Source organism: Modestobacter sp. URMC 112, from assembly GCF_053502575.1.
This window is the reverse complement of the sequence record NZ_CP199957.1, coordinates 170231-285573: the sequence shown is the minus strand read 5'-3', so window position 1 is coordinate 285573 and position 115343 is coordinate 170231. Positions and strand designations below refer to the sequence as shown.

At 74.5% G+C, this 115343-nt stretch carries 96 protein-coding genes (2 of these 96 running past the window's edge); 40 read left to right on the top strand and 56 right to left on the bottom strand.

What is annotated here, in order from left to right; all coding sequences use genetic code 11:
• Positions 1–1519, bottom strand: partial view of a putative bifunctional diguanylate cyclase/phosphodiesterase gene (locus tag ACWIX6_RS01275; protein ID WP_448615033.1) — the 5' portion only. It extends 260 nt beyond the left edge of the window; 1519 of the gene's 1779 nt are visible here — the first part of the coding sequence; its start codon is at positions 1517–1519; its stop codon lies off the left edge, out of view.
• Between the two features lie 128 nt (positions 1520–1647).
• On the opposite strand from ACWIX6_RS01275, the gene ACWIX6_RS01270 reads away from it, so the two are divergent.
• Positions 1648–3012: an aminotransferase class V-fold PLP-dependent enzyme gene (locus ACWIX6_RS01270; RefSeq protein WP_448615032.1), complete on the top strand. Its 1365-nt coding sequence runs from the start codon at positions 1648–1650 to the stop codon at positions 3010–3012.
• Positions 3013–3088: 76 nt separating this feature from the next.
• Positions 3089–4180: a spore photoproduct lyase family protein gene (locus ACWIX6_RS01265; protein WP_448615031.1), complete on the top strand. Its 1092-nt coding sequence runs from the start codon at positions 3089–3091 to the stop codon at positions 4178–4180.
• Between the two features lie 71 nt (positions 4181–4251).
• Here the strand turns inward: ACWIX6_RS01265 and ACWIX6_RS01260 are convergent, their stop codons facing one another.
• Positions 4252–5133 (bottom strand): PP2C family protein-serine/threonine phosphatase, encoded by an 882-nt coding sequence (locus tag ACWIX6_RS01260; protein ID WP_448615030.1) that lies wholly within the window; start codon positions 5131–5133, stop codon positions 4252–4254.
• A 121-nt stretch (positions 5134–5254) separates the two neighbouring features.
• Between ACWIX6_RS01260 and yaaA the strand changes: the two genes are divergently transcribed.
• The 3 genes from yaaA to ACWIX6_RS01245 are packed head-to-tail and all read left to right on the top strand — an operon-like array spanning position 5255 to position 9146.
• Entirely contained in the window at positions 5255–5992 is a 738-nt protein-coding gene (gene yaaA / locus ACWIX6_RS01255; protein ID WP_448615029.1) for a peroxide stress protein YaaA, read from the top strand.
• 24 nt (positions 5993–6016) lie between these two features.
• Entirely contained in the window at positions 6017–7438 is a 1422-nt protein-coding gene (locus ACWIX6_RS01250; RefSeq protein ID WP_448615028.1) for an amidase, read from the top strand.
• Positions 7439–7448: 10 nt separating this feature from the next.
• Positions 7449–9146, top strand: a complete 1698-nt coding sequence (locus tag ACWIX6_RS01245; RefSeq protein ID WP_448615027.1) for a glycoside hydrolase family 13 protein — start codon at positions 7449–7451, stop codon at positions 9144–9146.
• Between the two features lie 10 nt (positions 9147–9156).
• Here the strand turns inward: ACWIX6_RS01245 and ACWIX6_RS01240 are convergent, their stop codons facing one another.
• The 4 genes from ACWIX6_RS01240 to ACWIX6_RS01225 all read right to left on the bottom strand — a co-directional run bounded on the left by ACWIX6_RS01240 (position 9157) and on the right by ACWIX6_RS01225 (position 16563).
• Positions 9157–10389, bottom strand: coding sequence for an IS110 family transposase (locus tag ACWIX6_RS01240; RefSeq protein ID WP_448612925.1), 1233 nt, complete (start codon positions 10387–10389; stop codon positions 9157–9159).
• A 249-nt stretch (positions 10390–10638) separates the two neighbouring features.
• Positions 10639–11091: a PGPGW domain-containing protein gene (locus ACWIX6_RS01235; RefSeq protein ID WP_448615026.1), complete on the bottom strand. Its 453-nt coding sequence runs from the start codon at positions 11089–11091 to the stop codon at positions 10639–10641.
• A gap of 43 nt (positions 11092–11134) precedes the next feature.
• On the bottom strand, positions 11135–16150 hold the full coding sequence (locus tag ACWIX6_RS01230; protein ID WP_448615025.1) for an NAD-glutamate dehydrogenase: 5016 nt from the start codon (positions 16148–16150) through the stop codon (positions 11135–11137).
• 23 nt (positions 16151–16173) lie between these two features.
• Positions 16174–16563, bottom strand: a complete 390-nt coding sequence (locus ACWIX6_RS01225; protein ID WP_448615024.1) for a phage holin family protein — start codon at positions 16561–16563, stop codon at positions 16174–16176.
• A 120-nt stretch (positions 16564–16683) separates the two neighbouring features.
• On the opposite strand from ACWIX6_RS01225, the gene ACWIX6_RS01220 reads away from it, so the two are divergent.
• From ACWIX6_RS01220 to ACWIX6_RS01205, 4 genes are all read left to right on the top strand, one after another.
• Positions 16684–17370, top strand: a complete 687-nt coding sequence (locus tag ACWIX6_RS01220) for a TVP38/TMEM64 family protein (protein WP_448615023.1) — start codon at positions 16684–16686, stop codon at positions 17368–17370.
• A gap of 179 nt (positions 17371–17549) precedes the next feature.
• On the top strand, positions 17550–18734 hold the full coding sequence (locus ACWIX6_RS01215) for an ATP-binding protein (RefSeq protein WP_448615022.1): 1185 nt from the start codon (positions 17550–17552) through the stop codon (positions 18732–18734).
• Positions 18735–18815: 81 nt separating this feature from the next.
• Entirely contained in the window at positions 18816–19565 is a 750-nt protein-coding gene (locus tag ACWIX6_RS01210) for a ZIP family metal transporter (RefSeq protein ID WP_448615021.1), read from the top strand.
• 11 nt (positions 19566–19576) lie between these two features.
• Positions 19577–20512, top strand: a complete 936-nt coding sequence (locus ACWIX6_RS01205) for an alpha/beta fold hydrolase (RefSeq protein ID WP_448615020.1) — start codon at positions 19577–19579, stop codon at positions 20510–20512.
• A gap of 24 nt (positions 20513–20536) precedes the next feature.
• Here ACWIX6_RS01205 and ACWIX6_RS01200 read toward each other — a convergent pair whose 3' ends face one another.
• The 19 genes from ACWIX6_RS01200 to crcB all read right to left on the bottom strand — a co-directional run bounded on the left by ACWIX6_RS01200 (position 20537) and on the right by crcB (position 42429).
• A complete protein-coding gene (locus ACWIX6_RS01200) occupies positions 20537–22297 on the bottom strand; it encodes a SpoIIE family protein phosphatase (protein WP_448615019.1) in 1761 nt (586 codons plus the stop codon).
• A gap of 83 nt (positions 22298–22380) precedes the next feature.
• Positions 22381–23823 carry a cation:dicarboxylate symporter family transporter gene (locus ACWIX6_RS01195; RefSeq protein ID WP_448615018.1) on the bottom strand — a complete coding sequence of 481 codons (1443 nt, stop codon included), beginning with the start codon at positions 23821–23823 and terminating at the stop codon, positions 22381–22383.
• Between the two features lie 178 nt (positions 23824–24001).
• Positions 24002–24487 (bottom strand): hypothetical protein, encoded by a 486-nt coding sequence (locus ACWIX6_RS01190; RefSeq protein WP_448615017.1) that lies wholly within the window; start codon positions 24485–24487, stop codon positions 24002–24004.
• Positions 24484–24846 (bottom strand): response regulator, encoded by a 363-nt coding sequence (locus ACWIX6_RS01185; protein ID WP_448615016.1) that lies wholly within the window; start codon positions 24844–24846, stop codon positions 24484–24486. The genes ACWIX6_RS01190 and ACWIX6_RS01185 overlap by 4 nt, the downstream gene beginning before the upstream one ends.
• On the bottom strand, positions 24843–25388 hold the full coding sequence (locus tag ACWIX6_RS01180) for a chemotaxis protein CheX (RefSeq protein ID WP_448615015.1): 546 nt from the start codon (positions 25386–25388) through the stop codon (positions 24843–24845). The genes ACWIX6_RS01185 and ACWIX6_RS01180 overlap by 4 nt, the downstream gene beginning before the upstream one ends.
• Positions 25385–25768: a response regulator gene (locus tag ACWIX6_RS01175; RefSeq protein WP_448615014.1), complete on the bottom strand. Its 384-nt coding sequence runs from the start codon at positions 25766–25768 to the stop codon at positions 25385–25387. The genes ACWIX6_RS01180 and ACWIX6_RS01175 overlap by 4 nt, the downstream gene beginning before the upstream one ends.
• 1 nt (position 25769) lies before the next feature.
• Positions 25770–26594: a CheR family methyltransferase gene (locus ACWIX6_RS01170; RefSeq protein WP_448615013.1), complete on the bottom strand. Its 825-nt coding sequence runs from the start codon at positions 26592–26594 to the stop codon at positions 25770–25772.
• The gene (locus ACWIX6_RS01165; RefSeq protein WP_448615012.1) at positions 26591–27697 is read right to left on the bottom strand and encodes a protein-glutamate methylesterase/protein-glutamine glutaminase; all 1107 of its coding nucleotides are present in this window, start codon (positions 27695–27697) and stop codon (positions 26591–26593) included. The genes ACWIX6_RS01170 and ACWIX6_RS01165 overlap by 4 nt, the downstream gene beginning before the upstream one ends.
• A gap of 98 nt (positions 27698–27795) precedes the next feature.
• Positions 27796–28767 carry a hypothetical protein gene (locus tag ACWIX6_RS01160; protein WP_448615011.1) on the bottom strand — a complete coding sequence of 324 codons (972 nt, stop codon included), beginning with the start codon at positions 28765–28767 and terminating at the stop codon, positions 27796–27798.
• A gap of 198 nt (positions 28768–28965) precedes the next feature.
• Entirely contained in the window at positions 28966–30597 is a 1632-nt protein-coding gene (locus ACWIX6_RS01155) for a methyl-accepting chemotaxis protein (protein ID WP_448615010.1), read from the bottom strand.
• 51 nt (positions 30598–30648) lie between these two features.
• A complete protein-coding gene (locus ACWIX6_RS01150; RefSeq protein ID WP_448615009.1) occupies positions 30649–32238 on the bottom strand; it encodes a methyl-accepting chemotaxis protein in 1590 nt (529 codons plus the stop codon).
• A gap of 408 nt (positions 32239–32646) precedes the next feature.
• The gene (locus tag ACWIX6_RS01145) at positions 32647–34251 is read right to left on the bottom strand and encodes a methyl-accepting chemotaxis protein (RefSeq protein WP_448615008.1); all 1605 of its coding nucleotides are present in this window, start codon (positions 34249–34251) and stop codon (positions 32647–32649) included.
• 154 nt (positions 34252–34405) lie between these two features.
• Positions 34406–36052 (bottom strand): methyl-accepting chemotaxis protein, encoded by a 1647-nt coding sequence (locus ACWIX6_RS01140; protein ID WP_448615007.1) that lies wholly within the window; start codon positions 36050–36052, stop codon positions 34406–34408.
• Between the two features lie 45 nt (positions 36053–36097).
• Positions 36098–36544, bottom strand: coding sequence for a chemotaxis protein CheW (locus ACWIX6_RS01135; RefSeq protein WP_448615006.1), 447 nt, complete (start codon positions 36542–36544; stop codon positions 36098–36100).
• Between the two features lies 1 nt (position 36545).
• Positions 36546–39116, bottom strand: a complete 2571-nt coding sequence (locus ACWIX6_RS01130; protein ID WP_448615005.1) for a chemotaxis protein CheA — start codon at positions 39114–39116, stop codon at positions 36546–36548.
• Positions 39117–39441: 325 nt separating this feature from the next.
• Positions 39442–40218 (bottom strand): trehalose-phosphatase, encoded by a 777-nt coding sequence (gene otsB / locus ACWIX6_RS01125; protein WP_448615004.1) that lies wholly within the window; start codon positions 40216–40218, stop codon positions 39442–39444.
• Positions 40215–41633: an alpha,alpha-trehalose-phosphate synthase (UDP-forming) gene (locus ACWIX6_RS01120; RefSeq protein WP_448615003.1), complete on the bottom strand. Its 1419-nt coding sequence runs from the start codon at positions 41631–41633 to the stop codon at positions 40215–40217. The genes otsB and ACWIX6_RS01120 overlap by 4 nt, the downstream gene beginning before the upstream one ends.
• Before the next feature lie 29 nt (positions 41634–41662).
• Positions 41663–42019, bottom strand: coding sequence for a fluoride efflux transporter FluC (locus ACWIX6_RS01115; protein ID WP_448615002.1), 357 nt, complete (start codon positions 42017–42019; stop codon positions 41663–41665).
• Positions 42016–42429 (bottom strand): fluoride efflux transporter CrcB, encoded by a 414-nt coding sequence (crcB, locus tag ACWIX6_RS01110; RefSeq protein WP_448615001.1) that lies wholly within the window; start codon positions 42427–42429, stop codon positions 42016–42018. The genes ACWIX6_RS01115 and crcB overlap by 4 nt, the downstream gene beginning before the upstream one ends.
• A gap of 7 nt (positions 42430–42436) precedes the next feature.
• Here crcB and ACWIX6_RS01105 point away from each other — a divergent pair, with 7 nt between their 5' ends.
• The 3 genes from ACWIX6_RS01105 (at position 42437) to ACWIX6_RS01095 (ending at position 44986) form a co-directional block, all read left to right on the top strand.
• Positions 42437–43546, top strand: coding sequence for a CaiB/BaiF CoA transferase family protein (locus tag ACWIX6_RS01105; RefSeq protein ID WP_448615000.1), 1110 nt, complete (start codon positions 42437–42439; stop codon positions 43544–43546).
• Positions 43547–43609: 63 nt separating this feature from the next.
• The gene (locus ACWIX6_RS01100) at positions 43610–44602 is read left to right on the top strand and encodes an aldo/keto reductase (RefSeq protein WP_448614999.1); all 993 of its coding nucleotides are present in this window, start codon (positions 43610–43612) and stop codon (positions 44600–44602) included.
• A gap of 18 nt (positions 44603–44620) precedes the next feature.
• Complete coding sequence (locus ACWIX6_RS01095; RefSeq protein ID WP_448614998.1) at positions 44621–44986, top strand: hypothetical protein; 366 nt, start codon at positions 44621–44623, stop codon at positions 44984–44986.
• Positions 44987–45391: 405 nt separating this feature from the next.
• On the opposite strand, the gene ACWIX6_RS01090 is transcribed toward ACWIX6_RS01095, so the two are convergent.
• The gene (locus tag ACWIX6_RS01090; RefSeq protein WP_448614997.1) at positions 45392–46264 is read right to left on the bottom strand and encodes a hypothetical protein; all 873 of its coding nucleotides are present in this window, start codon (positions 46262–46264) and stop codon (positions 45392–45394) included.
• A 166-nt stretch (positions 46265–46430) separates the two neighbouring features.
• On the opposite strand from ACWIX6_RS01090, the gene ACWIX6_RS01085 reads away from it, so the two are divergent.
• On the top strand, positions 46431–48761 hold the full coding sequence (locus ACWIX6_RS01085) for a SpoIIE family protein phosphatase (protein ID WP_448614996.1): 2331 nt from the start codon (positions 46431–46433) through the stop codon (positions 48759–48761).
• A gap of 4 nt (positions 48762–48765) precedes the next feature.
• Here the strand turns inward: ACWIX6_RS01085 and ACWIX6_RS01080 are convergent, their stop codons facing one another.
• From ACWIX6_RS01080 to ACWIX6_RS01050, 7 genes are all read right to left on the bottom strand, one after another.
• Positions 48766–49269: a flavin reductase family protein gene (locus ACWIX6_RS01080; RefSeq protein WP_448614995.1), complete on the bottom strand. Its 504-nt coding sequence runs from the start codon at positions 49267–49269 to the stop codon at positions 48766–48768.
• A 13-nt stretch (positions 49270–49282) separates the two neighbouring features.
• Positions 49283–50227 (bottom strand): hydroxymethylglutaryl-CoA lyase, encoded by a 945-nt coding sequence (locus tag ACWIX6_RS01075; protein ID WP_448614994.1) that lies wholly within the window; start codon positions 50225–50227, stop codon positions 49283–49285.
• Positions 50228–50297: 70 nt separating this feature from the next.
• On the bottom strand, positions 50298–51395 hold the full coding sequence (locus ACWIX6_RS01070) for a M20 family metallopeptidase (RefSeq protein WP_448614993.1): 1098 nt from the start codon (positions 51393–51395) through the stop codon (positions 50298–50300).
• Positions 51392–51604 carry a hypothetical protein gene (locus ACWIX6_RS01065; protein WP_448614992.1) on the bottom strand — a complete coding sequence of 71 codons (213 nt, stop codon included), beginning with the start codon at positions 51602–51604 and terminating at the stop codon, positions 51392–51394. The genes ACWIX6_RS01070 and ACWIX6_RS01065 overlap by 4 nt, the downstream gene beginning before the upstream one ends.
• Before the next feature lie 33 nt (positions 51605–51637).
• Positions 51638–53926 (bottom strand): MMPL family transporter, encoded by a 2289-nt coding sequence (locus ACWIX6_RS01060; protein WP_448614991.1) that lies wholly within the window; start codon positions 53924–53926, stop codon positions 51638–51640.
• A gap of 12 nt (positions 53927–53938) precedes the next feature.
• On the bottom strand, positions 53939–54559 hold the full coding sequence (locus ACWIX6_RS01055; protein ID WP_448614990.1) for a TetR/AcrR family transcriptional regulator: 621 nt from the start codon (positions 54557–54559) through the stop codon (positions 53939–53941).
• A gap of 52 nt (positions 54560–54611) precedes the next feature.
• A complete protein-coding gene (locus ACWIX6_RS01050) occupies positions 54612–56342 on the bottom strand; it encodes a glycerol-3-phosphate dehydrogenase/oxidase (RefSeq protein ID WP_448614989.1) in 1731 nt (576 codons plus the stop codon).
• A gap of 109 nt (positions 56343–56451) precedes the next feature.
• On the opposite strand from ACWIX6_RS01050, the gene ACWIX6_RS01045 reads away from it, so the two are divergent.
• From ACWIX6_RS01045 to ACWIX6_RS01020, 6 genes are all read left to right on the top strand, one after another.
• A complete protein-coding gene (locus ACWIX6_RS01045) occupies positions 56452–57213 on the top strand; it encodes an IclR family transcriptional regulator (RefSeq protein ID WP_448614988.1) in 762 nt (253 codons plus the stop codon).
• Positions 57210–58730, top strand: a complete 1521-nt coding sequence (glpK, locus tag ACWIX6_RS01040; protein WP_448614987.1) for a glycerol kinase GlpK — start codon at positions 57210–57212, stop codon at positions 58728–58730. Before ACWIX6_RS01045 ends, glpK (ACWIX6_RS01040) begins: the two co-directional genes overlap by 4 nt.
• 143 nt (positions 58731–58873) lie before the next feature.
• A complete protein-coding gene (locus ACWIX6_RS01035; RefSeq protein ID WP_448614986.1) occupies positions 58874–59611 on the top strand; it encodes an MIP/aquaporin family protein in 738 nt (245 codons plus the stop codon).
• Positions 59612–59654: 43 nt separating this feature from the next.
• The gene (gene glpK / locus ACWIX6_RS01030) at positions 59655–61172 is read left to right on the top strand and encodes a glycerol kinase GlpK (protein WP_448614985.1); all 1518 of its coding nucleotides are present in this window, start codon (positions 59655–59657) and stop codon (positions 61170–61172) included.
• A gap of 209 nt (positions 61173–61381) precedes the next feature.
• A complete protein-coding gene (locus ACWIX6_RS01025; protein WP_448614984.1) occupies positions 61382–61726 on the top strand; it encodes a PadR family transcriptional regulator in 345 nt (114 codons plus the stop codon).
• A gap of 10 nt (positions 61727–61736) precedes the next feature.
• Positions 61737–62297 carry a hypothetical protein gene (locus ACWIX6_RS01020; RefSeq protein ID WP_448614983.1) on the top strand — a complete coding sequence of 187 codons (561 nt, stop codon included), beginning with the start codon at positions 61737–61739 and terminating at the stop codon, positions 62295–62297.
• On the opposite strand, the gene pgm is transcribed toward ACWIX6_RS01020, so the two are convergent.
• Positions 62287–63921, bottom strand: a complete 1635-nt coding sequence (gene pgm, locus ACWIX6_RS01015; protein WP_448614982.1) for a phosphoglucomutase (alpha-D-glucose-1,6-bisphosphate-dependent) — start codon at positions 63919–63921, stop codon at positions 62287–62289. The two genes, ACWIX6_RS01020 and pgm, sit on opposite strands and share 11 nt — an antisense overlap.
• Before the next feature lie 76 nt (positions 63922–63997).
• On the opposite strand from pgm, the gene ACWIX6_RS01010 reads away from it, so the two are divergent.
• Positions 63998–67276, top strand: coding sequence for a DEAD/DEAH box helicase (locus tag ACWIX6_RS01010; protein WP_448614981.1), 3279 nt, complete (start codon positions 63998–64000; stop codon positions 67274–67276).
• A gap of 58 nt (positions 67277–67334) precedes the next feature.
• On the opposite strand, the gene ACWIX6_RS01005 is transcribed toward ACWIX6_RS01010, so the two are convergent.
• Complete coding sequence (locus tag ACWIX6_RS01005) at positions 67335–67748, bottom strand: DUF4190 domain-containing protein (protein ID WP_448614980.1); 414 nt, start codon at positions 67746–67748, stop codon at positions 67335–67337.
• 88 nt (positions 67749–67836) lie between these two features.
• Complete coding sequence (locus ACWIX6_RS01000; RefSeq protein ID WP_448614979.1) at positions 67837–68679, bottom strand: alpha/beta fold hydrolase; 843 nt, start codon at positions 68677–68679, stop codon at positions 67837–67839.
• 149 nt (positions 68680–68828) lie between these two features.
• On the opposite strand from ACWIX6_RS01000, the gene ACWIX6_RS00995 reads away from it, so the two are divergent.
• Positions 68829–70640: a helicase gene (locus ACWIX6_RS00995; protein ID WP_448614978.1), complete on the top strand. Its 1812-nt coding sequence runs from the start codon at positions 68829–68831 to the stop codon at positions 70638–70640.
• Position 70641: 1 nt separating this feature from the next.
• Here the strand turns inward: ACWIX6_RS00995 and ACWIX6_RS00990 are convergent, their stop codons facing one another.
• Positions 70642–71106 carry a GNAT family N-acetyltransferase gene (locus ACWIX6_RS00990; RefSeq protein ID WP_448614977.1) on the bottom strand — a complete coding sequence of 155 codons (465 nt, stop codon included), beginning with the start codon at positions 71104–71106 and terminating at the stop codon, positions 70642–70644.
• 78 nt (positions 71107–71184) lie between these two features.
• The gene (locus ACWIX6_RS00985; RefSeq protein WP_448614976.1) at positions 71185–72693 is read right to left on the bottom strand and encodes a DUF222 domain-containing protein; all 1509 of its coding nucleotides are present in this window, start codon (positions 72691–72693) and stop codon (positions 71185–71187) included.
• Between the two features lie 242 nt (positions 72694–72935).
• Between ACWIX6_RS00985 and thiM the strand changes: the two genes are divergently transcribed.
• From thiM to thiD, 3 genes are read left to right on the top strand one after another with little or no spacing between them, the layout of a single operon-like run.
• Positions 72936–73730 carry a hydroxyethylthiazole kinase gene (gene thiM, locus ACWIX6_RS00980; protein ID WP_448614975.1) on the top strand — a complete coding sequence of 265 codons (795 nt, stop codon included), beginning with the start codon at positions 72936–72938 and terminating at the stop codon, positions 73728–73730.
• Positions 73727–74401, top strand: coding sequence for a thiamine phosphate synthase (gene thiE, locus ACWIX6_RS00975; RefSeq protein WP_448614974.1), 675 nt, complete (start codon positions 73727–73729; stop codon positions 74399–74401). The genes thiM and thiE overlap by 4 nt, the downstream gene beginning before the upstream one ends.
• Positions 74398–75228, top strand: coding sequence for a bifunctional hydroxymethylpyrimidine kinase/phosphomethylpyrimidine kinase (gene thiD, locus ACWIX6_RS00970; RefSeq protein ID WP_448614973.1), 831 nt, complete (start codon positions 74398–74400; stop codon positions 75226–75228). The genes thiE and thiD overlap by 4 nt, the downstream gene beginning before the upstream one ends.
• A 6-nt stretch (positions 75229–75234) precedes the next feature.
• Here the strand turns inward: thiD and ACWIX6_RS00965 are convergent, their stop codons facing one another.
• Positions 75235–76185: a tetratricopeptide repeat protein gene (locus ACWIX6_RS00965; protein WP_448614972.1), complete on the bottom strand. Its 951-nt coding sequence runs from the start codon at positions 76183–76185 to the stop codon at positions 75235–75237.
• A 66-nt stretch (positions 76186–76251) separates the two neighbouring features.
• Positions 76252–77616 carry a DNA polymerase IV gene (locus ACWIX6_RS00960; RefSeq protein ID WP_448614971.1) on the bottom strand — a complete coding sequence of 455 codons (1365 nt, stop codon included), beginning with the start codon at positions 77614–77616 and terminating at the stop codon, positions 76252–76254.
• 18 nt (positions 77617–77634) lie between these two features.
• Between ACWIX6_RS00960 and ACWIX6_RS00955 the strand changes: the two genes are divergently transcribed.
• The 3 genes from ACWIX6_RS00955 to ACWIX6_RS00945 are packed head-to-tail and all read left to right on the top strand — an operon-like array spanning position 77635 to position 79251.
• Positions 77635–78243 (top strand): class I SAM-dependent methyltransferase, encoded by a 609-nt coding sequence (locus tag ACWIX6_RS00955; RefSeq protein WP_448614970.1) that lies wholly within the window; start codon positions 77635–77637, stop codon positions 78241–78243.
• Between the two features lie 8 nt (positions 78244–78251).
• The gene (locus tag ACWIX6_RS00950) at positions 78252–78710 is read left to right on the top strand and encodes a cupin domain-containing protein (protein ID WP_448614969.1); all 459 of its coding nucleotides are present in this window, start codon (positions 78252–78254) and stop codon (positions 78708–78710) included.
• Between the two features lie 10 nt (positions 78711–78720).
• Complete coding sequence (locus ACWIX6_RS00945) at positions 78721–79251, top strand: DUF488 domain-containing protein (protein ID WP_448614968.1); 531 nt, start codon at positions 78721–78723, stop codon at positions 79249–79251.
• 3 nt (positions 79252–79254) lie between these two features.
• Here the strand turns inward: ACWIX6_RS00945 and ACWIX6_RS00940 are convergent, their stop codons facing one another.
• From ACWIX6_RS00940 to rpsF, 8 genes are all read right to left on the bottom strand, one after another.
• On the bottom strand, positions 79255–80130 hold the full coding sequence (locus ACWIX6_RS00940; RefSeq protein WP_448614967.1) for an HNH endonuclease family protein: 876 nt from the start codon (positions 80128–80130) through the stop codon (positions 79255–79257).
• Positions 80131–80235: 105 nt separating this feature from the next.
• The gene (locus ACWIX6_RS00935; protein WP_448614966.1) at positions 80236–80649 is read right to left on the bottom strand and encodes a DUF7715 family protein; all 414 of its coding nucleotides are present in this window, start codon (positions 80647–80649) and stop codon (positions 80236–80238) included.
• Positions 80650–80751: 102 nt separating this feature from the next.
• Positions 80752–81381: a hypothetical protein gene (locus tag ACWIX6_RS00930; protein WP_448614965.1), complete on the bottom strand. Its 630-nt coding sequence runs from the start codon at positions 81379–81381 to the stop codon at positions 80752–80754.
• Positions 81382–81516: 135 nt separating this feature from the next.
• Complete coding sequence (locus ACWIX6_RS00925) at positions 81517–85410, bottom strand: replicative DNA helicase (protein ID WP_448614964.1); 3894 nt, start codon at positions 85408–85410, stop codon at positions 81517–81519.
• 442 nt (positions 85411–85852) lie between these two features.
• Positions 85853–86308 carry a 50S ribosomal protein L9 gene (gene rplI, locus ACWIX6_RS00920; protein WP_448614963.1) on the bottom strand — a complete coding sequence of 152 codons (456 nt, stop codon included), beginning with the start codon at positions 86306–86308 and terminating at the stop codon, positions 85853–85855.
• Between the two features lie 2 nt (positions 86309–86310).
• Positions 86311–86547: a 30S ribosomal protein S18 gene (gene rpsR / locus ACWIX6_RS00915; RefSeq protein ID WP_026856604.1), complete on the bottom strand. Its 237-nt coding sequence runs from the start codon at positions 86545–86547 to the stop codon at positions 86311–86313.
• 92 nt (positions 86548–86639) lie between these two features.
• The gene (locus ACWIX6_RS00910; protein ID WP_179654817.1) at positions 86640–87128 is read right to left on the bottom strand and encodes a single-stranded DNA-binding protein; all 489 of its coding nucleotides are present in this window, start codon (positions 87126–87128) and stop codon (positions 86640–86642) included.
• A 2-nt stretch (positions 87129–87130) separates the two neighbouring features.
• Complete coding sequence (gene rpsF / locus ACWIX6_RS00905) at positions 87131–87421, bottom strand: 30S ribosomal protein S6 (RefSeq protein WP_179654818.1); 291 nt, start codon at positions 87419–87421, stop codon at positions 87131–87133.
• 157 nt (positions 87422–87578) lie between these two features.
• Here rpsF and ACWIX6_RS00900 point away from each other — a divergent pair, with 157 nt between their 5' ends.
• Positions 87579–88394, top strand: a complete 816-nt coding sequence (locus ACWIX6_RS00900; protein WP_448614962.1) for a deoxyribonuclease IV — start codon at positions 87579–87581, stop codon at positions 88392–88394.
• Here the strand turns inward: ACWIX6_RS00900 and ACWIX6_RS00895 are convergent.
• From ACWIX6_RS00895 to ACWIX6_RS00885, 3 genes are all read right to left on the bottom strand, one after another.
• Positions 88363–89886: a glycosyltransferase family 87 protein gene (locus ACWIX6_RS00895; RefSeq protein ID WP_448614961.1), complete on the bottom strand. Its 1524-nt coding sequence runs from the start codon at positions 89884–89886 to the stop codon at positions 88363–88365. The two genes, ACWIX6_RS00900 and ACWIX6_RS00895, sit on opposite strands and share 32 nt — an antisense overlap.
• A gap of 23 nt (positions 89887–89909) precedes the next feature.
• A complete protein-coding gene (locus ACWIX6_RS00890; RefSeq protein ID WP_448614960.1) occupies positions 89910–92384 on the bottom strand; it encodes a transglycosylase domain-containing protein in 2475 nt (824 codons plus the stop codon).
• A gap of 134 nt (positions 92385–92518) precedes the next feature.
• A complete protein-coding gene (locus tag ACWIX6_RS00885; RefSeq protein ID WP_448614959.1) occupies positions 92519–92932 on the bottom strand; it encodes a DUF5318 family protein in 414 nt (137 codons plus the stop codon).
• 206 nt (positions 92933–93138) lie between these two features.
• Here ACWIX6_RS00885 and ACWIX6_RS00880 point away from each other — a divergent pair, with 206 nt between their 5' ends.
• Positions 93139–93750 carry a PadR family transcriptional regulator gene (locus ACWIX6_RS00880; protein ID WP_448614958.1) on the top strand — a complete coding sequence of 204 codons (612 nt, stop codon included), beginning with the start codon at positions 93139–93141 and terminating at the stop codon, positions 93748–93750.
• A 47-nt stretch (positions 93751–93797) separates the two neighbouring features.
• A complete protein-coding gene (locus ACWIX6_RS00875; protein WP_448614957.1) occupies positions 93798–94868 on the top strand; it encodes an inositol-3-phosphate synthase in 1071 nt (356 codons plus the stop codon).
• Positions 94869–94919: 51 nt separating this feature from the next.
• On the opposite strand, the gene ACWIX6_RS00870 is transcribed toward ACWIX6_RS00875, so the two are convergent.
• Entirely contained in the window at positions 94920–95735 is an 816-nt protein-coding gene (locus ACWIX6_RS00870; RefSeq protein ID WP_448614956.1) for a glycerophosphodiester phosphodiesterase, read from the bottom strand.
• A 251-nt stretch (positions 95736–95986) separates the two neighbouring features.
• On the opposite strand from ACWIX6_RS00870, the gene ACWIX6_RS00865 reads away from it, so the two are divergent.
• The 3 genes from ACWIX6_RS00865 to ACWIX6_RS00855 are packed head-to-tail and all read left to right on the top strand — an operon-like array spanning position 95987 to position 99122.
• Positions 95987–96967 (top strand): ATP-grasp domain-containing protein, encoded by a 981-nt coding sequence (locus tag ACWIX6_RS00865; protein WP_448614955.1) that lies wholly within the window; start codon positions 95987–95989, stop codon positions 96965–96967.
• Complete coding sequence (locus tag ACWIX6_RS00860) at positions 96964–97779, top strand: ATP-grasp domain-containing protein (RefSeq protein WP_448614954.1); 816 nt, start codon at positions 96964–96966, stop codon at positions 97777–97779. The genes ACWIX6_RS00865 and ACWIX6_RS00860 overlap by 4 nt, the downstream gene beginning before the upstream one ends.
• The gene (locus ACWIX6_RS00855; RefSeq protein ID WP_448614953.1) at positions 97776–99122 is read left to right on the top strand and encodes a phosphotransferase family protein; all 1347 of its coding nucleotides are present in this window, start codon (positions 97776–97778) and stop codon (positions 99120–99122) included. Before ACWIX6_RS00860 ends, ACWIX6_RS00855 begins: the two co-directional genes overlap by 4 nt.
• Here ACWIX6_RS00855 and ACWIX6_RS00850 read toward each other — a convergent pair.
• Together ACWIX6_RS00850 and ACWIX6_RS00845 are read right to left on the bottom strand one after the other, a co-directional pair.
• Positions 99106–102585 carry an Hsp70 family protein gene (locus ACWIX6_RS00850; protein WP_448614952.1) on the bottom strand — a complete coding sequence of 1160 codons (3480 nt, stop codon included), beginning with the start codon at positions 102583–102585 and terminating at the stop codon, positions 99106–99108. The two genes, ACWIX6_RS00855 and ACWIX6_RS00850, sit on opposite strands and share 17 nt — an antisense overlap.
• Positions 102586–102790: 205 nt before the next feature.
• A complete protein-coding gene (locus ACWIX6_RS00845; RefSeq protein WP_448614951.1) occupies positions 102791–106252 on the bottom strand; it encodes an ABC transporter transmembrane domain-containing protein in 3462 nt (1153 codons plus the stop codon).
• 172 nt (positions 106253–106424) lie between these two features.
• On the opposite strand from ACWIX6_RS00845, the gene ACWIX6_RS00840 reads away from it, so the two are divergent.
• The 4 genes from ACWIX6_RS00840 to ACWIX6_RS00825 all read left to right on the top strand — a co-directional run bounded on the left by ACWIX6_RS00840 (position 106425) and on the right by ACWIX6_RS00825 (position 109717).
• Positions 106425–107078 (top strand): FHA domain-containing protein, encoded by a 654-nt coding sequence (locus ACWIX6_RS00840; RefSeq protein WP_448614950.1) that lies wholly within the window; start codon positions 106425–106427, stop codon positions 107076–107078.
• Positions 107079–107236: 158 nt separating this feature from the next.
• A complete protein-coding gene (locus ACWIX6_RS00835) occupies positions 107237–107668 on the top strand; it encodes a PepSY domain-containing protein (protein WP_448614949.1) in 432 nt (143 codons plus the stop codon).
• A gap of 89 nt (positions 107669–107757) precedes the next feature.
• Positions 107758–108828 (top strand): inositol-3-phosphate synthase, encoded by a 1071-nt coding sequence (locus tag ACWIX6_RS00830; RefSeq protein ID WP_448614948.1) that lies wholly within the window; start codon positions 107758–107760, stop codon positions 108826–108828.
• Positions 108829–108940: 112 nt separating this feature from the next.
• Positions 108941–109717, top strand: coding sequence for a hypothetical protein (locus ACWIX6_RS00825; protein WP_448614947.1), 777 nt, complete (start codon positions 108941–108943; stop codon positions 109715–109717).
• Positions 109718–109855: 138 nt separating this feature from the next.
• Here the strand turns inward: ACWIX6_RS00825 and ACWIX6_RS00820 are convergent, their stop codons facing one another.
• The gene (locus tag ACWIX6_RS00820; RefSeq protein ID WP_448614946.1) at positions 109856–110527 is read right to left on the bottom strand and encodes a YqgE/AlgH family protein; all 672 of its coding nucleotides are present in this window, start codon (positions 110525–110527) and stop codon (positions 109856–109858) included.
• Between the two features lie 119 nt (positions 110528–110646).
• Between ACWIX6_RS00820 and ACWIX6_RS00815 the strand changes: the two genes are divergently transcribed.
• Entirely contained in the window at positions 110647–112002 is a 1356-nt protein-coding gene (locus ACWIX6_RS00815) for an MFS transporter (protein WP_448614945.1), read from the top strand.
• A 3-nt stretch (positions 112003–112005) separates the two neighbouring features.
• On the opposite strand, the gene ACWIX6_RS00810 is transcribed toward ACWIX6_RS00815, so the two are convergent.
• Positions 112006–113496: a CCA tRNA nucleotidyltransferase gene (locus ACWIX6_RS00810; RefSeq protein WP_448614944.1), complete on the bottom strand. Its 1491-nt coding sequence runs from the start codon at positions 113494–113496 to the stop codon at positions 112006–112008.
• 42 nt (positions 113497–113538) lie between these two features.
• On the opposite strand from ACWIX6_RS00810, the gene ACWIX6_RS00805 reads away from it, so the two are divergent.
• Together ACWIX6_RS00805 and ACWIX6_RS00800 are read left to right on the top strand one after the other, a co-directional pair.
• A complete protein-coding gene (locus ACWIX6_RS00805) occupies positions 113539–114015 on the top strand; it encodes an NUDIX hydrolase (RefSeq protein ID WP_448614943.1) in 477 nt (158 codons plus the stop codon).
• Positions 114012–115343, top strand: the 5' portion of a protein-coding gene (locus tag ACWIX6_RS00800) for a DUF6049 family protein (protein ID WP_448614942.1). The gene runs 1032 nt beyond the window's last position; 1332 of the gene's 2364 nt are visible here — the first part of the coding sequence; the start codon lies at positions 114012–114014; the stop codon falls past the right edge of the window. The genes ACWIX6_RS00805 and ACWIX6_RS00800 overlap by 4 nt, the downstream gene beginning before the upstream one ends.

Sequence of the window (115343 nt, the reverse complement as noted above, 5' to 3'; positions counted from 1 at the left end):
CGATCTTGAGGGTGTCGATCGGGAAGCGCCTCAGGTAGCTGAGCGACGAGTACCCGGTACCGAAGTCGTCCAGGGCCAGACGGACCCCCAGCTGCTTGAGCAACTGCATCTTGCGGGTCGTCTCCTCGGTGTCGCTGGCGAACAGCGACTCGGTGATCTCCAGGGTCAGCAGCGACGGGTCCAGTCCCGACCGGTGCAGCGCGTCGGCCACGTCGCCCACCAGGTCGGGATGCTGGAACTGGCGCACCGAGACGTTCACGCTCATCCGCAGCCGGCCCAGGGGGGAGCGGTCCTGCCACGCAGCAGCCTGCCGGGTGGCCTCCTGGAGCACCCATCGGCCGATCGGCACGATCAGGCCGGTGTCCTCGGCGAGCGGGACGAACTCCAGGGGCGACACCAGGCCCCGTACCGGGTGACGCCACCGGAGGAGCGCCTCGAAGCCGACGGTGTGCTGCGTCGGGACGTCGACGATGGGCTGGAAGTGCAGTTCCAGCTGCTCCCCGTCCAGGGCACCCGAGAGCTCGGCCCGCAGCGCGTCTCGCTCCACGTGCGCGGTGTGGTGGCTGGGCTGGAACACCTCCAGCCGGGCCTTGCCCCCGGTCTTGGCCGCGTACATGGCCATGTCGGCGGCCCGGAGCATCCCGATGCCGCTGGCGGCGCAGGTGGTGGAGGTGGCCAGACCGATGCTGAACCCGGTGCGCACCAGGTGATCACCGATCTGCACGGGCGCCCGGAGTGAGCTGATCATGCGCTGGGCCACGCGTTCGGCCTGGTGCTCACTGCCCGAGCCGACGAGCAGGATGGCGAACTCGTCGCCGGACAGGCGGGCGACCAGGTCGGTCTCCCGCACGCTGCCCGTCATGCGGTCGCTCAGCAGTCGGATGAGCAGGTCGCCGCTCTCGTGGCCGAGGCTGTCGTTGACCGACTTCAGGTTGTCCACGTCGAGGAACAGCACGGCCGACGGGGTGCCCGCAGCGCGGAGCTGCTCGGCCTCGGCCAGCTTGTCCATCATGTAAGCGCGGTTGGGGAGACCGGTGAGCTGGTCGTGGAACGCCTGGAAGCGGAGCCGCTCCTCCAGGTCCTTCCGGCCCTCCACCGCGCCCAGCAGGCTGTTGAACGCCCGGCCGGCCTCACCGATCTGGTCGTCCGAGTCCACGGTGATCCGCTCGAACACCGCCTCGGACCAGTCCCCGGTGCGGGTGGCGGAGGTGATCGAGCTGGTCGCCGACCGCAGGTGGCCGCCCAGCACCTGGAGTCGGCCGCCGACGACGCCGCGGCAGAGGGCGTAGTTCATCGCGCCCACCAGGAAGCCGGCGATCAGACACGCCATGCCGAAGAGCGGGCGCGCGGCGATCGTGCCGGGCACGCCGAGCAGCACCGCGAAGGGCGGGAAGATGAGCCCGACGACGAGCCCGAGGCCGACCATGTAGATGGCCATGTCCCAGAAGACGCGCGAGGTCAGCCGGAATCCCCGTCGGCGGAAGCCGCGGCTGCCCCACCGGTTCGTGATGGCGGTCATGCCCGCTTCATCGGCGGGACGCCGCCCCCGCTTGAGTGAACACGCGGATCCCACCAGCTGTGGTGAGGAGGACAGATTCCGCTGGCCCGGCGCTCAAGTTCCTCCCGCGACCGTTCGATGAGCGTGGCATGGAGATGACCCCGGCGTTCACAGCCGGCCAGTACGTGGGCGACGACCTGTGGGTGCCGGTGCTCGACGGCGGCCGGCGTCAGTACGTCGACCTCGACACCGCGGCCACCAGCTCGGCGTCCGTCGCCGTCAACCGTGCGGTGCAGGAGTTCCTGCCCTGGTACGCGAGCGTGCACCGCGGCGCCGGGATCAGGTCCCAGGTGACCAGCGCCCGGTACGAGGAGGCCCGCGACGTCCTGGTGCGCTTCGTCGGCGGCGACCCGGCCACCCACCTCGCGCTCTTCCCGCGGAACACCACCGAGGCGCTCAACCTGCTGGCCTACCGGCTGGGGCTGACCAAGTCCGACGTCGTGGTGACCACCGAGGTGGAGCACCACGCCAACCTGCTGCCCTGGGCCCGGTACGCGCAGCTGCGGACCGTGGCCGTCGACGAGCGCGGCACCTTCGACGTCGCCGCTGTCGAGGCGGCCCTCGACCAGTCCCCGAGGCCGCGCGTGCTGGCCATCTCCGGCGGCTCCAACGTCACCGGCTGGCTGCCCGACCTGCGCGGCATCGCGGCGGCGGCCCGCCACCGCGGCGTCCTGGTGGTCGTCGACGGCGCGCAGCTCGTGCCGCACCGCCCCGTCGACATCACGGCGCTGGGCATCGACGTGATCGCCTTCTCCGGCCACAAGATGTACGCGCCCTTCGGCGCCGGCGCCCTCGTCGCGCCCCGGGCGCTGCTGGCCACCGGGGAGCCGTTCCTCGTGGGCGGCGGAGCCGTCCAGGCGGTGTCGTTCGACGACGTCGTCTGGGCCGACGGCCCCGACCGCGACGACGCCGGGTCGCCCAACGTCCTCGGGGTCGTCGCGCTGACCGCCTCCGCCGACGAGCTGCGCAGCGACGGCTGGCCCTCGGTGCTGGCCCACGAGGAGCACCTGGTCCGCGGGCTGGACTCCGAGCTCGCCTCCGTCCCGGGGCTGCACCGGCTCGGTCCGGTGACCGGTGACCGGCTCCCCGTCGCGGCGTTCAACCTGGAGGGCGTGCCGCACGGCCTGGTGGCCGCCCGCCTGGCCAACGAGTACGCGATCGGCACCCGCAGCGGGTGCTTCTGCGCGCACCCCTACATGGGCCGGCTGCTCGGGCTGTCCGAGGCCGACGTCGCGCAGTTCCACGCCGACGTGCGCTCCGGTCTCCGCCACCGCCTGCCCGGAGCGGTCCGGATCAGCGCCAACCGGCAGACGTACCTCACCGACATCCCCCTCCTCGGGCAGGCCCTGCGGGACATCGCGGCCACGCCCGAGGGCGCCGAGCGGTACACCGTCGACGAACGGGGCGACTTCGTGCCGCTGAACCGGTCGCTCGTCGGCTCCTCCGCCGGCTGACCCACCCGGCCGCGCCGAGCGGCGACACGCCGCCTGAGCAGGAAGGACCCGACCCCGGCAGCGGTTGCACCAGGCGATGACCACCGCGCTCGCCGCCCCCTCCCCCACCCGCCTCTGGACGCCCTCCCGCGTCCTGGTCACCCGCTCGGCCGCCGAGCGTCCCCATGGCCGCCGCATCCTCGACCGGCTCGAGGCCGCCGGCGTGCAGGACGTGGAGCTGCTGCCGGGCGACCGGCTGCCGAACCTGCGCGGCGACGGGGACCGCGCGGCGTTCATGCGGGCCAAGCAGACGATGGCCGTCGTCGTCGGTGCGCCGTCCCGGCGCCGCCTGCAGCCCATCCCGCCGTCCGCGGACTGGCGCTTCGACCTCGCCGAGGGCTGCCCCGCGCACTGCCAGTACTGCTACCTCGCCGGATCGCTGTCCGGGCCGCCGATCACCCGGGTCTTCGCCGACCTCGACGAGGTCCTGGCCGGGCTGGACGCCTACGTCGGCTCCGGCGGGGTCACCTCCGGCACGGTCGAGCGCGGCGGCGAGGGGACGACGTTCGAGGCGTCCTGCTACACCGACCCCCTGGCCATCGAGCACCTGACCGGCGGCCTGGCCGCGGCGGTCACCCACTTCGGCACCCACGACTGGGCCGGGCCGGTCCAGCTGCGCGCCACCACCAAGTTCGACGACGTCGCCGGGCTGCTGGACCTCCCGCACGCCGGGCGGACGCGGCTGCGCTTCTCCGTCAACGCCGACTCCGTGGCCCGCCGGTTCGAGGGCGCGACCAGCCCGGTGACCGGGCGGATCGCCGCGCTGGCCGCCGTCGCCGCCGCCGGCTACCCGGTCGGGCTGACCATCGCCCCGATCATGCCGGTCGAGGGCTGGCAGGAGGAGTACGGCGCGCTGCTCGACGCGGTGGCCACGGCGCTCCCGGCCGGCACCGACCTCACCGTCGAGTGCATCACCCACCGGTTCACGCCGAACAGCAAGGCCACGCTGACCGACTGGTACCCGCGGACCAAGCTGGAGATGGACGAGGACCTGCGGACCACCAAGCGCGGCAAGTTCGGCGCGGTCAAGCACGTCTACCCGAAGGACGTCATGGCCGGGCTCCGCGGCTGGTTCGAGAACGCGCTCGCCGAGCGGCTCCCCGACGCCCGGCTGCTCTACTGGACCTGAGGAAGGACCCTGCTGCCCCCCACCGCTCGCAGGCTCGCGGCGGGCCCCTGCAGCAGGGCCACCGCCCGGGGTCAGCGCTGCGGGGCCACCCCGGCCGCCACCCGGCCCGGCCACAGGGCCTCCAGCGCGCCGGCGGTCTCCTCCCGGAAGTCGACGGCCGCGCCCACCGTGCACGGCGTCACCGTCGCGTCGCCGGGCCCGTCCTCGCGGACGTCACCGACCACCACGGTGATGTTGTCGGTGGGCGGCCCGGCCAGCGCCTCGTCCCGCAGCGCCGCCGCCGCCTCGGTGGGGGTGGCCGCGTCGTGCAGCAGCCGGCGGATCCGGTCGGGCCGGACGACGTCGGACAGCCCGTCGGAGCAGACCATGAACCGGTCCCCCACCCGGGCCTCCAGCCGGACCAGGTCCAGGCCGGCCAGGTCGTCGTCCCCGCCGCCGTGCAGGGCGGCGTACACCGCGGAGCGCTGCGGGTGCACCCGCGCCTGCTCCGGGGTGAGCTCCCCCGCGTCCATCATCGCCTGCACCAGCGTGTGGTCGGTGGTCACCTGGACCAGCTCGCCGTCGCAGAGCCGGTAGCCCCGGGAGTCGCCGATGTGGGCCAGCAGGAGCCCCTCGCCGTCGGCGTAGACGGCGGTCATCGTGGTGGCCATGCTGCGCAGCCGCGGCCGCTCGGTGTAGGCCGCCCGGATCCGCTCGTTGGCGCCGGCCACCACCCGCACCAGGTCGGTGGCCCCGGCGCCCGGGACCCCGCGCCGCGAGCGGCCGCCGCCGGGGGTCAGGCCGATCCCCATCGGGGCCATCCAGTTGACGACGAGGGACGACGCCACCGCACCGCCCACGTTGCCGCCCACCCCGTCGGCGATCGCGATGAGCAGCGGAGCGGCGTGCGCCGAGTCCTGGTTGTCCGGACGTGGTCCGGTGGTCGACACCGCCGCCGAGTCCAGCACGAGCACCAGCACACCTCCTGACCTGTCGGGTCGACCGCGATGACCGTGGACGTTAGATCACGACGGTCGCAGGTGCGTCGCGGACGCGGTGGGCGGGCCGTCCGCGCGGGTCCCTACCGTTCCTCCCGTGCTCGTCCTGCTGCCGCCGTCGGAGACCAAGCACCCCGGCGGCACGGGGCCGGCGCTGGACCTCGAGGCGCTCACCGCGGCCGAGCTGACGCCGGTCCGGGCCCGGGTCGCCGACGCGCTGGTGGAGCTGGCCGCCGACGTCCCCGCGGCGCGCGCGGCGCTGGGCCTGTCCGCCACGCAGGACGGCGAGATCGCCCGCAACGCGGCGCTGCGGACCAGTCCCACGCTGCCGGCGATCGAGCGCTACACCGGCGTCCTCTACGACGCCCTCGACGTCGGCTCGCTCACCCGCGCGCAGCGGCGCCGGGCCGCCGGCCGGCTGGCGGTCGGGTCGGCGCTGTTCGGGGTGGTCCGCGCGGAGGACCCCATCCCCGCCTACCGGCTGTCCGCCGGGTCCTCGCTGCCGGGGCTGCCGTCGTTGCGCACGCTGTGGAAGCCGGCGCTGGCCCCGGTCCTCGGCGCCGACGGCGAACTGGTCGTCGACCTGCGCTCGGGTGCCTACGCCGACCTGGCCCCCGTCCCCGGCGCGGTCACCGTCCAGGTGCTGGACGAACGGCCGGACGGCACCCGCGCGGTGGTCAGCCACTCGAACAAGGCGCACAAGGGCCGACTGGCCCGACTGCTGGCCACCACGGGCGCCGAGCCGGACACCGTCGTCCGGGTCCGGGCGCTGCTGCGCCGGGCCGGGCTGCGGGTCGAGCACGACGGCGGCAGCCGGCTCACCCTGATCGTCTGAGCGATCTCCACTACCGTCGCCGGGGTGAGCAGCGCCGAGGACCTCTGCACCCGCCCGGCCACCGAGCTGGCCGCGATGGTCCGGGCCCGGGAGGTGTCCGCGCGCGAGCTGCTGGACGCTCACCTGGAGCGGATCGAGCGGCTGGACCCGGAGATCAACGCCATCGTCACGCTGGACGCCGCGGGCGCCCGCGTCGCGGCAGACGTGGCCGACGCGGCGCTCGCCGCCGGCGAGCCGGTCGGCCCGCTGCACGGCCTGCCGGTGGCGCACAAGGACACCCACGTCACCGGGGGCATGCGCACGACGTGGGGCTCCCCGCTGCACGCCGACACCGTCCCGGCGCGCGACGAGCTCGTGGTGGCCCGGCTCAAGGCGGCCGGGGCCATCCGGGTGGGCAAGACCAACGTGCCGGAGTTCGCCGCGGGCTCGCACACCTTCAACACCCTGTTCGGCGCCACGCACAACCCCTACCGGCACGGGCTGTCCGTCGGCGGCTCCTCCGGTGGCGCGGCCGCCGCGCTCGCCGCGGGGCTGGTCCCGCTGGCCGAGGGCAGCGACATGGGCGGGTCGCTGCGCAACCCGGCCGCCTTCTGCAACGTGGTGGGGCTGCGGCCGACCCCCGGCCGGGTGCCGACCCATCCGGCCGCGATGGGCTGGTCGCAGCTGTCGGTGCAGGGGCCGATGGGCCGCACCGTCGGGGACGTGGCGCTCACCCTGTCGGCGCTGGCCGGACCGGACCGCCGGGTCCCCATCTCGCTGTCCGACGACCCGGCCGGCTTCGCCGCTCCGCTGCCCACCGAGCTGACCGGGCTGCGCGTGGCCTGGGCCCCCGACCTGGGTGGCCGGGTGGCCGTGGACCCGGCGATCACCTCGGTGCTGGCCGGATCCGTGGGCGTCCTCGAGTCCCTCGGGGCGGTCGTCGAGGAGGACTGCCCCGACCTGAGCGACGCCGACGAGGTCTTCGGCACGCTGCGGGCCTGGCTGTTCGAGGCGACGTTCGGCGAGATCGCCCGGCGCTCGCCGGACCGGCTCAAGGAGTCCATCCGCTGGAACACCGAGCTGGGCGCGAAGCTCGCCGGGCCCGACCTGGCCCGCGCCGAGCAGCTGCACACCAGGCTGTACGAACGGGTGGTCGGGTTCTTCGACCGGTTCGACGTCCTGCTCGCCCCGACGACGCAGGTGCTGCCCTTCCCGGTCGAGCTCGAGTACCCGACCGAGATCGCCGGCGTCCCCCAGGACGACTACCTGTCCTGGATGCGCTCCTGCACGCTGATCTCGGCCACCGGCTGCCCGGCGCTCTCGGTGCCCGGCGGGTTCACCCCGGACGGGCTGCCGGTGGGTCTGCAGGTGATCGCGGCGCCGCGGGCCGACCGCCGGGTGCTCGAGGTCGGCCACGCCTTCGAGCAGGCGACCGGCTTCGGCCGCCGCCGTCCCCCGCTGGGCTGAGGTGGCCGCCGTGACCCCGTGGTGGACCGGCGCGGTCGTCTACCAGGTCTACCCCCGCTCGTTCTCCGACTCCGACGGCGACGGGATCGGCGACCTGGGCGGGATCCGGCAGCGGCTGGACCACCTGGTCGACCTGGGCGTCGACGTGGTGTGGCTGTCCCCCGTCTACGTCTCGCCGCAGGCCGACAACGGCTACGACATCAGCGACTACCACGACATCGACCCGGTCTTCGGCACGCTGGCGGAGTTCGACGCGCTGCTCGCCGAGCTGCACGACCGCGGGATCAAGCTGGTCATGGACCTGGTGGTCAACCACACCAGCGACCAGCACCCGTGGTTCGCCGAGAGCCGGTCGTCCCGGACGTCACCCAAGCGCGACTGGTACTGGTGGCGACCCCCGCGCGCCGGGATGGCGGCCGGTGAGCCCGGCGCCGAGCCGACCAACTGGCACTCGTTCTTCTCCGGCCCCACCTGGGAGCTGGACGCCGCCTCGGGCGAGTACTACCTGCACCTGTTCGACCGCACCCAGCCCGACCTGAACTGGGAGAACCCCGAGGTCCGGCAGGCGGTGTACGCGATGATGCGCTGGTGGCTCGACCGCGGGGTCGACGGCTTCCGGATGGACGTCATCAACATGATCTCCAAGGACGTCGGCCCGGACGGCGAGCTGTCCGACGGCCCGCCGCTGCCCGGCAGCCCCTACGGCGACGGGTCGGCGTCCTACCTGTGCGGGCCGCGGGTCCACGAGTACCTGCAGGAGATGCACCGCGAGGTCTTCGCCGGGCGGCCCGACCGGCTGCTCACCGTGGGCGAGATGCCCGGGGTCACCGTCGAGCAGGCCCGGCTGTTCACCGACCCGGCCCGCGGCGAGGTGGACATGGTGTTCCAGTTCGAGCACGTCGGGCTGGACTTCGACGGCGACAAGTGGCACTCCCGGCCACTGCGGCTGCGTGACCTGAAGGCCTCGTTCGGGCGGTGGCAGGCCGGGCTCGCCGACGTGGGCTGGAACTCCCTCTACTGGGACAACCACGACCAGCCGCGCGCGGTCTCCCGCTTCGGCGACGACAGCCCCGCGCACCGCCGCGACTCGGCGACCTGCCTGGCCACGCTGCTGCACCTGCACCGCGGCACGCCGTACGTCTACCAGGGAGAGGAACTCGGCATGGCCAACGCCCCGTTCGCCTCGCTGGCCGACCTGCGCGACGTCGAGTCCCTCAACCACCACGCCCAAGCCGTGGCGGCCGGCGCGGACCCCGAGCAGCTGCTCGCGGCGATCCGCCCGGTGAGCCGGGACAACGCCCGCACCCCGGTGCAGTGGGACGCCGGCGAGCACGCCGGGTTCACCACCGGGACGCCGTGGATGGCGGTGAACCCCGATCACGTGGACTGGAACGCCGCGGCGCAGCGGGAGGACCCCACGTCGGTGCTGGCGCACCACCGGGCGCTGATCGCGCTGCGGCACGCGTCCCGCACCGTCCAGCTCGGCGACTTCACCATGCTGCTGCCCGAGCACGAGGAGGTGTACGCCTTCACCCGCTCGCTGGACGGCGAGACCCTGCTGGTGGTCTGCAACGTCGGCGCCACCCCGCACGACCTGGACGAGCTGCTGCCCGGCGCCCGGGACGCCGAGCTCGTGCTCGGCAACCTCCCCGACCCCGACCCGCGTCGGCTCGCGGCGTGGGACGCCCGGGTGCTGCGGCTCCCCTGAGAGCCCTGTGTCAACCCTGGGCGGCCAGGAGCTGTTGTAGGCCGCCGTGGCGGGCTGGGTCGTAGGCGGTGTTGTCGGTCCAGCAGCGCCAGATGATTCGGCACCAGGCTCTGGCGAGGATGCGAACGGCGTGCGGATGGCGGGCGCCGCGGTCGCGGGCTCGCTGGTAAATGTCAGCCGCCCAGGGGCTGGCCTGGCGGCTGTCGGCGGCGAAGTCGATCAGTGCTTCGCGCAGCTTCTTGTCGCAGGAGTGCCGGAAGGCGACGTGGTGGCGTTTGCCGCTGGCCCGGGTGGAGGGCGCGACTCCGGCGCCGGCGGCCAGCGCGGTGTCGTCGGGGAAGCGGGCGCGGCAGTCGCCGATCTCGGCCAGCAGCAGCGCGGCGCGGTTGGTTCCGGCCCGGGGCAGGCTGGTGAAGACGGCGGCGTCGTGGTGCAGCGCGAGGGTCTCGGCGATGGCCTCGTCCAGGGCGTCGATGCGCACCCGTAGCTCGGTCAGCGTCGCGACGAGCTGTTCGGTGACGGTGGCGCAGGCGGCGCCGGCGGGACCGGTCAACCCGGTCGGGGCGGCGCGCAGATGCGCGATCAGTTGCTCGGGCGTCTGGCGGCCGCAGTAGCCCACGGCGGCCAGCCAGGCGGCCAGCCGCTTCTCCGAGAGCCAGGCAGCCCGCTCGGCCGAGGGGAACCGGGTGAGGAAGGTCAGGCTGATCGGCGAGTCGATCTCGGCGAACATTCCCACCGCTCCGGGAAAGGCGGCCAGCAGGTTGGCCCGCAGCTGGTTGCCCAGCGCGATCCGGTGCTTGACCAGGTCCTTGCGGGCCCGCACCAGCGCCCGCAGGCCGATGGTCGCCGAACTGTCCGGGGTGAGCGAGGCCAGCCGGTGCCCGTCACTGCGCAGCACGTCGGCCAGCACGAACGCGTCGAACCGGTCGTCCTTGTTGCCCGCGGTGCCGTAGCGCAGCCGCAGCGCCCGCACCTGCCGGCTGGAGACCACCACCACCTCCAGACCACCGGCCAGCAGCGCGTCGACCACTGGTCCGTCGCCGCGCTCGATCGCCACCCGCGCCACCGCAGCCCGGTGCAGACGGCGCACCATCGCCTGCAGCCCGGCGGCCAGGTGCTCCGCCTCGAACCGCTCGATCACCGCCCCGGCCGCATCCACGATGCAGACCGCATGGCGCTCCCAGGACCAGTCCACCCCGCCGAAGCGGGCTTCCCGGTCCGCTGAGACGTCCTTACCGTTCATGTTGCTGCCTCCGCTGTTGCACCAGTGGGGTCAGCACCCGCGGTCCGGGACGTGCAGCCGGTCGCTCACTGATCGGCGCTCGAGGCGCGCAGCCCTGTCGCCAGTCGGCACGCCCCGGGCCGCCGGGCCCGCGACATCTCAGGCAGGCCCTCGAAGAGCTCCGTCAGCCTGGCGATGCACCGGCGGCACCGGGATGCGACGGCAGGCTGTCACCAACCGAGCCGCACGACCAGGGTCGACCAGTGAGGGTCAGTCGTTCCCGGGAGCGGCGACGCGGTAGGCGCCGCCGCCCTCCGGAGCGCCGGCCGGCCGCTCCGCGCGGGCGGCCTCGATCTTCTCCTGCCGCCGGGCGAAGACGATCGTGCCGATCAGGACCAGGCCGGACACGATCAGGACGATCGCGCTGAGGGTGTTCACGAACGGGAGGTCGATCCCGGCCAGCGCCAGCGCGCCCAGGCCGATCAGGACCAGGGCCGCGATCGCGGCGCCGGCGGCCCGCAGCGGGCTCTTGCCGACCTCCTCGATGCCCTGCTCGGCCTTGTCCATCGCGTAGTCCAGGGGCTTCTTCGCCCAGGAGAAGCGGGTGGCCAGCACGGCCAGGCCGGCGGCGATCAGGACGAAGCCCGGGCCGGGCAGCACCAGGAGCCCGATGCCGGCGAGGGTCAGGATGCCACCGAGCACGGCGATCACGACGGTCTTCACCGTCCGGTTGTGCCCAACACGGGCTCGCCGCACACACGACCCGTCATCGGCGGCGCAGCCCCCGCAGCGTCCGGACCGCGACCAGCAGCTCGGCCAGCTCGTGCCGGTCGCCGGCGGCCAGCTCGGCCAGCTGGGCCGCCGCGCGCCGCTGGGCGGTGTCCCAGCCCTCTGCCCACTGGGCCACCAGGTCGCCGGCCGGCTCGTCGTCCCGGGACCGCAGCGCGAGCACGTCGGCGGTGAGGGCGGCGTGCTCGGCAGCGAGGTCGTCGCGCAGCGAGGCGCGGGCCATGGAGGGCCAGCGCCGGTCCCGCGGCAGCGCGATCACCAGCTCGCGCAGCGGCACCAGCCCCAGCCGCTCGGCCAGCCCCTGGGACACCTGGCCGGCCAGCGCGATCGGGGCGCCGGTGATCTCGGCGACCACGGCCAGGTCCAGCGCCACGGCCTGCAGCGGGGCGGCGGCCGCCTCGGCGGCCAGGTCGTCGGGCACCCCGGCGGCCCGGAGCTCCGCGACCCGCTCGGCGTAGCCGGCCGCGTCGGCGCCCAGCAGCCAGCCGGGCAGGCCGGCGCGCACCACGGCCACCGGGCCGGCGAACCGGTCCGTCACGGCGGCGATCGACCCGGCCGGCTCGGCGGAGAGCTCCGGCACCCGCAGCAGCCAGCGGGCGGCCCGCTCGGCCAGCCGGGTGGCCTCGGCGCGCAGCTGCACCTGGACGACGGCCGGCACCCGGTTGTCCAGCTGCCGGGGCGCGTCCCACATCCGGTCCAGGCCGAACACCGCCCGGGCCACCGCGTGCGCGCGCACCACGGCGACCAGCGGTGCGCCGCTCTCCTCGGACAGCCGGAACAGCCCGGTGACGCCGGCGGTGTTGACCGCCCGGTTGGCGAGCCCGGTGGCCACGATCTCCCGGCGCAGCGGGTGGTCGGCCACCGCGGAGCCGAACCGCTCGCGCAGCGGCCGCGGGAAGTACCCGGTGAGCAGGTCGGCGAGCGCGGGGTCGTCGGGCAGCGAGGACTGCAGGACGGCGTCGTTCACCTCGATCTTCGCGTAGGCCAGCAGCACCGACAGCTCCGGCGAGGTGAGCGCCTGGGAGTCCCGGCGGCGCTGGGCGAGCGCCCGGTCGTCGGGCAGCGCCTCCACCGCCCGGTCCAGCCGGCCGCGGCGCTCCAGCGCCCGCAGGTAGCGCTGGTGGGCCTCCAGCAGGCCGCGGGCCGCCGTCACGTCGGCGGCCAGCACGGCGTTCTGCGCGTAGTTGTCGGAGAGCACGGCGGCGGCGACCTCGTCGGTCATCTCCCCCAGCAGCCGGGCCCGCCCCTCGCGGTCCAGCCGGCCCTCGTCGACCGCCCGGTTCAGCGCGATCTTGATGTTCACCTCGTGGTCGGAGGTGTCCACGCCGGCGGAGTTGTCGATGGCGTCGGTGTTCACCCGGCCGCCGGCCAGCGCGAACTCCACCCGGCCGCGCTGGGTCAGGCCCAGGTTGCCGCCCTCGCCGACCACCTTGACCCGCAGCTCGCCGCCGTCCACCCGGACCGCGTCGTTGGCCTTGTCCCCCACGTCCAGCGCGCTCTCCGTCGCGGCCTTGACGTAGGTGCCGATCCCGCCGTTGAACAGCAGGTCGACCGGCGCCAGCAGGACGGCGCGGACCAGCTCCGCGGGGCTGAGCGCGTCTACGTCGGCCGGCAGGCCCAGCGCGGCGCGCATCGGCTCGGACACCGGCACCGACTTCGCCGTCCGCGGCCACACGCCGCCGCCGGCACTGATCAGCGTGCTGTCGTAGTCCGCCCAGGACGACCGCGGCAGCTCGAACAGCCGCCGCCGCTCGGCGTAGGAGGCGGCCGCGTCCGGGGCGGGGTCGACGAAGACGTGCCGGTGGTCGAAGGCGGCGACCAGCCGCAGGTGCTCGGACAGCAGCATGCCGTTGCCGAAGACGTCGCCGGACATGTCACCGATGCCGACGACGGTGACCTCCTGGCTCTGCACGTCCACCCCGAGCTCGCGGAAGTGCCGGGTCACCGACTCCCAGGCACCGCGGGCGGTGATCCCCATGGCCTTGTGGTCGTAGCCGACCGACCCGCCGGAGGCGAAGGCGTCGCCCAGCCAGAAGCCGCGCTCCAGGGCGACGGAGTTGGCCAGGTCGGAGAAGGTCGCCGTCCCCTTGTCCGCGGCCACGACCAGGTAGGGATCGTCGGCGTCGTGCCGCACCACCCGGTCCGGCGGCACGACGGTGCCGTCGGCGAGGTTGTCGGTCAGCGAGAGCAGCGCGCCGATGAACAGCTTGTAGCAGGCCTGCCCCTCGGCCAGCACCTGGTCGCGGGGAGCCCCGTCCGGCTGCGGGGTGAGGACGACGAAGCCGCCCTTGGCCCCGGTCGGCACGATGACGGTGTTCTTCACCGTCTGCGCCTTCACCAGTCCGAGCACCTCGGTGCGCAGGTCCTCCCGGCGGTCGCTCCAGCGCAGCCCGCCGCGGGCGACCGCGCCGAACCGCAGGTGCACGCCCATCACCCTCGGGGAGCTGACCCACACCTCCCGCGCCGGGCGGGGCTCGGGCAGGTCGGGGACGGCGTGCGGGTCGAGCTTGAGCGCGAGCGGGGTGCCGTCGACGAACACCCCGGGGGTGTACGCCGTCGTCCGCAGGGTGGCCTGCACCGCCGCCAGCAGCGAGGACAGCACCCGGTCGGCGTCGAGCGAGTCCACCGACCCGATCGCCCGGGTCAGGGAGTCGACCAGCTCGGCCTCCCGCTGCTGCCGGCCGGTGCTCCGGTCGGGGTGGAAGCGGGTCTCGAAGAGCGCGATCAGCCGGGCCACCACGTCCGGGTGCGCGGCCAGCGTCTCCTGCACGTAGCCCTCGCCGAAGGGCAGCCCGCCCTGGCGCAGCCACTGCACGTAGGCCCGCAGCACCGCGACCTGCCGCCAGTTCAGCCCGGCCAGCAGGACCAGCGCGTTGAGCCCGTCGTCCTCGGCCCGCCGGGTCCACACCGCGGCGATCGCGTCGGTGAAGCGCTCGGCCAGGCTGCCGGCGAACGGGACCTCGCGCGCCGGGGCGGCCAGGCCGAAGTCGTACACCCAGGCGAGTGGGGCGCCGATCCGGTCGATCTCGTAGGGGCGCTCGTCGAGCACGTCCACGCCCATGTGCTGCAGCACCGGCAGCACGTCGGACAGCAGCAGCCGCTCCCCCACCCGGTACACCGTCAGCCGCCGCTCGCCCTCGGGGGCGTCGCGCGGCGCCCACAGCCGCAGGTCGATCGCGCCGGGCGGCAGCGACTCCAGCCGGGCCAGGTCGTCGACGGCGACCTCGGCCGGGAAGTCCTCCTGGTAGGCCGCCGGGAAGGCGTCCGCCGTGCGGGCCAGCAGCCGCGGCGCGTCCCCGCCGTACCGGGCGGCCAGCGCGTCGGCCAGGTCGTCGGTCCAGCTGCGGGCGGCGTCGGCCAGCGCCGCCTCCAGAGCAGAGACGTCGACCTCGGGCAGCGTCGGGCGCTTCCGCCGGCCGACCGGCACCCGGACGACGAAGTGCAGCCGGCTCAGCACCGACTCGGTGGACCGCACGGTGTACTCCACGCTGGTGCCGCCCAGCCGCTCCAGCAGCAGCTGCTGCATCGCCAGCCGGACCTCGGTCGTGTACCGGTCCCGGGGCAGGTAGACCAGGCACGAGAAGAACCGGCCGAAGGGGTCCCGGCGCAGGAACAGCCGGGTCTGCCGGCGCTCGCGCAGGTGCAGCACGGCCAGCGCGACCGGCAGCAGCTCGTCCACGTCGACCTGCAGCAGCTCGTCGCGGGGGTAGGTCTCCAGGACGTCGAGCAGCTCCTTGCCCGAGTGGCTGTCGGCCGGCACCCCGGAGCGCCGCAGCACCTCGGCCGCGGTACGGCGCACCAGCGGCACGTCCCGGACGCTGCTGGAGTAGGCCTCGGTCGGGAACAGCCCGACCAGCAGGTGCTGGCGGCCGCGGCTGCCCGGCTGGTCGCTGGGCAGGTCGACGACGACCAGGTCGAGCCAGGCCGGGCGCTGCACCGTGGAGCGGGCGTCGCCCTTGGTCACCAGCACCCGGCGGCTGCCCACGGCGCCGGGCGCGGCCAGGGCGTTCGGGGCCACCGAGGTGGCCCGCTGCGGCGAGCTCCGCAGCACACCCAGCTCGGAGCCCTCCACCACCGACGTCGCCGGGTCGGACGCGGTCCCGACCAGCTCGACGGTCCGGGCACCGAGGAAGTGGAAGTTGCCCTCGGTGAGCCACCGCAGCAGCGCCGCGGCCTCGGCCGGGTCGTCCGCGGCGTGCCACTCCGCGGTGTCCGGCCGGGCGTCGTCGGGGAGCCTGTCCAGGGCGTCGGCGACCTCCCGGGCCCGGGCGGTGAGCGCGGCGGCGTCCTCGTGGCTGCGCCGGACGTCGCCCAGCACGGTGCCCAGCCCGGCCACCAGGTCCTCGGCGGCCTCGTCGTCCACATCGCCGGTGAGGACGACGGCCATCCACGACTCGGTCAGCGCGTCGGCTCCGCAGCTGGCGGCGTCCGCGCTGTCGCAGAAGGCCACCAGCCTGCCGGTGGCGTCCCGACGGACCACCACGACCGGGTGGACGACGTGCTCCAGGGCCACGCCCTGGCGGACGACCTCTGCGGTCACCGAGTCCACCAGGAAGGGCATGTCGTCGTTGACCACCCGCAGCACGGCACCGCCCTCCCGGCGGCGGTGCACGTCGATGGTCGCCCGGCCCGGCGGACGGGTGGCGGCCAGCCGCAGGTGTCCCACGGCGAGGGCGGCGAGCGCGGCCGGGTCGCGGCCGACGACCTCGGCGGCCGGCTCGCCGCCGTAGTAGCGGTGCAGCAGCGCGGAGAGGTCGTCGGGACCCATCGCGGCCGGCAGCTCGCCGCCGGCGGGCAGGTGCTGCTGCGCGACGGCAGCAGCCCGGTCCAGCAGCTGGCGCTTCTCGGCCTGCGCGGCCTCCAGCGCGACCAGGTCGGCGGGGACCTCGAGGAGCCGGTCGAGGTGGGCTCCGGCCCCGTCCGGCAGGGTCCCGGCCCCGTCCGGCAGAGGGTCGGCCGCGTCCGGGGAGGTGTCAGGTACGGATCGGGCCATGCTCGCTCACGCTAGTGACTCCCTCATCGGCCGCGCACCCGGAGCGGCAGCAGCAGTTCGGCGATCCAGCCGAAGAGGGCGATGAGGAAGCCGCCGACCACGGCCGCCCCCACGCCGTCCACCTCCAGCCGCTCCGACAGCGCCGCGGTGAGGCCCAGCAGCGCGGCGTTGACCACCAGCAGGAACAGCCCCAGCGTCACCACCACGAACGGCATGGACAGCAGCCGCAGCACCGGGCCGACCACCGAGTTGACCACCGCGAAGAGCAGCGCGATCCAGAGGTAGGCGCCGGAGACCCCGAGCGTCGCGTCGGCGTTGCCCAGCACCCGGATGCCGCTGTACAGCTGGGTCACCGCGTAGAAGATGACGGCCAGGACGACGACCCGGAGCGCGAACCGCGCGATGGTGCCCACGCCCGGACGGTAGTGCCGGACCGCCCCGGTCGACGCCCCTCGAGCCGTCTAGGGTCGTCTCGCGTCGCAGCTAGACAGGGCCAGACGCCGGTCGACGCCGGCCGTGCGCACACTGGCCGGGTGGACGACAGCCCGCCCGGGACGGGACGCCGCCTGCCGGGCCGGGTCCTGCGCAGGGGGCTGCTGTTCGTCGCGCTGGTCGGCGCGGGCTGCGTGCTGGCCCTGGTGGTCGACGTCCCCGACGTGGGCACGCTGCGCGACCGGCTGGCCGAGGGCGGACCGGCGGCCTGGGGCGTCCTGCTGGCCGGCCTCGCCCTGGCCACCCTGGCCCCGGTCCCGCGCACCGCGCTCTCCGTGCTGGCCGGCGTCCTCGCCGGCTTCTGGGCCGGACTGGGCCTGGCCCTGGCCAGCGGCGTGCTGGGCGCGCTGGCCGGGTTCGCGCTGGCCCGCTGCCTCGGCCGGGAGACCGTCGAGCGGCTCGCCGGCCCGCGGCTGGTCCGGGCGGACGGCTGGCTGGCCGGCCGCGGCTTCCTGGCCGTGCTCACCGGGCGGCTGCTCCCGCTCGTGCCGTTCACCGTGGTCAGCTACGCCGGCGGCCTGTCCGGCATCCGGCTGCGCGACTACCTCGCCGGCTCCGCGGTCGGACTGGTGCCCGGCACGGTGCTGCACGTGGCGGTGGGCGCCAGTGTCGGCGCCGCGGGCGAGGACGACGGGCCCGGCCTGCTGCTGAGCCTGCTGCCGCTGGCACTGGCCGGGGCCGCGCTGCTGGCGGTGCGGACCTGGCGGCGACGTCCGGCTGGGTCCTGATCGTTCGAACACCTGTTCGACGGACGTGCTACGGTGGTCGAGGACACAAGAGCACTAGGTGCATCTGCGGCCGTCTAGCGTGCAGCGTAGAGAAGGCGAGAGAGCGGTCGAGAGTTGCTCCATGCCCTGATCTACGTCTGTCTATGCCCTGCGCTAGACGACCGAATACCCTGCACGACATGGACCCGGTGAGGAACCCGTACGCCCCGGGCGCGGGGCAGCGTCCGCCCGAACTGGCCGGGCGGGACGTCGAGCTGTCCGCCTTCGACGTGGTCCTCGAGCGCATCGCCCGCGGTCGGCCGGAGCGGTCCCTGGCGCTCACCGGGCTCCGCGGCGTCGGCAAGACCGTGTTGCTCAACCAGCTGCGGTCGGCGGCCATCTCCCGCGGGTGGGGCACCGGCAAGATCGAGGCCCGCCCCGACCAGTCGCTGCGCCGTCCGCTGTCCGCGGCCCTGCACATGGCACTGCGGGAACTGCGCCATCCCGACCAGGAGTCCACCGACGCCGTCCTCGGCGTGCTGCGGGCCTTCGCCCAGCGCCAGCCCACCGACGCCAAGGTGCGCGACCGGTGGCAGCCCGGCATCGACGTGCCGGCCAGCAGCGGGCGGGCCGACTCCGGCGACATGGAGATCGACCTGGTGGAGCTGCTCAGCGACGTGGCGGGCATCGCCGCGGACGTCGGCAAGGGCGTCGCGCTGTTCATCGACGAGATGCAGGACGTGCAGCCCGACGAGGTCTCGGCCATCTGCGCGGCCTGCCACGAGCTCTCCCAGCAGGGGGCGCCGCTGATCGTGGTCGGCGCGGGTCTCCCCCACCTGCCGGCCGTGCTGAGCGCGTCGAAGAGCTACTCGGAGCGGCTCTTCCGGTACCTGCGGATCGACCGGCTGGACCGCGCCGCCGCCGACCGGGCCCTGCTCGCCCCGGCGGAGCGGGAGGACGTCGAGTTCGAGGCGGCCGCCCTGGACGCCCTGTACGCGGCCGCGGACGGCTACCCCTACTTCGTGCAGGCCTACGGCAAGGTCACCTGGGACGTCGCCGCCTCCTCCCCCATCACCGCCGCCGACGTGGCGATGGCCGCCCCGGCGGCGGAGGCCGAGCTCGCGGTGGGCTTCTTCGGCTCGCGGTACGACCGGGCCACCCCCGCCGAGCGGGAGTACATGCACGCGATGGCCGACCTGGGCGGCCCGGCGGGTGCGGCGGTCGGGACGGCCGACGTGGCGCTCACGCTCGGGCGGAAGCCCGCCTCGCTCTCCCCGGCCCGGGACTCGCTGATCAAGAAGGGCCTGGTGTACTCCGCCGAGCGCGGGCAGATCGCCTTCACGGTGCCGCACTTCGGCCGGTACCTGCTCAGTCACGCCGACTAGGGGACCTCGCCGCCCCCTGCAGCGAGTCCGGTCGCCGGGCCGCGGGGACTGATCGCACGTCCCCCGGGTAGCCACCTCGTCGTGCCGACGTGGCTGGAGGCCGGACTCTGGGGGCTCCTCGGCGGTGCGGCGCTGGTCATCGGAGCGGCGGTCGCCTGGTTCCTGCGGGTCCCGCAGGTCGTCGTCGCCTCGGTGATGGCCTTCGGCTCCGGGGTGTTGATCTCCGCGGTCGCCTTCGACCTGATGGCCGAAGCGGCCGACACGGGCGGCCTGCTGCCCACGGCCGCGGGCTTCCTCGGCGGCGCCACCGTCTACCTGGCGGCCAGCGGCCTGCTGGCCCGGCACGGCGCGCGGCACCGCAAGCGCTCGGGGGACCAGCAGCCCTCGGAGGACGAGGCGGCCGGGAGCGGAGCCGCCATCGCGATCGGTGCGCTGCTCGACGGCATCCCGGAGTCCGTCGTCCTGGGGCTCGGGCTGCTCGGCGGCGGCGCCGTCAGCGCACCGGTGCTGGCCGCGGTGTTCGTCTCCAACGTGCCCGAGGGCCTGTCCAGCGCCGCGGGCATGAAGCGGAGCGGCCGGTCGGCCCGCTACGTGTTCGGCGTGTGGGGCGGGATCGCGCTGGCCAGCGGCCTGTCCGCGATGGCGGGCACGCTGGCCCTGGGCGGGGCGTCGGCCGGGGTCGTGGCGGTGATCACCGCGGTCGCGGCCGGCGCCATCCTGACCATGATCGCCGACACGATGATCCCCGAGGCGTTCGAACGCACCCGCACCTGGACCGGGCTGATCACCTCGCTGGGGTTCCTGGTCGCCTTCGCCGTCCACCGAGCCTGAGGAGAGAGCACATGGAGCCCACCGACGACACCCGCGTGCCCGAGGAGATCACCGTCCCGGTGGCCGGCGGTGACCTCGCCGCGCTGTACTGGGCGGCCGACGCGCCGGGCGCCCCGCTGGCCGTGCTGCTGCACGGGATCACCGCCAACGCGCTGGCCTGGGGGCCGGTCGCGGGCGCCCTGGCCGGCGAGTTCGAGGTCGTCGCCCCCGACCTGCGCGGCCGCGCGCACAGCGCCTCGCTGCCCGGTCCCTACGGCCTGTCCGCCCATGCCGCGGACCTGACCGCCCTGCTCGACCGGTTCGGGGCGGACGGCGGCGAGGGCGCCGTCGCCACCGTGCTGGTCGGGCACTCGATGGGCGGCTTCGTGGCGGCGCTGGCCGCCGCCGGGCAGGCCCGCGACCGGGTGCACGGGCTGGTCCTCGTCGACGGTGGCCTGGCCTTCCCCGTCCCGCCGGCCGCCGACATCGACGCCGTCCTGGCCGCGGTGCTCGGGCCGGCGCTGGCCCGGCTGGAGCTCACGTTCCCCGACCTGGCCGCCCTGCGCGCGTTCTGGGCCGACCACCCCGCGGTCGGCCCCTGGGTGGACGACCCCGCCGTCGCCGCGTACCTCGCGCGGGACCTGACCGGCACGCCGCCCGAGCTGCGCAGCGCCGTCGTCCGGGAGGCGGTGCGGGTCGACGGCGCCGACGTGCTGGACAACGAGCTGGTCCTGGAGGCGACCGCCGACCCGCCGGTGCCGACCACCCTGCTCTGGGCGTCCCGCGGCATGCTCGGGCAGGCGCCCGGGCTGTACGACGAGCAGCGGCTGGCCGGCCTCGGCGTCCCCGGCGCCGGGATCACCGCCCGCGAGGTGCCCGGGACCGACCACTACTCCGTGCTGTGGGCCGAGCAGGGGGTGGCCGCCGTCGTGGAGGCCGTGCGGAGCGCCGCCCAGCGGACCGGCTGAGCCGGCGCCGCGGCCGCGGGCCGGTCAGACGGCGGGCTGCAGGGCCGGCACCCGCGTGGGGCCGGCCTCCAGCGGGCGGAGCGCGTCCTCCGGGTGGGCGCGGACGGCGAGCACCGCGACGTCGTCCTCGGCACCGTCGGCCAGCAGCCCGGCGAGGAGCCCGTCGCACAGCACCTCCAGCGACTCGTGCGCCAGCGAGGCCGCCAGGGTGCGCAGCCGCTCCCGGCCGGTGTCCAGGTCCGAGCCCCGCCGCTCGAACAGACCGTCGGTGAACAGCAGCAGGGTGCTGCCGGCCGGCATGTCCGCGACGCCGTCGACCCGCGGTCCGCGCCAGCCGACGCCGATCGGCGGACCGACCGGTGAGTCCAGGTCGTGCACCGACCCGTCGGCCAGCAGCAGCACCGGCATGGGGTGCCCGGCGGCGGACCACCGCAGCCGGCGCATGCCGGCTGCCCGGAGCTCCGGCGACTGCTCCACCCGGGCGACCAGCGCGGTGGCCAGGGTCTGCGCGCCCAGCCCGACGGCGGCCAGGTCCACCCGGCGCAGGACGTCGGCCGGCTGGTCCTGCCGGTCGTAGGCGATCGCCCGGACCAGCGTCTTCAGCTGGCCCATCGCCGCGGCCGCCTCCAGGTCGTGGCCCATCACGTCCCCGATGACCAGCACGGTGGCGCCGTCGGGCTGCAGGAAGGCGTCGTACCAGTCCCCGCCAATGGAGATGCCCCGGGTCGCCGGGCGGTAGCGCACCGCCAGCTCCAGGTGGTCGGGCTGGACCGGGTCGGACAGCAAGCTCCGCTGCAGCCGGTCCGCGACCTGCCCCTGGGCGCTGGCCAGCCGGGCGTTGTCCAGCGCGAGCGCCGCGCGCTTGGCCGCCACCCCCGCCGTGCGCAGCTCGGCGTCGGTGAACGGGCCCCGAGCGGCGCCGTTGGCGAGGGTCATCGCGCCGAACAGCTCCCCCCGGGCCGTCAGCGGGAAGGTGGCCACGGCGCGGACCCCGAGCGCCCGCACCACCTCCCGCCCCTCCGGGTCGGCGATCATCGCCTCCAGGTGGGCCTCGGTGAGGTCCTGGATGACCACCGGCGTGCCCTGCCGCAGGGACGTGGGCACCGGGGCCTCGGCGCGGTTGGTGCCGGCCCGGAGGTCGGCGTACCGGTGCAGCAGGGGCTCCATCGTGGGGTCCCGGTGTGCCCGACCGACGTCCCGCCGCCTCCCGTCCTCCAGCACGGTCACCAGGCAGAGGTCACCGAGCGCGGGCACCACCCGCTCCGCGAAGCGCTGGACCGCCTCCTCGGGGTCGACGGTGGTGCCCATCGCCTGGCTGATGTCGCCGAGCAGCATCAGGTGCCGCCCGGCCAGCTCCGCCTCGCCGGCGGCGACGGCCGCGCGGGCCGCCGCGGCCTCGCGCTCGGCGACCGCCTGCTCCCGCGCGTGCTCGACCGCCCGCCGGGCCGTGACGTCGTCGTAGGTGACCACCAGGCCGGCATCGGTGCGGAACACGTCCACGCCGAACCACCGGCCCAGCGGCTCGAACCACGCCTCGAAGCCGGCCGGCACCCCGGTCGCGGCGACCTCCCGGTACTGCCGCTCGAACTCGGTGCCGACGGCCTCGGGGAACTCCTCCCACACCACCCGGCCGACCAGCGCGTCGACCGTCCGGCCCAGGACCGCCGCGCCCGCCGGGTTCACGTAGCGGAACCGCCAGGCGTCGTCCAGGAGGAACAGCGGGCGCGTCATGCCCTCGACCGCGTGCACCAGCATCGCGGCCGGATCCGTTCCGCCGGGGGTCATGCGGCCATGCTCCCCCATGACCCGCCCGCCCGCGGGCAGGCAGCGCCGGGCCGGGCCGGGCCGGGTCCGCCCGGTGGTGCGGGTCAGCGGCGGGCGGTCTCGGGCTGGGTGTGCTGCAGGTCGGTGAGGGTGTCGTCGGTGGAGCCGCCGCCGTGGCCGTCGTCGTCGATCATGGTGGCCTCGTCGAAGGGGCGGTGGCCGGCCAGGACGGCGTCGAGCTGGTCGCGGTCCAGTTCCTTGGTCCAGGTGGCGACCAGGACGGTGGCGATGGCGTTGCCGGCGAAGTTGGTGACCGCGCGGGCCTCGGACATGAACCGGTCGATGCCCACGATCAGCCCGACGCCGTCGAGCAGGTCCGGGCGATGCGCGGACAGCCCGCCGGCCAGGGTGGCCAGCCCCGCGCCGGTGACCCCGGCCGCCCCCTTGGAGGCGATGATCATGAAGGCGAGCAGGGACAGCTGCTCCCCGACGCTGAGCGGGTCACCCAGGGCCGAGGCGATGAACAGCGAGGCCATGGTCAGGTAGATGGCGGTGCCGTCGAGGTTGAAGGAGTAGCCGGTGGGGACCACGATCCCGGCCACGGGCTGGGACACCCCGGCGTGTTCCATCTTGGCGATCAGCCGGGGCAGCGCGGTCTCCGACGAGGAGGTGGACACGATCAGCAGGAACTCCCGGCCCAGGTACTTGAGCAGGGTGAACACGTTGACCCGGGCGAAGGCCCACAGGATCGCGCCGAGGAACCCGAACACGAAGATCGCGCAGGTGGCGTAGAAGGCCAGCATGATCACCGCCAGGGACTTCAGGGCGTCGATGCCGGTCTCCCCGACCACCGCCGCGATCGCCCCGAACGCCCCGATCGGGGCGACCCACATGATCATCGACAGCACCCGGAAGACCAGCTTCTGCAGGTGCCCGACCCCGCGCAGCAGCGGGTCCCCGGCCCGGCCCATGGCCTGGATGGCGAACCCGACCAGCAGCGCGACCAGCAGCGCCTGCAACACCGACCCCTCGGTCAACGCCGACAGCAGCGTGGTGGGGATCAGCCCGAGCAGGAAGTCCACCGTGCCACCGGACTCCTCAGCCGAGGACGCCAGCTCCGAGCCCTGCCCGCGCAGCTCGTCGGACAGCTCCAGCCCGCTGCCGGGGTCCACGATGTTGCCCACCACCAGCCCGATGGCCAGCGCGATGGTCGACATCAAGATGAAGTAGCCCAGCGCCAGCCCACCGATCCGCCCGACCTTGGCCGCCTGGCGGATCGCCCCGATGCCCAACACGATGGTGCAGAAGATCACCGGCGCGATCAGCATCTTGATCAACGCCACGAACGCCGTGCCCAGCCACTTCAACGACACCGCGAACTCCGGGAACGCGAACCCCACCGCGATCCCGGCCAACACCGCCACGATCACCGCGATGTAGAGCCAGTGCGTCCGATCCCGCCGCGGGGCCGCCGTCGGGCCGTCCGGGGTGGCCGTGCCGGAGCCCGCGGGGGGTCCGCCGTCGCTGGGCGTGCTGCCTGTCGCCATGGTCGCTCCCCTGGGCTCGGTGTGCGGCGATCATCACCCCGTGCGCCCGGGACGGCACCCCGGGGCGGAAGCGACGAGATCGGGGAGGCGGGGCGCTGCCGTGGTCTCCCACGCACCCCACCTCCCCGATCCCGGGGAGCTGCGTCCGGCGTCAGCCGGCTCTGGTCGGGCCGGTCGGTCAGGCCAGCACGATGGACATCGCGCCGGAGCCGTAGCCGGCCACCTCGACGTCCAGGTCGATCCGGTTGAACCCGGCGGCCAGGCCGGCCAGGTCACCGGGCACCGCGTCCCCCGGCGCGTACAGCTTGTACAGCTTCGAGTGGGTCACGCCCCCGCCGTTGAACAGCGCCGCGGCGACGTTGACCACCTCGTAGACGACCTCGAGGTGCATGTCGGACAGCTCGCCGTCCTCGATGGCGTCCTCCAGGCCGCCCTTGGGCAGCAGTGCCAGCGCGCCGGCGAGCCAGGCGGCCAGCGGGACGTCGACCAGGCAGACGGCGTTGGTGGCCAGCTGCGGGTCGACGTAGACGGCCAGGGCGGCGCCGTCGTTGAGCGACACCGGGTCGCCGGGGGAGACGCTGACGTCCTTGCCGAGCAGGCCCTCGAGGAGGTCGCGGACGTCCTTGGGGGCCGGCAGGATCGCCGGGGCCAGCGGCGCGCTCATGCCAGCACCCCGTCCAGCGCGTCGCGGAAGGTCTCCTCGGTGAACGGCTTGGCGATGAGGAAGAGTGCGCCGGCGTCGGCCGCCTTCTCCCGCATCTCCGGGGAGCCCTCCGAGGTCACGAAGCCGAAGGGCACCTGCGACCCGGAGGCGCGCAGCGCCTGCAGGCACTCGATGCCGGTCATCTCCGGCATGTTCCAGTCCGACAGGACCAGGTCCGGCTTCTCCGAGCCGACCATCTGGAGGGCCTCGCGGCCGTCCTCGGCCTGGATGATCTCGTGGTCGTCGTACCCGGCCTGGCGGAGTGTGCGGATCACGATCTGCCGCATCACGCGGCTGTCGTCCGTCACCAGGATCTTCACTGCGGCACCTCGTTCCGCTCGATGTGCGGCGCCCCGGTGGCGCCCTGCACGCTGATGCTCAAGTACTGGCCGCGCCACTGGGCGTCGACGCGGCACTGGTCGTCCGGCCGGGTGGCCGGGGGAGTGGGCCCGGTCTGGGGGAGACCGAGAGAGGACGGGCCGGGCAGCGCGGCCTTGACGTTGCCGCCCATGACGTTGGCCAGCTCGCCGAGGGCGTCGTCGACGTCCTCGGGCTCGATGACCGCAGGCGGGCGCGCCCGCAGCAGGCACTCGGTCAGCTGCTGCGCCGTCGGCTCGTCGCAGGTGACGACGACGGCGCCGGACCAGGGCCCGGTGATCTGCACCCAGGCACTGACGGTCGCCTCGGGCGCCGGCACCGGCAGCGGCACGAGGACCTCGCCGTCGCCGACCAGCGACGTCCAGACGTCGTCGGCGATCGCCTGGACGGTGGCCGCGTCGATCAGGCCGTCGATCGGGTCCTGGGTCAGCGGGCCGGGGTCGTCGCTGCTGCGGCGCCGGGGCGAGGTGGCGAGCTCGCTCACAGGGTCACCTCCGCGGGGAGCAGGCCGAGCAGGGCGAGCTTGTCGCGCATCGCGTCGGCGGTGAACGGCTTGATCATGTACTCGTGGGCGCCAGCGGCCAGCGCGCGCACGATCTGCCCGTGCTCGCTCTCCGTGGTGACCATCATCAGGGTCAGCGAGCGGTGGGCCGGGTTGCTGCGGACGGCGGAGACGAACTGCAGGCCGTCCATCACCGGCATGTTCCAGTCGACCGTGGCCAGGTCCGGCGCGAAGCCCTCCTCCAGCACGTCGAGGGCCTCCCGTCCGTCCCCGGCATGGCGGACCTCGTAGCCGAAGTCCTCCAGGATCCCGCCGACGATGCGCCGCATGGCGCGTGAGTCGTCGATCACGAGTGCACGCACGTCAGTTCCCCTTCCCAGGGCGGTAGGCGGAGCCGCGGCCGAGGACGACCCGCTCCCAGTTGTCGTCCACGCCGAGGGTGGTCTCGGCAGCGCCCAGGAACAGCCAGCCGTCCGGGCGCATCAGCTGTGCGACGCGGCGCAGGATGGCCTGCTTCGTCGCCAGGTCGAAGTAGATGAGGACGTTGCGCAGGTACACGACGTCGAACGGGCCCATCCGCGGCAGCGGCGCGGCCAGGTTGCACTCGGTGGCGGTGACCATCCGACGGAGCACGGGGGAGATCTCCCACTCGTTGCCGGCGCGGACGAAGTGCCGCACCAGCATGGACGCCGGCAGGCCGCGGTTGACCTCCAGCTGGCTGAACCGGCCGGCCCGGGTGCGCTCGACCATCTCCCGCGAGAGGTCGGTGGCGGTGATGGACACCCGCCGGGGGGCGTCGGGCATGGCGTCGGCCAGCAGCATGGCGATGGTGTACGGCTCCTGCCCGCTGGAGCAGGCCGCGGACCAGACCTGCAGCCGCTCGTCGGGACGGCGGGCGGCGTTCAGGGCGGGGAGCACGGTGCCGGTCAAGGCGGTGAACGGGTCGCCGTCGCGGAACCAGGACGTCTCGTTGGTGGTCAGCGCCTCCACGATCCGCCGGGTGGTGGCCGCGTCCGGGCGGCTCCGGACGGACTCCACGAGCTCGCTGACCCCGGCGAGTCCACGCTGCTGGGCCATCGGCAGCAGCCGGGCCTCGACGAGGTACTCCTTGCCGGGCTGGAGCACGATCGCGCTCTCCCGGTGCACCAGTTGACGCACCCAGTCGAAGCTGGTCGCGGTGAGGGTCATCGGCGGGCTCCGGTGAGGGTGGGACGGACGGTGGGCAGCAGGCGGGTGATCGCCTCGGCGATCTGGCCCAGCGGGAGGACCTCGTCGGCGTGGCCGGCCTGGGTCACCGCTCCGGGCATGCCCCAGACGACCGAGGTGGCCTGGTCCTGGGCGACGACGGTGCCGCCGGCCTCGCGGATCTGGCCGGTGCCGATGCGGCCGTCGGAGCCCATGCCGGTGAGGACCACGCCGAGCACGGCGCCGTCGTAGGCGGCCACGGCGGACCGGAAGAGGACGTCGACGGCGGGGCGGCAGAAGTTCTCGGGGGCGCCCTGGTCGAGGGCGGTGCGCCGGATGCCGCCGGTGCTCTTCACCGTGAGGTGGAAGTCGCCGGGGGCGATGTGCACCGTGCCGGGCGCCAGCGGTGTGCCGGCGACCGCCTCGACGACGTCGAGGCCGCACAGCCGGTCGAGCCGCTGGGCGAACTGCCGGGTGAAGACGGGCGGCATGTGCTGCACCAGCAGCACGGGGACCGGCAGGGCGGCCGGCAGCAGGGGCAGGACCTTGGTGAGCGCCTCGGGCCCACCGGTGGACGAGCCGATCACCAGGACGGCGGGCTCCTGCCGGGCGCGGGTCCGGGCGACCGGCGGGCGGGGGACGACCGGCGCGACGGGGGCGGCCGGGGCACCGGCGGTCAGCGGCCGGCCGGTGAGGGCCTTGATCTTGGGGACGAGCTGCTCACGGACGCTCTCCATGGACTGCGCGACGCTGCCGACGTTGGCCGGCTTGGTGACGTAGTCGTTGGCGCCGGAGGACAGCGCGTCGAGGGTGGCCGACGCGCCCCGCTCGGTGAGCGTGCTGAACATGATGATCGGGACGCGGCTGTGCTGGCGTCCGCCCATGCCGCCGCGGATGGCCCGGACCGCCTCGATGCCGTTCATGTCCGGCATCTCGATGTCCATCGTGACCAGCTCGGGCTTCAGCTGCTCGAGCTTGGCGACCGCGAGACGACCGTTGGGCGCGGTGCCGACCACGTTGATCGCCGGGTCCTGGGACAGGACGTCGGTCACGATCTTCCGGACGACGACGGAGTCGTCGACCACCATCACCCTGATGGGTTCCACGCGTTCCCCCGCAGCTGCCGATGTGCGCAGCCGGTGGGCCGCCCACGACCCTTATCGGCAGCAGCCGCGCGGGGGTTGAGCCGGGCCGGACCCGACTGTCACCCCGCCAGGCGGAGGTGCCTCCCGGTCACCAGCGCCCAGGGCTCGCCGAGCACGGCGAGCGACTCCTCGTCGAGCAGGTCGGCCATGGCCACGCCCTGCACGCACCCCGCGAGCGCGTTCCAGATCCCCTCGGCACCGTCCCGGGCGGTGAAGCCGCCGTCCGCCGCGGCCTGCACGGCCATCAGCTGGGCGGCGGCGAGTGCCCGGGTGCGCCCGGAGACGTGGGCGGCCCAGCAGGCCCCGTGCATGGCCGCGGCCCAGGGGCGCCGCTGGGTGCGGACGGCGTCCACGGCGATCCGCCAGCGGCGCCGGCCGGCCTCGTCCAGGCCGCGCACCGCGTCCAGCAGGACGGCGACACCGGCGGTGGCCGGCCCGAGGTCCGGACGCGGCGGGGCGACCAGGGCGGTGGCCGCCCCGTAGGGAGCGGTCAGCTCCAGGCGGACGGCGGGGTCGAGGGCCTCGGCGGCCCACCACCCGGTGGCCGCGTCGACGAGGACGTCGGCCGCCCGCGCGACCAGGTCGGGGTCCAGCGTGGCGGCGACGGGGTGCTCGGGGCCCAGGACGTCGTCCCGGACCAGCCGGGCGAGCGCCGGCGTGTTGCCGATGGTGCCCCGCTCGAGCAGCGTCAGCAGGCGGGCGGTGCGCTGGTCCGTGCCGGTCACCGCTCCGGGCAGGTCGCGCAGCTGGGGGACACCCGTGGCGGCCAGCTCGTGGGCCCGGCGGACCCGGACGGCCTGGGCCGCGCGCTCGTCGTCGGGCCGCCCGGCCGCGGGGTGGGCCGCGGCCAGCCGGCCGAGGGTGTCGGCGTCGGCCGCCAGGCCGGTCAACAGCACGTCGGCGACCTGCCCGCCGGCGCGCAGCCGGGCGAGGTCGAAGCCGAGGGTCGCGGCGCTGACCAGGGAGTAGGGCACGATCGCCTCCAGGTGAGTGGTCAGCTCATCGTGGTGGCGACCGGCAGGACCCGCCATGCGGCGGTCACCCGTTGGTTGGTCCCCCGGGTGACCGCCGCTGCGTGTTCCTCCACGCTAGTGCGTTGCTCGGTCACTCAGCGTAGGCAGTGGCCCCCCTGCAGGGTCCCGCCGCGAGCTTGCGAGTGGCGGGGGGCAGTAGAAGGACCCCGTCCTCCTCACCCCTCGCAAGCTCGGGCCGAGCCTCGGGACGGCGCCCTAGTAGGTGAAGCGGCCCACCGTGGTGCGCAGGTCGCTGGCCATCTTAGACAGCTCGTCGACCGCGACCCGGGTCTGGGACAGCGCCTCGGTGGTGGAGGACGCCGCCGCCGAGACGCCGGTGATGTTGGTGGCGATCTCCGTGCTGCCGCCGGCGGCCTCCTGGACCGACCGGGACATCTCCTGCGTGGTGGCGGTCTGCTCCTCCACCGCACTGGCGATGGTCAGCTGGAAGTCGTTGATGCTCCCGATCACCGCCGAGATCCCACCGATCGCGGTGATCGCCTTGGTGGTGTCGCCCTGGATGGCCTCCACCCGCCGGGCGATGTCCTCCGTCGCCCGCGCCGTCTCCTGCGCCAGCTCCTTCACCTCGTTGGCCACCACCGCGAACCCCTTGCCGGCCTCACCGGCCCGGGCGGCCTCGATCGTGGCGTTGAGCGCCAGCAGGTTCGTCTGCTCCGCGATCGAGGTGATCGCCTTCACCACCGCACCGATCTCCTGCGAGCTCGTGCCCAACTTGGTGATCGTCTCCGTCGTCGCCTGCGCCTCGGCCACCGCCGACGCGGCCACCCGCGCCGCCTCGTTCGCGTTCTGGGAGATCTCCCGGATCGAGGCGCCCATCTCCTCCGCACCCGCCGCCACCGTGCCCACGTTCCGGGACACCTCCTCAGCCGCCGCCGACACCACACCCGACTGCGCCGAGGTCTCCTCCGCCGACGCCGAGATCTGCGACGACGACGCCGACAACTCCTCCGACGACGCAGCCACCGCATCCGCCGACGCAGCCACCGAGGCCAGCACCTCACGGAGGTCGGCGACGGCCCCGTCCAGGGCCGCGGCCGCGCGGCCCACCTCGTCGCCCCGCTGCACGCCCGTCGTCCGGGTCAGGTCCCCGGCGGCGACCGCCGCAGCGACCGAGACGACCGCGTTCAGCGGGCGCACGATGCGGCGGGCGACGGCGACTGCGAGGGCCAGCGTGGCGATCGCGCCGACGACGATGGCCGCGACCATGATCCACAGGCTGCGCTGCTGCTGCACGTCGGCGGCCTCGCCCGCGGCGGCCGTCCGCGCGTCGACGGACTCGCGCAGCTGGGCGGTGAGCTCGAGGACCTGGAAGTACACCTCGTAGCCGTCGCCCAGGACCAGCGCGTCACCGGCCTCCACGCCGGCCGGGGTGCCCTGCCGGTACGCGGCGACGACCTGGTCGTCCACCGCGAAGTAGGCGTCCCACTGGGTCTGGATCTGCTCGAACGCCGCCAGCTCCGCCTCGTCGAGGACGTCGGTGGGCATGGCCGCCAGCTGACCGCGGAGCCGGTCGGCGCTGTCCAGGAAGCCGGCGCGGTTGGCGTTGTCGTCCTGGACGGCGGCGATGCCGCCGATGCGGCGGGCGTCCCAGGCGTAGGCGGTCTGCCAGCCGGTCACGTCGGCGTTCGAGGTCTGCACCTCCTGCACGGCGGTCAGCGCGTCCTCCAGCCGACCGACCTCGTCGAGCGTCTCCCCGGCGGCCGTCAGGCCGGTCAGCGCGAAGCCGCCCACCACCATCGCGGCGGCCATACCGGCGGCACCGACGGCCAGGATCGCGTTCTGGACGCCCACGGTGCGGCGTCCGGGCCGTGTGCTGTCGTTCGTCATGACGGGAAGCCTCTGTCTCTGTTCTCTGTCGTGTGTCTCTGTCGTGCGGGGTCAGTAGGTGAAGCGGCCCACGGTGGTGCGCAGATCGGAGGCCATCTTCGACAGCTCGTCGACCGCGACCCGGGTCTGGGACAGCGCCTGGGTGGTCGAGTCCGCGGCCGAGGAGACCCCGGTGATGTTCTGCGCGATCTCACCCGACCCGCTGGCGGCCTCCTGGACCGACCGGGACATCTCCTGGGTGGTGGCGGTCTGCTCCTCCACCGCACTGGCGATGGTCAGCTGGAAGTCGTTGATGCTCCCGATCACCGCCGAGATCCCACCGATCGCGGTGATCGCCTTGGTGGTGTCGCCCTGGATGGCCTCCACCCGCCGGGCGATGTCCTCCGTCGCCCGCGCCGTCTCCTGCGCCAGCTCCTTCACCTCGTTGGCCACCACCGCGAACCCCTTGCCGGCCTCACCGGCCCGGGCGGCCTCGATCGTGGCGTTGAGCGCCAGCAAGTTCGTCTGCTCCGCGATCGAGGTGATCGCCTTCACCACCGCACCGATCTCCTGCGAGCTCGTGCCCAACTTGGTGATCGTCTCCGTCGTCGCCTGCGCCTCGGCCACCGCCGACGCGGCCACCCGCGCCGCCTCGTTCGCGTTCTGGGAGATCTCCCGGATCGAGGCGCCCATCTCCTCCGCACCCGCCGCCACCGTGCCCACGTTCCGGGACACCTCCTCAGCCGCCGCCGACACCACACCCGACTGCGCCGAGGTCTCCTCCGCCGACGCCGAGATCTGCGACGACGACGCCGACAACTCCTCCGACGACGCCGCCACCGCATCCGCCGACGCAGCCACCGACGACAACACCGACCGCAGACTGGCCTGCGCCGCGTCCAGCGCGGCCGCCATCCGACCGACCTCGTCCCGCTGGTCGACCGCGGTCGCGCGGGTCAGGTCGCCCTCGGCGAGCGCCTCCAGCGAGCTCTGCACCCGGCTCAGCGGCCGGGCGATCGAGCGGAGCGTCAGCAGGCTGATGCCACCGATGGCCAGGATCCCGGCACCGGCCACCGCGGCTCCGGTCACAGCCGCCTGACCGATCGCCGCGGAGAGCTCCTGCTGCGCCTCCGCGCTGGCGGCGGCCAGTGCGTCCTTGGCCTCGCCCACGGCACCGTCGGTGATGTCGTTGGCCGCCTGGATGTCCTCGAAGCGCAGCCGGGTGGCCGGCTGGTCGGCCACCGCCGCGTCGACGAAGGCGGACAGCGAGTCGACGTAGGAGCCGAAGGTCGCCTGCACCTCGTCGGCAGCCGTCGCGACGTCCCCGTCCAACGGCACCTCGCGCAGCTGGGTCAGCAGCTCCTCGGCCGTCGCGACGTCGTCGGCCACGTCGACCTGCTGCTCGGCCGGGACGGGGTTGACGAGCGCCTTGAGCCCGTCCACCTTCAGCTCGCTGGCCCGGGTGTCCAGCTGCAGGACCAGGGCCTGCGCCTCCTCGAGCTGGCTGAGCCGGGTGTTCACCTGGCTGACCGTGGCGTTGGACGACATCTGTGACGCGACGAGTCCACCGAAGGCCAGGACCACGACCCCGATGAGCACGCCGAACTTCACGGCCAGCGACCGGTCGGCGAACCAGCGCTGCGGGGCGGAGAGGACGGACATGCGGGTGCTCCAGATGGGTGAGGCTCGAAGGTGGTACCGGCCGGCCGTCGCACCACCGGGATGGGCGGTTCGAGCGGGAGTACCTGCCGTGGTGGGGAACTGTGGCCTATCCGGAAATGGTCCGCCCATAATTCCCCCGGCGTGTCGCTGAAGCGGACCGGGAAAGGTCGGTCACCGTCCCGCGCGGACGATTTGTCGACAATTCCCGGCTCGCAAGACCGCCCGGGAAAGACGGAACGGCGCTGCATTCCCCAGACGAATCGGGAATGCAGCGCCGTTCGATCCTGACCCCTGCAGGGAAGGCCCCCCTGCAGGGTCCCGCCGCGAGCGTGCGAGTGGCGGGGGGCAGTAGAAGGACCCCGTCCTCCTCACCCCTCGCAAGCTCGGGCCGAGCCTCGGGACGGCGCCCTAGTAGGTGAAGTGGCCGACGGTGGTGCGCAGGTCGCTGGCCATCTTCGACAGCTCGTCGACCGCGACCCGGGTCTGGGACAGCGCCTGGGTGGTCGAGTCCGCGGCCGAGGAGACCCCGGTGATGTTCTGCGCGATCTCACCCGACCCGCTGGCGGCCTCCTGGACCGACCGGGACATCTCCTGGGTGGTGGCGGTCTGCTCCTCCACCGCACTGGCGATGGTCAGCTGGAAGTCGTTGATGCTCCCGATCACCGCCGAGATCCCACCGATCGCGGTGATCGCCTTGGTGGTGTCGCCCTGGATGGCCTCCACCCGCCGGGCGATGTCCTCCGTCGCCCGCGCCGTCTCCTGCGCCAGCTCCTTCACCTCGTTGGCCACCACCGCGAACCCCTTGCCGGCCTCACCGGCCCGGGCGGCCTCGATCGTGGCGTTGAGCGCCAGCAAGTTCGTCTGCTCCGCGATCGAGGTGATCGCCTTCACCACCGCACCGATCTCCTGCGAGCTCGTGCCCAACTTGGTGATCGTCTCCGTCGTCGCCTGCGCCTCGGCCACCGCCGACGCGGCCACCCGCGCCGCCTCGTTCGCGTTCTGGGAGATCTCCCGGATCGAGGCGCCCATCTCCTCCGCACCCGCCGCCACCGTGCCCACGTTCCGGGACACCTCCTCAGCCGCCGCCGACACCACACCCGACTGCGCCGAGGTCTCCTCCGCCGACGCCGAGATCTGCGACGACGACGCCGACAACTCCTCCGACGACGCAGCCACCGCATCCGCCGACGCAGCCACCGACGACAACACCGACCGCAGACTGGCCTGCGCCTGGGTCAGGGCGGCGGCCATCTGGCCCACCTCGTCGGCCGAGGTCACCTGGGCGTCCCGGGTGAGATCACCATCCGCCAGAGCCTCCAGGCTTGCCTTGACGCGCGTCAGAGGCCTGACGATCTGGCGGCCGATGACGAGGGCCAGGGCGGTGCCGAGGAGCGCTCCGACCCCGAGCACGACCACGATCTGGGTGCGTCCGGTCCGGTAGGCGGCGTCGGCCTCCTCGTCCGTCCGCTGCACGGCTTCCACCTGGGCCGCGCTCAGCTCGTCACCGAGGGAGACGACGATCCCGTAGAGGCGGTCGCACTCGGCCAGGATCGGAGCGACGGGGACGGCCGGGTCCATGGCGCGGCTGGCCGGCACGATGGTCCGATCCCGGAAGACGCGGTAGTCCATGACCGCAGCGACATAGTCATCCAGGAGATCCGCGTCGCTGGCGCCCTCCCGCAACGAGACCACACTGGCGTCGAAAACGGCGTCGAGGTCGGCGATCTCCTGCTCGCGCCGGGGCTTGTCCGCGACAGGACCAGCGAGGTGGAGGAGCACGCGCTGGCGCATGCTGCTGTTGGCCTGCCGCGCGCTCGCGAGGTCGTTGAGCGGGACCGCGCCGTCTGCGTAGATGCTCTCCGCGGCCGTGGCCACCCTCCCGAGCTGGACGATGGCCAGGCCACCGACCGATCCCGCCACGAGCAGCAGGACCCCCAGCAGGAGGAGCAGCTTGGTGTTGATTCGTCGGTCGGCGATCCAACGGCTGTGCGTAGTGGGGGTGGGGACGGTCATGGTCTCTCCGGGAGTGGTGGCGAGGTGGTGCTGAGGACGGTGGCCCCTCGGCGGGTCCCCCTGCGAGCCGACGGGCAGTGGGGGCAGTGGGGGCCGTGGCCATGGCAGTCCTCCGCCGCGAGCTCGGCATGGCGGAGGGCTGCCGCGGCCGTGCTCAGTAGGTGAAGTGGCCGACGGTGGTGCGCAGGTCGCTGGCCATCTTCGACAGCTCGTCGACCGCGACCCGGGTCTGGGACAGCGCCTGGGTGGTCGAGTCCGCGGCCGAGGAGACCCCGGTGATGTTCTGCGCGATCTCACCCGACCCGCTGGCGGCCTCCTGGACCGACCGGGACATCTCCTGGGTGGTGGCGGTCTGCTCCTCCACCGCACTGGCGATGGTCAGCTGGAAGTCGTTGATGCTCCCGATCACCGCCGAGATCCCACCGATCGCGGTGATCGCCTTGGTGGTGTCGCCCTGGATGGCCTCCACCCGCCGGGCGATGTCCTCCGTCGCCCGCGCCGTCTCCTGCGCCAGCTCCTTCACCTCGTTGGCCACCACCGCGAACCCCTTGCCGGCCTCACCGGCCCGGGCGGCCTCGATCGTGGCGTTGAGCGCCAGCAAGTTCGTCTGCTCCGCGATCGAGGTGATCGCCTTCACCACCGCACCGATCTCCTGCGAGCTCGTGCCCAACTTGGTGATCGTCTCCGTCGTCGCCTGCGCCTCGGCCACCGCCGACGCGGCCACCCGCGCCGCCTCGTTCGCGTTCTGGGAGATCTCCCGGATCGAGGCGCCCATCTCCTCCGCACCCGCCGCCACCGTGCCCACGTTCCGGGACACCTCCTCAGCCGCCGCCGACACCACACCCGACTGCGCCGAGGTCTCCTCCGCCGACGCCGAGATCTGCGACGACGACGCCGACAACTCCTCCGACGACGCAGCCACCGCATCCGCCGACGCAGCCACCGAGGTCATCAGCCCGCGCAGGGTGTCCACGGCCTGGTCGAGCGCAGTGCCCATCCGGCCCAGCTCGTCCTTGGTGCGCAGACCGGACTGCTTGGTGAGGTCACCGGCGGCCAGCGCCTCGCTCACCGTCTGCACCCGGCCGACTCCGCGGGCGATGGCCCGGGCCACCGTGAAGCCGACGCCGAGCGCGAGTGCGATGCCGGCGACCAGGACGACGAGGGACAGCGTGCGCTGGAACTCGTACTGGGCCTGCGCGTTGGCGGCGTCCGCCGCGGCGTCCTCGGACTCGAGCGCCCGGACCTGGTCGATGAGCTCGTCGGCCTGGGCCGCGAGGGGGGCGACCGTCTGCTCGTTCGTGGTGTACCAGCCGGCGTTGTCAGAGGCCAGGGCGAACGGCCCCAGCTGTGTCTCCACGCCCTCGATGTAGTCGTGGAAGGCGGTGGCCGCCTGGTCGACCAGGGCCAGCTTCTCCTCCGTCGGGAGGGACTCGCCGTAGGCGGCGACCGCCGCGTCGAAGGCCTCCGCCGTCACGGGGAGGTCGGTCAGGATCTGCTTGGTCTCCGCGGGGTCGGGGGTGATGAGCGCGTCCCGGGAGAGCTTGCGCAGCTCGCCGATGACGGCCTTCATGTCCGCCGAGGCCTCGAGGCCGGAGATGTTGCTCGCGTACAGGTCCTGGCTGGCCGCTGCCGAGGTGCTCAGGGCCGACAGCCCCATCACGCCGACGGTGGCGGCCACGACGCCGGCGGCACCCACGGCGGTGAGGATCTTGGTGCTGACCCCGCGGTCACCCCACCAGGAGGCCTTGTGCTCGGCGGTGCGGTCGTCGGGGGAGGGGCTGGTGGGCGGCGTGACGGCCATGACGGGAGGCTCCTGGTGCCTGGTGTGGGGGATCGGGGGTGGGGATCAGGTGCCGACGGCGCGGTTGACGTCGAGGGCGAGGAGCAGGTGGCCGTCGAGCTTGTAGGCCCCCCGGATCAGCTCCCGGGCACTGCCGTCGAGGGTGTCCGGAGGAGCCTCGAAGTCACGGAGGTCGACGTCCACGACGTCGGCGATGCTGTCGACGAGCAGGCTGACGGCCTCCCCGTGCAACCGGACGACGATCACGACCGCCTCGGTGCCCTCGGGGCGGGCCGGCCGGCCCAGCCGCTCGCGCAGCTCGATGGCGGTGACGACCTGGCCGCGCAGGTTGATCAGCCCGGCGACCGCCGGGGGAGCCAGCGGCACCCGGGTGATGCTCTGGCTGCGCAGCACCTCCTGGACGTGCTCGACCTCCACGCCGTAGAGGTCGCCGTCCAGCCGGAAGGTGGCCAGCTGGCTGGTGTTCGGGATCGCCGGTGCGGCGGTGCTCACGTCAGACCTCCAGGAAGGGCGAGGGGGCGCCGTCGAAGGCGTCCAGGGGATCGGGGGAGGCGCCCAGGCCGGCCAGGCCGCCGGGGAGCGACGCGGGTGGCGTCGAGTAGAAGGCCGGGTCGGCGGCGAGGATGGCCGCGCGGACGTCGAGCAGCTCGGTCACCCGGTCGCCGATGACGGCCGACCCGAGCAGCCCCAGGTCGTCGATGTCGCTGTGCACCGACGCCTCGCCGTCGACGATGTCGAGGATCTCCTCCACCACGATGGCGACGCTGCGGCCGTGGTCGGCGTAGACGATGACCTCCAGCACCTCCCGCTCGTCGCCGCCGAAGGCACCCAGGTGCCGGTCCAGCCGGACGATCGGCAGGATCGCGCCGCGGTACTGCACGACCTCGCGGGAGCCGACCCGCTCGACGGTGTCGCTGCGCACCTGCTCCAGGCGGGTGACGGTGTCCAGCGGGATGGCGACCCGTCGGCCCCCGCCGATCGCGGCCAGCAGCATGCGCTGGCGCTCGGCGACGGTGGCGGTGACGGCGGCGGCCATCCGGCTCTCCTGGCGCTCGGCGGTCTCCGGGCGCAGCGCCCGCCGGGCGAGCGCCTGGACGTCGAGGATGAGGGCGACCGCGCCGTCACCCAGGACCGTGGCTCCGGAGTAGAGGCCGATGGCCTTCATCTGGCCGCCGACGGCCTTGACCACGATCTCCTCGGTGTTGATGACCCGGTCCACCACGAGGCCGAACCGGCGCCCCTCGGACCGCAGCACCGCGATGACCACGTGGCCGTCGTGCCGGTCCGACGGCAGCCCGAGCACGTCGGCCAGCCGCACCAGCGGCAGCAGCTCGCCGCGCAGCCGGTACACCGACGCGCCGCCGACCTCCTCGACAGCGGCCGCGGCCTTCTCGGCGTCCAGGGCGACCAGTTCCTGCAGGCTGATCTGCGGGATGGCGTAGCGGTCGCCGGCGCACTCGATGGTCAGCGCCGGGACGATCGCCAGGGTCAGCGGGATCCGCAGCCGGGTGCAGGTGCCCCGCCCCGGGACCGACTCCACCTCGATGGTGCCGCCGATCGACTCGATGTTGGTCTTGACGACGTCCATCCCGACGCCGCGGCCGGAGACGTTGGTGACCGCCGCCGCGGTGGAGAACCCGGGCAGGAAGATCAGCTGGAGGACGTCGGCGGGGCTCATCCGGGTCAGCTGGTCGGCGGTGACCAGGCCGCGCTCGACGGCCTTGGCGCCGACCCGCGCCGGCTCGATGCCCGCACCGTCGTCGGCGACCTCGACGACGACCTGGCCGCTCTCGTGCCGGGCGCGCAGCATCAGGACGCCCTCGGCGGGCTTGCCGGCGGCGATCCGGGCCTGCGAAGACTCGACGCCGTGGTCGACGGAGTTGCGCACCAGGTGCGTCAACGGGTCCTTGACCGCCTCCAGCAGGGTCTTGTCCAGCTCGGTCTCCCGGCCCTCCATCTCCAGGCGGACCGACTTGCCGCACTGCAGGCCCAGGTCGCGGACGACGCGGGGCAGCTTGGACCAGATGTGGTCGATCGGCTGCATGCGCGTCTTCATGACGCCCTCCTGCAGCTCGCTGGCGATCAGGTTCAGCCGCTGGGAGGCGCGGACCAGGTCGGGGTCGGTCACCCGGCCCACGTACTGGACGATCTGGTTGCGGGTGAGGACGAGCTCACCCACGAGCAGCATCAGGGCGTCGAGCAGGTCGACGTCGACGCGGATCGTGCTGTCGGCGACGGCCCGGCGGCCGGGCTGCTGGCCCTTCCCCTCGGCGTCTGCGGCCGGCGCGGCGGTGGACTCGGGAGCCGCCGGCGGCACCGTGTCCTCCGCGGCCGGGGTGGGGAGGGACTGCACCGGGGCCTCCGGGAGCTCGTCGACAGGCAGCTGGACCGCCGGCACCTCGGGCAGGGACGGCACGGCCGGCTCGGCGACCGGCTCGGCGACGACCGCGGCCGCCTTGCCGGCCGGCGTGCGCTTGGCCGGGGCCTTCTTCGCCGCGGGCTTTGCGGCACCGGGCTTGGCGGGGGCGGGCTTGCGGGCCGGCGGTGCGGTGGCGACCTCGGTGCGCGGGGTGGGGACGACGGGCGCCTCGGCGACGACCTCGACCGGCACCTCGACGGCCACCTCGACGGGGACCTCGGCCACGGGCGCCTCGGTCACCGGTGCCGCGGCGGCGGGGGCCTCCTCCAGCGCGGCGCTGATGGCGGCGACGGTGGCCGAGACGTCGACGCCGCCCTCGCCCCCGCCGGCCTCGATGGCGGCCAGCAGGGCGCGGACGCAGTCGACCATCTGCAGCAGGGCGTCGGTGCGGTGCGGGGTGAGCTCCAGCGCGCCGTCCCGCAACCGGGAGAGCAGGTTCTCCCCGACGTGGGCGACCTCCTCCAGCCGGTTGAAGGCGAGGAACCCGCTGGTGCCCTTTATGGTGTGGATCGTCCGGAAGATGCTCGACAGACGGTCCCGCGAACGGGGGTCCTGCTCCAGGGCGACCAGGTCCTGGTCCAGCTGGTCGAGGTTCTCGTGACTCTCCACGAGGAACTCCTCGACGATGTCGTCCAGACCTTCCACGCCTGCCTCTTCCCTCACGTGCGCCGCCGAGCCCGCCCCGGACAGCGATCAACAACTCAGGTACGACACCACAGCTCCGGTCATGGACCCGGAACGGCGCGCGCAATTCCGGGACAACACCGAGAATGCGCGGCCACCGCCATTCTGGGACCATTCGTGCACTTGTCGACAATGGCGACCGGTCACCGGGTCCGGCAGGTGGAGGGATGTGACACCGCGCGGGAGGAATCGGCAGCGGGGCAGGCGGACGTGACGCCCGACGCGCCGTGCGCTGGGAGGAGAGGTGCGGGAGGGGCGGGAGTGGCGGCTGCTGCGGGCGGAACCGTCAGGCGGACAGCGCGGTGCCCAGTCGCCGGAGGACGGCCTGCACGCCGTCGAGGTCGGTGACCCGGTGGGCGGCCACGGTGTCGCCGGGTCCGACCTTCACCGTGACGGCGCGGGCGCCGGGCACCCCGGCGGCGGCGGTGAAGGCGTCCTCGTCGGTGACGTCGTCCCCGAGGTACAGCAGGCCGGTGGCACCGAGCTCGGCGGCCAGCCGCACCAGGGCCGTGCCCTTGTCGGCGTCCGTGACCGCCAGTTCGAGCACGTCCTTGCCCGGTTTGGCGGTGAGCGAGGGGTCCGCCCCGGGCCCGGCGGCGACGTCGGCGAGCAGCTTCCGACCGGCCGCCCGGTCGGCGACGGTGCGCACGTGCACCGCGACGCTGGCCGGCTTCACCTCGAGCCGGGCACCGGGGACGGCGGCCACCAGCGGTGCCAGCGCGTCCGCCAGGGTGTCCCGCCGGCCGGCCAGCTCCCCGGCGATCGGCCCGTCGAACTCGGCGCCGTGGCTGCCCACCCAGCGGAACGGTCCGGTGAGCCCGCTCGTCGTCCGCAGGTCGGCGACGCCCCGGCCGCTCACCAGCGCGACGGTGACCCCCTCGACCGCGGCGAGCCGGGACAGCAGGGCGTCGTTCCCCGGCTCCGGGACGGCCGCGGCGGGGTCGTCCCGGAGCCTGGCCAGCACCCCGTCGTAGTCGCTGGCCAGCAGCAGCGGCCGGCACCGGGCGAGCTCGTCCAGCGCGCCCGCTAGGGCCGGGTCCAGGCCGGGCCCACCCGAGGTCATGCCTGGGCCTGCAGCGACTCGAAGAACGAGTTGGCCCAGTGGTCCAGGTCGTGCTTCGTCAGGTGCCGGCGCATCGCGCGCATCCGCTTCGCCGCCTCCGCCGGGTCCATCCGCAGCGCCCGCAGCAGCTGCTGCTTGACCCCGGCGATGTCGTGCGGGTTGACCAGCAGCGCCTGCCTGAGCTCGGCGGCCGCGCCGGCGAACTCGCTGAGGACCAGCACCCCGCCGAGGTCGCGCCGGGCGGCCACGTACTCCTTGGCCACCAGGTTCATGCCGTCCCGGTAGGGCGTCACCAGCATGACGTCGGCCGCCCGGTACATCGCGGCCAGCTCCTCGCGGGGCATCGACTGGTTGAAGTACTGCACGGCCGGCCCGGCGATCGAGCCGTACAGGCCGTTGATGTGCCCGACCTGCTGCTCGATCGTCTCCCGCATCGTGACGTAGTGCTCGACCCGTTCCCGGCTGGGGGTGGCCACCTGCAGGAACACCGTCGACGGCGCCTCGATCGCGCCGTCCTCCAGCAGCTCCTCGAAGGCCTCCAGCCGGACGCCGATGCCCTTGGTGTAGTCCAGCCGGTCCACGCCGAGCACGAGCTTGTCCGGCCGGCCGAGCTCCTCGCGGATCTCCGCGGCCCGGGCCACCACCTCGGGGGAGGAGGCCAGCTCGTCGAAGCCGGCCACGTCGATCGAGATGGGGAAGGCGCGGGCGGTGACCGTCCGGCCCTCGTAGCTGATCGTGCTGCCCTTGGTCGGCAGGTCGTGCAGCCGGCGGGCGAGGCTGACGAAGTTGGACGCGGCGCTGGGCATCTGGAAGCCGATGAGGTCCGCGCCCAGCAGCCCTTCGATGATCGCCGAGCGCCACGGCAGCTGGGTGAACAGCTCGTAGGGCGGGAAGGGGATGTGCAGGAAGAACCCGATGGTCAGGTCCGGCCGCTGCTGGCGCAGCAGGGCGGGGACCAGCTGCAGCTGGTAGTCGTGCACCCAGACGATCGCGCCCTCGGCGGCGACCTCGGCGGCCCGGTCGGCGAAGCGCCGGTTGACCTGGACGTAGGCGTCCCACCAGGCCCGGTGGTACTCGGGCTTCTCGACCACGTCATGGTAGAGCGGCCACAGCGAGGCGTTGGAGAACCCCTCGTAGTAGCGGTCCACCTCCTCCTCCGACAGCGGCACGGGGACCAGGTGCATGCCGCCGGACTCGAAGGGCTCCGGGGCCTCCCCGGCGGAGCCGGACCAGCCGACCCAGGCGCCGCCGCGGCCGGCCACGAACGGCTCGAGCGCGGTGACCAGCCCGCCGGGGCTGCGCTGCCAGCGGGTGCTGCCGTCCGGGTCGGTGACCTGGTCGACGGGCAGCCGGTTCGCCACGACGACGACCGGGCTGTCGGCGTCGGACCCCTGAGCGCTCGTGTCATCAGCCATATGGCCGCCGACCCTACTGACCCCGCCGGTCAGCCGCGAACCAGCGCGTACGCCGCGGCCGCCGCGCCGAGGCCCAGCAGCAGGGTCGCCCCCACGTAGCCGGCCGCCCGCAGCACGGCCCGCTCCTCCACCAGCCGGACGACGTCCCAGCCGAAGGTGGAGAACGTGGTCAGGGTCCCGCAGAAGCCGGTGCCGACCAGGGCCAGGACGGCGGGCGGCACGTCGCGCAGGCCGAGCAGCACGCCCAGCACGGCACTGCCCACGACGTTGACCGTCAGCGTGCCGGCCACGCTCCCGGGGCCGCGCCGGGCGACGGCCACCCGGTCGGCGAGCAGCCGCAGCGGTGCACCCACCAGCGCGCCGAGGACCACCAGCAGCGGGGTCATCGACCGGCTCCGGCGACCTCCGCGGGTCGCCCGACGGCGGCCCACCCCAGCAGCAGCCCGGCCGCGACGGCCAGCACGCCGCCGGCCACCGAGACGAGCACGTAGGCGCCGGCCACCCCCCAGGCACCGGCCTCCGCCAGCCGGACGACGTCCACCGCGAACGTCGAGTACGTCGTCCAGCCGCCCAGCACGCCGGTGGCCAGGAACGGCCGCAGCCACGGGCGGGCCGGCGGGCGCGCGGACAGCACCGCGAGCAGCACCCCGATGAGCAGGCAGCCGGTGAGGTTGACCAGCAGGGTCGCGACCGGCCAGGTGGCCGACGGCAACTCCTCGCCGACGCCCCAGCGGGCCAGCGCGCCGAGCGCTCCTCCGACCGCGGCGGCGAGGTAGCCGGTCACGTCGGGCAGCATGCCATCCGTGGTCTCTGGAGAGGGTCCCCTGCGGGGCGTGCGGGTGCTGGAGTTCGCCGGGCTGGGGCCGGGTCCCTTCTGCGGGATGCTGCTGGCCGACCTCGGCGCCGACGTGGTCCGGGTGGACCGGCGGGGGAGCCGGGCCGGGCTGGTCGGCGCGCTGGGTGGCCCGACGCTACTCGACCGCGGCAAGCGGTCGATCGCCCTGGACCTCAAGGACGGCGACGACCTCGCCGTGGCGCGCGCCCTGGCGGCCCGCTCCGACGTGCTGCTGGAGGGCTTCCGGCCCGGCGTGATGGAGCGGCTGGGACTGGGCCCCGACGTGCTGCTGGCCGCGCACCCGGCGCTGGTGTACGGCCGGATGACCGGCTGGGGACAGACCGGGCCGCTGGCCCCGACGGCCGGCCACGACATCGGCTACATCGCGCTCACCGGGGCGCTGGGGGCCAGCGGGCGGCCGGACGAGCGGCCGGCGCCGGCGGTCAACCTGCTGGGCGACTTCGGCGGCGGCGGGGTGTTCCTCGCGCTGGGCGCCCTGGCCGCTCTGCTGCACGCCCGCGCGACGGGGGAGGGGCAGGTGGTGGACGCGGCGATCGTCGACGGCACCGCCGTCCTCACCACCATGCTGCACGGGATGCTCGCCACCGGCGCCTGGACCGACCGGCGCGGGACCAACCTGCTCGACACCGGTGCGCCGTTCTACGACGTGTACCGCTGCGCCGACGGGGAGTTCCTGGCCGTCGGCGCGCTGGAGGAGCAGTTCTACGCCGCGCTGCTGACCGGCCTGGGGCTGGCCGGGGACGCCACGCTGCCCGACCGGGCGGACCCGACGTCCTGGCCGCTGCTGCGGGAGCGGTTCACCGCCGTGTTCGCCTCCCGCACCCGGGCGGAGTGGTGGTCGGTCTTCGCCGGGACCGACGCCTGCGTCGCGCCGGTCTGGTCGCTCACCGAGGCCGCCGCGGACCCGCACAACCGGGCCCGCGGGGTGTTCACCGAGCGCGACGGGGTCGTCCAGCCGGCGGTGGCGCCGCGCTTCTCGGCCACCCCCGGCAGCGTCGGCGCCGTGCCCAGGGTCGGGCAGGACGACGCGGAGATCCGGGCGGAGCTCGCGCGCTGACCCCCGGGGGTTCCACGTGGACCCCGCCGGTTGCCTGCCGCCGGTCGCGGGCAGGAGGAGGGCATGCAGACACGCGCGCTCGCCGCCCTGACCGTCTCCGCCCAGGGCCTGGGCTGCATGGGGATGAGCGAGTTCTACGGGACCGCGGACCAGGCCGAGGCCGAGGCGACCATCCACCGGGCGCTGGACCTGGGCGTCACCTTCGTGGACACCGCGGACATGTACGGCCCGTTCACCAACGAGCAGCTGGTCGGCCGGGCGATCGCCGCCCGCCGCGCCGAGGTCGCGCTGGCCACCAAGTTCGGCAACGAGCGCAACCCCGACGGCTCCCGGGTCGGCGTCAACGGCCGCCCGGAGTACGTGCACCGGGCCTGCGACGCCTCCCTGCAGCGCCTGGGGGTGGACGTCATCGACCTCTACTACCAGCACCGGGTCGACACCACGGTGCCGGTCGAGGACACCTGGGGGGCGCTGCGGGAGCTGGTCGAGGCCGGCAAGATCCGGTCCGCCGGCATCTCCGAGGCCGCTCCGGAGACCATCCGCCGGGCGCACGCCGTCCAGCCGGTCACCGCGGTGCAGACCGAGTACTCGCTGTGGAGCCGCGACCCCGAGGACGACGGCGTGCTGGCCACCTGCGCCGAGCTCGGCATCGGCTTCGTCGCCTACTCCCCGATCGGCCGGGGCTTCCTGTCCGGCCGGATCCGCAGCGTCGAGGACCTGGCCCCCGACGACTTCCGCCGGCAGAACCCGCGGTTCCAGGGGCAGGCCCTCGCGCAGAACCTGGAACTGGTGGACCGGGTGCGGCAGATCGCCGACGGCAAGGGCGTGACGGCCACCCAGCTCGCCCTGGCCTGGGTGATGGCGCAGTCGGGCCGGGACGGGAACCCGGCGGTCGTGCCCATCCCGGGGACCAAGCGGGTGCGCTGGCTGGAGGAGAACGCCGCGGCGGCGGACGTGACGCTGACCGAGGAGGACCTGCGGCAGCTGGACGAGGCCGCACCCCGCGGCGCGACCGTGGGCGACCGCTACCCGGACATGTCCACCGTGCACCGCTGAGCACGGGAGGATCGCCGGGTGGAACCCGCCCTGGTCGTCGCGGCCAGCGTCGCCGCCGCCGTGGTGGCGGCCCTCGGTGTGCTGTCGACCGTGCTGCGCCGCCGGATCGGCCTGGCGCACCTGGTCGGGGCGGGGGCGCTGGAGCTGGTGCTGGTCGCCCAGGCGGTGGTCGCCGCGGTGCAGCTGGCCAGCGGACACCGCCCCGCCGAGCTCGCGACCTTCGTGGCCTACCTGGCCAGCGTCGTGCTGCTCCCGGTGGCCGGCGTGCTGTGGGCGCGGAGCGACCCCACCCGCTGGGCCGGGACCGTGCTCGCCGTGGCCGCGGCGGCCGTCGGGGTGATGATGTGGCGGCTGCTGCAGCTGTGGGAGGTCACCGGTGGCTGAGCACCTGGGCGCTCCCGCCGCGCCCCCGGCCGGGGCGGACACCGCCCGCGGGCCCGGCCGGGTGCTGGTCGCCCTGTACGGGGTGTTCGCCCTGGCCGCCGGCTCGCGGGCCGCCGTCCAGCTGGCCACCCGCTTCTCCGAGGCGCCGGTGGCCTACCTGCTGTCGGCGCTGGCGGCCGCGGTGTACCTGGTGGCGACCGTCGGCCTCGTCCGGGGCGGCCGCGGCGGACGCCGCGCCGCTCTGGTGGCCTGCGGGGTGGAGCTGGCGGGGGTGCTGGTCGTGGGCACCCTCTCGCTGGCCGACCCCGCCGCCTTCCCGGACGAGACGGTGTGGTCGGGCTACGGCCGGGGCTACCTCTTCGTCCCGCTGGTGCTGCCCGTCCTCGGCCTGCTGTGGCTGCGGTCTCAGAACTCCCCGCCGCCGAAGTCGCCACCCCCGAAGTCGCCGCCCCCGAAGTCGCCGCCCCCGAAGTCGCCGCCCCCGAAGTCGCCGCCGCCGAAGTCGCCGCCGGCGTCCCCGCCGGCGTAGTCGCCTCCGCCGTCGGCGAACTGGTCACCGCCGCCCGCGTCGTCCTGCTGGCCGTCGGAGTAGCCCTCGGCGTAGGCCTCCTCGTCGCCGCCGCCGAACAGCCCGCCGTCCCCGAGGCCGGTGTCGAACAGCGCGTCGGCCACCGCCGAGCCGACGACGACGCCGGCGACGGTGCCGAGCAGGCTGCCGCCGATCATGCTGCCCATCCCCATCCCGCCCATCCCCATCCCGCCCATGCCGCCCCGCCCGTAGCCGGGTCCGTACCCGCCGCCGTAGCCGGGGCCGCCGCCGTAGCCGCCGGGGCCGTACCCGGGGCCGGCGCCGTAGCCGCCGCCGCCGAAGGCGCGCTCCAGGGTGCCCGGCCGGCGGATCTCCGCCCGGGTCGCGGCGCGCGCCAGGCTCTGCGCGTCGTCGCCGCGTGGGCGCTCCGCACCCGGGACGGCGGCGAGCTGCTCGAGCACCTGGCGGCGCTGCTCGGTGGTGAGCTTCCCGAACGCCTCGGCGTGCGCGGCCTCGACCTGGTCCGGCGGTGCGGTGCGCAGCAGGTAGCGGTACCGCTCGATCGCCTGCTCGTCTGCGGACCGCGGCGCGGCCGGGGCCGGCTGGCCCCCGTAGGGCTGCGCTGCGCCGTACGGGGGAGCGCCGTAGGGCTGCTCGTAGGGCTGCTCGCCGTACCGGGGGTCGCCGTACTGGTCGGGGTACGGCGATGACGGGCGCCGTCGGCCGAAGATGCGGTCCAGGAGTCCCATGACATCCGCCTCTCGTCGGGAGCCCGGCGGCGGCACTCGGCGCCGGGTGTCCTCGCGCCCATACCCAGCCGGTCGCCGCGGGACGCGTGCCCTCCACCAGGCGCCGGCCACCCTGATGGAGGACAGGTGGTGCACCACCGATTCGGCGCGGGATAAGGTCGTCGTCGTGCCGCCGCCGCGCGACCTGCCCGCCGAACAGCCAGGATCCTCCGTCCCACCCGAGGCCGTCGCCGTCATCGCCGGCGTGCAGCCGAACCCGGCCGGCGAGTCCGAGCAGCAGCAACAGGCCTCCCTCGTCGACGCCGCCGAGGCGGTCGTCTCGGCGAGCAACGCGACCAACACGGGCGCGCAGGCCGGTCTGCCGTCGGTCCTCGGCGACGTCCCGGTCGCCGTCCTGGTGATCGACCAGGCCGAGGGCAGCGTGGTCTACGCCAACAGCGCGGCGATCGAGCTGGCCGGGAACGTCCACCTGCCCGTGGCGGTGGACACTTGGGGCGCGTCGGCCGGGCTGACCGACCTCACCGGCTCCCCGCTGGCCAGCACCAGCAACCCGCTGTCCCGGGTCGCCCAGGGCCGGCCGCTGACCGGCGAGGCCGTGCGGTTGTCGCCCGCGCGCAGCAGCGACGCCACCCGGGCCGCGGACGTCACCGGCGGCGACCTGCTGCTGTGGGTCACCGGCTTCCCGCTGTCCCAGGACACCAGCGCCCAGCGGCTGTCCCTCGTGGTCTTCCTGCACCTGGAGGAGGGCGACGGGCTGGGCGACCCGGACGCCCAGCTGCAGGCGCTGCGCGACCGGGCGGTGGTGGCCACCGACATCGCCTTCACGATCACCGACCCGCGGCAGCCCGACGACCCGCTGATCTGGGTGAACCCCTCGTTCAGCCGGATCACCGGGTACGACAGCGAGGAGTCCGTGGGGCGCAACTGCCGCTTCCTGCAGGGCCCCGCCACCGACCGCGCCCAGGTGGACGAGATCCGCAAGGCACTGGAGGCACAGCAGCCGGTCACCGCCACGCTGCTCAACTACCGCAAGGACGGCACGGCCTTCTGGAACCAGCTGTCCATCACCCCGGTGTTCGACGGGGACGGCAACCTGGTCAGCTTCGTCGGGGTGCAGACCGACGTCACCGAGCGGGTCCGGGGCGAGGACGAGCGGTCCGCGGCCTTCGCCGCGGAGCGGGCCGCGCGCCGGGAGGCCGAGCAGGCCCGGGCCGACGCCGAGCAGGCCCGCGCACAGGCCGAGCGGGCGCAGAGCCGGCTGGCGCTGATGGCGGAGGCGACCAGCACGCTGAGCGCGACGCTGGACATGTCCGAGCTGTTCGACCGGCTGGCGTCGCTGTGCGTCCCGCTGCTCGGCGACTGGGTGTTCCTCACCATGGTCGACGAGCACGGTGCGGTCCGGGAGACCGCGGCCCGGCACCGGGACGGCCGGGAGGACGAGCTCGCCCAGCTGGCCGCCCTGCACGCCCGCAACCTGCCGCCGGAGTCACCCAGCCGGCGCAGCCTCGCCCACGCCGAGCCGGTGCTGGTCGAGAACGTGACCGACGAGTGGGTGCACCGGGTCTTCCCGCTGGAGGCGACCGCCGAGCTCTTCCGCCGGCTGGGCGGCAGCTCGGTGCTCACCGTGCCCCTGGTGGCCCGCCGCCGGACGCTGGGCGCGATGGCCCTGGTGACCGGGCACGGCCGGTCGTTCACCCCCGAGGACCTCGACCTGGCCCAGGACCTGTCCCGCCGGGCGGCGATGGCGATGGACAACGTGCGGCTCTACCAGCAGGAGCACACGGTCGCCGAGACCCTGCAGCGGTCACTGCTGCCGGTGCTGCCGGACATCCCGGGGATCGTCGCCGCGGCGCGCTACGTGAGCGCGTCGACCGCCGCCGACGTGGGCGGCGACTTCTACGACCTGCTGTCGCTGCCCGACGGCGCGGTGGGCATCGCCGTGGGCGACGTGCTGGGGCACGACCTGGCCGCGGCCGCGGCCATGGGGCACCTGCGCGGGCTGCTGCGGGCCTGCGCGTGGGACACCGGCGACCCCGACCCCGGTGCGGTGCTGGGCCGGCTGGACCGGCTCGTGCAGGGCCTGCAGGTCGCCGAGATGGCCACCATCGTCTACGTCCGCGCGCAGCGGCCTCCCGTCGCGGGGCAGCCGTGGCGGCTGGAGCTGGGCAACGCCGGCCACCCGCCGATGCTGCTGCGCGCCGCGGACGGCACGGTCAGCCAGCTGGACGGCGTGACCGGGCTCCTCCTCGGCGTGGACGGCGCCACCCGGCGGACGTCGCTGACCGTGGAGGTGCCGGCGGGCACGACGCTGCTGGCCTACACCGACGGCCTGATCGAGCGCCCGGGCCAGGACATGGACCAGGGCATCGCCTCGCTGATGGCCCGGCTGGCCCGGGCGCCGGTCGAGGCCACGCCCGCCGAGCTGTGCCGCCACGCGGTCGGGCCGACCCCGGACCGCCGGGACGACGTCGCGGTGATCGCCGTCCGTTTCTCCTGACCGGCTACAACTGCAGGCCGTAGCCACCGCGGTGGAACACCAGCGGGCTGCGCGCCGGGTCCGCGCCCAGGTCGAGGACCCGGGCGACGACGATGGTGTGGTCACCGCCGTCGTACTCGGCCCACAGCTCGCTGTCGATCCAGGCCACCACGCCGTCCAGCATCGGCGAGCCGTGCGGGCTGGGCGCCCAGGGCACCCCGGCGTACTTGTCGGTGCCCGACCGGGCGAAGGCCTGGGACAGCCCGCTCTGGTCCTCGGCCAGCACGTTGACGCAGAACCGGCCGGCCTCCCGCAGCCGCGGCCAGGTGGTGGAGGTGCGGGCCGGGGCGAAGGCGACCAGCGGCGGGTCCAGCGACAGGGAGCTGAAGGACTGGCAGGTGAAGCCGATCGGCCCCTCCGGCCCGATCGCGGTCACCACGGTCACCCCGGAGGCGAAGTGCCCCAGCACCTCGCGCATGACCCGGGGGTCGACCACGGGCGGGGGGACGTGCGCCTGCTCCGCGGTCACGGGCGGGGTCCGCTCACGCGGCGGGCTCGGCGACGGGGCCGCGGGGGGAGTTGCGCCCGCCGGCGCGGTACAGCGAGCTGGGCAGCGGGTGGCCGACGGCGCGCTCGGTGGCCGCGGCGGCGGTGAGGACGGCGTCCAGGTCCATCCCGGTGTCGACCCCGGCGTCGTCGAGCCAGTAGAGCAGCTCCTCGGTGGCGATGTTGCCGCTGGCGCCGGGCGCGAACGGGCAGCCGCCCAGCCCGCCCACCGAGGCGTCCAGCTGGGTCACCCCGGCCTGCAGCGCGACCAGCGCGTTGGCCTGGCCGGTGCCGCGGGTGTCGTGGAAGTGCACGCCCAGCGGGGTGCCCGGGCAGGTGCGACGGACGGCGTCGAGCAGCTGCACGACCCGCAGGGGCGTGGTGGTGCCGATGGTGTCGCCCAGGCACAGCGCGTCGGCACCGGCGGTCACCGCGGCCCGGGTCACGTCGACGGTGCGGGCGACCGGGGTCCGGCCGTCGAACGGGCAGTCCCAGGCGGTGGCCACGATGACCTCCAGCGAGCCGCCGGCTCCGTGGGCCAGAGCGGCGATGTCCCCGACCGCGGCCACCGCCCCCGCCGTCGGGCGCCCGGCGTTGGCCCGGCTGTGCGAGTCCGAGGCGGACACCACGTACTCCAGGTGCGCCATGCCGGCGTCCACCGCCCGCTGGGCTCCCCGCAGGTTCGCCACCAGGGCGGAGAAGTGCACCCCCTCGAACCGGTGCAGCTCGGCGGCCAGCTGGTCGGCGTCGGCGAGCGCCGGGACGGCCCGGGGCGACACGAACGACGTCACCTCGATCCGGCGCACCCCGGTGGCCACCAGCGCCTCCAGCATCGCCAGCTTCCCCGCCAGCGGCACCGGCTCCTCCAGCTGCAACCCGTCGCGCATGCCCACCTCGCGCACGTCGACGGCTCCTGGCAGCACCAGGTCGAAGTCGTTCACAGCACCCTCCCTCGTCGCCCCGCATGATGCCCCTCCCGGCGGACGGGTTCCACGTGGAACGGAACGCCGGTCAGCGAGGCCAGCGCGCCAGGACCTCGGTGAAGGCAGCGGCGGCCTGCTCCAGCTCAGCGACTTCGACGTACTCGTCGACGGCGTGCATCACCGCCGGGGTGCCCGGGCCCCACACGACGATCGGCGCGTCGCCCACGACCGGCCGCAGCACGGACGCGTCGGTGAAGTAGCTGGCCGGCCCGGGGCGGACGGCGGCGGGCAGGGCGGCCACCCAGGGGTCGTCCGCGGGGGTCTGGACGGCGGCCAGGTCGACCAGCACGTCGACGCCGGCGACCTCGGGCTGGGCCCGCCACCAGTCCAGCAGCGCACGGCCGTCGGTGACGGTGCGCTGGTCGACCACCACCTCGGCCCGGTCGGGGACCATGTTGGGCACGGTGCCGCCGGCGATGACGCCGGGGTTCCACGTCTCGCCGCCCAGGAAGGGGTCGCGACCCAGCGGCAGGCCGGCGCCGGCCCGCCCGAGGACGGCGACCAGGTCCAGGACGGCGTTGCGGCCCAGCTGCGGGGTGCTGCCGTGGGCGGCGACGCCCTCGGCGCGGACGGTGAGCCACAGCGCGCCCCGGTGCCCGAGGACCACCTGGTTGCCGGTCGCCTCGGGGACGACTACCGCGCCCACGGAGAGGCCCGCGACCGCGGCCGCGGCGGCCGCCGCGCCCTTCGAGCCGATCTCCTCGTCGCTGGTGAGCAGCAGCCCGACCGGCGTCTCCGGGTCGGCGGCGGCCAGCGCCGCGACCGAGGCCACCAGGCCGGCCTTCATGTCCGACCCGCCGCGGCCCCACACCCGGCCGTCCTCGAGGTCCGCGCCGAAGGGGTCGCGCTGCCAGCGGCCGGGGTCCGCGGCCGGCACCGTGTCGACGTGGCAGGCCAGCAGCAGCCGCGGGCGGGCCGGGTCCGTGGGGGTGCACAGCAGGGTCCACGGCTGGTCGGGGTCGTCGCCGTCGGTGCGCTGCAGGTGCGGCGCGGCCGACGCCAGCACCTCGGTGACGACGCCCAGCGCGTCGCGCTGGCCGGCCGCGTCGCCGGAGACGGTGCGCCGGCCGACCATCTCGCGGACCAGGCCGACGAGGTCCGGGCCGGTGGCGTCCGGGGCGGTCATGCCGGCCCGTACTGGCAGGCCTGGCAGAGGCCGGCGTCGTCCGGGACCTCCTCGGCGCCGACCACCCGGACCAGCGCGCCGCACAGCGCCGGCACGGGCTCGTGCGTCTGCTGGGCGGCGCGCCCGACGTCGCCCTCCACGGCGTGCAGCGGGCCCCTCCCGGTGCCCCCCGCGTCCTCGCGCACCTCGAACCCCACGACGTTCGGCATGCCGCCAGCCTGCCCGACCGGGGCCGGGCCCGGCTACGCGGGCTGCGGGGAGACCGGCTCCGGGACCCGCTCCTCGGCGACCGGTGCGCTGAGCTTCGCGCCCTCGACGTCCAGGTCGGGGAGCAGCCGGTCCAGCCAGCCAGGCAGCCACCAGGCCGACCGGCCCATCAGCGCCAGCAGCGCCGGGACCAGCGTCATCCGGACGACGAAGGCGTCGACCAGCACCCCCACGGCCAGACCGAAGGCGATCGCCTTGACGATCACGTCGTCGATGGTGACGAAGCTGGCGAACACGGAGAACATGATCAGCGCGGCCGCCACCACCACCCGCGCGGCGTGCCGCATCCCGGCCACCACGGAGGCCGTCGGGGCGCTGCCGTGCACGAACTCCTCGCGCATCCGGGACACCAGGAAGACCTCGTAGTCCATGGCCAGCCCGAACAGCACGGCCATCAGGATGATCGGCATGAAGCTGATCACCGGGCCGGTGGTCGGCACCCCGAACAGGCCGGACAGCCAGCCCCACTGGAAGACCGCGACGACCGCGCCGAACGAGGCACCCACCGAGAGCAGGAAGCCCAGCGCGGCCTTGACCGGCACCAGGACCGAGCGGAAGACCAGCAGCAGCAGGACCAGGGCGAGCCCGACGACGACGAGGGCGAAGGGCAGCAGCGCCCCGGCCAGCCGGTCGGAGACGTCGATCGCCACCGCGGTCTGGCCGGTCACCGCGACGTCCGCGCCGGTCTGCTGCTCCAACGCGGGGGCCAGCTCGCGGATGTCGCCGACCAGCTCGCTGGTGGCCTCGTCCTCGGGACCGCTGGCCGGCACGACCGAGACGATCGCCGTCGTCCCGCCGGGGAGCAGCTGCGGAGCGGCGTAGACGACGTCGTCCAGGCCGCCGGCGAACTCGCCCGGCGTGCCGGTCGGGACGCCGCCGATGGCCCCGGCCACCGCGCCGGCGGACTGCTGCGCCGTCGCCGGGTCCAGCCCGTCCACGAGCACCAGCAGCGGGCCGTTGAGGCCCGGGCCGAAGAACTCGCTGACCGCGTCGTAGGCCTGCCGCTCAGCGGTCTCCGGCGCCGCGGTGCCGTTGTCGGGCAGCGCCAGCCGCAGCTGCAGCGCCGGGACCGCCATCACCAGCAGGCCGACGACGGTCACCAGCACGACCAGCCCGGGACGGCGGGTGACGAACCGGCCCCAGCGGGCGCCGCCCGTGCTGGCCGACGCCTCGGCGTGCCGGGAGTGCTCGGCGTGCCGCCCGCGCCCGCCGCCGGAACCGGCCAGCGCCTGCTCCCGGCGGGCCCCCCGGGACCCCGGCCGCGGGGCCAGCCGGCCCCCGGCGAAGCCCAGCAGCGCCGGCAGCAGGGTGAGGGCCACCAGCACGGCGACCAGCACGGTCCCCGCGGCGCCCAGGCCCATCACGGTCAGGAAGGGGATGCCGACGACGGCCAGCCCGGACAGCGCGATGACGACGGTCAGCCCGGCGAAGACCACCGCGGACCCGGCCGTGCCGGTGGCCCGCCCGGCCGACTCCTCGGGGTCCATGCCCTCGACCAGCTGTGAGCGGTGCCGGGACAGGATGAACAGCGCGTAGTCGATGCCGACGGCCAGGCCGATCATCAGCGCCAGGGTGGGCGCGGTCGAGGACAGCGTGATGGCGCCGGAGACCGCCAGCAGGCCGCCCAGGCCGACGCCGATGCCGACCACGGCGGTCAGCAGGTTCATCCCGGCGGCCAGCAGCGACCCGAAGGTGAGCACCAGCACCAGCACCGCGACGGCGACCCCGACGAACTCCGTCGGGCCGATGTGGACCGCGGTCGTGCTGAAGGCGTTGCCGCCCACCTCCACCCGCAGGCCGGCGTCCTCGGCCGCCGCGGTGGAGGCCTGCAGCTGCTCCAGCGCGTCGGGCGCCAGGTCGATGGCCTCGGCGTCGTACTGCACGTTCGCCAGGGCGGCCCGGCCGTCGGGGCTGACCGCCTGGCTCCGGAACGGGTCGATCACGGCGCCGACCTGGTCGACCGCCCCGGCCGCGGCGACCGCCTCGGTGATGGCCGCGGCGTACTCCGGCTGGACGACCGACTCGCCTTCCGGGGCGATGAAGACGAGCTGGGCGCCGGCGCCGGCGGCGGCCGGGGACGCCTCCCGGAGCTGGTCCAGCGCGGCCTGGGACTCCGAGCCCGGGATGGTGAACTCGTCGTCGAACTGGCCGCCGACGGTGACCAGCACGGCCACCACGGCGGCCAGCACCACGGCCCAGGCGGCGGACACCAGGCCGCGGCGCCGGAAGCAGGCCCGGCCGAGCCGGTACAGCAGGGTGGACATCTCAGGTCTCCGTCACGGTCGGGGTGGGGTGGCCACGGCGCCCCGCAGCAGCAGGAGGAGCGCCGGGCGCTCGATCTCCGTCGTGGCGGGCTGGGAGAGGCCGAGCAGGCTGATCCCGTCGTGCAGGGCGACGACGGTGCGGGCGAGCTGGCCGGCGGGCACGGTCAGCTGCAGCCCCGCCTCCGCGGCGGCGCGCTCGATCAGCCCGGTGACCTGGCTGTCCAGCTCCTCGCGGTGCCGCTGCAGGAGCTCGGCGGCCTCGGGGTGGCGGGCGGCGTGCAGCGCGTACTCGGTGGCGACCAGGGTCCAGGTGCGGTCGGTGCGGAAGGCGCCCAGGCAGCGGTCGACCGCTGCCTGCACCGGGTCCGGCTCGTCGGCCAGCCCGGTGAGCTGCTCCTCGACGCGCGTCATCTCCCGGTCCAGCTCGCGGCTGAACAGGGCGGCGAACAGCTCGTCCTTGGTGCGGAAGCTGGAGTAGAAGGCGCCGCGGGTGAAGCCGCCGCGACTGCAGACGTCCTCGACGCTGGCCGCGGCGAAGCCCCGCTCGGCGAAGGTCTCCAGCGCCGCGTCGAGCAGCCGCTCGACGGTGACCTCCCGCCGCCGCTTGGGCCGGCCCCCGGCAGCGTCACTCACGATGCAGGACCGTATCCGATACATGTCTGTATCGGCGGTTCGGCCCCCTCGTTCAGTGCAGGGCGCGCCCCACGGCCAGTGCCCGGGTGTCCGGTGCGGCGACCCGCACGGCGTCGGCCTCCTGGTCGTCCGCCGCCTGCTGCGAGCGGCGCTCGGCCTCCACCCGGGCGGTGTAGCTGTCCACCTCGTTGGCGATCCGCTGCTCGTCCCAGCCCAGCACCCCGGCGACGGCCCGGGCCACCGGCTCGGCGCTGTCGACCCCGCGGTGGCTGGTCTCGATCGAGATGCGGGTGCGGCGGGCCAGCAGGTCGTCGAGGTGCAGCGCCGCCTCGTGCGAGGCCCCCCACACCATCTCGACCATCAGGTACTCCTCCGCGCCGGGCACCGGCTCCAGCAGCGAGCGGTCCTCGGCGGCCAGCGCCAGGACGTCGGGGGTCAGCGACCCGTACCGGTTGAGCAGGTGCTCGGCGTGGAACCGCGGGATGCCCCAGCGCTGGGCCAGCCCGTCGAGCTGGTTGACCATCGCGTGGTAGCCCTCGGCCCCCACCAGCGGCACGTTCTCGGTGACGCTCGGCGGCACCCGTCGGGTCACGTCCTCGACGACGGCGTCCACCGCGTCGGCGGCCATCGGCCGGTAGGTCGTGTACTTGCCGCCGGCGACGGCGATCACGCCCGGCGCCGGGCGGGCCACGGCGTGCTCGCGGGAGAGCTGGCTGGTGTCGGCGTTCTCGCCGGACAGCAGCGGGCGCAGCCCGGCGTAGACCCCGGTGATGTCGTCGTGGGTCAGCGGCACCGACAGGACCTCGTTGACGTGGTCCAGGACGTAGTCGATGTCGGCCCGGCTCGCCGCCGGGTGGGCCTTGTCGAGGTCCCAGTCGGTGTCGGTGGTCCCGACGATCCAGTGGCTGCCCCAGGGGATCACGAACAGCACCGACTTCTCGGTGCGCAGGATCAGCCCGGCCTCGCCGTTGATCCGGTCCCGCGGGACGACGATGTGCACGCCCTTGCTGGCCCGCACGTGGAAGCGGCCGCGGCCACCCAGCAGGGTCTGCAGGTCGTCGGTCCACACGCCGGTCGCGTTGACCACGACCTCGCTGCGGACGTCGACCTCCTCGCCGGTCTCCACGTTCCGCACCCGCACGCCCACCACCCGGCCGCCGGCCTTGGTGAAGGAGACGACCTCGGCGGAGTTCAGCACCGTGGCGCCGTAGTGCGCGGCGGTGCGGGCGACGGTGAGGGTGTGCCGCGCGTCGTCGGCCTGGGCGTCGAAGTAGCGGACGGCGCCGACCAGCGCGTCCCGCTTGAGGGCGGGGAACAGCTGCCGGGCCCCGGTGCGGGTCAGGTGCTTCTGGGCCGGCATCGGCTCGGACAGCGCGCCGAGCCGCGCCAGCCCGTCGTACAGCGCCAGGCCCGCGGTCACGTAGGGCCGCTCCCACACCCGGTGGGTCAGCGGGTAGAGGAAGGGCACCGGCTTGACCAGGTGCGGGGCGATCCGGGTGACGTTGAGGTCGCGCTCGTGCAGCGCCTCGCGGACCAGCCCGAAGTTCAGCTGCTCCAGGTACCGCAGCCCGCCGTGGAACAGCTTGGAGGAACGGGAGGAGGTGCCGCTGGCGAAGTCGCGGGCCTCGACCAGCGCCGTCTTGAGACCGCGGGTGGCCGCGTCCAGCGCGACCCCGGCGCCGGTCACCCCGCCACCGATGACGACGACCTCGAAGGACTGCTCGGCGAGCTCCGCCCAGGCACGGGCGCGCTGCTCGGGGCCGAGCGGGGGGACTGCGGTCATTCCGACACCTCCGGCGGGGACTGCTGTCACTCAACGGTAGGTGCGCCGGACGGCGGGCGTCGACGGACGACGTTCGACATGGTCGGACGGGAGACGTACCGTGCACGCCGTGCCGGGCAGCGTGCAGTCCGTCGAGCGGGCCGCGGCGATCCTGCACGCCATCGCCGGGTCGGGCGGCCAGATGGGGGTCACCGAGCTGGCCGGCGCGGTGGGCCTGCCGAAGACCACCGCCCACGGGCTGCTGCGCACGCTGCTGGCGGTCGGGTTCGTCGCCCAGGACCCAGGGTCGGGCCGGTACACACTGGGCGCCGGGCTGCTGCGGCTGGGCTCGCACTACCTGGACGCGAACGAGCTCCGTGCCCGGGCGTCGAACTGGACGGACTCGCTGGCCTCCCGCAGCGGGTGCGCCGTGCGGGTGGGCACGCTGGCCGGCCCGAAGGTCCTCGTCGTCCACCACGTCTTCCGGCCCGACGACTCCGCCCAGGAGCTGGAGGTCGGCGGGCTGCTCCCGGTGCACGCGAGCGCGCTGGGCAAGGTGCTGCTCGCCACCGGGCCGGCCCAGCCCCAGCCGGCGGGCGGTGCTCCGCTGGAGTCCTTCACCCCGGCCACCCGCACCGACCCCGCGGTGCTGGCCGCCGAGCTGCGGGCCGTCCGGGCCCGTGGCTGGGCGAGCCAGCGCGAGGAGCACCGGCAGGGGGTGGCCGCCCTGGCCGCCCCGGTGCGCGGGGCGGGCGGGCTCGTGGTGTGCGCCCTCGGGGTGAGCGGCACCGTGGAGACCGTGCTCACCCCGGCCGGCGAGCCGCGCCCGGCGCTGCTCGGCATGGTGCTCGACGCGGCCGCGGCCGTCTCCCGGGAGCTGGGCCGGCCGTGACCGAGCGCTACGTGCTGGCCATCGACCAGGGCACCACGTCGACCCGGTCCATCGTCTTCGACCGGGGTGGCCGGCTGATCGCCGTCCGGCAGCGGGAGCACCGGCAGTACTTCCCGCGGCCCGGCTGGGTGGAGCACGACCCGGAGGAGCTGTGGGCCAACACGCAGCTCACCGCGGCCCAGGTGCTGCGCGACGTCACCGCCGGGGCGGGCGAGGTGGTCGCGCTGGGCATCGCCAACCAGCGCGAGACGACGGTGGTGTGGGAGCGGGCCACCGGCCGGCCGGTGCTGCGGGCCCTGGTCTGGCAGGACACCCGGACCGGCCCGCTGGTCGAGCGGCTGTCCGCGCAGCCCGGCGCCGAGCTGGTGCGCGAGCGGACCGGGCTGGAGATCGCCGGCTACTTCGCCGGCCCGCGGCTGCGCTGGATCCTGGACACGCTGCCCCGGGCCCGGGAGCGCGCGGAGCGGGGCGAGCTGCTGTTCGGGACGATGGAGAGCTGGCTGGTCTGGAACCTCACCGGCGGCCCGGCGGGCGGCGTCCACGTCACCGACGTCACCAACGCCAGCCGCACCCTGCTGATGGACGTGCGCACCTGCCGCTGGGACCCCGACCTGCTGGAGTTCTTCGACGTGCCCGCCGCGATGCTGCCGGAGATCCGGCCGTCGGTGGGGGTGCTGGGCCGGACCTCGGCGCTGCCGGTCGACATGCCCATCGGCGGGGCTCTCGGTGACCAGCAGGCCGCGCTGTTCGGGCAGACCTGCTTCAGCCCCGGCGAGGCGAAGTGCACCTACGGCACCGGCAGCTTCCTGCTGCAGAACACCGGCACCGACCTGGTGCGCTCGCACAACGGGCTGATCAGCACCGTCGCCTACCAGCTGGCCGGGGAGGACGTGCACTACGCCCTGGAGGGGTCGATCGCGGTCACCGGCGCCCTGGTGCAGTGGCTGCGCGACAGCCTGGGCCTGATCGCCTCGGCCCCGGAGGTGGAGACCCTCGCCCGCACGGTGGCCGACAACGGCGGGTGCTACGTCGTCCCCGCCTTCTCCGGGCTGCTCGCCCCGCACTGGGAGGGCGAGGCCCGCGGGATCGTCGCCGGCCTCACCTCCTACGTCACCAAGGGCCACCTCGCCCGGGCGGCGCTGGAGGCCACCGGCTGGCAGACCCGGGACGTGGTGCGCGCGATGGACGCCGACTCCGGCCTGCCGCTCGCCGCGCTGCGGGTCGACGGCGGGATGACCACCAACAACCTGCTCATGCAGTTCGTGGCCGACGCGCTGGGCAGCCCGGTCGTGCGCCCGATGGTGGGCGAGACGGTCTCGCTGGGGGCGGCCTACGCCGCGGGGCTGGCCGTGGGCGTCTGGTCGGACACCGAGGCGCTGCGCCGCAACTGGCACCGCTCGGCCCAGTGGTCGCCGCGGCCGGCGCGGGTGGCCGAGCTGGACGCGGAGTACCCGTGCTGGTCCCGCGCCGTCGAGCTGAGCATCGCCTGGGGCCGGCCGGGTCTGCCCCGGCCCTGACCGGCAAACGTCCTACATCGTCGTACGCACACCGTTGTCGCACCCGGCGAGTGTGAATACGGTCACGCCGCACAGCGCCGTCCCGGATCCCACAGGGTCCGGTCCGGCGCACACCCGCCTTCCCCGACGACGAGGAGCACCGCGTGGAGCAGACCAGCTTGTGGACCGTCTTCGGCAGCGAGGTGGTCGGGACGGCGGTCCTGATCCTGCTCGGTGTCGGTGTCGTCGCGAACGTCGTACTGGCCAAGACCCTCGGCAACGGTGGCGGCTGGCTCCTGATCAACTTCGGCTGGGGCATCGCCGTCTTCTGCGGGGTCTACGCCGGCGCCAGCTCCGGGGCGCACCTCAACCCCGCCGTCACGATGGGGCTGGCGACGAGCGGCGCCGACGAGTACGCCCCCGGCGTGCCCATCTCCCTGAGCTCCACGCTGGTCTACGTGGTCGCCCAGCTGCTCGGTGCCTTCATCGGTGCCGTGCTGGCCTGGATCGCCTACCGCCGCCACTACAACGAGGACCGGGAGCCCGGCCTGGAGCTCGGCACCTTCTCCACCGGCCCGGCGATCAACAGCCCGCTGGACAACGTGCTGACCGAGCTGATCGGCACCTTCGTGCTCGTCTACATCATCCTGCGCTTCGGGGACACCCCCGGCGAGCTCGGCCCGCTGGCCGTCGCGTTGCTGGTGGTCGGCATCGGCGCCTCCCTCGGTGGGCCGACCGGCTACGCCATCAACCCCGCACGCGACCTCGGTCCCCGCATCGCCCACGCCGTGCTCCCCATCCCGCGCAAGGGCGGCAGCAACTGGGGCTACTCCTGGGTGCCGATCGTCGGCCCGCTGATCGGCGGCGCGCTGGCCGGTCTCTTCTCGCAGGTCCCCATCTGATCGCCCCCGACGTCCGGTCGACTCCCAACCGAGAGGAACTCCTGTGAGCCAGTACGTCGCCGCCATCGACCAGGGCACCACGAGCACCCGGTGCATGCTGTTCGACCACGACGGGGCAGTGGTCTCCGTCGGCCAGAAGGAGCACCAGCAGATTTTCCCGCGGGCCGGCTGGGTCGAGCACGACCCGATGGAGATCTGGGCCAACACCCGGGAGGTGGTCGGCCAGGCCCTGGCGCGGGGCAACGTCGGCACCTCCGACGTCGTCGCCGTGGGCATCACCAACCAGCGTGAGACGACCGTCGTCTGGGACAAGAACACCGGCCGGCCGGTCTACAACGCGATCGTCTGGCAGGACACCCGCACCTCGGCGATCGTCGAGCAGCTCGGCGCGCTGGGTGGCGGGGCCGACCGCTACAAGGACCGGGTCGGGCTGCCGCTGGCCACCTACTTCGCCGGCCCCAAGGTCCGCTGGATCCTGGACAACGTCGACGGCGCCCGCGAGGCCGCCGAGCGCGGTGACCTGCTGATGGGCACCATCGACAGCTGGCTGATCTGGAACATGACCGGCGGGGCCGACGGCGGGCTGCACCTCACCGACGTCTCCAACGCCTCGCGGACCATGCTGATGGACTACCGCACCCTGGCCTGGGACTCCTCCATCGCGGAGGAGATGGGCATCCCGATGTCCATGCTCCCCGAGATCCGGTCCAACTCCGAGGTGTACGGCCAGGGCCGGGCCGCCGGCTTCCTCGCCGGGGTGCCGATCGCCGGTTCCCTGGGCGACCAGCAGGCGGCCACCTTCGGCCAGGTCTGCTTCACCAAGGGCATGGCCAAGAACACCTACGGCACCGGCAACTTCATGCTGCTCAACACCGGCGAGGAGGCGGTGCCCTCGCAGAACGGGCTGCTGACGACGCTGTGCTACCAGCTCGGCGACGCCAAGCCGGTGTACGCCCTCGAGGGCTCGATCGCCGTGACCGGCTCGCTGGTGCAGTGGGTCCGGGACAACCTGAAGATGATCTCCAGCGCGCCGGAGATCGAGACGCTGGCCCGCGAGGTCGAGGACAACGGCGGCTCGTACTTCGTGCCCGCCTTCTCCGGGCTGTTCGCGCCGCACTGGCGCGCCGACGCTCGCGGCGCCGTGGTCGGCCTGACCCGGTTCGTCAACCGCGGCCACCTGGCCCGCGCCGTCCTGGAGGCGACCGCGTACCAGACGCGGGAGGTGCTCGACGCCATGAACGCCGACTCGGGGGTCGACCTGACCGAGCTGCGGGTGGACGGCGGCATGGTGGGCAACGAGCTGCTGATGCAGTTCCAGGCCGACATCCTCGACGTCCCGGTGATCCGCCCGAAGATCGCCGAGACCACCGCCCTGGGCGCGGCCTACGCGGCGGGCCTCGCGGTGGGCTTCTGGTCCGACCTGGACGAGCTCACCGCGAAGTGGGCCGAGGACAAGCGCTGGGAGCCGCAGATGGCCGCCGACGAGCGCGAGCGGTACTACCGCAACTGGCAGAAGGCCGTCACCAAGTCGCTCGACTGGGTCGACGAGGACGTGTCGTGACACCGTCGTCCTCGCGGACGACACCGCGGCCAGGTGCCCTGCCGCACCTGCGCTGAGCTGTTCCCTGCGATCCCGGCGGAGGGCCTGCGGCCTTCGCGCCGGGATCGCAGACGGCCTGCCGGCCGGAGTCCGTACTCGTCCCCACCTTCCAGGGTGACCCACCGCGCAGTAGCTTGTGTGGCTGACTAGTCAGCCGTACTGTCTACCCCGTGACGGAGGAGCGCTGGCCCGGCGAGTGGATGCGCGGCGTGCTGTCGCTGTGCGTCCTGCGGGTCGTCGCCGACGGGCCGACCTACGGGTACGCGATCGCCGCGCGGCTGGCCGAGGCCGGGCTGGGCGCGGTCAAGGGCGGCACCCTCTACCCGATCCTCACCCGCCTGGAGGCCGACGGGCTGGTGACGTCGTCCTGGGAGGCCGGCGACGGCGGCCCGGGCCGGAAGTTCTTCACGCTCACCGGCGCCGGGGCCGCGGCCCTGGAGGAGCGCACCGAGCAGTGGCACGCCTTCACCCAGCGGGCGGCCGCCCTGCTGTCGTCCCCGCACGTCCCCGCCTGAGGAGGCTCCCGTGCAGAACCCGCTGACCAGCACCGACCAGACCTGGTGCGAGGACCTCCTCCTGGCGCTGCGGGCCCGGGACGTGCCCGGCGCCCCGATCGGCGAGGTCCTCGCCGAGGTGCAGAGCCACCTGGCCGAGACCGGGGAGGACCCCCGCGAGGCCTTCGGCACGCCGAAGGAGTACGCCGACCGGGTCGCCGGCGCCCTCGGCATCACCCCGGTCGGGGTCTGGGGCCACCTGCGCCGGACCGAGCGCGGCGACCTCTTCCTGGCGGTCGTGTTCGGCCTGAGCAGCTACCTGCTGGCCGACGCCCTCTGGTCCCTCGGTGCGGGCGAGGAGGCGACCCTGGGGCTGCCCACCTGGGTCGCCGTGCCGGTCGCCGTCCTGCTGCTGGCCGCCGGGGTGACCCGGCTGGTGTCGAAGGTGCGGCGGGATCCCGGGGACCCGGTCGTCGACCCGCGCACCGGCCGCGACATGGTCACCTTCGGCCCGTGGCGGCTCGCGCTGCTGGCCGCCCTCCCGGTGGTGGCCCTGGCCGGGATGCTGCTCGGCGGCCACCTCACGAGGTGAGCGCGGCGGAGACGACCGCCTTCGCCTCCTGCTGCACCTGGGCGAGGTGCTCCGGGCCGCGGAAGGACTCCGCGTAGACCTTGTAGACGTCCTCGGTCCCCGAGGGCCGGGCGGCGAACCAGGCGTTCTCCGTGGTCACCTTCAGTCCTCCGATGGAGGCGTCGTTGCCCGGCGCCCGGGTGAGCTTCGCGGTGATCGGCTCGCCGGCCAGCTCGGTCGCGGCGACCGCCTCGGGGGACAGCTTGCCCAGCCTCGCCTTCTCCTCCCGGGTGGCCGCGGCGTCGACCCGGGCGTAGGCGGACTCGCCGAACCGTTCCGTCAGTGACGCGTGCAGCTGGGAGGGCGAGCTGCCCGTGACGGCCTGGATCTCGCTGGCCAGCAGGGCCAGCAGGACGCCGTCCTTGTCCGTCGTCCACACGCTGCCGTCGCGCCGCAGGAACGACGCCCCGGCCGACTCCTCGCCGCCGAACCCGACCGACCCGTCGAGCAGGCCCGGCACGAACCACTTGAAACCGACCGGCACCTCCACCAGCCGCCGGCCGAGGTCGGCGACGACCCGGTCGATCAGCGAGCTGGACACCAGCGTCTTGCCCACCGCCGTCCCCGCGGACCACTCGGGTCGGTGGCTGAACAGGTAGGAGATGGCCACGGCCAGGAAGTGGTTGGGGTTCATCAGGCCGCCGTCGGGGGTGACGATGCCGTGCCGGTCGGCGTCGGCGTCGTTGCCGGTGGCGATCTGGTAGTCGTCCTTGGCGCCGATCAGCGAGGCCATCGCGGACGGCGAGGAGCAGTCCATCCGGATCCTGCCGTCCCAGTCCAGCGTCATGAAGCGCCAGGTCGGGTCGACCAGCGGGTTGACCACGGTCAGGTCGAGGCGGTGCCGCTCGGCGATCGCGCCCCAGTAGTCGACGCTGGCGCCGCCGAGCGGGTCGGCACCGATCCGCACCCCCGCCTCCCGGACGGCGTCCAGGTCGAGCACCGTCGGCAGGTCGTCGACGTAGCTGCCGAGGAAGTCGTAGGACTGCGCGGCCGCCCGGGCGCGGGCGAACGGGACCCGCCGGACGCCGTCCAGCCCGGCGGCGAGCAGCTCGTTGGCGCGGCCGGCGATCCAGCCGGTGGCGTCGGTGTCGGCCGGGCCGCCGCTGGGCGGGTTGTACTTGAAGCCGCCGTCGCGGGGCGGGTTGTGCGACGGAGTAACGACGATGCCGTCGGCCAGCCCACTGCTCCTGCCCCGGTTCGCGGTCAGGATCGCGTGGCTCACCGCCGGGGTGGGGGTGTAGCGGTCGGCGGAGTCGACCAGCACGGTCACGTCGTTGGCGGCCAGCACCTCCAGCGCGCTCACCCAGGCCGGCTCGGACAGGCCGTGGGTGTCCCGGCCGACGAACAGCGGCCCGTCGTAGTCCTGGCCGGCCCGGTACTCGCAGATGGCCTGCGTGGTCGCCAGGATGTGCGCCTCGTTGAAGGCGCCGTCCAGGGAGGACCCGCGGTGCCCGGACGTGCCGAACGCGACCTGCTGCGCCGGGTCGGCGAGATCGGGCTCGAGGGCGTAGTACGCCGTCACCAGGTGCGGGACGTCGACGAGGTCGGCGGGCTGCGCGGGCTGGCCGGCGCGCGTGCTGCTCATGGCCTGATCCTGGCCCGGCGCCCGGCGCCGGCGCGAGCCGGACGGAGCTGTCGGTCCCCGCCCGTAGCCTGGGCGGGTGCTCGGCGACTGGCAGGAGATGGTCACCGACGCGGCGCTGACCGACGCCGTCGGGCCGGAGGTCCTCGAGCGGGCCCGCCCCTACGTGCCCCGCAACGTCCTCGACGTCCGGCTGGCCGACGACGCGCGCCGGCTGACCGGGCTGGTCCAGGGCGCGGCGCCGGCGCCCTACCGGACCACCGTGGTGCGCACCGACGGCGGCCGGGTCGGCTGGGCCGCCGCGTGCACGTGCCCGGTGGGCGACGACTGCAAGCACGCCGTCGCCGTCCTGCTGTCGCTGCGGCCGGTCATCCGGTCCGCACCGGGCGGCTCCCGCCCGACCACGCGCGGCTGGGAACAGGAGCTCGAGGAGCTGGTGGCCGCCGCCGGCGAGCGGGCAGCGCACGCCACGGTGCCGATCGGGCTGCAGTTCGAGGTGGTCGACCCGGGGCCCGGCCGGGGGCGGGCCTCGGTCGGCTCGCCGGGGGTGCGGCAGCGGCTGGTGCGGCTGCGGCCGGTGGTCCCCGGCAAGCGGGGCCAGTGGGTGCGCACCGGGGTGTCCTGGCGGCAGCTGCAGTACGACAACGCCCGGGCCGGCTGGGACCCGGCGCACCTGGCGTCGATGCGCGCGCTCCACGCCACCCACCAGGCGGCGCGGAACCAGTACTACAACTACGCCCCGGTCGACGTGTACCTGCACGAGTTCGGCCCCGGCCTCTGGCGGCTGCTCGCCGAGGCGGTCGCGGACGGCGTCCCGCTGGTGACCGCCGACCGGCCCGCCCGGCCGGTGGTCCTCGCGCCGGCGCAGGCCGAGGTGGCCCTGGACCTCCGCCGGGACGGCGACCGCACCGAGGTCCACGCCGTCCTGCGGCTGGACGGGCGCACGGTCGACCCGGACCGGTTGTCCTTCCTCGGCACGCCCCCGCACGGGGTCACCCTGGACGGGACCGGCACCGCTGACGACGTCCCGGCCCTGGTGCTGGCCCGCCTCGACCGGCCGGCGCCGCCGACACTGGCCGGCCAGGTGGCGCGCGGGACGCCCATCGCCATCCCGGCCACAGACGTCGACCGGTTCCTGCGCGACTGGTACCCCGGACTGCGGCAGGCGGTCCCGGTCATCTCGGCCGACGGCTCGGTGGAGCTGCCGGACGTCGTCCCGCCGCGGCTCGCCGTCGAGGCCCGCTACCCCGGCGACGGAGGCGTGTGCGTGGCCTGGTCGGTGCGCTACGGCCCGGGCCGGTCGTTCCCCCCGGCCAGCGCGGACGAGGTGGCCGCCCCGGGCTCGGCGCGTGACCTGGCCGCCGAGCAGCAGCTGGTGGAGGCCCTGCCCGGCCCCGTCGGCGGGCTCCCCGAGCTCTGGACGCCCGAGCGGGAGCTGGCGGCCACCGCCGAGCTGACCGGCATGGAGGCGCTGGAGTTCACCACGGAGGTGCTCCCCGCGCTGCGCGCGGACCCCGACGTCGAGGTGACGGTGGTGGGCACCCCTCCGGCGTACCGGCAGACGACGTCGGCCCCGCAGATCAGCTTCACCACCCGGGACAGCCGCGAGTCCGACTGGTTCGACCTCGGGGTCACCGTGACCATGGACGGCCAGCACGTGCCGTTCGCCACCCTGTTCTCGGCGCTCGCGGCCGGGCGGACCCGGCTGGTCCTGCTCAGCGGCACCTGGTTCTCCCTGCAACGGCCGGAGTTCGAGCAGCTGCGGCTGCTGATCGAGGAGGCCCGGGCGCTGCAGGACGTCCCCGGCGACGGCGTCAAGGTCAGCCGCTTCCAGGCCGGGCTGTGGGAACAGTTGCTGGGCCTGGGGGTGGTCGAGGAGCAGAGCGAGCGCTGGACCCGCGAGGTGCGCGGGCTGCTCGACGCCGAGCACGCCGAGCCGCCGCCGGCCCCGGCCGGGCTGGCCGCCGAGCTCCGGCCCTACCAGCGGGAGGGCTACGGCTGGCTGACCTTCCTGTGGGACCACCGGCTGGGCGGCGTGCTCGCCGACGACATGGGGCTGGGCAAGACCCTGCAGACCCTCGCCCTGCTCTGCCGGGCGCAGGAGGCCGGCGAGCTGGACGAGGCGCCGGTGCTGGTGGTGGCACCGACCAGCGTGGTGTCCACCTGGGCGCGGGAGGCGGCCCGGTTCACGCCGGGGCTGCGGGTGGTGACCGTGACCGAGACCGAGCGGAAGCGGAGGTCACCGCTGGCCGGACAGGTCGCCGGCGCGCACGTCGTCCTCACCTCCTACGCGCTGTTCCGGATCGACGCCTCGGCGTGGGCCGGGCTGCCGTGGCGTGGGCTGGTGCTGGACGAGGCGCAGTTCGTGAAGAACCACCAGGCCCGCACCTACCAGTGCGCCCGCCGGCTGGACGCACCGTTCAAGCTGGCGCTCACCGGGACGCCGCTGGAGAACAGCGTGATGGACCTCTGGGCCCTGATGTCCATCGTCGCGCCCGGGCTCTTCCCCGACCCGCAGCGGTTCACCGAGGCCTACCGCATCCCGATCGAGCGGGACGGCGACGCGGCGCGGCTGGCGGTGCTGCGCCGGCGGATCCGGCCGCTGGTGCGCCGGCGCACCAAGGAGCTGGTCGCCGCCGACCTGCCGCCCAAGCAGGAGCAGGTGCTCGAGGTGGTGCTCAACCCGCGGCACGAGAAGCTGTACCAGACCCATCTGCAGCGGGAGCGGGGCAAGGTCCTCGGCCTGGTCGAGGACATGTCGAAGAACCGGATGACGATCTTCCGGTCGCTGACCCTGCTGCGGCAGCTCAGCCTGGACCCGGCCCTCGTCGACCCCGACTACGCCGACGTCCGGTCCAGCAAGGCCGACGCGTTCCTGGAGCACCTGCGCGAGGTCGTCGCGGAAGGGCACCGGGTGCTGGTGTTCAGCCAGTTCACCCGGTTCCTGCGGAGCATCCGCGACCGGCTGGACGCCGAGGGCCTGGGCTGGGTGTACCTGGACGGGCGCACCCGGGACCGGGACGCCCGGATCGAGGAGTTCCGCACCGGCACCGCCCCGGTCTTCCTGATCAGCCTCAAGGCCGGCGGCTTCGGCCTGACGCTCACCGAGGCCGACTACGTCTTCGTGCTCGACCCGTGGTGGAACCCGGCCAGTGAGGCGCAGGCGGTCGACCGCGCGCACCGGATCGGCCAGCACCGGACCGTGATCGTCTACCGGCTGGTCGCCGTGGGCACCATTGAGGAGAAGGTGATGGAGCTCAAGGCGCGGAAACAGGCGCTCTTCTCCCAGGTCGTCGACGACGGCGCGCTCGCCTCCGGTGCACTCACCGCCGACGACGTCCGGGGCCTGTTCGGCTGACGGTCACCGCGGTCGGGCGGCGCAGTCGTCCGCCGGTCGGACTCGGGGCCGCCGTCCCTCAGACGCCGGACGAGACGCCCGCGGCCAGGCCGAACACGAGGACGGCGGCGAGGATGCCCACGCCGATCCAGCCCAGGACGATGCCGGCCGTGGCCATGCCGCCGCCGGCCTCACCGCGCTCCTGGATCTGCTTCTTGGCGACGTAGCCGAAGACCAGCGCGAGGATGCTGCCGATCCAGTACAGCCAGAGGATGCCCAGCACCATGGAGGCGATGGCCATGCCGTTGGTGCGCTGCGGCGGCGCGTACGGGTAGGGGTACGGCTGCCCGTACTGCTGGGGCTGGCCGTACGGGGGCTGGCCGTACGGGGGCTGGCCGTACTGCCCGTACTGGGGCTGCCCGTACGGGGGCTGGCCGGAGGGCCGGCCCTGGTCGTCGGTGCCCGGGTGCTGCGGCCCGCTGTCGTGCGTCATCTGTCGTCCCCCGTCGTCGCCGGCTCCGGCGGAACAGTACGAGCCCGACGGAGGGGCCGACCAGCGCCGACACCCCGGCCGGGTGAGGTCAGCCCTCCACCGAGACGAGGAACCGGCGCAGCGTCTCCAGGAAGACCTCGGGCTGCTCGGAGTGCACCCAGTGGCCGGCGTGCTTGACCCGCACCAGCCGGGTGGCCGGGAACAGCTCGTCCATCCGGGCCCGGTCCCGGTCCAGCACGTAGGTCGAGCCGGCGCCGGCGATCCACAGCACCGGGCCGTCGAAGGTGGCGCCGGGCGGCGGGTCGGGGAAGCGGCGCAGCTCCCCCAGGTCGCGGGCGAGGGTGTCCAGGTTCAGCCGCCACCGCCAGCCGCCGTCGGCGCCGACGCCGTCCCGGACCAGGCTCTGCAGCAGGAAGGCGCGCACCATGTCGCTGGGAACGGCGCTGCGCAGCGCCGCGTCCGCCTCCTCCCGGCCGGCCAGTCCGGTCAGGTCGATCTGCTGCATGGCGGCGATGAACGCCGCGAACGGGGAGGCCTCCTCGTCCGGGTCGTCGGTGCGCCCACCGGTCTCCGGGTAGTCGGTCGGGGCGATGTCGACGACGACGAGCGCCCGCAGCAGCTCGGGACGCCGCAGCGCCAGCTGCATCGCCACCTTGCCGCCCATCGAGTGCCCGACCAGGGTCACCGGCTCCCCGAACGACTCGAGCTCGGCGGCCACCAGCTCAGCCATGTCCAGGTAGTCCACCCGGTCGGTCCAAGGGGAGTGCCCGTGGTTGGGGAGGTCCAGCAGGGTGACCCGGCGGCCCTCCTCGGCCAGCCGGCGGGCGATCGTCGTCCAGTTCCGGCCCTGGCCGAAGAGTCCGTGGACGAAGACCACCCGGGGGCCGGCGTCGCCGATCGTGCGGGCTGCCAGCTGGATCGCCTCGGTCATGGGGGTGATCCCACCAGACGCAGCGAGCGCCGTGGCCGGGTCGACACCGGACCGCCCTCCGGGGTGTCGGACACCGCGACCGTCGGACCCGGCCCGCAGACTCCAGGACGGCCCCGCCGACCGGCGGCGTCCTGGAGGAGGGACCGACCATGCCCGGACGCCGTCGGCGTGCCACCCCCGCACGCCGGACGACTCCCGCCGGGACGGCGACCACCGCCACGGCCGCGCCCCGCAGGCCCGCACCGAAGAAGGCCGCACCGAAGAAGGCCGCACCGAAGAAGGCCGCACCGAAGAAGGCCGCACCGGCGAAGGGCGCACCCGAGCTGCCGGTCGCCGGACCGGGGGAGCGGGTCTGGGTGCTCGCGGTGCCCTTCCGCGCTCCCGCGCCGGGCGCGAGCTGGCACGCCGGGCTGCAGGCCCACGTGTACGTCGGCGCCACGCTGCCCGCAGCCCTGCGCCCGTACGAGCCCGGCCCGTACACATTCGAGCGCTTCCTCGAGGACGAGCTGAACGACGAGCCGCGGCCGGTGGCGGCGGGGCGACCGATGCAGCCGCGGGCGGAGCAGCGGACCGGCGCGGCGGCGATCGCGGCCTCCGCGGCCGCCGGCAGCCGGATGTTCCTGCTCGGCGACGACCCGGGGGTCGGCAAGACCGGGACCGCCGTCCTGGCGGTGCAGCAGATCGCCCAGCAGCGGGCCGGCAGCGCCCGGCCGGTGCGCACCGTGCTGGTCGTCGCCGACCGGCCCGCGGCGATCACCGTGCCGCACTGGACGCGGTCGATCGCCGCGTTCGGCGACGGCGGACTGCGCTGGTGCGTCACCACCTGGGACCGGCTGGGCAAGGTCGCCGGGCTCCGCTTCGACGTCGTCGTCGCCGACGAGGCGCACATGGTGCGGCACACCACCACCCAGCGCTGGAAGCACTGGAAGGCGGTGTCCGGTGCCGGCCGGGTGAAGGACGCCCCGTTCGTGCTGCTGGCCACCGCCACGCCCGCGCACAGCCCGCTGGAGCTCCCCTACCTGGCCCCGCACTTCGCCGCCGTCCACGACGAGCCGCTGCGCGCCTGGTCCGACCTGCCCGCCCGGCTGGCCGCGCACGGGTTCCACGTGGAACGTGGCCGGTACGGCTGGCAGTGGACCGAGGACGCCGACGAGCGCCGCGCGGACCTCTCCCGGCTGCGCGGCTGGCTGGCCAACACCGACCCGCCGGCCACCTTGCACCGCCCGGCGCCCTGGGGGCCGGTCTCGGTGACCGGCACCGCGGTGGAGCTGACCCCGGCCGAGCGCGCGCAGTACGAGGCCGAGTGGTCGGAGTTCCGCGCCGAGATGCAGCTGGCCCGGCGGAAGAAGGAGACCGCGCGCGGGCGGGCGGCTCTCATGCGGTTCCGGCAGAAGGCCGGGCTGATCCGGGCGGCGGCCACCGTCGACTGGGTGAAGGCCCAGGTCGAGGCCGACCGGCAGGTGGCGGTGTCGGTCGAGTTCGTGGAGACCGCCGCCGACCCGATCCGGGAGGCGCTGCTGGACGGCGGCGTCGCGGTCGCCGGGATCTACGGGCGTGACCGGTTCGACGTGGAGGCCGAGCGGCTGCGCTTCCAGACCGGCGAGGCGCCGGTGTGCGTGTTCACCGTGACCGCGTCGATCAGCCTGCACGCCGGGGAGCTGCTGCCCGGCGGCGGGACGGCGTCCTCGACGCCGCGGGTCGGGCTGTTCCACCAGCCGCGGTTCTCCGGGATCGCCGCCCGCCAGGTCACCGGCCGCACGCACCGGGACCACCAGGTGTCGCCCTGGCGGATCGCCTACGCCGCCGACACCGTGGAGGAGCAGGTCGCCCGGGTCATGGTGGAGCGGCTGGCCGTCACCGGGTCCACGGCCGGCGGGGACACCGCCGGCCTGCGGGAGATCGCCGAGCTGCTCGACGCCGACTGGCTGCCGGCCACCTCGCTGACCGGCGGGGACTGCTGACTCAGGCCGCTGGCAGTCGCATCGGCAGGTGCGGGATGCCGTCCTCGAGGTAGTCCGGTCCGGAACGGCGGAACCCGAACCGCTCGTACCAGTGCTCCAGGTACGCCTGGGCCCCGATGTCGATCGTCCGGCCCTCGCACAGCTCGATGCCCCGCCGCACCAGCAGCGCGGACAACCCCCGACCCCGGGCGGAGGACGCGGTGGCGACCCGGCCGATGGCCCGGTCCTCCCCGTTCTCCAGCACCCGGATGGTGGCCAGCACGTCCCCTCCGGTGCCGCTGCCGGTGCGGTCGTCGGCGACCCACAGGTGGACGGTGCCGGGCTCGGCGTCGCGGCCGTCCAGCTCGGGGTAGGGGCAGTTCTGCTCGACGACGAAGACGTCGACGCGCAGCCGGAGCAGGCCGTACAGCTCCGCTGGGGTCAGCTCGGCGAAGCGCGCCTGACGGATGGGAGGTGCCTCGGTCACCGGTTGATCGTCCCTGGCCTCCCCAGCGGGAGATCCGCCGGGCCCTGCCTCGGCGTTCCCGCGGGAACACGACCCCGGTCAGGCCGCCGAGCGGCGCAGATGGTCGCGGTGGGCGAGCAACGCCCAGACGACGTGGTGCAGGTCCATCCGCTCGCCGGTGGGACCCGTGGCATGGGGCAGGCCCTGCCCCGTGCCATCGGGCAACAGCGGAGCGAGGACGTCGGCGGGGCGAGCGGCCGGTGCGGACGTCGGGGGAGCGGGCCGGCAGCCGGCGGACCGGTCGATGGGGTGCACCCCTGCCATGACCTGCTCGTCCGGTCGCGCACCCAGCCGGCCGCCCGCGGCCAGGTCGGCACCGACGCCCCCGGTGAACGCGGCATCGGCCGGCCCCCAGACCCGTCGCCCCTCGGCGTCGTGCACCACCAACTCGCCGTCGGCGCGGGACATCACCAGGTCGTGCTCGTGCACCAGTCCGTGGTCGACGTCGCAGAGCAGCACCAGGTTCGACACGTCGGTCCGGCCGCCGTGCAGCCAGTGCCGCAGGTGGTGGGCGTGCAGCCGCTCCACTCGGGTCTCCTCGCACCCGGGTCGGGCACAGCCGCCGTCCCGGGCCAGCAGCGCGCGCCGCTGACCGGGGGTGGCCAACCGGCGACGGCGGCCCAGCGCGAGCGGCTCGCCGTTGCGGTGCACCAGGCCGACGACCGACGCCTCGCACAACATCCGGCGCACCCGGGACGGGTGCAACGCCGGCCCACCCTCCAGGTGGGCCCGGCCGGCCGCCGCGTCGTCGGCGAGCACCTCGGCGTCGACGTGCACGACGACCTCGCGGCGGGGCGGGTCACCGGGGCGGCGGTCGGCGTCGGCCACCACGGCGGCCAGCCGCTTGAGCGCCGCGATCCGGCGAGCGGTGCGCTGGCCGCGCGGGATGCCGGTCGACCCGTCGCGCGCGGAGGACTCGGCACCCGCCCGCTTGTCCGCCGCCCGGTCCCGGCGGGCGTCCCGCTCGGCCGCCGACTCGATCGAGGCCAGGAACTGGGCGCCGGACTCGGCGTCCATGCGGACCCGGAGCGTCAGCATGCCGTCGTCGTCCCAGGACCAGGCGAACTCCCGCCGCTCGGCGACCCGGCCCTCGTCGACGTCGTCCGACCGGCGCCAGGCACGCACCACCCGTTCCAGCTGGGACGCCGTGGTGTGCACGGCGAGCTCCACCAGCTCCACTTCCGTCCCCGGGTCGGCGACCCGGGTGACGGCGCGGACCTTCGAGAAGGACAACCGGCCCGCGGCGAAGGCAGCCGCCGTCACCGGGAGCGCGGTCAGCGCCCGGGCGACCCGGACGTGCTCGCGGGCCGCGCCCGGGCTCAGTGCGCACTGCCAGGCCAGCCAGTGCGCGCAGGACTGGATGCCGACCCCACCCCAGCCCTCGCGCTCGTCGAACTCCGCGACCAGCCCGAGCCAGGCGGCCGTCGCCGAGGCCAGCCGCACCGCGCCGGCGGTGATCTCCCGGGCTAGCTCGTCCAGGGGACGCTGCCCACGCTGGTGGACCTGCCGGTGACCGTCGAGGGTCCGCACCACTGCGCTGTCTGCCATGGGCCGACGCTAGAGCGGGGGTACGACGAAAACGGCAGGTCAGCCGCGGGGACGACGGTCCGACGTTCCCGCGGGAACGTGGGAGCGCCGGGGTCAGACGCCTTGGGCCCCCAATGATCGAGGCGTCGGGGCGCGGGCGGCCGCCGGCTCACCCGGAGGGAGGGCGGCGCCGGTGCTAGCGTCGCGGCCTGACTCGGGGTGTCCCGTCCGGGACCGAGAGCGGGTGAAGGGATGTCACCGGCGTGGACGCCACCTCACTCCGCGCGGCCCGCAGCGCCCTGCGCGACGCCGCACCCCTGGTGCACTGCCTCACGAACACCGTCGTCCAGACCATCACCGCCAACGCACTACTGGCCGCCGGGGCAGCGCCGGCCATGGTGGACGCCCCCGAGGAGGCCGGTGAGTTCGCCGCCGTCGCCTCCGCGGTACTGGTCAACGTGGGCACCGTGCACGCCCGGACGGCCGAGGCGATGCGGATCGCCGCCAAGGCGGCGGGAGAGGCCGGCACCCCCTGGGTGCTGGACCCGGTCGCCGTCGGCGGGCTGGGCTTCCGCACCGACCTGGCCGCCGAGCTGGTCGCGCTGCGCCCGACCGTGGTGCGCGGCAACGCCTCGGAGGTGCTCGCGCTGGCCGGCGCGGGGTCCGGTGGGCGTGGCGTGGACAGCACGGCGACGGCTGACGACGCCCTGACGGCCGCCGAGGAGCTCGCCCGGCGCACCGGCGGGGTGGTCGCGGTCAGCGGGGAGGTCGACGTCGTCACCGACGGCACCCGGACGGTGCGGATCGGCGGCGGCTCGGTCCTGCTGACCCGGACCACCGGCGCCGGCTGCGCGCTCGGCGCCCTGGTCGCCGCCTACGTCGCCGCCACCGGCGACCCGCTGACCGGCACGGTCGTCGCCCACGCCCACGTCGCGGTGGCCGCCGAGGCGGCCGCCGACCGCGCAGCCGGGCCGGGCACCTTCGCCGCCGCCTGGCTGGACGCCCTCGACGCGGTGGACGGCGACGCGCTGGCCCGCGCCGCCGTGTCCACCTCATGAGGACCGGCTTCGACCCGCGGCTCTACCTGGTCACCGACACGGCGCTGTGCGCGCCCCGCTCGGTGCCCGAGGTGGTGGCCGCCGCGGTCACCGGCGGGGTGACCGCCGTCCAGGTGCGGGACAAGACGGCGGGCCGGCGCGACCTGCTGGCGCTGACCCGGGCCGTGCAGCACGTGCTGGCCGACCGGCCCGACGTCCGGGTGGTGGTCGACGACGCGGTGGACGTCGCCCTGCTGACCGGCGCCGACGTGCACGTGGGCCAGGACGACCTGCCCGCCGCCGAGACGCGGGCGCTGCTCGGCCCGGGCCCGATGGTCGGGGTCTCGGTGGGCTCGGCCGCCGACCTGGACGCGGTGCTCGCGCTGCCCGCCGGCACGGTCGACCTGGTCGGGCTGAGCCCGGTGTGGGCCACCCCGACCAAGCCCGACGCCGGCCCCGGGCTGGGCCTGACCGGGGTCCGCGCACTGGCCGCCACGGCCCGGCGGGGTGGGCTGCTGGCCGTGGCGATCGGCGGCATCTCCGCCGCCAACGCGGCGACGGTGGCGGCGACCGGCGTGGACGGCGTCTGCGTGGTCTCCGACATCTGCGCCGCGGCCGACCCGGCCGCCGCCGCCCGGGCCCTGCGGACGGCGCTGGCCTCCGCGCCCGCGACCGCCGGGGTGGCCCGGTGACCGCCGCGGTGGCGCTGACCGTGGCCGGCAGCGACCCCAGCGGCGGCGCCGGCATCCAGGCGGACCTGAAGACCTTCAGCGCACTCGGCGCCTACGGCACCGCCGTGCTGACCGCGCTCACCGCGCAGAACACCCGCGGGGTGACCGGGGTGCACGCCGTCCCGGCGTCGTTCGTCGGCGACCAGCTGCGCACGCTGTTCGACGACGTGACCGTGCACGCCACCAAGCTCGGCATGCTGGGGTCGGCGGACGTGGTGCACGAGGTGGCCGCGGTGCTGGCCGGCCGGCCCGGCGGCCCGGTGGTGTGCGACCCGGTGATGGTGGCGACCAGCGGCGACCGGCTGATCAGCGAGGACGCCGTGGACGCCGTCCGCACCGTGCTGCTGCCGGTCACCGACCTGATCACACCGAACGTCCCCGAGGCCGCCGCCCTGCTGGACGTCGCACCGGTCACCCGCGCCGAGGACCTGGCCGGACAGGCGACCGCGCTGCTGGCGCTGGGGCCGGCGGCGGTGCTGCTCAAGGGCGGCCACCTGGGCGGGGACGAGAGCGTGGACGTGCTGGCCACGGCGTCCGGGGTGCTGGAGACCCGGCGGCCGCGGGTGCGGACGACGTCCACCCACGGCACCGGCTGCACGCTGTCCTCGGCGATCACCGCGCTGGCCGCCCGGGTGCTGCAGGCCGACCCGGGCGCCGCGGTGGACTGGGCGCCGCTGGTCGAGGGCGCCCGGGACCACCTGCAGGCGGCGCTGCGCGACGGGGCCGCGCTCGGGGTCGGGTCCGGCCACGGTCCGGTGCACCACTTCACCGGCTGGTGGGCACCCTGACCCTGGTCAGTCGCCGTGCGGCAGTTCGCGGAGCAGCCGTACCGCCAGCTCGTCGCCGCCCTCGGCGGCGATGGTGAAGTGCACGATCGCGTCGGCCTCGTCGCCCCGGTCGCGCAGCAGCAGGCCCAGGTTGGTGTGCGAGAAGACGTCACCGCCCTCGATGCCGGCCCGGTAGGCCGCCTCGGCGGCGACCTCGTCGTGCAGCTCGTCGAGGTAGAGGTTGCCCAGCGGCAGCCAGCTGTCCAGCTCCCCGCGCAGCGCGCCCGCCTCGAGCACCGAGCGGGCCTCCTCGATGCGGCCGTCGGAGCGCAGCAGGTCGGCGAGGTCCGCCCGGGCCGCCGGGAAGTGGTCGGCCCCGGCGCGCAGGTCGATCTCCAGCCCCGGGCTCCGCGTCGCGTGCCACTTCCAGGAGGCCAGGACGGCGGCGGAGTGGGCGTCCCCGGCGTCCGCGCCGCGCTGCGCCCACGCCCAGGCCTCGCCCTCGCGGCCGGACTCGCGCAGCAGGTGGGCGCCCTCGATGCCGCCCTGGGTGCCCAGCTCGGCGGCCCGGCCGAAGGCGATCATCGCCGCCGGGCGCGCCCCCTGCCCGAGCAGCGCGCTGCCCAGCGGGCCCCAGCCCTCCTGGTCCCCGGCGTCCAGGGCGCGCAGCGCGGCCTGCTCGGCCTCCGCCCACCGTTCCAGCTCCAGCAGCACCAGCGCCAGGTTGAACCAGGCGTCGTCCTCACCGCTCGCGGCCGCCTCGCGGAGGGCCCCGACTGCCTCCTCCAGCCGCCCCAGCTCGGTCAGGCTGTTGCCCAGGGCCAGCCAGGCCTGGCGGCAGCCCAGGGAGGCGGCCCGGCGGAACGCGGCCGCGGCCCGCCCGTGGTCGCCGCACTGCGCCAGGTCGTACCCGAGGTCGTAGAGGTCGTCGACGTCGTCCATGTCCTCGATGTCGTCAGGGGAGTCGGGGCCGGCCACCGCGGCAGTCTGCATCCCGGGAGGCCGCTCGGAGACCGGTTCGGCGCGCGGTCACACCCCACCGGGTCAGGTCCAGTCGGGCGGGTCGGCCGGTTGCAGGGCGGGGTCGTCCGCGGGCAGCGTGCGGACCGGGCCGGGAGGGGTCCGCGGTCCCTCGAACCGCACGGTGACCCGGTTCAGCCCGCTGCCCCACACCCACCCTGCCCCGAGGTCCGGATGGGCCACGTCCTGCCCCGGGTACCAGGCGACGACGGCCGGGCCCGGCCGCGGGTCGTCGGGCACCGGGACGGGCGGCGCCCCGGCCACCGGGAGCCCGTCGGCGGCCCCCTCGACCGCTCCCTCGACGACCCCGTCGTCCGGGCCGGCGAACAGGTCCCCCTGCACGTACGCCGACAGCCCCGAGACGCCGACCCCGAGCAGCCGCAGACCGCCGGACCGGTCGACGGCGGCGAGCAGCCGGTGGGCGACCTCAGCGATCTGCCGGGGGTCGTCGACGGGCTGGGCGAGGGTCTGCGAGCGGGTCAGGGTGGTGAAGTCGTACCGGCGCACCTTGAGGGTGACGGTGCGCCCGGAGGTCCCGGCGCGCTGCAGCCGGCTGCCGACCCGCCGGGCGAGGGCGTCGACCTCCGCGGCCAGCCGAACGGGGTCGGTCAGGTCGCGGGCGAAGGTCTCCTCGGCGCTGACCGACTTGGCCTCCCGGTCGGTCACCACCGGCCGGTCGTCGTCCGCCCGGGCCAGCCGGTAGAGCCCGGTGCCGTGCGCCTGCCCGACCAGGGTGGTGAGGTCGATGAGCGAGAGCCGGTGCAGGTCGCCGATGGTCGCCACCTTGATCTGGGCCAGCCGCTCGGCCGTCGCCGGGCCGACCCCGCCGAGACTGCGGACCGGCAGCGGGTGCAGCACCGCCAGCTCCGACCCGGCCGGGACGACGGTCAGCCCGTCCGGCTTGTCCAGCTCCGAGCCGATCTTCGCGACCTGCTTGGAGGTGCCGATGCCCACCGAGCCGGTGACCCCGCCGGTGGCCGCCGCGATGGTCTCCTTCAGCCGGGTCGCCAGCGCGGTGACACCGGCGACGCTCAGGTCGTGGTCGCCGGCGGCCAGGTCCACGTAGGCCTCGTCGACGGACACCTGCTCGACCAGGGGGGACAGCTCCCGCAGCGCCGCCATGACCACCTCGGCGGTGCGCTGGTAGGCCGGGAAGCGGGGGCCGAGGAACGCGGTGCCCGGTGGGCAGATCCGCCGCGCCTCGACGGTCGGCATGGCGCTGCGCGCCCCGAAGGCCCGGGCCTCGTAGGAGGCGGTGGAGACGACGCCGCGGCCGCCGGTGCCGCCGACGACGACCGGCCGGCCGCGCAGCGAGGGCTTGTCGCGCTGCTCGACGGCGGCGAAGAAGGCGTCGAGGTCCAGGTGCAGGATGCTCGGCTCCCGGCGCACGTGGTCGATGATGCCCGGATGGTCGAGCAGAGCGCGTGGACGCAGATCACCCAGCAGGACCCCGGGCACTCCGCCGCCTACGTCCAGCGGTTCCGCACGATGGCGGCGCGCGGCGTGGACCTGGCGGGGGAGGCGCGGCTGGTGGACGCGATGCTGCCCCGGCGGGCGCGGGTGCTGGACGCCGGGTGCGGTCCGGGCCGGGTGGGGGCCGTCCTGGCCGACGCCGGGCACCAGGTGGTCGGCGTGGACGGCGACCCGGTGCTCATAGCCGCGGCCGAGGCCGACCACCCCGGACCGCGGTGGCTCGTCGGCGACCTGGCCGAGCTCGACCTGCCCGCGCGGGGCGTCGCCGAGCCCTTCGACGGGATCGTCTGCGCGGGGAACGTGATGACGTTCCTGGCGCCCAGCACCCGCGGCGAGGTGCTGCGCCGGCTGCTCGCCCACCTGCGGCCCGACGGCCGGATGGCCGTCGGGTTCGGCGCCGGTCGGGGGTACCCGTTCGAGGACTTCCTGGCCGACGCGCAGGCTGCCGGGCTGGCGCCGGACCTGCTGCTGTCGACCTGGGACCTGCGGCCGTTCGGCCCGGACGCGGACTTCCTGGTGGCGGTGCTGCGGCCGGCGCGGTAGGACGGCTCATGACCCACCTCCCCGATCCCGCGACCTTCTCCCGCCGGGCGGAGCAGCGCTCGGCCGGCCGCGCCCGGTTCGTCGCCACCGGCAGCCAGACACGCGGCGACTTCGGCCTGTACGAGTACACCCTGCCGCCGGGTGCCGGCGGCGCGATGCCGCACCTGCACCGGACGTTCAGCGAGTCCTTCCACGTGCTGGAGGGGGAGCTGGCGGTGCTCACCGGCGACGAGTGGACGACGGCGCGCGCCGGCGACCTGGTCTACGTGCCCCGGTCCGGCGTGCACGGCTTCCGGTCGGCCGGGCCGGACGTCGGCGCCCGGTTCCTCATCCTGTTCACGCCCGGCATCCCGCGGGAGCGGTACTTCGAGGGCCTGGTCGAGCTGCACGCCGGTGGCCGGACGCCGTCGGACGAGGAGGTCGACGCCTTCGCGCTGCAGCACGACCAGCTGAACCTGCGCGGCTGAGCGCGTCCCCGTGCCGCTGCTGACCGTGGGCCACGGCCCGGACGACCGGGCCCGGCTGGGCGGTCGGCTGCGCGCCGCCGGGGTCACCGAGCTGGTCGACGTCCGGCGGTTCCCGGGCAGCCGGAGCAACCCCGACGTCCGCCGTGAGGCCCTCGCCGAGTGGCTCCCCGGCTCGGGGGTCGCCTACCGCTGGGAGCCGCGGCTGGGCGGTCGCCGCCGGCTCCCGCCCGGCGAGCCGGTGGTGGACGGCTGGTGGACCGTCGCCCAGTTCGCGGCCTACGCCGCGCACACCCGGACGGCGGAGTTCGCCGAGGCGCTGGACGCCGTGCTGGACGCCGCGTCCGGCCGGACGGTCGCGGTCATGTGCAGCGAGAGCGTGTGGTGGCGCTGTCACCGGCGGCTGGTCGCCGACGTCGTCGTCCTCGGCCGCGGGCTGCCGGTCGACCACCTGATGCCCGACGGCCGGCTGGCCGCCCACCGGCCCTCGGACGGCGCGGTGCTCGGCGCCGACGGTGCGGTGTGCTGGCCGGCGCAGCCGTAGCGGCTACTCGCAGGCCACGCCGTCGCCGTCGCCGTCCATGCCGTCGGACCAGCCGGGGTCACCGCGGTGCAGCGGCGCGGCACCTGCGGCCCGGGCGTCGGCACAGCTCGCGAAGGGCCGGCCGGGGGCGGGCGTTCCCGCGGGGACGTCCGCGACCGGCTCAGGCACCGGCTCGCCCGGGCAGGTGTCGAGGACCCGGGCGATGGCGTCGTGCTCGGCCTGGGTGACCCACAGGGCGTAGGCGGCCTTCACCGCGACCTGACGGGCCACGTAGGCGCAGCGGTACCCGCGGGCGGGCAGCCAGGTCGCGGCGTCGGCGTCCCCCTTCTGCCGGTTGGCGGACGAGTCCACGGCGAGCAGGTTGAGCGGGTCGTTGGCGAAGGCGGTGCGGCGGGCCTCGTCCCAGCCGAAGGCGCCGGTCTGCCAGCCGTTGCCGAGCGCGACCACGTGGTCGACGTCCACGCTGCTGGCGTCGCCCTTGACGAAGTCGATGGTGGTCGCGGTGTACGGGTCGGCGAGGGAGCCGGTGAGCACCACGCAGTCCCGGGTGCCGGGCTCGAAGGTCTCGCCGGTGAGGTCGCGGGCGAGGACGTCGTTGCGGGTGTCGCAGCCGTTGCGGTCGACGTCGGCCCAGCGCGGGCCGAACCGGTCGCGGTCGTACCCGGTCTGCGGGGCGCGGCCCTTGACCGGGAGCTCCGCGAGCACCTCGAGCGCCGGGCGGCCTGCGGACGGTGCGCTCACCTGGGCCTGCTGCGCGGCCTCGGTGACCGCCTCCGCGGGCGGCGCGGCGGTGGGGGCCACCGGGTCGCAGGCCGTGGTGCCGAGGAGTACGAGCGCGGCCAGCGTGGCGGCGCCCAGCGGTCGAGCGCGCTGTTTCACGTGGAGCCCCCGGTGGACGTCGGTCTGTCCCGACGCTAGGAGACGCCGCTCCACCTGCGGGTCATCGACACGCAGCGCCTCGCCGCAGGCTCGGGCCGGCGACGCTCACGTCGGCGTCGCAGCCGTCCGAGCCGAGAAGTCGTCCAGCCGACGTTCCACCACCGTGCCGAACGGAAACCACTGGGCGAGGCCGATGACATCGAGAGTCGCCTCGTAGACCACTTCGGCAAAGGCGTCCTCACCGAGCACCTCCGGTCCCGACCCGCCGGTGGCGTAGTAGCTCGCGACGGCGAGCTCCACATCGTCCGGCGTCAGGTCGAGCTCACGGACCACCGCGGTGGTGGTCGCGCGGTGCGAACTCATCCCCGCGAATGCTCGGCCGCAGCCACAGCCACCGTCCGGATCCTGGCGGTCCCGAGCGCACACGAACTCGATGAGGACGAGCTCGCCCACAACGGCATGACAGAAGTCGCCGGGCCGCTCGCCCTGGGTCTGTCGCGTCGCTGTCAGCAGCTTCACGGAGGCACCTTGACACCGGGGTGTGACAGGACCGGAACGCGACTGCGGGCCGGACGAGGTGTCGTCCGGCCCGCAGTCGGGGTGGTGCAGAGAGCGTGCAGGTCAGCCGTTGCCGCCCCGGCCCTTGCCCGACTGCCCGCGGTGGTCGTTGCCCGACTCGCCGTCCTCGTCCTCCGGCGCCTCGAACTCCGGGGTGTCGGTGGCCTTAGGGGCCTCGGTGGCCTCGTCGTCGTCCCCGCCGCCCTTGCCGGAGTTGCCGCGCGCGACGTCCGACACGGCCTTGCCGTGCTCACGGCCGGACTCGAAGCTCTCGTGCGCCTTGGAGGACACGGCGCCGCCGTGGTTGTCCGGGTGCGCGGTCTCGGTCGGCTCGTCGGCGTCCTCGATGGCCTCCGGGGTCTCGGAGGGCTTCGGGGTCTCGCTGAGCTCGGGGGTCTTGGAGGGCTTCGGGGTCTCGCTGAGCTCGGGGGTCTTGGAGGGCTTCGGGCTCTCGCTGAGCTCCGGGGTCTCGGAGGGCTTCGGCTCGGTCGTCGGCGTGGGCTTCGCCGTGTCCGAGGCCTCGGAGGACACCGAGACCGCGCTGCTGTCGGACGTCGGGGTGGTCTCCAGGGTCTGCGCGGTCGCTGCGGCGCCGCCGCCGACGACCACGAGGGCAGCCGCGCCGGCGGCCACCTTGGCGGTGAGGCCGGCCGTGGTGGCCTTGGTCAGCAGTCCGGTGAGCAGTGCGTGCACGAGGGAACTCCCAGGTCGGTGGATGACTCGTTCCCCATGTCATCGGCAGCCGACCGCCCGGACTGGAGCCGACTCACCCGGTCGTGCTGCCGTACCACCCCACCGTGGCGCCGCCCGTCACGCAGCGCTGCTGCGTCAGTTGGCCATGTCCACGAAGCGGCTGTAGTGGCCCTGGAAGGCGACCGTGACGTTCGCGGTCGGGCCGTTGCGGTGCTTGACCAGCATGATGTCCGCCTCACCGGCCCGCGGCGATTCCTTCTCGTACATGTCCTCGCGGTGGATCATCATGACCATGTCGGCGTCCTGCTCGATCGAGTTGTGGACTGCGATCCCCTCCGCGATGAAGTTGTGTCCGCCGAGCACGGTCGCGTCGTAGACCTCCTCCGTCCCGTCCGGCTCGATGGACACGATCTCGTCCCACAGCAGGTCGTTGACGGCCTGCATCTCCAGATCCGCGTCCTGGAGGACGGTGGCCACCCGCCCGAGCCGTTCCCGGCTCGGGGCGTGCTTCCACAGCCCGCTGCCGCAGAAGGCGGTGCCCATGGCAGCGGCGAACGCGCGATTGGTCATCCCCTTGTCCTCCAGGACGGTGCGCACTCGCTCCCAGACCTCCACCGGCACCGTGTCGACGTTGGTGTTCGCACTGGTTGCCCGGACGATGCCGAGGAGTCGCTCGGCAGCCTCCCCGCGCGCTCCGTGCACCCCGATCTCGCCCAGGAACCGGCGCTGGTCGTCGCAGCCACTGATGTCGAGGGTCCAGCCGTCGCGGTAGCCGGCCTTCTTCACCCGACGGACCCGGCAGGAGATGCCGAACCGGAGCAGCAGCCGGGAGACGTCGTCCACCAGGCGACGGCTGGTGGAGGCGTAGTAGACCCGCCCGCCGCGGCCCGCCTTGGTGACGGTCACCGAGCCGTCGGTGGCCCACAGGTGGCGCAGGAACTGAGCGATCTGCCGCTTGGGCAGGTGGAACACCGGCTCGGGCACGAACTTCTCGTGACTGCGCAGCCCGAAGAGGCCCAGTTCGTCGAGCCAGGCAGCGATCGGGTTGCGGCGGCCGTGCGTCAGCGGGAAGGGCGCGCGGAGCCGCAGGGTCGTGCATCGGGCCGCCGGGTAGTCGTCGCGGACGGCGACGACCCCGAAGTGGAGTGCTGCGGTGGTCACCGCCCGCAGGTTCGCCTCGTCGATCGAGGCGTACCGCAGCGGCTGTCGCTTGACGAAACTGCCGTCCCCGATCAGGTGCGCCAGCAGCGTCACCTTCTCGTCCTCCCAGACCGTCATCTCGTCCGGCGCCGGCACGTGCCGCGGAACGCCGATCCGGTCCCCGGGGCGGAACTCGCCGAGCGGGCGGAAGCCGTCGAAGGTGAGGAACGGGTGGTTGCCCGTCGCCCGGACCGTCTTGCCCGACGAGGTGGTCACCCGGAAGACGTCCTTGCGACCGGTGGAGAAGACGTGGGTCAGGTGCCGTCGGACGTAACGGAGGTTGTCGTCCAACGACCAGACCGGCACGTCTGTCGCTCCGGACTCGAACAGCTCGCCCATCGACACCTCGGCGCCCGTGTCGGCGCGCAGGATGCGGGTCTCCGCGGGAAGGCACCCGGACTCACGGAGGTCGGACAGCATCGGCTTCTTGTCCTGACGCTGCTCCGAGCCACGGTTGAGCTGGCTCATCGCGATGACCGGGACCTCGAGCTCCTTGGCCAACAACTTCAGCGCACGCGAGAACTCGGAGACCTCCTGCTGGCGGCTCTCCACCCGCTTGCCGGACGTCATGAGCTGCAGGTAGTCGATGACCACCAGCTTGAGGTCGTTGCGCTGCTTGAGCCGACGGGCCTTGGCCCGGATCTCCATCATCGTCATGTTCGGTGAGTCGTCGATGTAGAGCGGCGCGTCGGCGATCTCGCCCATCCGGCGGGCCAGCTTGGACCAGTCCTCGTCGGACAGCGTTCCGGCGCGCATGTGGTGCAGCGGCACCTTCGCCTCCGCCGACAGCAGACGCATGGTGATCTCGTGCTTGCTCATCTCGAGCGAGAAGATCGCCGCGGGCAGGTGGTTCTTCACCGACGCCGAGCGCGCGATGTCCAGCCCCAGCGTGGAGTTGTGCGTCGGGATGAAGCTACGGCCGGCGAGGAAGAGGTGGTCCGCGGCGTCCACCTGGATGCACCGGACGGGGACGCTGTCGATCGGCCGGACGTCGGTGACGAAACGGACCCCGCGGGCGGTGAACGTGCGGGCGCCGCGCTCCTTGTGCAGCAGCTTCTTCCGATCGAGCCGGAACACCTCGTCGTCCGTCGTGAACGTGAGCGTGAAGCAGGTCGACGAGGCCTCGCTGCGGCCGGGCACACGCTTGCGGCTCATCCGCACCCGGTGACCGAGGCCGGCGATCAGCTCGCGGGTGTCCTCAGCCAGCCGCTGACTGGTGACCGCGAACTGGACGACGCCGTTGGGCGCGACGGTGCCGTCGGTGTCGAGCAGCCCGGCCAGCAGGGCCCGCCGCTGGGCCACCGAGGCACGGAGGTAGGCCGCCGGGATGTGCTTGTCCCCGAGCACGCCCAGGGTCCGGAGCAGCCCCGTCACGGTGCCGTGGTCGGCTCGGCAGGCGGCGCACTGGGCCAGGCCGGCGGACGGTCGTCCGCAGTCGGGGCAGGCAGCCGTGCGGCCGACGCCACCAGAGGCCCGCAGCCTCCCCCCGCACGTCTTGCCGCAGGTCTGCACTTGGGAGGTCTTCGGCACGAACTGCTCGCCGCACATCGGGCAGGGGCGTGCGGCCACGGCCTCGCGGGCGGCGAGCCGCAGTGCGTACCGCCGGTCGGCCGACGTGCGCTCGACCACCAGCCCGTCCGCCTCGATGTAGGCCGCGATCTCCGGGTCGGCGCTGGTGTAGTGGGCGGAGGCGGACGTGCCGTCGCCGAGCCACACGCCCAGCGCGTACGGCGGTAGAGGCAACGACGCCTCGGGGAGGTCCAGCGGCGCGGTGTTGGTCACCGAGTGGTTCAGCCGGGCGTCCTTCGTCGCGCAGCGGACGGTGCGGGCCAGCTCCTCGGTCGTGCGCACCGCTGCGGACGTCCGCTGGTTCCGGTACCCGTTACAGCCGGTGCGCGCGGCCTGCGCGGACCTGCGGCTGGCCCGGTCGTCGGTCAGCCACTGGTGCTGGGCGTCGGCCACGATCACCGACCCGTCGGAGAAGTGCACCGCGTAGCAGCGCCGTCCGGTCATGACCTCGGTCGCGGCGACCACCGTCGTGGGGCGGCCGTCGGCGCCGAGGACCCGGTCACCGACCGCGACCTCGCCCATCGTCGTCCAGCCCGTGGGCGTGGCGACGGGGGTGTCCAGGGCGAGCGCCTTGCCCACACCGGGCCTGGCAGCGATGACGACCATCTGGCCGGCCTGCAGGCCGTTGGTGAGCTCGTCGAGGTCGCGGATGCCGGTGGGCACACCCCGGGCGGTGCCGCCGCGTGAGGCGATCGCGTCCAGCTCGTCCATGGTCGGCTGCAGGATGTCCTCGAGGCGCGAGTAGTCCTCGCTCATCCGCTTCTCGGTGACGTCGTAGATCTCCTGCTGGGCCCGGTCGACGATGTCGTCGACGTCGCCCTTGCCGCCGGCGGCGCCGTAGCCCAGCTGCACCACCCGGGTGCCCGCCTCCACCAGCCGCCGCAGCACGGCCTGCTCGGCGACGATCGCGGCGTAGTAGCCGGCGTTGGCGGCGGTGGGCGTCGAGGCGATCAGCGTGTGCAGGTACACCGCGCCGCCCATCTTGGACAGCTGGTCGGTCCGGTTGAGCTCCGCGGCGACGGTGATCGCGTCAGCCGGCTCACCCCGGCCGTAGAGGTCGAGGATGCAGTCGAAGACGACCTGGTGCGCCGGGCGGTAGAAGTCCGGCCCCGCCAGCACCTCCACCACGTCGGCGATGGCGTCCTTGCTCATCAGCATGCCGCCGAGCACCGACTGCTCGGCAGCGACGTCCTGAGGGGGCTGCCGGTCGTACTCCGGAGCCGTCGCCCTCGGGCGGTTGATGTCGTCGACCACTGCCACGTCTGGATCCCCCATCCCGCCGGCCGCCCAGAGGGCGCCCGACTTCACGTCCGTCGAACACCTGTTCGACTGAGTCCTACCACCGGGGGCCGACAGTCCGCCCGCGGTGGCGGCCGGGGAAGGACGCTAGGCACCACTCGGCCCCCGGTCCACCACCGCTTGTGGGCAGGGTTCTGCACAACATGTGGACATGTCGGTGGACAGAGCCGACGGCCGTGTGGACCCGGCGGGGGATCGGGAGCGCCGCATCCGGGCCATCCCGGCACCACCCTGCGCGGAGTCGGCCCGCAGGGTGTGGACAGGGACGAGTCGACGAGTTTCTCCGCGACACGCCGGTGGCCGTCCCACGCGTCCCGGCAGCACGCCCCCCGGAACGCCACAGGGGGCGCCGGACCAGTGGTCCGACGCCCCCTGTGGCGGCCTCCCGCAGGGAGGTCCTTCGTCAGCTCGGGACGACCTCGAGGGTCACCTGCGAGCTGACCTCGGGGTGCACCCGCACCGTGACGGTGTGGGTGCCCGTGCTCTTGATGCTGCTGGGCAGCTCGACCCGGCGGCGGTCCAGCGCAGGGCCGCCGGCCGCGGTCACCGCGGCGACGACGTCGGCGGTGGTGATCCGCCCGAACAGGCGGCCACCCTCACCGGCTCGCGCGGGCAGGGTCACGGTCAGCTTCGACAGCTGCGCCGCCACGGTCTGCGCCTCGTCCAGGGAACGGACGTCGCGGGCGGCCCGCGCCCGGCGCAGGCTCTCGATCTGCTTCTCGGCACCGCGCGTGGCCTGGATGGCCAGCCCGCGGGGCAGGAGGTAGTTGCGGGCGTACCCGCCCTTCACCTCGACGGTGTCACCGGAGGACCCGAGACCGGTGACCTCCTGGGTCAGGATCAGCTTGGTGAGGCTCATGATCAGCGCGCCGTCGAGGTGTAGGGGAGCAGGGCCATCTCACGGCTGTTCTTCACGGCCACCGCGACGTCCCGCTGGTGCTGGCTGCAGTTGCCGCTGACGCGCCGTGCTCGGATCTTGCCGCGGTCGGAGATGAACTTCCGCAGCAGCGTCGTGTCCTTGTAGTCGACGTAGGTCGCCTTGTCCTTGCAGAACTGGCAGACCTTCTTCTTGACCTTGCGGATGGGGGGCTTGGGCACTGGGGTTCTCCAGGATCAGTACGAAAAGAGGTGGCCCTCCTGCAGGGGCCCGCTGCGAGCGTGCGAGCAGTGGGGGGCAGGAGGGTCCTTGCTCAGAAAGGCGGTTCGTCGGAGGACGCCGGCGGGGTGGACCAGGGGTCGCTGGACCCGCCGCCACCACCGGAGCCGCCGAAGCCGCCACCGCCGCCGCCGAACCCGCCGCCGCCACCCTCACCGCGGTTGGCCTTGGTGACCTTCGCGGTGGCGTAGCGCAGGGACGGGCCGACCTCGTCGACCTCGAGCTCGACGACGGTGCGCTTCTCGCCCTCCTTCGTCTCGAACGACCGCTGCTTGAGCCGGCCGGAGACGATGACCCGCGATCCGCGGGTGAGCGACTCGGCGACGTTCTCCGCCGCCTGACGCCAGACGTTGCACCGGAGGAACAGCGCCTCGCCGTCCTTCCACTCCGAGGACTGACGGTCGAACGTCCGCGGGGTGGAGGCGACGGTGAAGTTCGCGACGGCCGCACCGGACGGCGTGAACCGCAGCTCGGGGTCCGACGTCAGGTTGCCGATGACGGTGATGACCGTCTCGCCAGCCATGGTCAGTGGGCCTCGGGGCGCATCAGCTTCGTGCGCAGCACCGACTCGTTGAGGTTCAGCTGCCGGTCGAGCTCGGCGACCGCCGAGGGCTCGGCGTTGATGTCGATGACGGCGTAGATGCCCTCAGGACGCTTGTTGATCTCGTAGGCCAGCCGGCGGCGGCCCCAGATGTCGACCTTGCCGATGCTGCCGCCACGGCTGGTGACGACGGTCAGGAACCGGTCGAGGCTGGGAGCGATGGTCCGCTCCTCGAGCTCGGGGTCGAGGATGACCATCAGTTCGTAGTTGCGCATGGAGAAACCCCACCTCCTCTGGTCTCAGCGGCTGCAGCACATCTGCAGCAGGAGGGTCGTACATGCGTCGGACGTGCATCGCGCGCCCGAGCGGACAGGTGCCAGCTCCGGACGCGCGGGTACGAGGCTACCAGCGACGGTCAGTAGGGTCGCCGGGGTGGCAGAACAGCTGATCGGGGTCCACGTCGGACCCGGCCTGACCGACGAGAACGAGCTCCTGGACGGCGGCCCGCTGGCCCGGGCCGCGGAGATGGACGCCGACGCCGTCCAGGTCTTCCTCGCCGACCCGCAGGGCTGGAAGGCGCCGAAGCCACGCCCGGACGCCGCGGACATGCTCGCCGGGGACGTCGCCGTGGTCGTGCACGCGCCCTACGTGCTCAACGTGGCCTCCACCAACAACCGGATCCGCATCCCCAGCCGCAAGCTGCTCGGGCAGCACGCGAAGGCGTCGGTGGCCGTCGGCGCTCGCGGCATGGTCGTGCACGGCGGGCACGTGCTGGCCAAGGACGACCCGGCGGCCGGCGTCGACAACTGGCGCAAGACCTTCGCCCGGCAGGCCGAGGACGGCGGCTTCGGGCTGCCGCTGCTGATCGAGAACACCGCCGGCGGCGACAACGCGATGGCTCGCGAGCTGGACGCCGTGGCCCGGCTGTGGGAGGCGGTCGGCGAGTTCGGCGCCGGCTTCGTGCTGGACACCTGCCACGCGTGGGCCGCCGGCTGGGACCTGTCCCGGGCGGTGGACGACGTCCGGGCCGTCACCGGCCGGGTCGACCTGGTGCACCTCAACAACAGCCGCGACCCGGCCGGCTCCGGCCGCGACCGGCACGCCCCGCTGGCCGACGGCGAGATCCCGCTGGAGCTGCTCCTGGAGGTCGCCCGGACCGCCGGCGCCCCGGTCATCCTGGAGACCCCCGGCGACGCAGCCGGTCACGCCGAGGAGATCACCCTGCTGAGGAGTGCGCTGGGCGCCTGAGCGGCCTCCTGCGCAACACCACCACGTCGGCGGCCTGGTCCAGCACGCCGCCGGCCGGGTCGTCGGTCCCGGGCCAGCTGCGCCGCACCCGGTCCAGGTCCGGCCGCCAGACGTCGCGCACCACCAGCGCCATCAGGACGACGACGGCGGCGTCCCGCAGCACGACGGCGTAGAAGAACGCCTCGATCTCCACCCCGCGGTCCTCGGTGCCGAGGTACCAGAGCAGCCGGGGCACCCACAGGTAGGCCTCGGTCGCCTGCCACAGCAGCAGCGAGCGCCAGCCCGGGCGGGCCAGCACGGCCAGCGGCAGCAGCCACAGCGAGTACTGCGGGCTCCACACCTTGTTCAGCAGCAGGAACCCGGCCACCAGCAGGAAGGCCAGCTGCGCCACCCGCGGGCGCCGCGGTGCGGCCAGCGCCAGCCAGCCCACCGCGGCGGCGAGCGCCACCAGCACCACGGCGACCACCGCGTTGAGCACCGTCGGGGGCTCCCCGGGCGCGAGCGGCCCGTCCAGGATCCGGTCGCCGGTCGCGTGCAGCGCCAGGTTCCACAGCGTGTCCGGGTCGGCCGGCCGGGTGCCGTTGAGGGTGAAGAACCGTCCCCAGTTGTCCGGCGCGAGGACGGCGACCGGGACGTTGACGGCCAGCCAGGCGAGCCCGGCGGCGGCGGCGGCGCGCAGCCAGGCCCCCAGCCGCCCGGCCCGCAGGCAGAGCACGAACAGGACGCCCAGCAGCAGCACCGGGTACAGCTTCGCCGCCGTCCCCAGGCCGATCAGCACCCCGGCCAGCACCGGGTGCCGGCGGGCCCAGGCCCACATGCCGAGCGTGGCCAGCGCGACGGCGAACAGGTCCCAGTTGGTGAACGCGTGCACGAACAGCAGCGGGGACAGCCCGACCAGAGCCGCGTCCCACGGACGGCGGCCGGCCAGCCCGACCACGGCGCGGGTGACCAGCAGCGCGCACATCGACAGCAGCAGGCAGGTCACCACGTAGTAGCTCTCCACCGGCACCACGTCCGGCACCGGACCCACCGCGGCGGCCAGCCCGTCGTAGGCGCGGGCCAGCACCGCGGCGGCCTGCATGAACGCCCCGGTCAGCACCGGGTACTCGACCTGCGAGTCCAGGTAGGGCACCTCGCCCTCGGCCAGACCGTGCAGGCCGAACAGCGGGACGGTGTCGGAGTAGCAGAAGTGCGTGTACTGCTTGCTGCCGGTCCAGTTGCCGTCCGCGCAGGGGGCCTGCTTGGCCCAGGCCAGTGCCAGGACGGCGACGGTGAACAGCAGGCACACCCGCAGCGGCGTCCAGAACAGCGCCCGGCCGGTCACCGCGTGCCGGCCCCACGGCCCGCCGACGAGCTCGCTGGCCTGGGCCGCCACCGGGTCGGTCCAGGTGGGGACCACCCGGTCGGGGACGTCCCCCGGCCGGCTCCCGACGGCCGTGCTCGCGGCCGTGCTCCCCGCCGGGACGGACGGGCCCGTCGGTGCGCTGCTCACCCGGTCAGTCTGCCGGGAGCGGCTCAGCCGGTCCGGCCGGCGGTGGGGGCGGGCTGACCACCCGGGCCGGGCGCGCTGGGCTGACCGGGCGCGGTCGGCGGGCCGGGCGGAGCCGTGGGCTGCCCGGTCTCGTCGCTCTCCTCGTCCTCCGGCGGCGGGGCCGTGGAGGTGGTGGTCGGCGCCGGGGCGGGCGCCGGCGCCTCGGTGGTCACCGGGGCGGGCTGGACGGTGGTCGGCGCCGCGGTGGGCTCCGGCGTCGGCTCGGGCACGCCCCGTCCGGTGTCGCCCTTGATCAGCGCCCGCGTGGGCAGCGGCTCCTCGGGGGTGCCGGCCAGGGCGGCGTCCATGTACCGCTGCCAGATGGCGCCGGGGAGGCCGGAGCCGTAGATGATCGCGCCGGAGGCGTTCTTGATCGGCAGCCGCGCGTCGGAGCCCATCCACACCGCGGTCGACAGGGACGGGGTGTACCCGACCATCCAGGCGTCGGAGTTGTCGCTGCGGTTGAGGCCCTGCGTACCGGTCTTGCTGGCCACCGGGCGGCCGTCGTCGAGCCCGCGCTTGGCGGTGCTCGCCACGTCCTCCAGGGCGAAGGTGACGTCGTTGGCGACGTCGGCCGGGATGACCTGCTCGCCGGGGTCGCCGTCCTTCTGGATCAGCACGGTGCCGGCGGTGTCGGTCACCCGGGCGACGAAGTACGGGTCGCGCTCGAGACCGCCGGCGGCGAAGGTCGCGAAGCCGTGCGCCTGGTCGATCGGGCGCAGCTCGTACTCACCGATGCCGATCGCGCCACCGGTGAACCCGTCCCTGCTCAGCACCGGCTTGCCGTCGACGTCCGGGTTGCCCGGCGCGGTCCACTGGTCGGGCAGGTCCATGGCCGCCATCGCGGTCTCCCGGACGTTGTCCGCGCCCACCTCGTAGGCCAGGCCGTAGAAGGTGGTGTTCAGCGACTTGGTGATCGCCTCCTTGAGCGTGCAGGCGGCGCACTGCGCGTTGCTGGCGTTGGCGACCGGCAGGCCGGGGCGGTCGGGGAACTCCTGCGGGGAGGTGCCGTCCCGGCGGGCGGTGACGCTGATGCCCTGCTGCAGCGCGGTCGCCAGCGCGTACGGCTTCATCGACGAGCCCGGCTGGCGGTAGGCGTTGGAGGCGTAGTCGAAGCCGGAGCCCGCGTTGCCGCCGTAATAGGCGACGACGGCGCCGGTGCGCGGGTCGATGGAGACCAGCGCCTGCCGCAGCACGTCGACGGGCTCGCCGTCCATCACGGTGTTGACCGCGTCCACCGCCGCGTCCTGGCGGGCCTTGTCCACGGTGGTGGTGATCCGCAGGCCACCGGCCAGGACGTCCTCCTCGCTGTAGCCGTGGTCCGGGCCGGTCAGCTCGGCCCGGACCTGCTCCACGATCAGCCCCTCGGGCCCCTCGGGGACGCCCAGGTTGCTGTTGCCGCGCGGCAGCACCGGCGGGTAGACCATGGCCTCCCGGGCGGCGGAGTCCACCCACTGCTGCTCCACCATCGCGTCGAGCACCAGCTCCCAGCGCGACAGCGCGCCCTCCGGGTTGGTCTCCGGGTCGTTGCCGCTGGGGCTGCGCACCAGCACCGCCAGGACGGCGCCCTGCTCGGCGGTCAGCTGGGCGGCCGGGATCCCGAAGTAGGTGTTGGCGGCGGCCTCGATGCCGTACGCGCCGCGGCCGAAGTAGATGGTGTTGAGGTAGTTCTCCAGGATCTCGTCCTTGGAGTACTGGTTGTCCAGCTTGACCGCGAGGAAGAGCTCCTTGAACTTGCGGCTGAAGGTCTGGTCGCTGGTCAGGAAGGCGTTCTTCACGTACTGCTGGGTGATCGTCGACCCGCCCTGCGTGGAGCCGCCGGTCAGGTTGTTCCAGGCCGCCCGGGCGATGCCGGTGGGGGAGATGCCGGGGTCGGAGTAGAAGTTCCGGTTCTCCGCCGCCAGGATCGCGTTGCGCGCGGGCTCGGAGACCTGGTCCAGGGTGACGTTGGTGCGGTTCCCGTCGTCGGCGGCCAGCCGGGCCATCTCGGTGACGCCGTCGGCGTAGTAGACGACGGTGGTCTGGTCGTTCTGGATGGAGTCCGGCGTCGGCACCTCGGTGGAGGCGTAGACCACCCCGACGAAGACGCCGAGCAGCACCGCCGCGGCGGCCACGATCCCGGCGAGCCAGGCGAGGACGCGGCGGCGCCGCTGCTTCGGGCTGGGCTTGCGCTTCCCGCCGCCGGCCGCTCCGCGTGCGGGCGGGCGACCGCCGGGCGGACGGCCACCGCCGCCACCGCCGCGGGAGCCCGCGCCGGGGCGGGACCCGGCCGGTGGGCGGCCGCCCCCGGCGCCGCGGGCGGGCGTGCCACCCCGGGAGGCGGGCGGGCGCGGCCGCCCGCCGCCGGCGGCCGGCCGCTGGGCGCCGCCGCCACTGCTGCCGGCGGACCGGCTGGGAGCCGGGCGGCGGGCGGAGCCGCCCCGGGGTCCGACCGGGGAGGTCGCGTCGTGGGGAGGCACGCGGTGGCCCCTTCCTCGGGTCGTGGGTGAGCGCGGCGGCGCGGTGCACCCAGGGTGTCGTCTTCAGCTGTGCGCCGGCCGCGCCTGTCGCGCCGGGCCCGGCGTCCGCCCGGCCCGGCGGGGATTGGCGGCGACTACTCGGTCGCTGCCCGGCGGCGGTTCTTGCGTGGCGCCCGGCCCGGGGCGGGCTCGACCCCCAGGACGCACGAGGACACCAGGTGGTTCCACCCGCAGCCCCGGCACACCTCGACGGTGTAGACGGAGAACTCGTCCTGGACGGCGTCCATCCGGGCCAGCTCCGGGCCGGTCTTGGCCTGCCCGGACACCGGGCCCAGCCCGTCCCCGTACACGTAGCTGACCTGGGTCAGCCGCTCCCGGCGGCAGACCGGGCACTGCCGGTCGGTCGGCTCGCCGTGGTACTTCGCCGCCCGGGTCAGGTACGGGCTGGCGTCGCACACCTCGGACAGACCGGCCCGCCCGGCGTGGACGTCGGCCAGGACGGCGCGCCGCTGCAGCGCGTAGTCCACCACCGAGCGTCGACCGGGCACGGCGCCAATGTACGCAAGAACAGGCCTCCTGGCCCCCCTCCTGCGGTCGGACGCGGGCGTTGGTGCTGGTGGGACGACCGACGAGGTGTCAGCTGCCCGCGGCCCCGTGCAGGGTCCCGCCGCGAGCTTGCGAGCGGTGGGGGGCACGGGGTCCTTCATGTATCGTCCCGATACATCGGTCGGTGTACGTGCGGAGGAGGTGGCGGGTGCTCGAGTTCGCCATCCTGGGTCTGCTGCACCAGTCGCCGATGCACGGCTACGAGCTGCGCAAACAGCTCTCCGCGGTGCTCGGCGGGCTGCGCAGCATCTCCTACGGCTCGCTGTACCCCGCGCTCCGGCGGATGCACGCGGCCGGGCTGGTCGCGACCGACGAGCCCGACCCGCGCGCGCCCCTGCCGGCCGACGCCCCGGCGCTGACCGGCCGGCGCGGGAAGGTGGTCTACACGATCACCGCGGAGGGCAAGGAGCGCTTCCACGAGCTGGTCAGCCAGACCGGCCCGGAGGCCTACGACGACGAGGGCCGCTTCGGCGTCCACCTGGCCTTCTTCCGGCACACGGCGGCCGACGTGCGGCTGCGCATCCTCGAGGGCCGCCGACGCACCGTCGAGCAGCAGCGGGACGGCCTGCGGGCCTCGCTGAGCCGCACCCGGGAGCGACTGGACCGCTACACCCTCGAGCTGCAACGACACGGGCTGGACTCGGTGGACCGCGAGGTCCGCTGGCTGTCCGAGCTGATCGACAGAGAGCTCACCGACCGAGAACTGGTCGACCGCGAACGAGCCGTCCGGGACAGCCCCGCCCCGGACGACGACACATGAGCACACAACGACAGGGCCCGCGAGGGTCCGCTGCAGGAGGAGAGTCCATGGGATCGGTCAAGGTCGCCGTCGTCGGCGTCGGGAACTGCGCAGCCTCGCTCGTGCAGGGGGTGGAGTACTACCGGGACGCCGACGAGACACAGTCGGTCCCCGGGCTGATGCACGTGCGGTTCGGGGACTACCACGTGTCCGACATCGAGTTCGTCGCCGCCTTCGACGTCGACGCCAAGAAGGTCGGCCGCGACCTCTCCGAGGCCATCGTCGCCAGCGAGAACAACACCATCAAGATCTGCGACGTCCCCCCGCTCGGGGTCACCGTCCAGCGCGGCACCACCCTGGACGGGCTGGGCCGCTACTACCGGGAGACCATCGCCGAGTCCGACGAGCAGCCCGTCGACGTCGTCGCCGCCCTGCGCGACTCCGGCGCCGACGTCCTGGTCTGCTACCTGCCGGTCGGCTCCCAGCAGGCCGCGGAGTTCTACGCCCAGGCCGCCATCGACGCCGGCGTCGCCTTCGTCAACGCCCTGCCCGTCTTCATCGCCGGCACCAAGGAATGGGCCGACAAGTTCACCGCCGCCGGCGTCCCCATCATCGGTGACGACATCAAGAGCCAGGTCGGGGCCACCATCACCCACCGGGTGCTGGCCAAGCTGTTCGAGGACCGCGGCGTGCAACTGGACCGCACCATGCAGCTCAACGTCGGCGGCAACATGGACTTCAAGAACATGCTCGAACGCGAGCGCCTGGAGTCCAAGAAGATCTCCAAGACCCAGTCGGTCACCAGCCAGGTCGACCGCGACATGGGCGCAGGCAACGTCCACATCGGCCCCTCCGACCACGTCCCCTGGCTGTCGGACCGCAAATGGGCCTACGTCCGCCTGGAAGGCCGCGCCTTCGGCGACGTCCCACTCAGCCTGGAGTACAAGCTCGAGGTCTGGGACTCCCCCAACTCCGCCGGCATCATCATCGACGCCGTCCGCGCCGCCAAGATCGCCAAGGACCGCGGCATCGGCGGACCCATCCTCTCCGCCTCCTCCTACTTCATGAAGAGCCCACCCGAGCAGTACGACGACAGCACCGCCCGCGACGCCGTCGAGGCCTTCATCCGAGGCCACTGAGGAGGACCCGGCACCGCGGTTCCACGTGGAACCGCGGTGCCGGGGAGCTCCTCAGGCGGCGAGCAGTTCCGGGAACACGGTCCGGTCCAGCTCGCTCCAGGCGGTCAGGACGTCGTCGGTGATCACGGCGTCCGCGCCGAGCTCGGCCGCCCACTGCAGTGCGGCGCGACCGTTGACCGTCCACAGCGCGACCGCCAGACCCAGGGAGTGCGCCACCTCCACTGCCTGCGGCGTCCGCTGGACACCGGCCAGCGGCAGGTGCACCTCGTCGTGACCGTCCTCGGACGCGCGCCGCACGACATCGTCGGCGGGGTCGGCCTTGTCGCCCAGCAGCGCCGTGCGCACCGGCAGGTCCGCGCAGGCCCGGCGGACGGTCGTCAGCAGGACGGGGTCGAAGGACGAGACGGTGATGGCGGCGGTGCCGGCGGAGGCGCGCAGCACCTCGGCGAGCGCGTGCGCGGTCCGCACCACGAGGGCGGGGTCGGTGACCGGCTTGGCCTCCACGACCACCCGGGTCCCGTCGGACAGCTGAGCGGCTGCGAGCAGCTCGGGCAGCGTCGCGAGCGACGCTCGCGCGGCGGTGTCGAGCTGGTCGACGGGGTCGTGGGAGCAGACCAGGGTGCCGTCCGCGGTGAGCCGCACATCGGTCTCGACGCCGTCCGCACCCTGGAGCAGGGCCTCGGTCACCGCCGCCACCGAGTTCTCCGGCGTGCCCGGGCCCACGGCCCCACGGTGCCCGAGGACCTGGACCCGCCCGTCGGCCCGCGACCGCAGCAGTTCCTCCTCGGCCAGCGCGACCACGTGCCGGCCGGAGCCGTCGTCCCGGTTCATCGTCGTCCTCGTCTGCGTCCTGGGGAACTCGGTCACGAGGAGAGCGTCGGCCGCCGCGAGCAGCCCGGACAGGCACCTCAGGGGTGAGCGGGGACCGCACCGGGTGTCGCCCTCGGCCACCTTGGTGGCGCCCCCGCGGTGTCGCCGACCCGCCCCACCTGGGTGGTGCACGGCCACACCTCGAGCGGCCCCGGCCCACCCCTCGGGTCCCTGTCCATCCGATTCCGCCAGGTCCACAGTGGTGTCAGGCCGAGAGCCGGCCCGGGGACCCGAGGGGTGGCACACAGATGACCAGCTCGACCACGCACGGCGCGACGCGGCGGATGGACGTCTCTGCGATCCGGGAGTTCGGCGAGGTGCTGCTGACCTCCCCGGCGCGGCTGTGCTTCATCGTCGAGGAGAAGTACGAGAACGACGTGATGCCCGGCGCCGTCGTGGACGTGCTGAGCTCCTGCGGGCACCACGTCGACGTGCTGCGGCCGAACGGCACGGTGGCCGACCTGTGGGAGCTGCTGCCCACCGACGTCGCCCGGTACGACGCCTTCGTGCTGAAGACCGTCTCCTCCGGCCCGGGCCTGAGCCTGCTGGAAGCCGCCGCGGCCGCCGGTGTCACCACGATCAACGACCACCGGGCCATCCGCCTCGCCCGGGACAAGGCCGTGGCCGCCGTGCGCGCCCGGGCCGCCGGCATCCCCTTCCCCAAGACCTGGTTCGCGTCCAGGTCGACCCTGCTGGACCAGATCCCGCTGGACTGCTACCCCCTGGTGGTCAAGCCCAACAACGGCAGCTCGATGAGGGACGTGTACCGGGTGGACAGCCCCGGGGAGCTGGCGCGGCTGGACATCGACGACAGCGGCAGCCTGCTGGCCCAGCCCTACCTCCCCAACCCCGGCTACGACGTCAAGCTCTACGACACCGGCGGCGAGGTGTTCGCCACCGTGAAGCGCTCGCCGCTGCACCCGGGCGCCGACGTCGTCGAGGAGCAGATCCCGGTCACCCCGGAGCTGCGGAACCTGGCCCGCGCGGTCGGCCGGGTCTTCGGGCTGGACGTCTACGGGATCGACGTCGTCCAGTCCGCCGACGGCTGGGTCGTCCTGGACGTCAACGACTTCCCCAGCTTCGGCAACGTCCCGCAGGCCGCCTGGCGGCTGGCCCGCACCGTCCTGCGCGTGACCCGGCGCCAGGCCGCCGCCCGGGCCGCCGCCCAGGCCGCGGCCCCCACCGTCTACCGCCGCACGCTCACCACCGTCGAGGAGGCCAGGTCATGAGGATCCACCTGCTCGCCGACGCGCACCTGAACCCGGTCCTCAGCACCGTGATGGAGGTGCTGGCCCAGCAGCACGAGGTCGAGGTCCACGACTCCCGGACCCTCCCGGCGGGCTACGGCGAGCCGGCGGTGCAGCCGCCGGACGTCGTCCTGCTCAAGTCCCGCTCCGTCGAGGCGAGACGGGTCGCGCAGACGGCACAGCGGGCCGGCAGCCTGGTCGTGAACTCCCCGGACGCGACGGCGGCGGCGCTGGACCGCGCCGTCACGGCGGAGGCCCTGGACCGCGCGGGCGTCCCGGCCCCCCGCAGCTGGTCGGTCCCCGCGCTGCGCCAACTGGCGTACGGGCCCTCGCTGCCGTGGCCTCTGGTCGTGAAGAGCCGGACCAGCTCCCGCCGCGACCTCGTGCGCCTGGTGGGCAGCCGGACGCAGCTCGTCGAGCTGCTGCCCGAGTGGGGGGACGAGCCGGTCGTCGCCCAGGAGTTCGCCGCCAACGACGGGTTCGACGTGAAGATGTGGGTGATCGGCGCGGACCTGTCCGCGGCCCGGCGACGCAGCGCGCTGGAGTCCACCGACAAGGGCTCCGACGAGCTCCTGGACCCCGCCCACCTCCCGGAGGACTGGACGCGGTCGGTGCGGGACGCCGGAGCGGCCCTGGGTCTCCAGTTGTACGGCGTGGACCTGCTGGTCAGCGGGGGGCGGCCGGTCGTGGTGGACGTCAACCCCTTCCCCGGCTTCCGCGGCGCCGCCCACCCCGCGGACTCCCTGCTCCGCTTCGTGTCCACCCTCGTGAGCACGAGGACGGTGACGGCATGAGCGCCCCCACCGGACCGGGCAGGCCGAACGTGGCCGTCGCGACCGTCGCGCTCGACGCCCACCTGGCCGCGCAGGGCACCGACCGGACCCGGCCACCGCTCCGCTACCTGCGCCGCAAGCCGGGACGTGGGCTCGTCGCGGTCTTCGGCCCGGGCGGGTCGGGGGAGGTGTACACGGTCACCGTGGACGAACTGTCGCTGCTGGGGGAGCCGGACGCCGGTGCCCCGGCCGGCCCCACGGTCCGCCGGTTCCCGGACGACCCGCAGCTGCCCTCCCTGAGCACCGTGATGGCGCCGTCCGAGGACCCCGCTCTGACCGCCGCGCTGGAGTCGGCCGTGCGGCGGGTGCACGACGTGCCGCCCGACCGCCCGCTGCTGTCGGCCACCGCCGAGCCGGTGCGCTACAAGCCCGGGGACCGGTGCGTGGTCCGCTACCGGCTGACCTTCAGCGACCCGGGCGGAGGAACGGGCCCCGCGCCGACGACCCGCACGCTCGTCGCGAAGCTCTACCGGGAGGAGGCCGAGGCGCACGCCGCCGACGACCTGCTGGCCCGGCTGCGCGGGGAGGCGGCGCTGACCTGGACGGCCGAGCCCCTCGGCGTGGTGCCGGGGCTGCCGCTGGCGCTGACCGAGGACCTGGGCAGCAGCCGTGACCCGGTGCCCGCGCGATCGGGGCTGGACGTCCTGCACCCTGGGAACCCGGACGCGCTCGCGGTGGTCGGCCGTGCGGCCCGGGCCCTCGCCGAACTGCACACCAGTGGTCTGGACACCGGGGGGCTGCGCCTGCGCACCGGGGCCGACGAGGCCGGGAAGGCAGCCAAGCGCGGGAGGCTGCTCGAGCAGTACGTGCCGGGGCTGGCGCCCGAGGTGCGCCGGGTCGCCGGGGCCGTGGGCACCGCGCTGACCGGTCTGCCGACCGACACGGTGCGCCCCGCGCACGGCAGCTACAAGCCCAGCCAGCTGCTGGTCCGGGACGGCGCGGTGTCCCTCGTGGACTTCGACCAGGTCTGCCTGGCCGACCCCGCCCTGGACGTCGGCTACTTCCTCGCCTACCTGCGGCCTCCCGGGCTGTTCCAGCGCCGGGCCGGACGTCGGGAGTGGTTCGAGGCCGCCGCCGGGACCTTCCTCGCCACCTACCAGCAGCGCCTCGCCGAGCGGGGGGAGCCCGCGGCGACCGGTGCCGGCACCGCCCGGCGCGCGTCCGCGTACGAGGCGGCGTTGTTGCTGAAGATCGCGGCGCGGCGGGTCAACCGGCTGCACAGCCCACGACCCGGCGAGGTGACGGCGGTGCTGGACGAGGTCTGCCGTTGCCTGGCGCCGTCCGGGGTCACCCGCCCAGGTTGAGCACGGTGAGCGTGCCGTCGCGGAGGTCGCTGACGTAGCCCCTGCTGCCGTCGGGCAGGACCGCGAGGGACGTGGGGGAGTTGCCGGTGGGGATCGTCGCCGTGACGGCGAAGCTCTCCGCGTCGATGACCGAGACGCTGTTGTCCTCGTTGTTGGTGATGTAGGCGAACCGGCCGTCGGCGGACCACGCGGCGTGCTGCGGGAACCTGCCGACCGGGACCGTCGCGATCACCGTGTCCTTCTCGGTGTCGATCACGGTCGCCGAGTCGGCGTCGTAGGTCGCCACGATCAGGATCGGCCGGGTCGGGTGCACCGCGATGCTGTGCGGGCTCTTCGGCGTCGGGATCTCGGCGGTGACCGCGTGCGTCGCGGTGTCGATGGCCGACACCACGCTCGAGTCGTGGTTGGCGGTGTAGGCCTTGGACCCGTCCGGGGTGAAGGCGACCCAGTGCGGGTTGGGCGCGACCGGGAAGTCGGTGACCAGGTCGTCGGTCGTGGTGTCGATGACCGACACGTTGTCGGTGTCGTGGTTGGGCACGTAGATGGACTTCCCGTCCGGCGACACCGCCGAGAGGAACGGCCGGGTCTCCACGGGGATGGTCTCGACCACCGCGTTCGTCGTCGTGTCCAGGACGCTGACCGCCGCGATGGTGCGGGCCTCGTCCCACACGCTCACGTAGGCCCGGCGGCCGTCGGGGCTGAAGGCGATGAACTGCGGCGGTCCGGCGTCGATCCGGATCGTCGCGGTCACCCGGTCCACGGCCGTGTCGACGACCGTGACGACGCCGGCCTCCCGGTTGGCGACGTAGAGCTGCCGGCCGCTCGGTGCGGCGACGACGAACCCCGGGGTGGTCCCGACCGGGATCTTCGGACCGATCGACGGGATCGGGACGGCCGTCGCCACGGAGGCCGGGGTCTCCGCTGCCGGGGCCTGCGGCGCCGGGGTCTCCGGTGCCGGGGCGTCCGGCGACGACGCCGTCTGGCCCGCCCCGGCCCGGTCGTCCGGCCGCTGGCTCAGGAAGACGGCCCCGCCCACGACCGCGATCAGCAGCAGCACCAGCCCCAGGACGACGAGCGCCGACCGGCGCCGCCGGTCGCCCGCGCCCTCCGGGAGCCCTCCCGGGGACTCCGCGGGCCGTCCCGTCGACGGCGGAGGGGCCGCCGAGGAGCCGCCCCCGGACGGCTCGCCGGTGCGCGGCTCGGGCACCAGGCCGGCCGGTCCCGCTCCGTCGGTCGCCGGGGCCCCGGCGACCCCACCGGCGGGAGCGGCGCGCGACGACGTCCAGGCCGACGAGGGCTGCCACGCCGCGGTGGCAGCGGAGAACGCCGGCCGGTGCTGGGCGACGACCGAGCCCTCCGCCGTCCGTCCGGCGTCGGCGCCGGTCAGCAGCCTGGCGGGCGCGTCGTTGCGGCGGGCCTCGGCCAGCACGGCGGCACCGAGGGCCACGACGTGCTTGGGGTGGGTGCCGACGACGGTCGGCCGCCCGAAGGCCTCGGACACCATCCGCGAGATCAGCGGGATCCGCGAGGAGCCCCCCACCAGCAGGACCGCGGACAGCGCGTCGGGCTCGACCTGAGCCGCCCGCAGCACCCGGTGCAGCGTGCCGATCGTCGACTCGATCGGGGCCCGGACCATGCCCTCGAGCTCGGACCTGTCGAGGGTGACCTCGAAGTGCCGGTTGGGGAGGAACACCGGGATCTTCGCCTCGGTGTCGACCGACAGCGCCTCCTTGGCCAGCGTGCAGTCCTGGCGCAGCCGGGCCAGCGCGACGACGGTCTTCGGGTCGCTCAGGTCCAGCTCGGTCAGCGCACCGCCGGAGACGTAGTTGACGTGGGCGAGGATCGCCTCGTCGAAGTCGGTGCCCCCGAGCCGCTCGATGCCCTCCGGGGTCCCGACGATCTCGAAGCCGTGCGCCGTGCGGCGGAGGACCGTCGCGTCGAACGTGCCGCCGCCGAGGTCGTAGACGGCGATGACCTCGCCCTCGTCCAGCGGACGGGTGGAGGCGTAGTGCGTGGCCGCCGCCTCGGGCTCGGTGGTGTACACCGGATCGGTCAGCCCCACGGACCGGGCCACGTCCTCGAACAGCTGTCTGCGGGTCGGTCCCCAGTTGGCCGGGTGGGTGAGCGCGACGACCTCCGGCGGTGCGCCCTGGCGCTCGGTCACCCGGACGAGCACGTCCTGCAGCAGTGCCGCGAGCAGGTCGCTCACCGCGTACGGCGCACCACCCAGCATCACCGGGGTCGGGTTGCCCAGGTGCCGTTTGACGTCCCGCGCCACCCGGTCGGGGTTGCTCACCGCCCGCCGGGCGGCGGCCTCACCGGTCACCAGCTGCCCGTCGTCCCGGACGTAGACGGCGGCCGGCGCGACCACCGAGCCGTCACCCAGGGGGAACATCTCCAGCCCGGCGTCGCCGGCCACCGCGGTGGCGACGAAGGTGGTCCCGAGGTCGATGGCGAGGCTGTAGCCCGCGACCTCGCCGGACCCGTGCGCCGACCCGCTCAGCACGGTCACCTGGCCGCTGTCATCGCCCGGCCGGCCGCCGTCGCCGTCCGCGGCGCCGGGCGCCGGGGACGGCGGTGCCGGCACGTCCAGGGCCAGCTCCAGGTCGTGCATCAGCTCCTCGCACGACTCGTACCGCTCCGCGGGGTCCTTGGCCATCGCCCGCCCCACCACGGCGTTGACCGCCCCGGGGAGCTCGGGGCGGAGCGCCGTGACCGGTGGGGGCGGCTCGACCAGGTGCGCCCACAGCAGCGCGGCGTCGTCGTCCCGCCGGAACGGCATCTGTCCGGTCAGGCACTCGTAGAGCACGCAGCCCAGCGCGTAGACGTCCGTGCCCGGGCCCACCGGCCGCCCCTGGATCTGCTCGGGCGACACGTAGTCGACGGTGCCGAGGAAGTGCCCGGTGCCGGTCAGCCCGCCGGACAGCTCGGCGGTGCGCTTGGTGAGCCCGAAGTCGGTGAGGTAGACGTGGTCGCCGTCGACGGACCGCGTGCGCCTCGACTGCTGCTGGCCCTCCCGGCGGGCCGTGACCAGCACGTTGCCCGGCTTGACGTCCCGGTGCACGAGGCCGGCCCGGTGGGCGGTGTCCAGTGCGGCCCCGATCTGCAGGAACAACGACAGCGTCCGCTGCACGGACAGCCGGCCGCCCTCGTCCGCGAGCACGCCCTTCAGGTCGCTGCCCAGCACGTACCGCATCGCGATGAACAGCTCGCCGTCGGCCTCGCCGGCCTCGTAGATCGGGACGATGTTCGGGTGGTCCAGCGATGCCGCCAGCCGTGACTCCCGGATGAACCGCTGCCGGAACTGGTCGTTGTCGGCGAGCTGGGGGGTGAGCAGCTTCAGCGCGACCCGGCGGCCGAGGCGCATGTCCTCGGCGCGGTAGACCACCGCCATGCCGCCGCGGCCGATGACCGACTCGATCCGGTAGCCGGCGATCTCGGTGCCCGGGGGCTGCGTCGTCATGGTCTGCCCGCGGCTGCGCCGGGCACCGCTGCGGCGCCAGGGCGAGCGACGATCTCGGGGGTCCGACGGCGACCGGTCATCTGCACTCCGTGTGGACCACGGCACGCGGGACGGATGGAGGGACTGAGTTCGAGGTCCCATGCAAGACCGCCCGACCACGACGTGTCAACGGCTGCGGACGTCCCTTCCCGCGATCCCCGGCGCGTCAGCGCACGCCGACCCGCTCCGGCTCGTCCAGCAGGGCCAGCACGGGCCGCAGCCGCTGCGGCTTGAGCCGGCACCAGCTCCGGACCGCCAGCCGCGCCAGCGCCACGGTCCGGTACGCGGCGACGCGCGCCAGCAGGACGTCGGGCTCGGTGCTGCCGGACCGGCGCAGGTACTCACGGAGGAAGGCCGAGGCGAGCTCCTCGCCGCCGTCCGGTGTCCGTCCCGCAGCGCCGTGGGCCGCGCGGACCGCCACCGCCAGACGGCCGGTGAACTGGCCCAGGTCGAGGGCCGGCTCGGCCAGGCAGACCGCGTCGAAGTGGACCAGGCTGGTCGTCGGACCGTCGAAGAGCACCCGCGCCGGGTGGAAGTCGCCGTGGGCGACGCCCCGTGGCCCGGGCGGGTCGAGGACCAGGTCGCCGACCGCGCGGAGGCGTCGGTGCAGCGACGCGGCGAGCGCCGGGGCCATCGGGGCGAGGTCCTCGACGGCTGCCCGTGCCGCGTCGACCTCGTCGGCGAGGCCGCGGGCGGGCCCGACCGGGATCGAGGAGCGATGCAGCGCTGCCGCGATCCGGGCGCACGCGGCGACCGCCTCCCCGGGGCCGGGGCCGCCGGCCGCCGGCGGGCCGGGCACCCCCGTCCGGGACCGGACCAGCGTCGGCAGGAGCGGCGACCCGGGCACCGCGTCCAGGAGCGCCAGCCGGAGGTCGGGGAGGTAGGCCTGGAACCGGGGCACCAGGAACGGCAGGGAGCTCCCCGACCCGTCCAGCAGCAGCTGCCGCAGTGCGGACACGGCCGGGCCGAGGAGCTCACCCCGGCCGTCCCCGTACGCCCTGCCGTACACGACCTGCTTGAGGCTGCGGCGGCTGGGTTCCAGGCGCCAGGCCAGCTCGTACCGCAGCACGCAGCTGCCCGGCCGGTGGCGCACCACCTCGGCGCGGCAGCCCTCGAGGACCAGCCCGGGGACCGAGCTGGTGAGCAGCGGCCCGAGCAGCCCCACGAGCTCCCCGGGGTCGGTGGCGGGCACCAGGCCCGGCAGCCCGGGGTCCAGCGGCAACGCGTGCAGGACCAGCCGCAGCTCGGGCACCAGGAGCGCCGGGCGGGCGAAGGCCTGCAGGTCCGCCCGGCCGTCCAGGCCCTCGGCCAGCGGGTCCATCCGGGCCAGCCAGTCCTCGGCGGCCTCGTCCGTGCGGACGAGCCGCCCGGCGACGAGGTGCTCCACCACCTCGGCGGCCCCGGAGCGGCGCAGTTCCAACCGGTACTGCAGGGTGGCGCCGTCCGCGGGCGTCACGTACGGCTTGCCGGGCGAGCAGGCCAGCACCTCCCATCCCTCGGCCAGCATGCGCTGCAGGCGGGGGACCATGGCGGACCCGGTCAGCGCCTCGGCCAGCCCGGGCAGCGCCCGGGTCAGGGCCGGCGAGCGGAGCGGGTCCAGTTCGTCCGCGCCGTGCGCGGCGGCACGGACGGTGGGGTGCCAGCCGGTGAGCGCGAGGAACTCCGCCCGGGACGCCGGCCGCGGCACCGCCTCGGTCAGGACGGCCTCGAACGGCTCGGCGTCCGCGGCCGGCCCGTCGTCGTCCGGCGTCGGTCCGGCCGGGAGCCCCGGCGCGCCGGTGCCGTCGGCCGTGGCGCCGTTGGCCGCCATTGCCTCACCGAACTGCCGGGCGTACAGGTCGGCGTAGAGCCCGCCGCTGGCCAGCAGGTCCTCGGGGCTGCCCTCCTCGAGGACCTGGCCCGCCGACATCACCAGGACGCGGTCGACCGAGCGGATGAGGTTGAAGTCGTGCGACACGATGAGCGTGGACCGGTTCCGGGCCAACGTCTGCAGGGACTCGGCCACCAGGGCGGCCGACTCGGCGTCCAGTCCGGTCGTCGGCTCGTCCAGGATCAGGATGGGGGCGTCCCGGATGAAGGCGCGGGCGATGGCCAGCCGCTGTCGCTGCCCCCCGGACAACGTCGCAGCGCGCTCGCCGAGGACGGTGTCGTAGCCGTCGGGCATGTCCATGACGAAGTCGTGGGCGTTCGCCTGCTTCGCAGCGGCGAGGACCTCGTCGAACGTCGCCCCTTCCCGGCCGTAGGCGATGTTCTCCGCGACGGTGCCGCGGAGCAGGACCGTCTCCTGCAGGACCATGCTGATCTGCGAACGCAGGGAGTCCAGGGTGAACCCCCTGATGTCGTGGCCGTCCACGAGGACGGCCCCAGCGTGCGGGTCGTACAACCGCGGCAGCAGCTGGGCGATCGTGCTCTTGCCTGCACCGCTGTGCCCTACCAGTGCCACTGCCTCGCCGGCAGCCATCCGGAAGCTCAGGGACTGCAGCGCCAGTCGCCCGACCGACTCCTCGTCGTCGGTACGCGCCTGGTAGGCGAAGCTGACGTCCCGGTACTCGATCTCGCCGCGGAGCGGAGGCGCCGGCTGCGCGCCCGGCAGGTCCGCCACTGTGGCCCGGCGGTCGAGCAGCTCACCGACCCGCTCCACGCTGGCGTAGACGCTCGCCACCTTGTTCCAGTGCTTGATGATCTTGCGGATCGGCTTGAACATGTTCTGGATCAGCAGGATGAACGCGACGAGGTCGCCGGCGGTGAGCGTGCGGGAGGACACCAGCCGGGCGCCCACGAGGATGACCACGGCGACCCCGACGGCCTCCAGGACTGCGACGCTGAAGCCGAAGAAGGCCTCCAGCCTCCCGGTCCGCAGCACGGCGTCCCGCGCCGCCCGGCTCTGCTCGGCGAACTTCCGCGCCTCGCGGTCTGCGCCACCGTAGACCTGGACCAGGCTGATCGTCGCCAGCATCTCCTGTGCCGTCGACGCCAGTTCCCCCTCGCTGGCCCGCAGCTGCTTGGAGGCCTTCTTGATCCGCCGGGTGAAGACGCTCGACACCACCATCAGCAGCGGCACGACCGCCAGCGCGAGCAGCGCGACCTGCGGGGACTGCCCGAAGAGGTAGGCGAGCGTGGCCGCGAGGACCATCGCACCGCCCACGATCTCGCCATAGGAGCCCTCGACGAAGTCCTCCATCGCCTTGACGTCACCCGTCAACCGGGTGAGGACGTCGCCGGTACTGCGCCGGAGGTGGAAGGCGAGCGGCAGCCGCTGCAGGTGGGCGAAGAGCGCGCCCCGCACGTTGAAGCCGAGCGTGCGCGCGGCATGGGCCAGGAAGATCACGGCCAGCGACGCCGAGGAGCTGTTCACCGCGGTCGCGACCACGATGGCCAGCGCGATCAGCGGGATCGTCGCGTCGATCGACGGCGTGAAGCCCAGCAGGCTGGGCCGCCGGTCGTCGATCAGGAAGTCGGTCAGGCGCTTGATCAGGTCGGGTACCGCGACGGCGGTGGCCGCCTCGAGGGCCAGGAAGGCGGTGGCGACGACGAAGGCCCATCGCTGCCCGGCGGTGAACCGCCCGAACAGCCCAAAGGTGCGACGGAGGTCGCCGCCGCCCTTCGATGACGGGCCGTTGCTGGCCACGCGTTCCTCCAGTCGGGGCCGCTCGCGCGGTGTCAGGCTAGCCGCCCGGCGCCCCGACCAGAACCGTGACGATCCCGCGGGGTCCGGGTGCACCGGCGTCGCGGCAGACGACCCGTCCGGACCCCCGCGACGGCGGCGCCGGGTCGTACGGTGAGCACATGCGCGGTGGGCGATGACCGGCCCGGGCGAGGCTGCCGGGCGGTGGCAGTGGGCCGGCGCCGAGGGCCCGGTGCTGGTGTACCGGGACGACACCGGGGTCCAGCGCTTCGTCCCGCTCGAGGGCAGGACCTCACTGACCCTCGGGCGCAGCTCCGGGTGCGACGTCGAACTGGGCTGGGACGAGCAGGTGTCCCGGGTGCACGCCGGACTCGAGCTCGTCGGTCCCGACTGGACGCTCGTCGACGACGGGCTGTCCCGGAACGGCACGTACCTCAACGGGGAGCGGCTCAGCGGCCGACGGCGGCTGCGCGACAGCGACACCTTCGTGCTCGGCTCCACGTCGTTCCGGTTCCGGGACACCAGCCGGGCGTCGACCCAGCTGACCAAGGTGGGCGAGCAACTGGTCACCGTGGCGTCGCTGTCCCCGACCCAGCGGCAGATCGTCACCGCGCTGTGCCGGCCCTACAAGCACGACGACCCGTACGCCACCCCGGCGTCCAACCAGAAGATCGCCGACGAGCTCTTCCTGAGCGTCGACGCGGTCAAGACCCAGCTGCGCCTGCTGTTCCAGAAGTTCCAGCTCGAGGAGCTCCCGCAGAACCAGAAGCGCGTCAAGCTGGTCGAGCGGGTCCTCGGCCTCGGCCTCGTCAGCCGCAAGGACCTCTGACACCCCTCCCGGGGGCCCAGCAGGTGTGCAGCCTCGACCCCCAGGTGTCGCACGGCGCCACCCAGGGTGGCTTCTGACGGGGTCGGCGGTCGCCCATCGTTCTCCCCAGGACATCGCGGGTCGACGGGACCCGCGGCCTGATCAGGGAGGACACCCCCATGTTGCGTCCATCGGCATCCCGCAAGCAGCTCCTCGGCCTCGCCCTCGCCCTGTCCGTCGGCACCGGCGCCGGCGTGGGCGCCGCCAGCATCTGGTCGGCCTCGGGAGCGACGACGCCGCAGGCCCACCTCGCCGACGCCGCGCTCCCGGCCGCGGCCGGAGGGCGGGACGTGCCGCGGGAGACCCCGGGCACCGGCAGCAGCACCGCGCCGGCACCCGCCTCCTCGCCGCTGACGCTGGAGCAGGCGATGGCGGTCGCCACCGAGACCGCTCCCGGCCGGGTCGTGGAGTGGGACCAGGACCAGGAGCCGACCGGTCTCCGGTACGACGTGACGGTCCTGCACGAGGACCACACCACCACCGAGGTCGAGGTCGACACCGCCACCGGCCAGGTCACGAGCATCGACCACGACGACGACCGCTGGGGCTGAGACCGACCGGGTCACGACGACCAGCACGACGACCAGTACCACCACCGGTACGACCACGAGTACGACGACCACGAGTGAGGAGCACTGCCATGGGTTCGGTTCGTGTGGCGATCGCGGGAGTGGGCAACTGCGCCTCCTCCCTGGTGCAGGGTGTGGAGTACTACCGGGACGCGGACGCGACCAGGTCGGTCCCCGGGCTGATGCACGTGCGGTTCGGGGACTACCACGTGTCCGACATCGAGTTCGTCGCCGCCTTCGACGTCGACGCCAAGAAGGTCGGCCGCGACCTCTCCGAGGCCATCGTCGCCAGCGAGAACAACACCATCAAGATCTGCGACGTCCCCCCGCTCGGGGTCACCGTCCAGCGCGGCACCACCCTGGACGGGCTGGGCCGCTACTACCGGGAGACCATCGCCGAGTCCGACGAGCAGCCCGTCGACGTCGTCGCCGCCCTGCGCGACTCCGGCGCCGACGTCCTGGTCTGCTACCTGCCGGTCGGCTCCCAGCAGGCCGCGGAGTTCTACGCCCAGGCCGCCATCGACGCCGGCGTCGCCTTCGTCAACGCCCTGCCCGTCTTCATCGCCGGCACCAAGGAATGGGCCGACAAGTTCACCGCCGCCGGCGTCCCCATCATCGGTGACGACATCAAGAGCCAGGTCGGGGCCACCATCACCCACCGGGTGCTGGCCAAGCTGTTCGAGGACCGCGGCGTGCAACTGGACCGCACCATGCAGCTCAACGTCGGCGGCAACATGGACTTCAAGAACATGCTCGAACGCGAGCGCCTGGAGTCCAAGAAGATCTCCAAGACCCAGTCGGTCACCAGCCAGGTCGACCGCGACATGGGCGCAGGCAACGTCCACATCGGCCCCTCCGACCACGTCCCCTGGCTGTCGGACCGCAAATGGGCCTACGTCCGCCTGGAAGGCCGCGCCTTCGGCGACGTCCCACTCAGCCTGGAGTACAAGCTCGAGGTCTGGGACTCCCCCAACTCCGCCGGCATCATCATCGACGCCGTCCGCGCCGCCAAGATCGCCCAGGACCGCGGCATCGGCGGACCCATCCTCTCCGCCTCCTCCTACTTCATGAAGAGCCCACCCGAGCAGTACGACGACAGCACCGCCCGCGACGCCGTCGAGGCCTTCATCCGAGGCCACTAGAAGGACCTTCCTGCCCCCACCCCTCGCGAGCTCGGGGCGGGACCCTGCAGGAAGGCCGAGGGGCCCGGGCCGGTGGTCCGGGTCCCTCGGCGACGGCTCATAGTGTTGAGGCATGCTGGCCCGTCGTCCCTGGTCCCTGGTGCTGTCGATCCTGGTGGTGCTGGCCCTGCTGGCCGGCTGCGGCGGCGACGAGGGGGCCGAGCGGGTCCCGGGCGACCCGGTCAGCGCCACCGAGGCCGAGGTGCTCGCCGGGCTGCTGTACCGCGACTTCCAGGCCGGCGGCGCGGACTTCGAGGTCACCGCCCCCTACGCCGAGGGCGCGGTGCTGACCCTCACCGGCGAGGTCGACTTCCGCCGCGGCACCGGCCGGGCCCAGGGCGTCACCGAGTACACCGACGGACGCCCGGCCGAGACCCGCACGGTCTTCTTCACCGGCCGGGACCTCTGGTTCGGGGACGTCCCCGGCCTGGCCGACGCGGTGGGCGCCGCCGGGCTGCCCGAGGCCGGCTACGTGCGACGGCCGCTGGCCACCACCGACGACGCCGGCGCCGCCTCGCTCGTCGACGTCCTGGTGCAGATGGTCCCGCGGCTGTCCGCGCGCAGCGAGGACGACCCCCGCTCCTTCACCGAGAACGGCTACACCTGGCAGGGCAGCCGGTCGGTCAACGGCGAACTGGCGTCGGTCTTCCGCACCGGCACCGGCACCACCATCACGGTGGGCGCCGAGGACCGGCTGCTGCTGCAGTACGTCACCCGGCTGCCCGGCCAGGAGTTCGACGTCACCATCACGCTGACCGACCACGGGGAGCGGGAGATCGAGCTGCCGGCGGAGGAGGAGACCCTCGACGCCACGGCGCACCCGGAGATCGCCGCCGCGGTCGGCATCTAGCCCGGACAGCACACGAGGGGGCGGCCTCTTCCCCAGGTCGCCCCCTCGTGCAGCCCCGTTCCTACCAGACCGGTGCCCCACCTGCCCAGTGGTCCCGCTCCGCGTCGTCTCACCAGCCCCAGGGGGCACGCGCCCCGCTCAGTTGGCGGTGGGGTCCGACGGCGCGGTGGACAGGACGGCCAGCCGGCCCCGCTGGCGCCGCAGCACCGCGCGCCACAGCTCGGGACCCGATGCGCCGGCCAGCACGTCCGCCGGGGCGCCCGGGACGCAGGCCCACGCCCCCTCGGCCAGCTCGCCGGCCAGCTGCCCCTCGGACCACCCGGCGTACCCGGCGAAGACCCGGAGCCCGGTGACCTGGCCCTCCAGCTCGTCGGGGTCGGTGTCCAGGTCGACCAGGTGCACACCCGGGGCCACCTGCCGGAGCCCGCCGTCCGGGTCGGCGGGCCCCGTGCCCGCCGTGGTGGCCAGGCACAGCGCGGTGTCGGTCTCGCACGGGCCGCCGACGTGGAAGACACCCGGCTCGACGGCCAGGTCGGACCAGCCGGGCAGCACGTCGCGGAGCCGGACCTCGCTCGGCCGGCCCAGCACCACGCCCAGCGTCCCGGTCCCGGAGTGGTCGAGCACGTAGACCACGCCACCGGCGAAGGTGGGGTCCGTCAGCGCCGGCATGGCCACCAGCAGCGACCCGGGACGAACGTCGTCCAGGCCGCCGACGGACAGCGCCGGCGTCGCGTCGCGACGTCGCTTGCCCGCCGCCGGTCCGGCAGCGGGACGGCGTTCGGGATCGGGTGACGAGGGCACCGGGGTCATCCCCTCCAGTGTGCCTCAGGCCCGCCCGGTCGGGGGGCCGGCCGTCCCGCCTCCGCGGCCCGACGGCGTGTCCTCCCGGTCGGCTGCCGGGGTGCGTACACCGCCGTACTGTCGGGGGCGTGCAGCAGGCGGTGACGGACCGGACGCCGACCACGGTGCGGCACCTGCTGCACCGCCGCGACTTCGTCCGGCTGCTGCTCACCCGGCTCAGCTCGCAGTTCGGCGACGGGGTCTTCCAGGCCGCGCTGGCCGGCACGGTGCTGTTCAACCCGCAGCAGGCCACCGACCCGATGGACGTCGCCGTCGGCTTCGCCGTCCTGCTGCTGCCGTACTCGCTGGTCGGCCCGTTCGCCGGTGTCTGGCTGGACCGCTGGAGCCGGCGCCAGGTGCTGCTGGTGGCCAACCTGGTGCGCGCTGTCTTGGTCACGGCGGTGGCCGGGCTGGTGCTGGCCGGGGTGCAGGGCGCCGCCTTCTACCTCGCCGGCCTCGCCGTCTTCTCGGTCAACCGGTTCGTGCTCTCCGCGCTGTCGGCCGGGTTGCCGCACACCACCGACCAGGCGTCACTGGTGTCGGCCAACGCGCTGTCGACCACGTCGGGCGCGGTCGCCTCCGTCGCCGGCGGGGGGACGGCGATCGTCGCCACCGCGCTGGTCGGCTCGGGGAACGCCGGGTACGCGACGCTGGCGCTGGCGTCGGCGGTGCCCTACGTCGCCGCCTCCGCCGTCGTCTCGGGGTTCCCCCGCTCCCACCTGGGGCCCGACCACGCGACGCTGGCCGCCACGGTGAGCGCCCGGGACGTGCTGCACGGGATGGCGGCCGGCACCCGGCACATGCTGCAGCACCCGCCGGCCGCCGTCGTCCTGGCCGTGATGAGCGTGCACCGGGTCTTCTACGGGCTGCTCACGCTGATGACCCTGCTGCTGTACCGGAACACCTTCACCGCCGACTCGGGGTTCTTCCCCGGCGGGCTGGCCGGGCTGGGCGAGGTGCTGGCGGCCGGGGCGGCCGGCACCCTGCTCGCCGCCGCCGTGACCCCGTGGGCGGTGCGCCGGATGGGCAAGGGGCGCTGGATCACGCTGATGCTGGTCGCCGCCGGGGTGGGGCAGCTGGGGCTCGGCGGGCTGTTCCGGCCGGCGGCGGTCGTCGGCGCCGTGTTCGCGCTGGGCTTCGTGGCCCAGGCGGTGAAGATCTGCGTCGACACCACGCTGCAGGAGGCGGTCGAGGACGACTTCCGCGGCCGGGTCTTCTCCGTCTACGACACCCTCTTCAACGTCACCTTCGTCATCGCCCTGCTGCTGGGCGCGCTGTGGCTGCCGGCGTCCGGGGTCTCCTGGGCGATGCTGGCCGTGGTGGGGGCCGGCTACCTGCTCACCGCCCTGGGCTTCTGGCACCTCGCCGGGATGCGTACCCGCAGGTTCCCCACGCTCTCGGACGCCGCGCCCCGGACGACACCGGACCCGCTGCCCCAGCCGTAGGGCTCAGCGGGAGCGGGCGGCCCACCAGGCGAGCAGCTCCGCCTCGGCCGCCGCGGGCTCCAGCGGCCCGCGTTCGACCCGGAGGTCCTTGAGGAAGCGCCAGGCCTCGCCCACCTCGCGGCCCGGGCCGATGCCCAGCAGCTCCATGATCCGGTTGCCGTCCAGGTCGGGCCGGATCCGGGCCAGGTCCTCCGCCTCGGACAGCACCGCGATCCGCTGCTCGAGCGAGTCGTAGGTCGCCGCCAGCGCCGCCGCCCGCCGCCGGTTGCGGGTCGTGCAGTCCGAGCGGACCAGCTTGTGCAGCCGGGGGAGCAGGTCACCGGCGTCGGTGACGTACCGGCGGACGGCGGAGTCCGTCCACTCGCCGCGGCCGTACCCGTGGAACCGCAGGTGCAGGAAGGTCAGGCGGGAGACGTCCTCGACGACCTCCTTGGGGTACCGCAGCGCCGTCAGCCGCTTGCGCACCAGCTTGGCCCCGACCACCTCGTGGTGGTGGAAGGACACCCCGCCGCGGCCCTCGTGCCGCCGGGTCGCCGGCTTGCCGATGTCGTGCAGCAGGGCAGCCAGCCGCAGCACCAGATCCGGGGACGGCGCCTCTCCATCGGCCAGCTCGAGTGCGATCGCCTGGTCGAGCACGGTCAGCGAGTGCGCGTAGACGTCCTTGTGCTGGTGGTGCTCGTCGATCTCCATCCGCAGCGCGGGCAGCTCGGGCAGCACGACGTCGGCCAGGCCGGTGGACACGAACAGCTCCAGCGCCGCCCGGGGCGCGGGGTTCAGCAGCGTCCGGGAGAACTCGTGCTGGACCCGCTCGGGAGTGATCCGGGCCAGCGCGGGGGCCAGCGAGGTCATCGCCTCGACCACCTCCTCGTCGGGGGTGAGCCCCAGCTGCGCCACGAAGCGCACGGCGCGCAGCATCCGCAGCGGGTCGTCGGCGAACGAGTCGACGGCGGCCCCCGGCGTCCGCAGCCGGCCGGCCAGCAGGTCCCCGAGCCCGCCGAAGGGGTCGGTCACGGTGCGGTCGGGTCCCAGCGACACCGCCATCGCGTTCACCGTGAAGTCGCGCCGGGCCAGGTCCTCGACCAGCGAGGAGCCCCAGGCCACCTCGGGGTTGCGGGACTCGCGGTCGTAGCGGTCGGCGCGGAAGGTGGTGATCTCCACCCGCTCGCCGCGGACCTCCGCACCGACGGTGCCGAAGGCGATGCCGGTGTTCCACGTGGAACTGGCCAGTCCGCGCAGCAGCTCGAGGACCTGCTCGGGGCGGGCGTCGGTGGTGACGTCGAGGTCCCCGGGCGCCTGCGGCCGGCCGGTCGCCCCGGCGGCCAGCAGCGCGTCCCGCACCGACCCGCCCACCAGGTGCGCGGAGAAGCCGGCGGCGGCGAACCGGGCGCCGAGGTCGGACAGCACGGGGGAGAGGTCGACGAGCTCGCGCACCGTCGCCTGCACCGCCGGGGGGACGGGCAGGACAGGAGGACGACGCGGCGGCACCGAGGACACGACGATCGAGGGTAGTGCCGCTGCGCGCGCTACCCTCTCGGCATGGCTGGGACGGGCGGGCGACGGCGCCCCGGCCGCCGGTTGCGCCGGGTCGACGAGACCTCGGCCGGTGGCCTGGTGGTCGCCGACGACGAGGTCACCGGTCCGCGGGCGGCCCTGATCGGACGGACCGACCGCCGCGGCCGGCTGCTCTGGTCCCTGCCCAAGGGGCACATCGAGGCCGGCGAGACCCCCGAGGACACCGCCGTCCGCGAGGTCGCCGAGGAGACCGGCATCATCGGCGAGGTCGTCGCGCCGCTGGGCATCATCGACTTCTGGTTCGTCGCCGACGGCCGCCGGGTGCACAAGACGGTCCACCACTTCCTGCTCCGCGCGGTCGGCGGAGCGCTGTCCGACGCCGACGTCGAGGTGACCGAGGTGGCCTGGGTCCCGCTGGACGAGCTGGGCGGACGGCTGGCGTACGCCGACGAGCGGGCGCTGGTCGAGCGCGCGCCGGCACTGCTGGCCGACACGGCGTGAGACGGCGGGCCGCCGGCCGCGCCGTCGGCCGCCCCCTCGCAGCCGCGGTCCTGACCGGGGCGCTGGTCGTGGCACCGGCGCTCCTCCCCACGCCGCCCGCACAGGCGGCGCCGGCCCCCGGGGACGACGCCGACCGGCCGGTGCAGATCACCGTCACCCGGCTGGAGCCCCGGACGGTGACCCCCGGCTCGGCCATCGTGGTCGCCGGCACCCTGGTCAACGACAGCACCGACACCATCACCGACCTGACCGTGCGGCTGCAGCGGGGGGCGGAGCTCACCACCCGCCGCGCCCTGGCCGCGGACGTCGCCTCGCCCGACGGGGGCAGCGTCGCCACCGCGCCCTTCCAGCCGATCGCCGGCGAGCTCGACCCCGGCGACTCGCTGGCCTTCACCTACACGACCACCGCGGCGGAGCTGCAGCTCCCCGAGGACGGCGTCTTCCCCGCGCTGGTCAACGTCAACGGCACCCGGGACGGCGGGGTGGCCGAGCGGGTCGCGGAGCTGGCCACCCACCTGGTGGCGCAGCCGGCGGTGCCGACCAGCCGGACGACGGTGGCCTGGCTGTGGCCGCTGGCCGACCGGCCGCACCGGGACGCGACCGGGGCCTTCACCGACGACCTGCTCGCGGGTGAGGTCGCCGCCGGCGGGCGGCTGGACCGAGCCCTGGCCGTGCTGGAGGCGCTGCCCACCACCGCGCCGCTCGGCGTCCCCGGCGCCGTCCCGGTCACCCTGGCCGTCGACCCCGCGCTGCTGGAGGAGCTGTCCCTGATGGCGGCGGGCAGTTTCGCCGTCGGCGACCGCGCCGGCGCCGGCACCGCCGATGCGGCGGACTTCCTCGACCGGCTCCGGGCCCTGGCCGCGCTCCACCCGGTGGTGGCCCTGCCCTACGCCGACGCGGACGGCGACTCGCTCCTCTCGGTCGGGCAGGCCGACGTGTTCACCCGCACCCTGCCCGGCACCGACGCCGGCACCGCCCGCCAGCCGCTGGCTGCCGGAGGCACGCCGGCCACCGTCCCCGCGGCCCCGGCCGGCCCCCAGGACGGCGGCGACCCGGCGGCCTCCGCCGCGCCGACCGGCACCCCGGCCGGCACCGCGCCCGCGGAGGACGACGGCTCGGGAGCCGGCGCGGACCTCGTCCGGGACCTCCTGGGCACCGAACCTGTCACCGACCTGGCCTGGCCGGCCGGCGGGAGCGCCCTGCCGGACACCCTCGCCCTGCTGCGGGCCGGCGGCGTGACCGGCGTCGTCCTCGACGAGGCGGCGCTGTCCGACGGCGACCGGGCCGTCGGCGACGTGGCCGGCGCGGTGGCCGCCGCCCGCACCACC

Bases quoted from the DNA above. Each gene is read 5' to 3' on its own strand.
- ACWIX6_RS01270 (WP_448615032.1), top strand. From the start codon at position 1,648: ATGGAGATGACCCCGGCGTTCACAGCCGGCCAGTACGTGGGCGACGAC.
- ACWIX6_RS01265 (WP_448615031.1), top strand. From the start codon at position 3,089: ATGACCACCGCGCTCGCCGCCCCCTCCCCCACCCGCCTCTGGACGCCC.
- ACWIX6_RS01240 (WP_448612925.1), bottom strand. From the start codon at position 10,389: ATGAACGGTAAGGACGTCTCAGCGGACCGGGAAGCCCGCTTCGGCGGG.
- ACWIX6_RS01230 (WP_448615025.1), bottom strand. From the start codon at position 16,150: ATGGCCCGATCCGTACCTGACACCTCCCCGGACGCGGCCGACCCTCTG.
- ACWIX6_RS01215 (WP_448615022.1), top strand. From the start codon at position 17,550: ATGGACCCGGTGAGGAACCCGTACGCCCCGGGCGCGGGGCAGCGTCCG.
- ACWIX6_RS01205 (WP_448615020.1), top strand. From the start codon at position 19,577: ATGGAGCCCACCGACGACACCCGCGTGCCCGAGGAGATCACCGTCCCG.
- ACWIX6_RS01200 (WP_448615019.1), bottom strand. From the start codon at position 22,297: ATGACCCCCGGCGGAACGGATCCGGCCGCGATGCTGGTGCACGCGGTC.
- ACWIX6_RS01195 (WP_448615018.1), bottom strand. From the start codon at position 23,823: ATGGCGACAGGCAGCACGCCCAGCGACGGCGGACCCCCCGCGGGCTCC.
- ACWIX6_RS01190 (WP_448615017.1), bottom strand. From the start codon at position 24,487: ATGAGCGCGCCGCTGGCCCCGGCGATCCTGCCGGCCCCCAAGGACGTC.
- ACWIX6_RS01170 (WP_448615013.1), bottom strand. From the start codon at position 26,594: ATGACCCTCACCGCGACCAGCTTCGACTGGGTGCGTCAACTGGTGCAC.
- ACWIX6_RS01160 (WP_448615011.1), bottom strand. From the start codon at position 28,767: ATGGCGGGTCCTGCCGGTCGCCACCACGATGAGCTGACCACTCACCTG.
- ACWIX6_RS01155 (WP_448615010.1), bottom strand. From the start codon at position 30,597: ATGACGAACGACAGCACACGGCCCGGACGCCGCACCGTGGGCGTCCAG.
- ACWIX6_RS01150 (WP_448615009.1), bottom strand. From the start codon at position 32,238: ATGTCCGTCCTCTCCGCCCCGCAGCGCTGGTTCGCCGACCGGTCGCTG.
- ACWIX6_RS01145 (WP_448615008.1), bottom strand. From the start codon at position 34,251: ATGACCGTCCCCACCCCCACTACGCACAGCCGTTGGATCGCCGACCGA.
- ACWIX6_RS01140 (WP_448615007.1), bottom strand. From the start codon at position 36,052: ATGGCCGTCACGCCGCCCACCAGCCCCTCCCCCGACGACCGCACCGCC.
- otsB (WP_448615004.1), bottom strand. From the start codon at position 40,218: ATGACCTCGGGTGGGCCCGGCCTGGACCCGGCCCTAGCGGGCGCGCTG.
- ACWIX6_RS01120 (WP_448615003.1), bottom strand. From the start codon at position 41,633: ATGGCTGATGACACGAGCGCTCAGGGGTCCGACGCCGACAGCCCGGTC.
- ACWIX6_RS01115 (WP_448615002.1), bottom strand. From the start codon at position 42,019: ATGACCCCGCTGCTGGTGGTCCTCGGCGCGCTGGTGGGTGCACCGCTG.
- crcB (WP_448615001.1), bottom strand. From the start codon at position 42,429: ATGCTGCCCGACGTGACCGGCTACCTCGCCGCCGCGGTCGGAGGAGCG.
- ACWIX6_RS01100 (WP_448614999.1), top strand. From the start codon at position 43,610: ATGCAGACACGCGCGCTCGCCGCCCTGACCGTCTCCGCCCAGGGCCTG.
- ACWIX6_RS01090 (WP_448614997.1), bottom strand. From the start codon at position 46,264: ATGGGACTCCTGGACCGCATCTTCGGCCGACGGCGCCCGTCATCGCCG.
- ACWIX6_RS01070 (WP_448614993.1), bottom strand. From the start codon at position 51,395: ATGACCGCCCCGGACGCCACCGGCCCGGACCTCGTCGGCCTGGTCCGC.
- ACWIX6_RS01065 (WP_448614992.1), bottom strand. From the start codon at position 51,604: ATGCCGAACGTCGTGGGGTTCGAGGTGCGCGAGGACGCGGGGGGCACC.
- ACWIX6_RS01060 (WP_448614991.1), bottom strand. From the start codon at position 53,926: ATGTCCACCCTGCTGTACCGGCTCGGCCGGGCCTGCTTCCGGCGCCGC.
- ACWIX6_RS01050 (WP_448614989.1), bottom strand. From the start codon at position 56,342: ATGACCGCAGTCCCCCCGCTCGGCCCCGAGCAGCGCGCCCGTGCCTGG.
- pgm (WP_448614982.1), bottom strand. From the start codon at position 63,921: ATGAGCAGCACGCGCGCCGGCCAGCCCGCGCAGCCCGCCGACCTCGTC.
- ACWIX6_RS01005 (WP_448614980.1), bottom strand. From the start codon at position 67,748: ATGACGCACGACAGCGGGCCGCAGCACCCGGGCACCGACGACCAGGGC.
- ACWIX6_RS01000 (WP_448614979.1), bottom strand. From the start codon at position 68,679: ATGACCGAGGCGATCCAGCTGGCAGCCCGCACGATCGGCGACGCCGGC.
- ACWIX6_RS00995 (WP_448614978.1), top strand. From the start codon at position 68,829: ATGCCCGGACGCCGTCGGCGTGCCACCCCCGCACGCCGGACGACTCCC.
- ACWIX6_RS00985 (WP_448614976.1), bottom strand. From the start codon at position 72,693: ATGGCAGACAGCGCAGTGGTGCGGACCCTCGACGGTCACCGGCAGGTC.
- thiE (WP_448614974.1), top strand. From the start codon at position 73,727: ATGAGGACCGGCTTCGACCCGCGGCTCTACCTGGTCACCGACACGGCG.
- ACWIX6_RS00955 (WP_448614970.1), top strand. From the start codon at position 77,635: ATGGTCGAGCAGAGCGCGTGGACGCAGATCACCCAGCAGGACCCCGGG.
- ACWIX6_RS00950 (WP_448614969.1), top strand. From the start codon at position 78,252: ATGACCCACCTCCCCGATCCCGCGACCTTCTCCCGCCGGGCGGAGCAG.
- rplI (WP_448614963.1), bottom strand. From the start codon at position 86,308: ATGAGCCTCACCAAGCTGATCCTGACCCAGGAGGTCACCGGTCTCGGG.
- ACWIX6_RS00910 (WP_179654817.1), bottom strand. From the start codon at position 87,128: ATGGCTGGCGAGACGGTCATCACCGTCATCGGCAACCTGACGTCGGAC.
- rpsF (WP_179654818.1), bottom strand. From the start codon at position 87,421: ATGCGCAACTACGAACTGATGGTCATCCTCGACCCCGAGCTCGAGGAG.
- ACWIX6_RS00875 (WP_448614957.1), top strand. From the start codon at position 93,798: ATGGGATCGGTCAAGGTCGCCGTCGTCGGCGTCGGGAACTGCGCAGCC.
- ACWIX6_RS00865 (WP_448614955.1), top strand. From the start codon at position 95,987: ATGACCAGCTCGACCACGCACGGCGCGACGCGGCGGATGGACGTCTCT.
- ACWIX6_RS00860 (WP_448614954.1), top strand. From the start codon at position 96,964: ATGAGGATCCACCTGCTCGCCGACGCGCACCTGAACCCGGTCCTCAGC.
- ACWIX6_RS00855 (WP_448614953.1), top strand. From the start codon at position 97,776: ATGAGCGCCCCCACCGGACCGGGCAGGCCGAACGTGGCCGTCGCGACC.
- ACWIX6_RS00850 (WP_448614952.1), bottom strand. From the start codon at position 102,585: ATGACGACGCAGCCCCCGGGCACCGAGATCGCCGGCTACCGGATCGAG.
- ACWIX6_RS00840 (WP_448614950.1), top strand. From the start codon at position 106,425: ATGACCGGCCCGGGCGAGGCTGCCGGGCGGTGGCAGTGGGCCGGCGCC.
- ACWIX6_RS00835 (WP_448614949.1), top strand. From the start codon at position 107,237: ATGTTGCGTCCATCGGCATCCCGCAAGCAGCTCCTCGGCCTCGCCCTC.
- ACWIX6_RS00830 (WP_448614948.1), top strand. From the start codon at position 107,758: ATGGGTTCGGTTCGTGTGGCGATCGCGGGAGTGGGCAACTGCGCCTCC.
- ACWIX6_RS00825 (WP_448614947.1), top strand. From the start codon at position 108,941: ATGCTGGCCCGTCGTCCCTGGTCCCTGGTGCTGTCGATCCTGGTGGTG.
- ACWIX6_RS00820 (WP_448614946.1), bottom strand. From the start codon at position 110,527: ATGACCCCGGTGCCCTCGTCACCCGATCCCGAACGCCGTCCCGCTGCC.
- ACWIX6_RS00805 (WP_448614943.1), top strand. From the start codon at position 113,539: ATGGCTGGGACGGGCGGGCGACGGCGCCCCGGCCGCCGGTTGCGCCGG.